Origin of the sequence: Actinoplanes sp. NPDC051494 (assembly GCF_044454705.1) — a bacterium.
Classification (GTDB): Bacteria; Actinomycetota; Actinomycetes; order Mycobacteriales; family Micromonosporaceae; genus Actinoplanes.
The window spans coordinates 211378-325755 of the sequence record NZ_JBITDZ010000011.1; the positions used below are offsets into that span (position 1 = coordinate 211378).

Below are 114378 nucleotides of genomic sequence, written 5' to 3' on the forward strand. Positions count from 1 at the left end.
GGCCCCGGTCGCACCGGCCCCGGTCGCCCGCACCGAGGCCGCGATCCCCGCCACCGCGGCGGAGACCGTAACCACCCCTTCCGTGGGCGCGCCCACGGAACTCCCGGCCGGCGAACCCCTGAAGCTGATCAACACCAGCCCCGAACCCGCGACCCACCCCGGCACCCCGCAGTCCCGGCGTCGCCCGGCCGGCCCTCAGCCGACCGACCTGCCCATCTTCCAGGCCTCAGCCGTAGGAGCCTGGGTAGCCGAGACGACGGCAGCCCGCTCCCGCGAAACCAAGGCCCGAGCCGCAGCCGCGATCGCCGCAGCCCAAAAAGTCGCGAAATCGTCCGCCGACGCCCTCACCAAGCCGCTGGCCGGGGCGGGTGGCAAGCCGACTGCCGCGGCCACCAAGCCGTCGACCGGGGCGCCCACCAAGCCGCAGACCGAGGCCATCACCGCACCGTCCGCCGAGGCTGCCGCCAAGCCCGTGGCCGGGGAGGGTGGCACGCCGACTGTGGCCGTCACCAAGCCGCTGGTCGCGGCGGCGGGGAGCAAGCCTCCTGTCGATGCCGTCGCCAAGCCGGCTGCCGAGGCGGTTGGTAAGGCTGTCATCAAACCGTCCGGGGAGGCCGTGAGCAAGCCGGTCTCTGATACCTCGACCAGGACAACCATCGATGAGAGTACGGCCGGGTCGTCGTCGGCTGGTGGCCCTGCGGCTGCCGTGCCTGCGAAGGCGGCCTTCGGCAAGTCATCGGACGGCCGCGACGTGGTGGGAGCTGCGGTCCCGAAGCCCGTCGCGCCGCGTGGTGAGGTGACATTCGCGGCGACCGGTCCGGACATGAGCGCGCGACGGCCCGTGTCGGTGCCGGCCTCGACGGTCGCTTCCGGGCCGGCGAAGGTCGGTCTTTCCGGTCCGGTCAAGCCCAGCGCGGCGACCGCGCAGCCCGCGAAGGCAGCGGATGCTCCGGCGAAGGACGAGGTGCTTGCGGCAAGCAAGCCCGAGGCTCCGTCAGCGAACAAGATCGAGTCCGGTGCGCCGGTCAATTCCCAGGCTGCTCCGGCGGTCAAGGCCGAGTCCGCGGTGCCGGTCCGGTCGCAGGCTGTGCCGCCGGTCAAGATCGGAAGCTCTGCGCTGGACAAGGTCGAGGGCGGCGGGAGTTCGCCGTTGTCCGCGAGGCCTGGCGTCCGGACCGGTTCGGGTGAGCCGAAACCCAACGCTGACCTGGCCGGGCACCGGGCCGCCGTCGATGGGCCCGGGTCCCAGGCTGGTGCGGCCGCGGTCACCCAGCCGGTCGCTGTTACGCAGCCGGTCGCGGTCACGCAGCCGGGAGTTGGGGTGCGGCCCACGGCTGAGCCAGGGCCGGACGCCGGCCCGGACTCGGTGGCCGGCGCGCCTCGGCCTACCCGTCCGGGGCGGAACGCGCTGTTCGGTGGGCCGCCGTCGAATGCGTGGGCGGCTACCGGGCTGACGCGTGCGGATTCGTCGCGGGTGGGGCTCTCCGGTGGCGCCAAGCCTCAGGCCGAGACCAGGCCGGCGGCGGCTCCTTCGCAGCCTGCCGCAGCGGCGCAGGCCAAGACCGGCGAGAACCGTGATGCCAAGCCTGCCACGCCTGCGGCCTGGCCGAGAACGACGGCTGGATCGGTTGTCCGGCCCGCGGGTGAGCGGGACCCCGGGACGGACGGTGACGAGCGGGGTACGGCCTCCCCGGCCCCGGCCCCGGTCGCGCCTTCCCGGCTGTCGGTGCCCGCTCCGGCTGGTCCGGCACCCACGCCTGCCCGGCCTGCTGTGCCCGGCCCGGCCCGGCCCGCTGAGCCGCAACGGGAACCGGTTCCGGCGGGTCAGACGTCGCCGAGCCGGCCGGGTGGTTCGGCGCGTTCCGACAGCTCCGGCCGTACCGAAGCGGCTGCGCGACCGGATGTCTCAGCTCGCGCCGACGCCGCGGGACGGGGGAACGTGCTGGACCGGCCCGCTGAGCCGGACCAGACAGAGACCAGGATCGCCGGTCAGCGGACCCAGCCGAGTTCGGCGGACGCGGCCAACGTCGCGGACCCGGAGGCGACTACGACCGTAATGTCCGGTTCGAGCGCCCCGGCAGTGCCGATCTCCTCGCCAGGCACGGCTCCCGCCGCCGGGAGCGATGCCGCCGGCAGCAATGTCGCCGGGAGCGGTGCAGTCAAGGGCGACACCGCTGGGAGCGTTGCCGCCGCTGGTAGCGCGGCCTCTGGTAGTGCGGTCGGGAGTAACGCGGCCGGGAGCGACGCGGCCGGGAGTGACGCGGTCAAGGGTGGCTCCGCTGGGGGCGACGCGGCCGGGAGCGGTGCGGCTGGGGGCGACGCGGTCGGGAGTGGTGCGGCCGGGAGTGGTGCGGCCGGGAGTGACGCGGTCAAGGGTGGCTCCGCTGCGGGCGACGTGGCCGGGAGTGGTTTGGTCAAGGGTGGTGCCGCTGCGGGCGACGTGGCCGGGAGTGGTGTGGTCAAGGGTGGTGCCGCTGCGGGCGACGTGGCCGGGAGTGGTGTGGTCAAGGGTGGTGCCGCTGGGACCGACGCGGCCGGGAACGGCTCGGTCAGGGATGACGCTGCTGTTTCCGGGAGCGACGCCGCTGGTGAGGGTGCGAAGCGGGCGGCCAAGGGGGGATCGCTGCTGGGCAACTACAAGGCCGAGGTGGCCGAGTTGCTCGGCGGGGGTGCCGCCCGGCGGCGGCGGAAGGGTATGACCGCGGCGGGGCTTCCTGCTCCCGATCCCTCGGAGATGGAGCCGCCGATCAGGATGACCCGGCCTCCTCGGCGGGGCCGGGGGCCGGACAAGGATTGATCCGACGGTGCAGGCCGCGGTCCGGGAACGTCCGGGCCGCGGCTCGCGCGGCGTCGGGGAGAAGTTTGCTACCGAAGGGCCCTCCGCGCTGCCGGCGCGGAGGGCCCTTTTACCGGGGGAACGGAGTTACCGAAGGGGGCTTCGTCCGTTAAGCACAGTTTAGGCCCTCAACGGCGAACCGGGTAGTCTTAGTCCTAATCCGGACAATGCTGGGTGGTTAGGGTGCGGTGGGTGGGTCGCTCCCGATCAGGTGGGTACGCGTGGACGGCGCGGCGTCCGGTTCGGGCAGCGCGTAGTCTGAACGGGTGGCTGATCTTCTGGTATGGATCGACTGTGAGATGACCGGTCTCGATCTTGGCAAGGACGCGCTGATCGAGGTTGCCGCTCTTGTCACCGATCCCGATCTCAACGTTCTCGGCGAGGGTGTCGACCTCGTCATCCATGCCGACGACGCCGCGCTGGACGCGATGCCCGACGTGGTGCGCGACATGCACGCCAAGTCCGGCCTGACCGAGGAGGTCCGCCGCTCCACGGTCACGATGGCCGAAGCGGAAGAGGCCGTCCTGGCGTACGTGAAGCAGTATGTTCCCAACCCCCGCACCGCGCCCCTCTGCGGCAACAGCATCGCCACCGACCGGGGTTTCCTCGCCCGGGACATGCCGACGCTGGACAACTTCCTGCACTATCGCATGATCGACGTCTCGTCGATCAAGGAGCTGTCCCGCCGGTGGTACCCCCGGGTGTATTTCGGTCAGCCCAAGAAGGGCCTGGCTCACCGGGCACTCGCCGACATCCGCGAGAGCATCCGTGAGCTGGAGTATTACCGTCGCACCGTGTTCGTGCCGCTGCCCGGCCCGGACGTGGAGCAGGCCCGGGCGATCGCCGCCGAGCTGTAAGAGGCGCAATCGGTAACCCGCTGGACGGGGCGGCCGGGGGTCCGGCTATGCTTGTCCGGCACCTGCTGCGGAGGATCGTTTCCGCGGTGGATACATGGTGGTCGTAGCTCAGCTGGTAGAGCACCGGGTTGTGGTCCCGGGGGCCGCGGGTTCAAGTCCCGTCGATCACCCCAAACGTTTGTCAGGTCAGAGGGTCTCTCCGCGAAAGCGGGGAGGCCCTCTTTCCGTATGCCCGGGCATACGGTGGGACATAAAAGACGCCGTTGCGAATTCCACGGGGGAAGAACTCGCAACGGCGTCAGGGATGACAATAATCCATCCACTGTCAATCGTCCATATCGGCCTCGAGACTTGTCCCGCCGGTTACCGGGGTCCCCACCGAAGCGGCAGGTGAGACCCGGAACACGGGCCAGCCGCGAATTCGCCGATCGGCAGGGAACGTGACACCGCCCCCGTCTGGAGTTTCACCCGGGGCGAGGACCCATGAGCGATCAGATCCCACCCGTCATCTACGCCCACCTCGCCGCGGGCGACACCGAGGCCGCCGTGCGCACTTTCACCCCGACGCGACCGTTTTCGACGAGGGCCGCACGCATCGGGGTCCGGAGGAGATCCGGGCGTGCGGGCCAGCGCCTCGACCGAGTGCCGGCATCCGCCCCGGCGCGGGCGCGGGGCAGTGGGTGGTGACGATCCGCCTGGAAGGTGATTTTCCCGGCGGTGTCGCCGACCTGACCATCAGGTGATCAAGCGGTCGGCCGATCAGGTGTCCTGTGACGAGAAAATCCGCGGTGGTGGTCCTGGCGCTGCTGGGCGGGTTGATCGTCTCGGCGGCCCGGTTGGTGACGCAACCGCGGGGCTGGGAGGCGAACGCGGATTTCTACCGTGCGTTCGCGGTGACCTCGCTGATCGTCACGGTGCTGACGTGGGTGGCCGCGTTCCGGGGGTCGGCCTCCGCGCGGCGGCCGTGGCGGTGGATCGCGGTGGCGTTCACGGTGTTGCTGCTGCCTCAGCCGCTGCCGGTGATCGGCGCCGCGCTGGACGGTGCCGCGCCGCTGTGGACGATCATGACGGTGCTGATGAGCCGGTTGGTGTGGGCTCCGCTGATGCTGGCGGGGATCCTGATGTTCCCGATGCGCCGGCTGTCCGGTCAGCAGCGCGTGCGGTTCGGCGCGGACATCGCCACGGTCGTCGGCGGTGGCTTCGTCATCTCGTGGTATTTCCAGCTCGGCCCGGCAGTGACCTCGCTGCACGCCGGTCCGGACGCGCTGGTCGTCATCGGGTTCCCGATCACCGATCTGGTGCTCATCTTCGGGCTCTGTGCGCTGCTGATGCGCAACGGGGTGGCCTCGTGGCGGGGCCCGCTGCCGATCTTCCTCGCCGGTCTCACCGTGTACCTCGCCGGTGACGTGATCTATGCCCACGACATCCTGCAGGGCCCGATCACGTGGTCCACCCCGCTGTCGCTGTGTCTCAACGGGGCCAACCTGATCATGGCGGCCGCGGCGGCCGTACAGGCGGGGAAGCCGGTGGCCGGCGCGGCCGGCACCGAGGAACGGCCCGGCTCCGCGGTGGCCTATCTGCCCTATGCGGCGCTGCTGGCCGGTTACACGATGCTGCTGGTCGCGGCCGTCCGGGAGGGTGAGATCGACCCGTGGGGCGGCCTGACCGCCGGGGTGATCGTCATGACCGGAGCGGTGGTGCTGCGGCAGTTCGTCGCGCTGCGGGAGAACCACCGGCTGGTGGTGCACGATCACCTGACCGGGCTGGCGAACCGGATCTCCGCGGACGCCGCGCTGACGGCCGCGTTGCGCCGGCACACCGACGACGGGGTGGCCTCCGCGATCCTGCTGATCGACCTGGACGGCTTCAAGAAGGTCAACGACACCCGCGGGCACGAGGCCGGCGATCTGCTGCTCACGGCGTTCGGCGAGATCCTCAAACGGACGGTACGCGGTTCCGACGTCGCCGCCCGGGTCGGCGGCGACGAGTTCATGGTGGTGCTCGACCGGCCGGGCGGCCCGGAGCAGGCCCTCGCCGTGGCCCGGCGGATCCTCGACGCGACCGCCGAACCGGTCCGGGCCGCGGGGGGCGATCTCATGATCCGGGCGAGCGTCGGGGTGGCGATGACCGACCCCGGGGCGGGGGCGGCCACCATCCGGCACCGCTCCGACATGGCGATGTACGTGGCGAAGCGGGGCGGCCGGCAGGGCGTGCAGCTGTGGCATGCCGGGCTGGAGGACGCCGCGACCGCGGACGAGACGTTCGAGACGGATCTCGCCGCCGCGGTGGAGCTCGGTCAGCTGCGGGTGCTGTACCAGCCGCTGGTCCGGCTGAGCGACGACGGGATCGTGGGGGTCGAGGCCCTGGTCCGCTGGGAACACCCGACCCTGGGCACGATCGGCCCCGCCCGGTTCATCCCGGTGGCCGAGCGCACCGGGGTCATCGAGCAAATCGGCCTCTGGGTGCTGGAACAGGCGACCACCCAGGTCCGGCGGTGGCAGCTCGACCTGAACCAGCCCCGTCTGTACGTCAGCGTCAACCTGTCGCCCCGGCAGCTGCGCCAGGGCGGCCTGGTCGACCGGATCCGGGACCGGCTCACCGGCTCCGGGCTGGCGGCGCGTGACCTGGTGCTGGAGCTGACCGAGAGCGCGCTGGTCAACGGCCCCGAGTCGGTGGCGGTGCTGGAGGAGATCCGGGACCTGGGCGTCGCCATCGCGGTCGACGACTTCGGCACCGGGTATTCCTCGCTGCGGTACCTGACCCGGCTGCCGGTCGACATCCTCAAGCTCGACCGGTGCTTCGTCGCCGAGCTCAACGGTGAACCCGAGGGGTCGGCGGTCGCGGAGGCTGTGCTGCGGCTCGCCAAGGCGTTGCACATGGCCGCGGTCGCGGAGGGCATCGAGACCGCCGCGCAGGCCACCGAACTCACGCTCCTGGGGTACGACAGCGGCCAGGGCTACCACTACGCCCGCCCGCAGACCGCCGCGGCGATGGCGGTGCTGCTCGCCCGGCAGACCACCGGGGTGGACGCCGGGATCGGATGAGGCCGGGATCCTCAGCGGTCCCAGCCGTCGCAGTGGTCCTCCGGCTCCTCGGCCGCCCGGTCGCGGAGCACGTCGAGCAGGTCGGGTCCCTGGTGGCCGGTGTCGATCGAGCCGCCGGTCAGCCCGAGCTGCATGGCGCAGTCGCGGCCGTACCCCTTGATCATCCGGTCGGCCCGGGTGGGGTGACCGCACCGCGGGCACCGCTTCATCGTCGCCGCCATCGCCCCATCGTAGGGACGACCCGGCCGGGTCAGGTGGATGTCAGGGCGATGATCCGGTCGAGGAGCCGGCGGCGCAGTTCCGGGTCGAGCGGGGCGCCGCCCATCGAGTCGTTCTGCCACATGCCGTCGGCGGCGAACCGGGCCACGAGGTGGTCCAGCGCGGCGTCGTCCGGCTCGGCCGGGGTGGGGGACCAGCGGTCGACCACGTCCGCCCAGGGCGCGTTGCGCTCGCTGCGCCCGGCCGCGTCGATCATCAGGGCGAGCTCGGCGCGGGTCGATGCCTGGGCGGCCACCCGGATGTACGCGGCCCGGCGCTCGGCGTCGCTCGCGTCGGCGGCCGGCTTACCCAGGTCGTCGAGCATGGCCCGCTCCCATCGGGTGACCAGGTCCTCGTGCAGGGCGTCGAGCAGCGCCTCTTTCGACGGGAAGTGGTAGAGCAGGCCGCCCTTGGTCAGCTCCGCCTCGGCGGCGACGGCCTCGAACGTGACCGCGGTGACACCGTCGCGTTCGATGACCCGCATCGCGGCCTCGAGGATCCGGCTCCGTTTGCTCTGGCGCATCAGTGCCCGCCCTCCGCGGTCAGGGCCGGGGTCCGCCGCCGGGCCTGCGGACCATGATGACGCAGCAGCCGGCCGGTCACCGCGGCGCCACCCGCGAGGACCGCCGCCACGACGAGCAGCACCGCGACGTACCCGCTGTCGAACGCCGCCGCCGTTGTCCGGTCCGCGCCGGCGGACCGGACCAGGTCGAGCAGGCTGCCGAGCAGCGCGACCGCGACGAGGCTGCCGAACTCGTAGGACACCTCCTCGACCGAGGACGCCATGCCCGCCCGGCGCGCCGGGACGTTGCCCAGGATCGCGCTGGACGCCACCGCCATCACCGCGCCGAGGCCCATCCCGGTCAGGACCAGGCCGGGGATCAGCACGCCGAGCCCGGCCGCGGGCCCGAGGGCGGCCAGCAGCACTCCGGGTACGGCGAGCGCGAGCCCACCCGCGATCAGCGGCCGCAATCCGGTGCGGTGCAGGACCGCGCCCCCGAGCAGGGCGGTGGGCAGGCAGCCGAGGGCGAGTGCGGCGACCAGCAGCCCGGACTGCAACGGGGTGAACCCGGCGATGGCCTGGTACCGCTGGGTGGCGACCAGTTGGATGCCGGCCAGCGCGAACATGGCGAACGCGGCGGCCAGCACCCCGGAGGTGAACGCCGGGTTCCGGAAGATGGCCAGGTCGAGCAGCGGGTCGGCGAGGCGGCGCTGACGCCGCACGAACAGGGTGCCGCCGAGGACCGCGGCGGCCGTCCCGGCGAGCACGACCGGCCAGGACGGCGGCACGTGCGCGAGTTCCTTGATCGCGAAGACGGCACCGGTCAGGCCGAGCATCGCCTGCCCCGACGAGATCACGTCCCACCGTGCGCCGGCGTCCGGGACGTCGCGCGGGGCGACCAGCGGCACCGCGATCAGCGCGGCCACCGCGACCGGCACGTTGATGAGGAACGCGGCGCCCCACCAGAAGAACTCCAGCACCACGCCGCCGACGATCGGCCCGAGCGCGGCGCCCACCACGGCCAGCGAGCCCCACACGGCGATCGCGAGGTTGCGCTCCCGCTCGTCGGTGAACGTGACCCGGATCAGCGCGAGCGTCGCCGGCATCATCGCGGCGGCGCCGGCCGCGAGCAGTGCCCGCGCCGCGATCAGGGCGCCGGCACCGGGTGCGAACGCGGCCAGCAGCGAGGCCACGCCGAACACGACCAGGCCGGCGGTGAACATCCGCCGATGACCGATCCGGTCACCCAGCGTGCCGCTGCCGAGCAGCAGACCGGCCATCACCAGCGGGTACGCGTTGATGATCCACAACGCCTGCCCCGGGGTCGCGCCGAGGTCCGCGGTGAGGGTGGGCAGTGCGGTGTACAGGATCGAGTTGTCCAGCGTGATCAGCAGCAACCCGGCGCTGACCGTCACCAGCAACGTCCAGCGACGCCGTGAAGTCTCCATGTTCAAACTGTACCGTACGGTCGGTATAGTTTGCCGGGCTACTTTTCTGAGAGATTTCTGTGTGATATGCGCCACTCTTAGGTTTACTCTTAGGAGTCTAAATCGGACCCTGCGTAAGTAGCTTGTGGATGAAGGTCCGTTTGATCCCCCGCCAGTGCATCGACGATCTCCTTGATTTGTGATGGTCGATGCTTCTACGTTCAGCGGCATTCATGGTTCTGGACGACGGGGGACATGCCATGCCGCACGAGCGTGCGCGCTTTTTCAGTGAATGGGCCGCGGGCCGGCGCCTGCGATGGGTACGCCGGCTCGGCCTTCTGCTCATAACCGTGCTGGTCACGTCGTTGCTCGGCGTGCCCGCACCGGACCCCGCCGCGGCGGCACCGGTGGCCGAGGCGCCCGCGCAGCCCGCCTGCCCGGCCACCAGGCCGGACCTGGCCTCCGCCGCGGTGGCGGCCAAACTCTGCGGCGCCCGGGTGGAGGCGCTGAACGCGCGGACCGAGACGACCCAGGTGTTCGGCGAACCCGGCGGGGCGATCACCGAGGACCGCGCGCTCGCCCCGGTCCGGGTGCGGACCGGCACCACGTGGCAGGACGTCGACCTGACGCTGATCCGCGACGCCGACGGCTCCGTCGTTCCCCGGGTGCACGCCCGTGGCCTGCGCCTGAGCGGTGCGGCCGCCGGTGCGGGGGAGCACGTGGTCGCCGCGCTCGGCGCGGGCGCCCAGCGCACCAGCGTTTCCTGGAAAGGCCCGCTCCCCAGGCCGGTGCTCGACGGGCCGACCGCGACCTACCCCGAGGTGCTGCCCGGCGTGGACCTGGTGGTCAAGGCGCAGATGACCGGGTACGAACAGTTCTTCGTCGCCAAGGACCGGGCCGCGCTGGACCGGGTCACGAAACTGACCCTGCCGATCAGCACCGGAAAGCTCACCGCCACGGACGACGGTGCGGGCGGGTTGACGTTCAAGGACGCCAAGGGCACGGTCGCCGGCCGGTCGCAGGCTCCGGAGATGTGGGACGCGACGATCGCGCCGCTGTCGCAGGAGCATGTCAACCGGGCACCCGTACGGATGCGTGCGGTCAGGAAGAGCGCGGGCAAGGCCGTGCTGGAGCTGACCGCCGACCCGGAGTTCGTCGACCGGTCCGATCTTGTCTTTCCGGTGACGATCGATCCGCCGGCGTCGTTGCCGGTGGCGTTCGACGCGTTCGTGCAGAACAGCTACACCAGCGACCAGTCCGGCGCCGACGAGTTGAAGCTCGGTCACATCGAGGACGGCGGCTCCTACACCGCCCGGTCGTACCTGCGCTTCAACACCTCCGGTCTCGCCGGCACGCGGATCGTCTCGGCCCGGCTGCGTTTGTGGGAGACGCATTCCTACTCGTGCACGGCGACGTCGTGGGAGGCATGGCGCACCGACACCGCCAACACGGCGACCCGGTGGACGAACCAGCCGACCGCGCGGGAGAAGGTCGGCACGTCGACCGAGACCAAGGGTTACAGCTCGTCCTGTGGGGACGGTTACGTCTACATCGAGATCGGCAAGGCGCTGCAGACCTCGGCCGACAACAGCTGGACCGAGGGCAACGTGATGCTCCGCGGCACCAGTGAGACGTCGTCGACCAGCTGGAAGAAGTTCGACTCCTCCGAGGCCGCGCACCCGCCGCTGGTCTCCCTCACCTACAACGCCGCACCGGGCACCCCGTCCGCGCTCGCCACCGCACCCTGCTACTCGTCGTGCGGCGCGGGCGCACGGACCTCCGCGGTCCGTCCCACCCTGTCGGCGAAGCTGGCCGACAGCAACGCCGGACAGGCGCTGCGGGCCGAGTTCGAGGTACGCAACAAGGCCACCGCGGCGGTCGTGGCGACCTCCGGGACCCTGACCGGCAGCCCCGGCTGGACCAACGGGTCGACGGCGAGCTGGCAGACCGGGGTGAACCTGGTCAACGCCACCACCTACCAGTGGCGGGTCCGGGCGAAGGACCCGTACGACGACGGCGCGTGGACCGGCTGGACGGACCTGACCGTCGACACGGACAAGCCCCTGGTGCCGTTCGTCTCCGCGGGGATCTACCTGAACGACGGGCAGCCGCACGGCGGTGCCGGCCAGTCCGACACGTTCACGCTCACCCCGGCCTCCGGCAGCACCGACCTGGCCGCGTTCGTCTACCGGCTCGACACCGACGCCTCGGCCACGACACTGGCCGCGACCGGGGTCAAGACGGTGACGCTGAGCCCCCGGGACGGCCAGCGCACGCTGACCGTGCAGGCGAAGGACAGTGCCGGCAACCTCTCGGCCGCGAACACGTACACGTTCTCGGCCGGCAGCGCCGCGCTGGCCCAGCCCTTGCCGGGCGCGACCGTCGTCAAGCGCACCAGGCTGCAGATCTTCACCCCGGTCAGCGGCTACACCCGGGCGTTCTACGAGTACCGGCGCGGCCCGGGCGGCGCGACCCTGCCGATCCCGTCCACCAACCTCACCTCCGCGACCGGGGCGCCGGTCACGGCGACCGCCGCCGCACCGGTGACCCTGAGTGGCCTCGGCGGGTACGCGGTCTGGAACGCCACGGACACGCTCGGCTCGGTCGGTGGCGTGGTCGAGGTCCGGGCCCGCATCTACACGGCCACGTCCACGGCCCCGGTGTACGACACCCCCTGGGTGCGCGTCACCGTCGACGCGAACGGCGACGGCAGCGCGGACGAGGAGATCGGGCCCGGCTCCGCGAACCTGCTCACCGGCGACTACACCATCGAGGCCACCGACACCGACGAGTTCGGTCTGTCGGTCAGCCGCAACACGTCGTCGCGCTCGCCGTCGGACGGCTATGTCGAGATGCCGCAGAAACTGACGGCCAACCAGCAGCAGGTCTCCACCGACCTGACCGGGTTCACCGTGCCCGCCACCAGCACCGCGGTCCGCTCGACGGCCCGTGGGCAGGGTGACGTCACCCCGGTGGACTCGGTCGAGATCACCCCGGCGGCGTCCGGCACCAGCACCGACACCTATGTCGCGCTCGGCGGCGACACCGGTGCGCTGCGCCTCGGCATGCAACCCGGGCGGACGTACCGGGCGACCGGCTGGATCTACGTCCCGGCCGCGACCACCCTGGCCCCCGCGGCGGCGACGACCGGCCTGCGGATCGTGGGCTGGTACAAGAACGGGACGGCCTACACCGCGGTGCCCTCGCCGATGGCCGGCTACGTCGACGGCTGGCAGGAGCTGTCCGTCGACATGACGGTCCCGGCCGGGTCCACGGAGGCACTGTTCCGGCTCTACAACGGCAACGCGGCCGCCAGCGGCAAGAAGGTGTACTGGGACAACGTCTCGGTCACCGAGGTCGTCGCCCCGTTCGGCCCGTCCTGGAACGCCGCCGCGACCGGTGGCCCGTCGGAGTCCGACTTCACGTCACTGGGTTTCCCCTCGTCCTCGGTGGCGCGGGTGAACACCACCGACGGCGGGTGGGTGACGTTCTCCCGCAATGCCGACGGCACCACGTTCACCCCCGAGCCGGGCCGTGAGGACCTCACCCTCACGAAACCGGACGCCGCGAGCTACCGGGTGACCGACGTCGAGGGCACCGTCTCGGAGTTCACCCAGCAGGGTGGCGTCTGGACGATCGGTTCGAGCTGGACCGAGGAGGACGACTCGGCGACCCGGTACGTATACGACACCACCGGCGGCCGGCTGCTGCTCAAGCGGGTGGTCAATCCGGCGGAGCCCGGCGTCGACACCAACGGCTGCACCGGGACCTCCCCGGCGCGGGGGTGCGAGACGCTCGACTACATCTACTCGACGGCCACCACCGCCGGCCTGAGCCAGACCGTCTTCGGCGACGTCACCGACCGGGTCTCCGCGGTGCGGCTCTCGTCGTGGGACCCGGACACCCAGGTCCAGACGTCCGTCGACATGGCCCGCTACACCTACGACAACCTGGGCCGGCTGCGGGAGACCTGGGATCCCCGGATCAGCCCGGTGCTCAAGACACAGTACGAGTACGACGCGGCCGGCCGGGTCACGAGGACGACCAGCCCCGGCGATCTGCCCTGGTCGGTGGACTACGCCAACCCCGACGTCGGCTCGGCGGCCCTGAACTGGAGCCTCGACGGCAGCGCCGCCGATTCCTCCGGCGCGGGGCGCACCGGCACCGCGACCGGGGTGACGTGGGGCGAGGCCAACGACCCGGCGAACCCCGGTGACCGGGCCGCGATCTTCACCGGCGCCACCACCGCGCAGATCGTGGCGTCCGGGACACCGTTGTCGAACACCGCTTCGTACACGGTCTCGGCCTGGGCCCGGATCACCGACACCTCGGCCAACCGGACGATCGTGTCCAAGGACGGCAGCAGCACCAGCGGCTTCTTCCTCAACTATGTGGCCGCCGACAACAAGTGGGCGTTCTCCCGGACCACCGCCGACAACGAGAGTTCGAGCGCGGTCCGGGCCACCTCCGACATCGCCCCGGTGCTCGGGAAGTGGACCCACCTCACCGGCGTCTACGACACCGCTACCGCCAAGATGAAGCTGTACGTCAACGGTGTCCCGCAGACGACCACCGCGGCCACCGGCGGCTGGAACGCCACCGGCAACTACGTCGTCGGCCGGGCCAAGTGGGCCGGTGCCAACGCCAATCCGTGGGCCGGCAGCATCGACGACGTCCGGGTCTACGGCGCCGCACTGACCGACGCGCAGGTCGCGGACCTGGCCGGCGACGAGAGCACCGGACGGGCGGTCCGGATCCGTCAGCCGGCGCTCAAGCAGGGCAGCCGGACCGAGACCGACGGCGAGGTCGTCACCAACCTCGTCTACAACGTCCCGCTGACCCGGGCCACCGGCGGGCCCTACGACCTGGCCGCCGCCGCGGCCACCACCTGGGGCCAGGGCGATCTGCCCACCGACGCGTCGGCGGTGTTCCCGCCGGAGCAGGCACCCGCCCGCAACAGTGCGACCGTGGCGGCGCCGGGTGCGGACGGCTACCGGCTCGCGACCGTGCACTATCTCAGCGCGGCCGGCAAGGAAGTGAACACCGCGACGCCCGGTGGCGAGATCGACACCATGGAGTACGACCGGTTCGGCAACGTCGCCCGGACCCTCGAGGCCTCCGAGCGGGCTCTCGCGCTGGGCACCCTGCCCGGTGCCGCCGCCGCGCTCTCCGGTCTCGGCCTGCTGGACTCGGACACCGCCGCCCGGGCGCTGGCACTGTCCACCGTGAACCGTTACTCCACCGACGGCCTGGACCTGCTGGAGACGGTCGGGCCGACCCGCTCGATCGTGCTGGAACGGCCGCTCGCCGACCCGGACGGCAGCGGCCCGCTGACCGCCTACGTGGCGGGGGACACCGCCATCGCCCGGACCCGCTCGACGAAGGTCTACGACCAGGGCAAACCGGACGGGGCGACGTACCACCTGCTCACCACGCAGACGGACGGGGCGCTGATCGATGGCTACCCGCTCGCCGACGCCCGGGCGACGATCAACGGATACGGCGCGGAGAAGGGCGGGGTGTCCGGCTGGGAGCTCAGACGGCCCACCACCGTGGCCGTCGAGGCCGAGCCGGGCGGGGCCCGTCAGGTCACCTACTCGGTGTTCAACAAAGCGGGTCAGGTCACCGCCTCCTGGGGCATCGGCGCCACCGGCACCGACGCCCGCACCCTCGAGACGATCTACTACACCGCCGGTGCCAACGGCGACGACACCGCCTGCGGCAACCGTCCCGAGTGGGCCGGTCAGCAGTGTGTGAGCCGGCCGGCCGGTGCGGTGACGGGTCACGACCCGGGCCGGATGCCGTCCGCCCTGCCGGTGCGCAGGGTCACCGGATACGGCCACTGGGGCGACGAGACCGAGGTGACCGAGACCGCGAACGGCAGCACCCGGACCACCACCTCCGGGTACGACGGCGCGGGCCGGCTGATCCGGACCGCGGTCACCGGCGGCGCGGGTGAACCCGTCCCGCCCGTGACGACGACCTACGACAGTGCGAACGGCGAACCGGTGACGACCGCCATGGGGACGGCCACCATCGTCCGGGAGTACGACGCCCTCGGCCGCGTGTCCGGCTACACGGACGCCGACGGGGCACGGACCGTCAAGGAGTTCGACCGATACGGCAACGAGGTGCGCTCGAGCGACCCGACCGGATCGGTGACCTCCACCTACGACCGGGCGGTCGACCCCCGTGGCCTGCTCACCGGCGTCACCGACAGCACGGCCGGGACGTTCCAGGCCCGCTACTCGCCGGACGGGCAGCTCACGGAGATGAAGTACCCGGGTGGGATCACCCGCACGGACCGCCTCGACGCCAACCGGCAGCCGGTCGAACGGGTCTACACCCGGGACGCGGACGGCCTCACGATCTGGGCCGAGTCGGTGGTCGAGAACTCGTCGGGGCAGCAGGTGGGCCACGAGTACACCGGCGGCCGGGCGACGTTCTCGTACGACGGTTTCGGCCGGCTGACCACCGCCCGGCAGGACAGCGCCCAGACCGACGGATGTGTGACGCGGGCCTACGCGTACGACGCCCGTACCAACCGGACCGGCAAGGCGACCTACCTGCCCGGGGCCGACGGGATCTGTGCCACCGGGACGGTTGCCGAGCAGGCCGGTCACACGTACGACACCGCCGACCGGGTCACCGACGCCGGGTACACCTACGACGCGTTCGGCCGGACGACCGCGCTGCCGAGCGGACTGGAGATCGGTTACCACGTCAACGACATGGTCCGCAGCCAGGAGCGGGACGACTCGCGGCAGACCTGGACGCTCGACCCGGCCCTGCGGTTGCGCGAGTCGCTGACCGACACCGCCACCGGCGGCACCTGGGCCCGCACCTCGGCGACGGTGAACCACTACGGCGACGGTTCCGACGAGCCGCGGTGGATCACCGAGGACCCCGCGACCGGCGCGTACACCCGGTACGTGTCCGGCCCGGACGGCGACCTGGCCGCCTCGGTCACCTCGCAGGGGGTGGTCCGCGTCCAGCTGGGCAGTCTGCACGGCGACGTGGTGGCGACGATCGACCTCGCCGACGGCTCTCCGGAGCTGTTCGACTACGACGAGTTCGGTACCCCGGCGGAGGGCCAGTCGGACCAGCGGTACGGGTGGCTGGGTGCCAAGCAACGGTCCGGCGACGCCATGGAGGACCTCGTCCTCATGGGCGTGCGGCTCTACTCGCCGAGCCTGGGGCGTTTCCTGTCGGTCGACCCGGTGCTCGGCGGGAGCTGCAACTCGTACGACTACTCCTGCGCGGACCCGGTCAACCGCAGCGACCTCGACGGCCGCAAATGGTGCTGGAAGTACTGCAAGTGGGGGCGGAACCCGTACTGGCGGATGGCGTGGCACGGCGCGCACCTGGGCGGAACCGTGCTCGGGTTCTTCTACGGTGCGAGTGAGGTCCGATCGGGCTACCGCGGGGTGCGTCTCGGGTGGCGGGCCTACCGGCACGCGCGCAAGAACGGCTGGCGGGCGACGATGCGCCTGACCAGGAAGAAGCGGAACTGGGCGGCCGCGGTCGGCATGATCTCGGGCTACAGCGACTTCAGGAACCGTTGGAGGGGCTTCCGGCAGGCGGCCGGGGACGCCGCGCGGCCCTGGGCGGCACGGTACTGCCGTGGTGTGCGCGGCCTCAAGCGCCGAATCTTCGGCCGGTACGCGGGCAGCAGTTGTCGATAGTGGACGGCTTCACCTGATAGAACCGGGTCCGGCGACGCCCACGCGGGCGTCGCCGGACCCGGCCCGCATCGATCGAGGACTCTGATGATCATCGACCTGACCAACGCGCACTGGATCTTCACGCCGGACCCGGACCGGGACGTGCTGATGGTCGCCGTCGAGACCGCCGACCAGCGGTTCGCGGCGGAGTTCGGCAAGGCGGAGATCCCGGCCTTCGAGCGACTCGTGGACGAGCTGCCCAGCACGGGCGCGGTCAACGTGGGGCAGGAGTGCGTCCGGGTGCTGGGCCGTGACCCGTTCGTCGAGCAGGAGCTGGACCGCCGGCCGTGGTACCGGCGACTTCTCCGCCCGCTGCGCCGTTGACCGGACCTCGTACGGTCGACTCCGGCCAGTGTGTGATGTATCACACCACGACCTGTGCCTGGGTGGTCCGTAATAGCGCGGAGAACGGTCGGCCTTTGGTGATCACCGGGGGATCGCCGAACTGTCCGCAATAGACAAAGAAAAGGCCCTGGCTTGGTGGGTTACACCAGGCCAGGGCCTTTACCAAAAGTGCGCCGCGTAGGACTTGAACCTACAACCCGCGGATTAAGAGTCCGCTGCTCTGCCAGTTGAGCTAGCGGCGCTCGTTGGCAACGGAGAAACATTAACACGGTCTCCGGCGTACCTGAAATCGGCCCTCCCCCAAGATCCACTGATGCAACCGTCCGCTCGGTGGGCCCCGTCTCTTGCCCCGGTAGGGCAGGATGTCCGCGCAGAACATGAGAACGGGGCAGAAGATGGTCAGCATGCGGCGCTCGCTCCTCGCAGTCGTGGCTTTGGTAGTGGTTGCACCCCTTTCGCTCACCGCGTGCGGGGACGGCGCCAAGGAACCCGACGCTGCGGCCTGGGTGGGCACTTCGTCCGCTCCTGCCCCGGAATCGTCGGCATCAGAAGGAACGACCGGAACATCCGAATCCGGGGCGGTGGACGGCGGCCAGTCCAGCGCCGTTTCACTGAGTGTGACTCCGGCCACCGGCAAGAAGAGCGTGCCGGTCAGTGCCGAGATCGGCTTCAAGGTCAGCGGCGGCAAGGTGACGACCGTCGCCCTCAAGGACGAGAAGGGCAAGGCCGTCGCGGGCGGGCTGCGTGACGACGGTTCGGCCTGGGTGCCGGCCAAGCCCTTGAAGAACAGCAAGGTGTACGAGGCGAGCGTCACCGCCGTGGACGACGCGGGCGCCTCGAAGACCGAGACCACGAAGTTCACCACCATGGCCAAGCCGGCCAAGAAGACCGGCACCGGCCTCTACCTCTTCGACGATCACACGTACGGCGTCGCCATGCCGATCGTCGTCGAGTTCAACCCGGGCATCAAGAAGAACGACCGGGCGGCCGTACAGAAGCGCTTGTTCGTCAAGAGTGAGCCGTCGCAGCCCGGCACCTGGTCCTGGACCTCGACCGGCACCCAGGTCTACTACCGCCCGCCCAAGTTCTGGCAGAGCGGCACGACGATCACCGTCCGCGCCGCCGTGGGCGGCCTGCCGACCGGCTCCGGTCGCTACGGCGACCAGGACCGTGGCGCGACCGCCAAGATCGGCCGTAGCCTGATCATGAGCGTCGACAACAAGACCAAGCAGATGACGGTCGTCAAGAACGGCAAGAAGGTGCGCACGCTGCCGGTCAGCCTCGGCTCTCCGAAGCACCCGTCGTCGAGTGGCACCATGGTCGTGATGGAGAAGATGGCCGCGACGGTCTTCGACACGATGGACGAGATGCCCGCCGGCGAGGGCTACATCACCGACATCGAGTACGCCCAGCGGCTGACCTGGTCGGGGCAGTACATCCACTCCGCGCCGTGGTCGGTCGGCTCCCAGGGCCGGCGCAATGTGTCGCACGGTTGTGTCAACGTTGCTCCGTCGCAGGCGAAGTGGTTGTTCGACACGACACTCATCGGTGATCCCATCACCATCCGGGGTACCGAGGACAAGCTGGCGGAAGGCAACGGCTGGACGCCATGGGACATGAGCTGGAAAGAGTTCGTGAAGGGCAGTGCCCTCCCGGTGGCGGCCGACCTGGCCGCGCAGGATGGCCAGGCCTGAAGCTTGAAGCGTAAAGTGTCACCCGGGTTCGTCGACGTGGCGACTGGCACGAATCCGGGATTGGGGGGTCTGGCATCCATGACGGATGATGGGCGCCGGACGAAAGTGCGGTGAGAGGGATCATGAGGCTTCGTGGATCGACCGGCCAGGCCGGCAAGCAGCGGTGGCGTGCTGCCGCGGCGGCGATGGTGGCCGCGACAGTTCTGCTCAGTGCCGGCTGCAGCGGCGGCGGCGACGACAGCTCGGCCACGCCACAGTGGCAGGGCGGCTCCCAGGGCAGCGGTGAGCCCGGTGCCGAGTCCCCCTCGCCGCAGCCCACGCTCAGCACGGTCGCGGTGACCGCACCGGCCGCGGACGCGACCGGGGTCAAGGCGATCACCGAGATCAAGTACACCTCCGAGGACCCGTCGAACACCACGGTCGAGGTCAAGGACGCCGACGGCGCCGAGGTCCAGGGCACGCTCGACAAGGACGACAAGGTCTTCAAGCCCGCCAAGGCGCTCGCCTGGGGCAAGACCTACACGGTCACCGTCAACGGCACCCCGTCCGGCGACAAGGGCGGCAGCACCACCAGCACCTTCACCGTCATGAAGAAGCCGTCCCAGCTCGTCCGGGTCTCCAGCTTCCTCGGCGACAGCCAGAAGGTCGGCGTCGGCATGCCGGTCATCATCAAGTTCAGCCGCTCCGTCCCCAAGAGCAACCGCGCCGAGGTCGAGCGCCGCATGGTCGTCACAGCCAAGCCGGCCCAGGAAGGCTCGTGGTACTGGATCAGCGGCACCGAGATGCACTACCGCCCCAAGGTCTTCTGGAAGGCCAACTCCAAGGTCTCCTACAAGATCTCCCTGGGCGGCGTCGAGATGGACAAGGGCTGGTACGGCCGCTCCGACCTGACCGTCGACTTCAACGTCGGCCGCTCGTTCATCATGGTCGCGGACAGCAAGAAGAAGCAGATGACCGTCACCCAGGACGGCGAGGTCATCAAGAAGCTGCCGATCAGCCTCGGCAAGGCCAGCACCCCGTCCTCCAGCGGCACCGCGGTCATCATCGAGAAGAAGGAACACACCGTCTTCGACACGATGGACGAGCTGCCCGAGGGCGAGGGCTACCGCACCAAGATCGACTACGCCCAGCGCTACACCTGGGGCGGCGAGTTCGTCCACGCGGCGTCCTGGTCCGAGGGCGTGCAGGGCAAGCAGAACGTCTCCCACGGCTGCGTCAACGTCTCCGAGGCCATGGGCAAGTGGCTCTTCGACCGCACCCTCATGGGCGACGTGGTCCAGGTCAAAGGCACCGGCCGCCAGCTGCAGTGGCAGAACGGCTGGACCGACTGGAGCATGAGCTGGGACGAGTACAAGAAGGGCAGCGCTCTCTGAGCGTTCCCCCATCAGCATCACCCGGGCCGGTCGATCACTCGACCGGCCCGGTCCGTGTCCCGCCCCGGAAACCGTTTGCGCCGGCGCCCGCCCAGCGACCACGCTGACCAGCGTGCTGATCCGACGAGAAACAGATGCCGACCACCAGGCGGTCTTTGACTTGCACGACGCCGCCTTCGCCCGGCCCGGCGTCTCGATCGCCGTGGAGGCCGAACTCGTCGGCGCGCTGCGAGCGGCCGGCGACATCATCCCCGCCCTGTCGCTGGTGGCCGAGATCGACGGCCGGGTCACCGGTCACGTACTCGGCAGCCGGGCCCGCATCGGCGAGCGCCCCTCCATCGGCATCGGCCCGCTCGGCGTGCTCCCCACCCACCAGCGCCAGGGCGTCGGCAGCGCCCTCATGCACGCCGTCCTGGCGGCGGCCGACGCATTGGACGCGCCCGAGGTGATCCTGCTCGGTGACCACGGTTACTACCGGCGGTTCGGCTTCCGGCTCGCCCGGTCCCTCGGGGTGATTCCCCCGCAGCCCGGCTGGGAGGACCACTTCCAGATCCGCACCCTGTCCGCCTGGACCGGCAAGGAGACAGGGTCGTTCCGCTACGCCCCGGCCTTCGACGCCGTCTGAGTGGGGCCCGCCAGCGGTCCGATCCGGCCCGACCCTTACTCTCAGGCGGTGATCCAATCACTGGGTGTATTGGTCTTGGTGGTGGCGCTCGGCGGATGCTCCGATCAGGCCGAGGAAGCGGAGCCCCGTCAGCCGGCAGCAGCGGTGACGGTGGCCTCCGCGAGTGCCGTGCTTGATGATCCGCCGGGCACACTGGCCTGCGGCAAGGCGGTCGCGGCCGTCCGCGAGGGCACCGTCACCACCCCGGGGGTGGCCGACGCCATCCTGCGAGCCAGCGAGACCGCGGACGCTCCGGTCGCGGACGCCGCCCAGCGACTCGCGCAGGCCTACGCCACCGCGGTCGCGGCAGCAGGTGCCGACGACGAGCCGGACAAGGTCGCCGCGGTGAGCGCCGCCGCCGCCGAGATGGTCAGCGTCTGCCGCGACTCCGGTCTCGAGACCGCCGGCTGACCCGGTGCCGGGGGTGGACGGCTCTGGCTACGGTCGGCACGGTGAACGATCCCCTCGACTCCGGCGTCGTGGACACCTGTGCGGCCTAACTCGCCCTTGCCGACCGCTATGAGCCCGGCCCGGACTCCCGATTCGAACGCAACCTGGTGACCTGGCACGTGCTGGCCCAGGGTGGGCTGGTCGTCCGGGGCCCGAACATCGCCGAGCTGGGTGTTCGCACCGACTGGCCGGCGCTGGCGCGGCGGACCCGGGAGAATCTCGCGCTCGGCACGTACGGCGACCGCTGGCACCGGATCATCCGGGAGGCGCTGCGGATCCGGCTCGGTGGGCCCGGGCCGCTTTACCGCAACCCGCTGCGGCGCCATGCGGACGTGGTGGCCGTTATGACGCACGTCCTGAGATGAGCCAGTTCCAGGCGCGGCGCAGGCCGTCGGTGGGGGTGTCGGTGTCGGCCGGCTCGGGGAGCTGGCCCGCGGACTGGGTGATGATCACGCCGCGTTCGAAGATGCCGTCGATGACGGTGGCCTCGGCATAGCGGTGGCCCTCGGGGGTTTTCACGATCAGGCCGTGGAAGATGTCGTCGCGGTCGTCGGCGAGAACGTGTTCGACCTTGCCCACCTCGGCACCCGCCCGGTCGTAGACCGGGGTGCCGTCGCTGAGCACGAGATATGACTGCGGCGCGCCGAGGTCCTCAGGCGCGGTTTCGGTGTCGGCCATGACCGGGGCATTACCCCCGGGGGCGTCCGGAAAACTACTCGCCGGGCGGGAGGATCGCGACCTCGCGGTAGAAGCGGTCGATCGTCCGGACCGTCGACTCGAACTCGTCGAGGCCGAACGGCTTCGTCACGTAGGCGTTGGCCCGGTGCTGGTAGCTGGACTCGATGTCGGGGGCCGCGCCGGAGGTGGTCAGTATGACGACGGGGATGGTCTTGAACTGGTCGTCGGTCTTGATCGCGGCGAGCGTCTCGCGGCCGTCCATGCGGGGCATGTTGAGATCGAGCAGGATGAGGTCGGGCCGCTGGGCCTGCTCGAACGGGGTGTGGCGGCGCAGGTAGTCGAGGGCCTCGCGGCCGTCGGCGACCCGGTTGACCGTGGTCAGCCGCTCGGTGTTCTCGAGGGCCTCCGAGATCATGAAGGCATCAGCGTCGTCATCGTCGACGACGAGGATCTCGAGACTTCGCACGGTGCCCCCTTGTTTGCAGTGGCGCAAGCATAGGTGCGGTGGCTGCGGACCACCAATCTCGGGCGGTATGAATTCGGACAAGGCGAGATGTGTCTCATATCCCGATCATGCAACCTACGCGAAACAGCTGGTCACGGCGCGTAGATGAAAGGTGAGTGAGTCTTCACTCAAAGTAGTCAAGCATAGAGTGCCACGGATTTCCCGGCATCTCCGTCTTTGGTGAGTGAAGTGGAAAAGAGTCCTTGTCCGGCTCCTGGTGGTCGTGGTGTTCTATGCGCTCACCGGGGCGGCCGCAGCCGAGGCGTACGTCGAGTCCGTGCCGCTTCCGGACGTACCGGTGCAGCCGCAGGCGTCGACTCTGTACTTCCGGGACGGCACCACGATCCTGGCCCGGGTGGGCACCGTCGACCACAGTGACGTGCCGCTGGACGCGGTGCCCGAGGCGGTCCGGTCGGCGGTCCTGGCCGCCGAGGACCGCGACTTCTACGAGCATGGCGGCTTCTCGATGCGCGGGGTGGTGCGCGCGGTCGTCGCCGATGTGAGCGGGAGCAGCCGGCAGGGCGCCTCGACCATCACCCAGCAGTACGCCCGCAACGCCTTCCTCACCCAGGACGTGTCGGTCGAGCGCAAAGCCAAGGAACTGGCGCTGTCGGTGCAGCTCGAGCGGACGTACACGAAGGACCAGATCCTCGAGCGCTACCTGAACACGATCTATTACGGACGTGGGGCGCAGGGCATCGCGGCGGCGGCGAACGCGTACTTCGGCATCACGCCGGACCGGCTGACCGCGGCCCAGGGTGCGGTGCTCGCCTCGGTTATCAAGGATCCGTGGGGGTTCGACCCGGCCAACAACGCCAAGGCCGCCCGGCAGCGGTGGAACTGGGTGGTCAAGGCGCAGCGGGACCTCGGCTGGCTCGAGGGTGACCTCGAATATCCGCCGGTGTCGGCGAAGTGGGCGAAGGATCCCGGCGCCGACGGCCTGATCATCGACCGGGTGGAGCGTGAACTGGCCGCCCACGGGGTGACCGCGCAGACGCTGCACACCGGTGGGCTGTCGGTGACCACGACCCTGGACGCGACCGCGCAGCGGGCCGCCGTCGACCAGGTCGAGCGGAAGATCGAGCAGGCGACCGGCAAACCGGTGGGACAGAAGGACGGGTTGCGGGCCGCGCTGGTCGCGCTCGATCCCGCGACCGGCGGGGTACGCGCCTACTACGGCGGCAAGGGCAGCGGCTATTTCGACGACTCCTCGGCATCGCACCCGGCCGCTTCCACGTTCAAGCCGGTCGTGCTCGCGGCGGCGCTGCGGCAGGGGATCGGCCTGCTCTCGCGCTGGGACGGCAGTTCACCGCGGATCTTCCCGGGCCGCCTCGGGGTGCCGCTCAAGAACCACCTCGACCTGCAGTGTCCCAGCTGCACGCTGCAGGAGGCGATGGTCGACTCGCTCAACACGCCGTTCTACGCGGTCACCGAGGAGATCGGCGCTGACCGGGTCCGGGACATGGCGTGGGCGCTCGGCATCCCGCGCACATACGGCACCGCGCCCACGCTGGTCGACGTCAAGGGCGACCCCAAGCCCGGCAGGACCAGGGCGGACATCGCGATCGGACGGTACGCCGTGACGCCGGCCGATCTTGCCACCGTCTATGCCACGTTCGCCTCGGGTGGCGTACGCCATGATCGGTTCTTTGTGCAGAAGGCGGACGACGCCGCCGGCAAGCGGGTCTACACGGCGGTGCCGAAGTCGGCGCCGGTGCTCGACGAGGCGGCGGCGGCCGACATCTCGACCGCGCTCGCCGCGGTCGTGCGCAACGACAAGGTGGTGCCCGGGCGCCCGGCCGCGGGCAAGACCGGGACCCAGCAGTGGGCGAACACGAAAGACAACCAGGACGCGTGGATGGCCGGGTACACGCCCGATCTCGCGACGGTGGTGTGGCTCGGCAAGGCGAAGCCGGGCCCGATCCGGGACAGGAACGGTAAGGCGATCGACGGGGACACCGTGCCGGCCCGGCTGTGGCGCGACTTCACCCGCGACGCGCTGGCCGGATCGCCGGTCGTCGCGCTGCCAGAAGCCGCGCACGTGGGCCGGACCGACGTCGGCGACGCCGGCCGCTCGCACAAGACATCCCCCGAGAGCGGCGAGAGCAGCAAGAAGAACAGCAAGAAGAGCGACGGCAGACCCGGATTCGGTACGCCGGTGGTGCGCACCCAGGGCACCGGCAAGCGCCTGGCCCTGACGTTCGACGACGGGCCTTCCGGGTACACGCCGGAGGTGCTCGACATCCTCGCGGCGAACGGGGTGAAGGCCACGTTCTGCATGGTCGGCGAGGAGGTGGAACGCTATCCGGAGCTGGTCCGGCGGGTCATCGCCGAGGGGCACGTGCTGTGCAACCACTCCTGGAAGCACGACGACCTGGGCACGATGACCGCGGCGCGGGCCCGGGCGGACATCGAGCGCACCGACGCGGCGATCGCGGTGGCGGCTCCCGGCGCGACCGTGCCGTTCTTCCGTGCCCCGTACGGCTCGTGGGGCGCCTCGGCCAAGGAAGGCGCGGAGCTCGGCCACACCCCGCTGGGCTGGGTGGTCGACCCGGACGACTGGCTGCTGCCCGGCGCGGACGTCATCGCCGACCGGATCGAGAAGAACCTCACGCCCCGCGCGGTGGTGCTGGTGCACGACGGCGGCGGCGAGCGGGAGCAGACCATCGCGGCCCTGACGAAGCTGATCCCGAGGCTGAAGGCGGACGGCTGGACGTTCGACCTGCCGGAGCGGACGGTCGCCTCGAAACCCCTGCCGAGCCTGGCACCGACGCCGAGCACGCCGCCACCATCGGAGACGCCGCCGTCCCAAGAGCCGGAGCCGGAGCCGGAACCCAGCGCGGAGCCGTCGGTCAGCGTCCCAGCGTATCCAGGAGGCGAAGGATCCCCGGACCCAGAATCACCACAAAAATCACCGGGAACAGGCAGAACAGCACCGGGAACAGGAGCTTGACCGGCACCTTCTGGGCCTGCTCCTCGGCCCGCTGACGGCGCTTGGTGCGCTGGTCGCGGGCGTGCTCCCGCAGCACGCCGGCGATCGGCACACCGAGCTCGCCGGCCTGGATCACCGCGGTCACGAACGCCCGCAGTTCGCGCACGGTGGTGCGGGCCGCCAGCGACCGCAGCGCCTCGGTCCGCGACACGCCGATCTTCATCTCCTGCAGCACCCGGTGCACCTCGGCCGGCATCGGGCCGTCGAGGTTCGCCGCGACCTGGGCCATCGCGGCGTCCAGCCCGAGCCCCGCCTCGACGCCGATGACCAGCGCGTCCAGCACGTCCGGCAACGACTTCGCGAGTTCGCGCTGCCGCTTGGTGCCCAGGTCGTACGCGATGAGGTCCGGGGTGAACAGCCCGAGCACCGCCGCGGCGGGACCGGCCAGCAGGGCTCCCCGCGCCCCGGCGAGGGTGGCGCCGCCGAGCGCCCCGGCCAGGCCCATGCCGACGAGGAGCTGGGCGCGGCGGCGGACCACCGTGGCGATGAGCCGGTCCTCCGGGTTCCCGGCGTAGTCGAGGAGCCGCTCGAGGCGTACCCGTGCCCCGGCCGGGGTGACCACCCGGCCGAGCAGGTCGAAGGCCTCGACCGTCGCCGTGCGCAACCGCCGGTCCAGGGTCGGCCCGCGCTCGTCGAGCAGCTTGCCGCGGTCGTGGCTGAACATGCCGAGCGTGCGCATCATGCGTTCGCCGCGGGTCGGCGGCAGCGCCACGGCCAGCAGGAACAGGCCGGCGGCCGCGCTCCCGGCCAGGATCGCGACGATCTCGACCAGCAACAGTCCCATCAGACCTCCACCCGGACCACGCGGCGCAGCCAGAGGCCACCGGTGATGAGCAGGCCGACCGCGACCGCGATCATGACCAGCCCGCGCGGGTCGGTGTAGAGCGGCCGGATGTAGTCCCGGCGGAACAGGACCATCCACGCGCCCATGATCAGCGGCATGGCCAGCAGGATCCCCGCGGACAGCCGGCCCTCGGCGGACAGCGCCTGCACGCTGCGTTTGAGTTGCTGGCGCTCGCGCATGGTGTCCGCGGTGGTCTGCAGCACCTCGGACAGCGAGCCGCCCACCTCCCGCTGCAGCCGGATCGCCATGACCAGCCACGTCATGTCGTGGTTGCCGGTGCGCAGCCCGACGCCCTCCAGCGCGTCCTCGAGTTCGGCGCCGAGCCGGGTCTCCGACAGTGCCCGGCGCAGCTCGGCCGAGACCGGGCCGTCGTCGTCGCGGACCGCGTTCTCGATGCCGTGCTGCAGGGTGAAACCGGAGCGCAGCGAGCTGACGACCATCTGCAGGGTCTCCGGCAGCTCCTCGGCGAAGCGTTGTTTGCGGCGTTCGACGCGGCCCTGCAGCAGCGCGTTCGGCAGCAGGAACCCGGCGATCAGGCCGGCCGGCACCCCGATGAACCAGGGCAGGACCAGGCCCAGCACGAGGGCCGTCACGAGCGCCACGGCGGACCGGATCACCAGCCACTCGCCCGGGCGCACCGGCAGCGCGGCCGCGTCCAGCAGCGTGTGGTTGTCGAGCCTGCCGATCCGGGCGAGCTGCTCGCCGGCCCGGGTGGCCCGATGCCGCACCGCGGCCAGCAACCGCCCCTTGGTGACCGGTGCCTGCACCGCGAAGCGCCGCAGGTCGGCCAGGCGCCGCTGGAAGAACGTGCGGCCGAGGAAGACCTCCAGGACGAGGTACGCGATCAGTCCCACCGCCCCGGCCGACGCCACGATCGCGAGCACGAGCCACTTCATCGGCGTCCCTTGGTGAACAGCGCCGGGGCCATGGTGACGCCGTACACGGCCAGTTCGTCGGCGAACCGGGGACGCAGCCCGGTCGGTTCCAGCCGGTTCGTCTTGTAGTCGAACAGGAAGAGGTCCTGCAGGCTGACGACATCCGACTCCATCCCGACCACCTCGGAGATGTGGGTGATCCGGCGGCTGCCGTCCTTGAGCCGGCTGACCTGCAGGATGACGTCGACCGCGGCGGCGATCTGGTCCCGGATGGCGCGCAGCGGCAGGTCCAGGCCGCCCATCAGCACCATCGTCTCCATCCGGGCGATCGCGTCGCGCGGGGTGTTCGCGTGCAGCGTGGTCAGCGAGCCGTCGTGGCCGGTGTTCATCGCCTGCAGCATGTCGAGCGCGGCGGCGTCGCGGACCTCGCCGACGACGATCCGGTCGGGCCGCATCCGCAGCGCGTTGCGCACCAGGTCGCGGGTGCTGATCGCGCCCCGGCCCTCGGAGTTCCTGGGCCGTGACTCCATCCGCACCACGTGGTCCTGGCGCAGCTGCAGCTCGGCGGCGTCCTCGATGGTCACGATCCGCTCGTCGTACGGCACGTACGCGGACAGCACGTTGAGCATCGTGGTCTTGCCCGAGCCGGTGCCGCCGCTGACCACGATGTTGCGCCGGCCCCGGACCGCGTTCTCCAGGAACTCGGCGGTCTTCGCGGTCAGCGTGCCGAACCGGATGAGGTCGTCCACGGTCAGCGGCGACATCGAGAACTTGCGGATGGTCAGCGACGAGCCGTCCAGTGCCACCGGTGCCACCACCGCGTTGACCCGGGAGCCGTCCGGCAGCCGGGCGTCGACCATCGGGCTGGCCTCGTCGACCCGGCGCCCGACCCGCGAGCAGATCCGGTCGATGATGCGCCGCAGGTGCGCCTCGTCGTCGAACTCCACGTCGGCGCGTTCGAGCCGGCCGTAGCGCTCGACGTAGATCAGGTCGGGGCCGTTCACCATGACCTCGCTGACCGACGCGTCGCGCAGCAGCGACTCGATCGGCCCGTGCCCGAGCACGTCGTCGGTGACGTCCCGGATGATCCGGGCCTTGTCGGCGCCGGCCAGCGGGGTCTGTTCGCGCGCGATCAGCTCGGTCAGGGTCTGCCGGACCCGCTCGTCGAGGTCGTCACCCTGCGCCCCGGTCGCGTACAGGGTGGGCCCGAGTTCGTCGGCGAGCTGGCGCTGGATCCGCAGGCGCACCTCGGTGACCGCGTCACCGGCCTGCATGCCGGCCGCGCGGTACCGCTGTTCGGTGGCGGAGGCCGGGCCCTCCTCCGGCGCCGGCGGGGCGACCGGGGCCTGGGTGCGCGCGGCGATCCGCGCGGACAGGCTCACCGGCGCCGCCCGAAGGCGAACAGCTTGCGGCGGGTCTCCTGCGAGCTCATCACGCCCGAGCAACGGTCGGCAAGCCGGCGCATGGCGAGGCTGACCGGGTGTGTCGGGTCCTGCAGCACGATGGGTACACCGCGGTTCACCGACACCGGCACGTCCCGCGACGACGGCACGTGCACCGACAGGTGGGCGCCGACCGCCTCCTCGACGTCCTCGGTGGTCAGCCCGACCTCGGTGTTGGCCCGGTTGAACACCACGAGCCGCCGGTCGCGCGGGTATTCCAGCAGGTCGAACATCTCGATGGTGAGCCGCACGCTCTTGAGCGTGGGCAGGTCGGGCGTGACGATCGGCACAAACCAGTCGGAGAGGTCCAGCGCGGACAGCACCTGGTCGGTGACCGCGGGCGGGGTGTCCAGGATGATGTAGTCGTACATGCCGCGGGCCACCTCGAGGACCTCGGTGACCAGCTCCCGGCTGACGTGCTCGCCCTCGGCCGGGCTGCTCGGGGCCAGCAGCGCGTCCATGCCGGGGCGGTACGGCGTGATCACCGAGCGCAGCCCGGCCTCGTCCACCTTGCCGCCCATCGAGATCGCGTCGGAGAAGCTCCGGTTCGGTGGCAGCTGCAGCATGATCGCCACGTCGCCGAACTGCAGCGCCAGGTCGACCAGCAGCACCCGCCGGTTGCCGTCGCCGGACAGCGCCGCCGCCAGGTTGGTCGCCACGACGCTCTTGCCGCACCCGCCCTTGCCCGCGAACACCGTGATGATCTTGGCGGCCTGGGCCTGGTCACCGGCGCTGCGCATGGAGGTGCTCAGCGCCTTCGACAGGTCGATCGAGCGGGCCGCCGCGACCCGGATCCCCTCGGCGTCCAGCTCCTCGAGGACCTCCCGGATCCCGGCGCGCATCGCCCGCGCCAGCACGTCCGGTTCCAGCGTCCGGCGCAGGAGCAGCACACCGATCAAAGGCCGCTGCACCCGCTGGTACGACGTGAAGGTCAGCGCCGCCTCGAGATCCACCGTGGCGCCGATCATCACCAGCAGCGTCTCCGGGTTGCGCGGCAGATGCGCGTCGAGGTCGTCGAGGTCGCTGACGACGTCGAAACCGTAGTCGGCGTACAACGATCCGACCGTGCTGCGCCGCTCGGCGTCCGGCTCCACATAGACGTAGAAGGTCACGGCTTCCCCTTCGGCCAGAGGGAGTCCAGGTCCACCGCCGCGGACGGGGTGACCTCGGCCCCGGCCCCGAGCAGCCCGAGATACAGCTCCGCGGTCTGCGCGGCGTGCACGAGCCGGGTCGCGTCCTGCTGGTCCACCGCGAGCGTCACCGGGTACGTCCGGCCGGCCGCGGAACTCTTGGTGGTGGACGTCGTGGGCCGCACGTCGCTGGGCTGCCCGCTGGTGATGCTGATGACCGTCACCGCGGTCAGCAGCACCCGGGTCTTCTGCGCGCCGGGCGGCTGCCCCTTCGGGTACGTCACGAACACGGTGACCCGGTCCCCGGACGCGACCTTCGCGGCGACCCCGGGGGCCATGCCGACCTCGACGCTGACGCCGAGCTGCCCGTCCGGCACCCCCACGGTCGACGCCGACCCCGGGTCGGCGCTGCTGAACAGCCCCCGCATCAGCAGCTGCTGCGGTGCGAGGTCGGCGGTCAACCGCAACCGGTCCAGATCGGCGCCCAGCACGTCGAGCGTGCCCTCGGGCACCGTCTCGGCCGGCATGACCACCGTCCGGGCCAGCTTCAGCCGTTTGATCTCGGCCCCGGTCGTGCCGGCCGCGATCCGCTTGTCGGCCAGCAGCACCGAGACCGCCCGCCGCCCGTCCACCGCCCGCTGATCGACGCCGCGCGCGTACAGCAGCATGGAGACCCCGCTGAGCCCGGCGAGGACCAGCGCGGCCAGCGCGATGAGAATCCGGCGTCGCATCATTTCTCCGTCATCCGGTACGCCCGATCACCGTCACGCCGTAGTCCCCGGGTACATCATCGATGAACCGGGGCTGCGACCGAGGCGCGAGCACGCGAGTGAAATAGCCGGTCAGGCAGGTGTACGGGCTGCAGTCCCCGATGCCGCCGGTGGGCTGGAACGCCGCGAACCCGACGACGGTGACCTGCCCGGGCCCGGCGTGGACCGTGCCGTCGTCGGCGGGCGGTGCGCTGCCGTAGATCGCGACCAGCAACGGGGCCCGGTTCCGGGCGTCCGACACGGCCTGGCCGCAGGCCGACATCCAGGCCGTACCGTCGGGAGTCTGGCTCTGGGCGAGGGTGAGGACCGTGACCTGTTCCGGCGGTGCCGGGGTGACGCGGCAGTCCCGGGCCGGCAGGTCGCCGTCCAGCCAGGCGTAACCGCAGCTGTCGTCGCTGCCGTCGACCTGCCGGATCGCGATGTCGTCGGCGGCCGTGGCCGGCGGCAGCGAGCGCATCGGCACGACGGCGGATTCCCCGGCCTGCGCGGGTGCCCGGCGGTAACCGTCGTCCGGCACGCAGGACGCGGCGATGCCGAGCGCGGTGACCTCGAGGTTGTCCGCCGGGCCCCAGGAGACCCGGGAGCAGGCGCCCACCGTCGTGCCCCGGCCGGACAGCGGCGCGGGCATGGTCAGGTTCCCGGCGTCCTGGTAATAGGCGCGGACCTCGACGTAGTCACCGAACGTCAGCCGCAGCGACGGGCACTCGACGTCGGTGTTCCACACCGCGCAGTCGATGCCGTCGACGCAGACCTGCCCCGCGAGCGCCGCGCTGGTGTCGTTGTTCGGGCGCGGGCCGTAGAGCTGCGCGGCCACCAGCTCGTCGACGGTGGGTTGCTGGGCTGCGTTCGTACACGTGTCAGGGTTCTCGACGCAGGCCTCGGCCACCGCCCAGGCCGCCGCGTCCGCGCCGGACTGGAGCTGCTCGCGCTTGGCGTAGAGCCCGCCCACGTCGACGACCAGACCGGTGAGGCCGATCAGGACCCCACCGGCGAGCAGCACGGCGACGAGGACGGCGACCGCTCCCTCGTCGTCGGCGCGCGTCAGCCGACGCATGGCATCACACCGGTGGCGTGCAGCGTGAAGTTCGTGACGTCACGGCGGCCGAACGTCGCCATCAGGCTGCCCAGGCCGGTCGGTGAGTCCCAGGTGAGGGTGAGGTCGACGGTGGCGTAGTCGCCGTCGTCGCACGAGGTGGTGATCCGCCGGTCCAGCTGCGTGCTGGTGTCCGGGCCGAGGATCCGCGCGATCGTGCGGTCGACCTCGTCCGGGTCGCCGCTGAGCGCGGCCACCCGGGCGCCCTGGTGGGCGGCCTCGGTGAGGTTCAGCTGGCGGTTCCAGCCCAGCCCGAACTCGATGATGCCGAAGACGATCAGCAGCAGCAGGGGCAGCACGATCGCCATCTCGACGGCGGCCGCACCATGGTCGGCACGGTGCGACCGCGGTCGCGCGATCAGCTGCCGGAGTCGTCCGTCCCGCCGCCGAGCTGGTTGGCCACATCGTCGAACATGGCGTCGATGTTGCCGCCCAGCAGCGTCACGCTGGAGATGATGATGACGGCGATGAGGCCGACCAGCAGCGCGTACTCCACCGCGGTGGCGCCGTCGTCGTCGAGCGCCAGGTCGCGGGAGGGAAAGCGACGCGCCATCTCGCGCAGCAGGGTGATGAGCATCGTGGTTCTCCTTCTCGGGTGCCGCGACCGATTGCGCCGGCATGGTCAGCCTGTCGCAATGTGTATCGGTCCCCGGGGGAATCACTGAAGCTTTTGGCGTGGTCACGGCAGCTCTTCGAACCAGGCTGCTACCTGAGCGGGCATCAGGTCGTAGCCGGTCGCCCGGGTGCCGGCCCAGTTGACGCCGACCAGCACGTCGTCCCGGCGCAGGCCGGGCAGCCAGCTGTCCAGCCAGTCCGACACGGGGATCTCGACCACGTCGAAGCCCTGGAACGCGCCGACGGTGGAGACGACCCGCTTGGCGCGCGACTGCTTGGACCAGAACGGCATGGCCCGCGTCCCGTCCGCACCCTGGGGGGCGGGGTACCCGCGGGAGTCCCGGATCGACCAGACCCGGCCCTCGAGGGGTACCTCACGGCGGAACGCCGCGGTATGTGCAGCACTGAGCGACATTGCCGTCCCCCTCCTGACCCGACGCTGCCCCTATCGTCGCTTGTCAGAGGGTTGAAGGTGATTTGAACCAATAAATCAGGCCAGCAGACCCAGCCCCCGCACCAGCTTGTCGACCCGGTTCCGGGGCCCCACCAGGGAAATCGCGTGGTATTCGAGCTGCTCGGCGGTGCTGTCGGCGACCTGGCGCAGGTATTCGTCGTACACCCGGGTGCTCTGCCCGTTCGACGGCATGTCCGCGACGAAGACACCGAGCGACTCCACCGCCCGGGCCCTGATCTCGCTCAGCCGCGCGGCGGGCGCGCCGAGCACGGTGCACCCGGCCCACGGCAGCCCCGGATGCACGGAACCGCCGGCGTCCTTCGCCTCCGGCCCGATCAGGCCGGGCACCGCGGTCGCGGTCGTGGCGGCCACGCAGATCGCGGCGTTGGCGGCGCGCCCGGACGGCATCGCCTCGTCGACCACCACCACCCACTTGAGCCGGGCGGAGCGGGTCGACTCGTCGGTACGAATTTCGGCAGGTTCGAATCCGACCGTATTTGCAGCACTCATAGTTGGAAATGCTAAGCATCCACACGAAATGGGAGCAAGGAATCCGTACTTAATTCGGCTAGGGTGGTCCGGTGGCCGACCTGGACGAACTTGATACGGCGATCCTGCGCGAACTGCAGGTGGACGCACGGCGCACCAACCGCGACATCGCGGCCGCGGTGGGGGTCTCCCCGACGACCGCGCTGGACCGGACCCGGGCGCTGCGTGACCGCGGCGTCATCCGCGGCGCCAGCCTGACCGTCGACCTCGCGGCGATCGGCCGCCCGGTCCAGGCGCTGATCGCGGTCCGTATCCGGCCACCGTCGCGCCGCAACATCGAGGCGTTCCGCAACTGGGCGGCGGCCCTGCCCGACACGCTCGGCGTCTTCGTCACGTCGGGCACCGAGGACTTCCTCATCCATGTCGCGGTCCCCGACAACGACAGCCTGTACGCGTTCGTCATCGACCGGCTCACCGAGCACGCGCACGTGGCCGACGTCCGCACGTCCGTGGTCTACGAGCACCTCCGCAACGACCGCATCGGCCCGGCGTCGTAAGGTCGCGACATGGAGATCAGGAACGCGACCCCGCAGGATTGGCCGGCCATCTACCCGTTCTGGTCGGGCATCGTCGAGGCGGGGGAGACGTACGTCTATCCCCGGAACGCGAGCAGCGCCGATGCCCAGGCGCTCTGGATGGAGCCCGCGCCGAGCCATGTCGTGGTGGCGGTCGACGGGGAGCAGATCCTCGGCACGGCCAAGATGGGCCCCAACCGGCCGGGGCGGGGGTCGCACGTCGGCACCGCCAGTTTCATGGTCGACCCGCAGGCGCGGGGCCGCGGCGTGGGCCGGGCGCTCGGCGAGTACGCCCTGAACTGGCTGCGGGAGGCCGGCTACCACGGTGTCCAGTTCAACGCGGTGGTGGAGACGAACACGGCGGCCGTACAGCTGTGGAAGTCCCTGGGTTTCGATGTGGTCGGCACCGTCCCGGAAGCGTTCGACTCGGCATCGCAGGGCCTCGTAGGACTGCATGTCATGTACCAGAAACTGTAATTCTGCCCCCGGAGTTCGATTTGCCGCCTAGCGTGGGGTAAATCGGACTTCCAGGAGGTATTCGGCATGAGTAAGACTCGGCGGATCGCGGCGATGACGATGGCGGCGACGGCGGCCGCCGGACTGGCGGCGGTGACCACCGGAGCTCCCGCCGCGGCGGCGGCCCGGGGGCCGCACCTGATCACGGAATGGACCCGGCCGGTCGCGCCGGGGACGGCCACCTGGGTCGATCTGTACTGGAAGACCGGCAAGCCGGTGTGCGACGCCGAGGTCCGGCTCAGCGGCAAGGACGTCGAGGTCACCTACCCGGCCAACACCGACACCTACTCGTCGTTCTCGAAGAGCGCGGATCTCAAGGCGGGTAAGACCGACCGCACCGCGTTCCGGGTGACGGCCGCGTACGACAAGTCGGTGGTCGTGCCGCTGGAGGCGAAGCTGACCTACCACACCTGCGGCAAGGACGCGGTCGAGAAGGTCAAGAAGTTCCCGGTGAAGCTGACCGTCGTGGCCGGCGTCGAGTTCTGAGACCGGTCGAGTTCTGAGACCGGGATACGCGCGGCCGGCGGGGGGCTGCCGGCCGCGCGTAGGTTCCCCGGGGGTGCCTCAGCGGGCCGCCATGATCACGGTCGCCGGGCAGGTGCAGACCATCTCCAGCGCCCGGGCCAGGACCGCCGGGTCGTACGTCGAGGCGTGGAACGTGGCCTCGAGGTGCAGCACCCCGTTCATCTCGGACGTGGTCAGCGTGATGCCGTCCGGGCCGCTCGCGGTCGGGACGCTCTGGTTGACCCGGCCCTCCGGACCGACCGCCCAGGGCAGGTCGCCGAGCATGTCGTGCCGGCCCTGATTGCTGAACGTCAGCGCCGGGTGCGGCGCGACCGGTGCCACGGCCGGGTACGGGTCGGGCAGGCCCTGAATGCCGCTGAGCAGCATCTTGCCCTCACGCAGCACCATCATCGTGAGGATCCGGCCGGTCGCCAGCTCCGCCTTCAGCGTCGAGTGGATCGAGCGCGGGTCGGTCAGGCTCTCCGCCGACAGGTACGGCCCCATCACGAAGTTGCTGTCGATGCCGATGCCCTTGCCGAGATAGCGCCGGGCGTCGGCGAGGAAGACTCCACCGCGCAGGTCGGGCTGCAATCCGAGCTCCTGCAGCGCCCCGGCGAACGCCGCGAACGTGATCGCCGACGTGGTCACCCCGGGCGCGTGCTGGTCCCGCCAGGTGCGCATGTCGCCGAGCACGGTCGCCGACCGGGCCGTCACCACGGTGAGATCGGCGGCCCACGGGCGTACCGGGCCCTCCTCGTGCACCGGCGGGCGGGCGAAACTCAGGCCCTGCTTCCAGCGGCCCGGCTTGGTGCCGAACTGCTTCCACCACGCCACCGGCAGCGCCCAGCGGTGCCGCACCGAGGGGCCGATCACCGCGGGACGCTCCTCGGCGGCCGCCCGGACCACCTCGCGCAGCAGCACGTTGACCGGGCCCGCGTCACCATAGGCATGCGACACCTTCATCGCCACATAACCACCGCCGACCAGGAAACGTACGGGATGGTGGCCCCGTTCCTCGGCCTGCAGCCGCCGGCTCATCGCGTCGAAGTCGACCGGCCCGGCACCGAGGTCGGTGACCGCCTCCCGCACGTATGCGGCGAAGCCCGTCGCGTCCATGTGCAGCCAGCGGGCGCCCTTGCGGTCGAGCCGGGACACCGCCCGGTGGGTGGGATCGGCGGCGTGCAGCCCGATCAGCGCCGCCCGCAGCCGCTCGGCGGTGACGCCGGTGAGCGGGCCGACGGTACGGATGTACTCGAGCGGCAGCCACGCGCGTTCACGCAGCGTCAGGCTCGTGGTGGACACGATGTTGTCTCCTTCGGGGGCATCCTTGGCGAACACGACACGCAGCACGGTGGGGGCGACCAGCACCATCTCGACCGCCATCACCACGGCTACCCAGGTGACCAGGTCGGTCAGGGTGCCGTGGGTGCCGCCCCACCAGGCCGCGACCAGTTCCGCGGCCCCGGCGAGAACCGAGAAGTAGCCGGCGCCGCGAACCGTGCCCTGCACGCGCGAGATCGCCAGGAAGAAGTGGTGGAACACGAACGGCAGGTAGGTCAGCGCCAGGATCATCAGCGCCGTCCCGGCGGCCTCGGCGTAGCTCGCGCCGAAGACCGACATGATCGGGCCGGAGAGCAGCGCCACGAACAGCGACGCCGGCAGGCCGACGGCCAGGCAGATCGCCAGGCCGACCCGGACCTTGGAGCGCAGCGCGGCCTTGTCGCCGCTCGCCACGGCGAACAGCGTCAGCGCCACGTTGCCGGGCACCATGGCGAGGAACGAGGTCACCATGAACGCGGTGTAGAAAGCGGCGTTGGCCTCGGCCGAGAGCGTCGCGATGACGACCAGCGGCAGGGCGGCCCGCGGCAGGTACGTCGCCAGGTTCAGCAGGTTGTGGTCGAACGTCGACCGGCCCCGGCCGCGCAGCAGGTGCACCCGGGGGCGCACCGAGTCGATCATTCGGCGTTTGCGCAGCGTCCGGCTCAGCACCGCGACCGACAGCACCATCCCGGCCACCCAGGTGAGCAGCAGTTGACCACCGGTGAGCGTGATCGGCAGCAGGGCCAGCACGCCGAGCAGCACGAGCTTGATGACCGAGAACCAGGCGTTGCGCATCAGCTGCAACGGGCCCTGCAACAGGCCGACCAGCGCCTCGTCCAGCACCAGCGTCATCGCGTTGAGCGCGATGCCGAACACCAGCAGCACGGTGGCGGGGGTGCCGCCGAGCGCGCTGCCCAGCCCGGGCAGCGCCCAGTGCGCGAGGCCGACGTAGATCAGGCCACCCACGGTGGCGGCGGACCCGGCGATGAGCAGGCAGGTGGAGATCAGTTCCCACTTGCGCCCGCGCAGCGACGACAGGTCCGAGATCAGCATGGTGCCCATGCCGAACATCCCGATCGTGCCGATCAGGGTCATCGCCGACACCGCGGCGGACGCCTGGCCCACGGCCGCCTCCGGGGCGGTCCGGGCGGCGAGCCACCAGTAGGCGAAGCCGAACAGCGAGGTGATCGCCGTGGTCGCCATCAGCGAGCCGGCGTTCAGGACCAGGTCCAGATGCCCGCGCAGGACGGCGATGAGGCCGGTACGTCTCTCCACGTTCCCCCCGTTGAGTGATCACCTCAACGGTAGTTACGGGGAGTAGCGATCTGCCACGGCGAAGAGGGGCAGTCCCGATCTTCTGTCCGGTCTGGACCGGCGATCCGAACGGTCACCTGTCCTTGCGCGCGGCCTCGGTCATCTCCAGCACCAGGCCGGACTTGCCGGCCGTGTACTCCTCGGTCGGCCCGAAACGGTCCATGAGCTCCCTTTTGCGTGCCACGTACCGTTCGTGCAGCTCCGGGTGGGTCCGCAGATAGTCGCGCAGCAGTCGCTCGCCGGCGTCCGCCCAGGTGCCGGCCGGCACCACGTGCAGCTGGTACCGCAGGCTGTCGTAGTCCTCGCGCCAGTAGAACAGCCGGTCCGGGAGGTCGGTGTTCTCGCTGCGGTAACCGAGAGTGAGCAGCGCGTCGTCGTTCACCTCGTCGAGGTCGACGGCGGCGGCGATCAGGTCGATCACCGGCTGGGCGGCCAGCCCGGGCACGGCGGTGCTGCCGATGTGCTCGACCGCGACGAACAACGGTGCGAGCACGACGACGGCGAGCCGCCCGGCTTCGGCCCAGCGCGGATCCGGCTCCGCGATCGTCACAACCAGCCCACTTTCTTCAGCCTGCGGTGCAGCGCCACGGCGGCGACGGCCATCACGAGGAGCACGGTGGGGTAGCCGTACTTCCAGTCGAGCCCGGGGAGGTTCGTGAAGTTCATCCCGTAGAGCCCGGCGACAGCGGTCTGCACGGCCGCGATGGCCGCCCACGAAGCGATCTTGCGCATGTCGTTGTTCTGATCCACCGAGACCTGGGCGAGCCGGGCCTGCAGGATGGAGTTGACCAGGTCGTCGAAGCCGGACACCCGGTCCACCGCCCGGGACAGCCGACTCCGTACGTCCACAAGGTACGGATACAACGCCGCCGGCACCACCCCGCCGTCGACAACCTTGTGCAACGGTTCCTGCAACGGCAGGACCGCCCGCTTGAACTCCACCATTTCCCGCTTCAACTGGTAGATGTGGGCGATGCCGGGCGCGTTCACCCGCTGCGCGAACGCGCTCTCCTCGACCCGTTCCAGGTCCCGTTCGACCTGGCCGGCGACCTCGAGATAGAGCTCCACCATCCGGTCGCACACCGCATAGGCGACGGCCCACGGACCCGCGGCCAGGAGTTCCGGTCGCGCTTCGAGCTCCTCGCGTACGGGCTTGAGCGCCCCCGCCGCACCGTGCCGCACGGTGATCACGAAATTCCGCCCGACCAGCACGGTCACGTCCCCGGTGTCGACGACCTCGGAGGTGGCCGTCAGCTCCTCGTGCTCGACGTACCGCGCGGTCCGCAGCACGAGCCGGGTGACCTCGCCGATCGTCTCGGCGGCCGGCCGGTGCCCACCGGCCGTGGCCTGTTCGGTGGTGAGTTCGTGCAGCCCGAAGACCGCGCCGACCGCGGCCATCGTCGCCTCGTCGGGTTCGTGCAGGCCCAGCCACACGAACGCGTCCCGTTGCCGTCCGGCGACCCGGGCCGCGTCCGTGTAGTGCTCGTGCCCGGGGCGCCGCGCACCGCCGTGGTACACCGCGCAGTCGACGACCGCACCGGGGTTGGGCCGCCGCTGCCGGGGCACCTCGGGGCGCGGCCGGCTCCACCCCTCGATGAACCGCCCCAGCGCCCTGGGGATCGCATAGGGCTCCCGCCGCCGCCACCCGACCATCGTTCGCGCCCCCCACGTCGATCACTCACTTCCGGTTCGACGTTATCGGCCCCGCGCTCTCCGCGTGCCTACCCGGCTCCCGCGCGCCGGAGTGGTCGCCCTCAATCCGAGCGCTTCATGGCTCGGGTGCCGACGGCGAGGCCCACCGCGGCGACCAGGACGGCCGCGACCGCTCCCCACGCGGTTTCCGAGCTCGCGATCGAGCCGCTGAACAGGGCTCGTTCGGCGTCCACCACGTACGTCAGCGGGTTGGCCCTCGACAGGCCCTGCAACCAGCCCGGCCCGTTGTCGATCGGCAGCAGCATCCCGGCCAGCAGCAGCAGCGGGAAGAGCAGCGTCTGCTGCACGGTCCAGAACAACCACTCCTGGTTCTTCGCGGCCAGCGCCAGCGTGTACGACAGCGCGCCCAGCCCCAGGCAGAACGTCGACAGGATGACGAGCCCGATCAGCGCCCCGGCCAGGTGCAGCTCGAACCCGAACGGCAGGCAGAGCGCCACGATCAGCGCGGCCTGGCCGAGCACCGGCACGATCTCCTTGAGCGCCCGGCCGATCAGCAGCGCCGGCCGTCGCAACGGGGTGACCAGCATCCGCTCGTGCGACCCGGTCTGGATCTCGTACAGCAGGTTCGAACCGGTCATCGACGTGCCGAACAGGCACGACATCACCACGATGCCGGGCACGAACCACTGCAGCGACAGGTCGGCGGGCAGCAGCGGTGCGAACAGGCCCAGGAAGACCAGCGGCTGGACCATCGAGAAGACGGCGGTGAACGGGTTGCGCAGCATCGGCCGCAGCTCGCGGCTGAACACCACGCCGGTGTCGGTGATCAGGTTGCTCATCGTCCGGCCCCCACGAGTTCCGCCTCGGCCCGGCGGGCGTCGCCCTCACGCAGGCTGCGACCGGTCAGCTTGAGGAACACGTCGTCCAGCGTCGGCCGGACGACCTCGACCTCGCTCACGTCCAGCCCCGCGGCGCCGAGGTCGGCGAGGATCCCGGGCACCCGCCGGGGTGCGCCGTCCATCGAGATCCGCAGCTTGCCGCCCTCGCGTTCGATGCCCGGGTACGACAGCCGGGCGGCGGCCGCGGCGGCGTCGCTCTCGTGGTCGAAGCCCAGCACGATCCGGTCGCCGACGTGCTCGGCCTTCAGTGCGGCCGGGCTGTCGTCGGCGATGATCCGGCCGTGGTCGATCACCACCACCCGCTCGGCCATCGAGTCGGCCTCGTCCAGGTAGTGCGTGGTCAGCACGACCGTGGTGCCGTGCGCCGCCCGCAGCCCGCGGATGTGCTCCTGCAGATTGGCCCGGTTCTGCGGGTCGAGCCCGGTCGACGGCTCGTCGAGGAACAGCAGCTCCGGCGAGTGGATCAGGCCCATGGCGATGTCCAGCCGCCGCCGCTGCCCGCCGGAGAGCGTCGACACCGTGCGGTCGGCGACCTCCCCGAGACCCAGCGACTCGATCAGCTCGGTGGCCCGCAGCCGGGCCGCACCGACCTTCATGCCGTACGCGCGGCCCTGGCTGATCAGCTCGTCGCGGCCCCGCTGGCTGTGGCCGGCCCCGTTGCCCTGCCCGATGTACCCGATCCGCTGCCGCACCTCCCGCTGTTGCCGGACGACGTCGAATCCGGCCACCCGTGCGGTGCCGGAGGTCGGCGGGATGAGCGTGGTGAGCATCCGCAGCGTCGTCGACTTCCCGGCCCCGTTCGGCCCGAGCAGCGCGACCAGTTCACCGTCGCCGACGGTCAGATCGATGCCCTGCACCGCCCGTACGTCCTTGAAATGCTTGCTGAGCTCATGTGTCTCCAACATGGCGCCGACGTTAGGCTCGATAGCGGCCACTTCCTGACCGCAATCGGAGCGAGGGTGGGTGCATGGCCAACACGAGCGCACGGATGCTCCGCCTCCTCTCCCTCCTGCAGACCCACCGGTACTGGCCCGGCACGGAGCTGGCGGACCGCCTGGAGGTCAGCCCCCGGACCCTGCGCCGCGACGTCGACCGGCTCCGCGAGCTCGGTTACCCGGTGGACGCGGCCCGTGGTGTGGCCGGCGGCTACCAGCTGCAGGCCGGCGCCGCGGTGCCGCCGCTGCTGCTGGACGACGACGAGGCGGTGGCCATCGCGCTCGGCCTGCGCACGATGGCCGCCGGCGCGGTGGCCGGCTTCGAGGAGAACTCGGTCCGGGCGCTGGCCAAGGTCATCCAGCTGCTCCCGCCCCGCCTGCGCAAACGCATCGACGCGCTGCGGGCGGTGAGCACCCCCGGGGCGTTCGGGTCCGGTCCCGCGCTCGACGCGACCACGCTGACCACGATCGCCCTGGCCTGCCGGGCCGAGGAGCGCCTGCGCTTCAGCTACACCGCACCCACCCACGGCACCGCGCCGCTCACCGAGCGGTTCGTGGAGCCGCACCGGCTCGTCTCACTGGGGCTGCGGTGGTATCTGGTGGCCTGGGACCTCGACCGCGGGGACTGGCGCAGCTTCCGGGTCGACCGGCTCAGCGGTGCCGAGCTGACCGGGGTCCGGTTCCGGCCGCGCGAGATCCCCGGTGGCGACCCGGTCGCCTGGATGAAGGCCCGCCGGTCCGAGGTGCGCAACCGCTATGACGTGTCGGTCGTCGTGCACACCGACCGGGAGCGGGTCCGGCAGTTCATCGGGCAGTGGGGAAAGACCGAGCAGCTCGACGCCGTTCCCGGCGCCCCGGTGCGGTGCCGGGTGCGGATGAGCGTGGACGACCTCGGCTGGCCCGCCATGGTCATCGGCATGCTGGGCGCCGATTTTGTCATCGAGAACCCGGCCGAGCTGCACGACCGGGTCCGGCTGATGGGGGAGACCCTGCGCCGCAACACAGAGCCTCCCGAACCGATCTGAGCAGGGCGGATCGGCGCCCCCGTGGCGTCGATCCGCATGCTGGAACCTATCGGCCCCCTGTGACATTTTTCGGCGGCGTTGATCCACTGTGGCCCTAGGCTGCGGTGATGACTGTTCTTCATCTGCGGGGGCCGGCCCTGCCCGGCGGCGAGGTGCTCGACCTCTGGACCGACGGGGACCGCTGGACCACCGATCCGGTCGCGGGGGCCGAACTGATCGAGGGCTGGCTGCTGCCCGGTCTGGTCGACGCGCACACCCATCCCGGGGCCGAGCAGCCCGGTGATCCGCTCGACGAGAACGTCCTGCGCGGTGACCTCGAGGCGCACGTCGACAATGGAGTGACGCTGATCCGGTCGCCGGGTCTCGCCGCGGAGCCGCCGGAATGGTTCGGGCAGGACCCCGCACTGCCCCGGGCCGTGCACGCCGGGCCGTGGATCGCGCAGCTCGGCCAGTTCTTCGACGGGTGGGGCCGCCGGGCCGACCACGACGAGCTGCCCGGGATCGCCGCCGCGCAGGCCGCCCGCACCGGCTGGGCCAAGATCATCGCCGACTGGCAGTACGGCGACCCGCACGTGCCTGAGGACGTGCTGCGCCAGATCGTCGAGCGGGTCCATGCCGTCGGCGGCCGGGTGGCCGTGCATTCCCAGCGACCCGGCGGGGGTACGGCCGCCGTGCACGCCGGCGTCGACTCCGTGGAGCACGGCATGGGGCTGGATCCGGGGTTGCTGCCCGAGATGGCCGCCCGGGGCATCGCGTTCACGCCGACGCTGTCCGTGCTGCAGGACACCATGCCGAGGGCGCTGGCCCAGCCGGACTCCCCGTCGCGCCGGGAGCGGATCCGGTCCGTGGGCGCCCACCCCGCTCTCGTCGCGGCTGCCGTCGAGGCCGGCGTGACGGTGCTCGCGGGCACCGACACCCGTCCCATGGGCGGCATCGCGGTCGAGATCCGGGCCCTGCTCGCCGCCGGTGTCCCGGCCCATGATGCGCTGGCCGCCGGCTCGTGGTCGGCCCGTGCCTACCTGGGTCTGGCCGGGCTGGAGCCGGGGGCCCCCGCCGACGCGGTCGTCTACGCCTCGGATCCGCGTACCGACATGGCGATGCTGGACCACCCGCGGGCCGTCATCCTGCGCGGGGTCAGGGTGCGATAAAGCGCGGGAACTTGTCAGTGGGTCGCGGCATACTTCCGAACGTGAACGAGACGCCTGCTTCCCTGGCCGACCTGATCGCGCTGACGGCCACCGGCCGGAGCGTGAAATACCTGTTCTTCTGGGGGCATCGGCCGCAACGCGACGGCAGCGTCGGTGCGGGCTGCCTGAGCCAGTGGTGGCCGGCGGCGTTCACGGTCGACGGTGTCCGCTTCGCGACGGCCGAGCACTTCATGATGTGGCGCAAGGCCCGGTTGTTCGGCGACGAGGAGTCGGCCCGCAAGATCGTCACCGCCGGTCACCCTCGGCAGGCCAAGATGCTGGGCCGCCGGGTCAGTGGCTTCGACGACCAGGCCTGGGAGCGGGAGCGGTTCGGCATCGTGGTGGACGCCTGTGTGGCCAAATTCGGTCAGCACCAGGATCTGCGCGACTTCCTGACCGGTTCCGGCAAACGGGTGCTGGTGGAGGCCAGCCCGACCGACCGGATCTGGGGCATCGGCCTGGCCGCCACCGATGACCGGGCCGGGGACCCGGCCCGGTGGCGTGGTCTCAACCTGCTCGGCTTCGCCCTGATGCGGGCCCGCGACCAGCTCGGCTGACGCACTACCAGCCGCGGGGGCGCCCGGCCCGGTCCCTGATGGTCGCCCAGACGAGCTTGCCGCCGGACGTCGGCATCGCGCCCCAGGCCAGCGTGTCGGCGTGCACCACCCGCAGGCCGCGGCCACGTTCGTCGAGCGGGCCGCCGTCGACGATCGGGGCCATCTTCAGCATGCGGGGCAGCGTCGGGTTGCGGTCGCGGACGGCCAGGTGCAGCCCGGAACCGCGCCGCGAGACGGTGATGTCCATCTCGGTGCGGGCGTGCTCGACCGCGTTCGCGACGAGTTCGGAGACGACGGCCCGCCCGGGGTGCAGCAGGTTCGGCATCCCCCACTCCTGGCAGGCGCCACCGATGAGATTTCTGGCCACGCTCAGTGATGTCGGTGACGGGGGCAGGCGGAGCCGGATCACGTCGAGCAGCGGTCGTTTGCCGGACAGGGCCGCCCGCGCGCCGGCCGGTGTCTCGCAGACGACGATGAACCGCGCGTTACCCACCCGGGCCAGCCGCCGGCGCAGCGGGACGTGCGTCGGCAGGCAGAGCGCGACGTGGGTGGGCGGCTCGGTGGCGGCGGCGATCCGGGCGATGGTCACCCATGTCGCGACGCTCTCCGCGCTCGGATCGTCCACCGCGGTCAGGTCCACGATGATCCCGGTGGGACATTCGGCCAGGCATTTCTGGAAGGTCCGGTGGAGCGTCCCGGCGAGGTGGCGGCGCCACGGCCCCCGCGCCGCGATGTCGATGAAGGTGCCGTCGATGTCGGTGCTCACGGCGATCTCGGAACCCAAGGGGTCGAACAGGAACGGAGGTTCGTCCTCCATGGCGGGCCTCCGGCGATGGGATACCCGGAGTCTCGGGGGCTGATCGGAACTAGTCAACCGTACGGTCACCTCAGTGGGGTAGGCCGTTCAGCGCGGCTTGACATGCAGCCTTTAAGCTGCATTACTTTGCGTATGGACGAGGTTTTCCGTGCGCTCGCCGATCCGACCCGCCGGCACCTGCTCGATCTGTTGCGGGAGCACAACGGGAGCAGCCTCGGCGAGTTGTGCGAGCCCCTCGCCATGACCCGGCAGTCGGTGACCCGGCATCTCGAGCTGCTGGAGGCCGCCAACCTGGTCACCGTGGTGCGGCGGGGCCGGGAAAAACTGCACTACCTCAATCCCGTGCCGCTGCACGAGCTGCAGGAGCGCTGGATCGACACGTTCGAGCGCCCGCGGCTGCGGGTGCTCGGCGCCGTGAAACGCCGAGCGGAGGACGCCATGGACGACCGGCCCGACTACGTCTACGTCACCTACATCGAGAGCACCCCGGAGAAGGTCTGGCACGCGCTCACCGACGCGGACGTCACCGCCGCGTTCTGGGGACACGCCAACGTCTCCGACTGGCAGCCCGGCTCCCGCTGGGAGCACCGCCGCACCGACGGCTCCGGCATCGCCGACGTGGCCGGCGAGGTCGTCGAGGCCATCCCGCCCCGGCGGTTGGTTACCACCTGGGACACCTCCCGCGTCACGTTCCAGATCGATCCGTACCACGAGATCGTCCGGGTGACCGTCACCCACGAGAACCTGGTCACCGATGAGGACCGCGCGGCCGTCGCACTCGGCTGGCCGGCCGTGCTGGCCAATCTCAAGACCCTGCTGGAGACCGGCCGGCTGTTGTCGCGGGAACCATGGACGATGGAACCGTGACGAATCTAGGCGCCATCTTCCTTCCCCAGAACCCACCCGAGCGGCTGCCCGCCGTCGCCCGCGCCGCCGAGGAGGCCGGCCTCGAACAGCTCTGGCTGTGGGAGGACTGCTTCCTCAACAGCGGCATCGCGGCGGCCGCGGCGGCACTGGCCGGCACCGAACGCCTCAAGGTCGGTATCGGCCTCATGCCGGTCCCGTTCCGCAACGTCGCCCTGGCCGCGATGGAGATCGCCACCCTGCACCGGCTCTTCGGCGACCGGGCGATCGCCGGCATCGGCCACGGCGTGCAGGACTGGATGGGCCAGGTCGGCGCCCGCGCGGCGTCCCCGCTGACCCTGCTGCGCGAGTACACCGTCGCGCTCAAGTCCCTGTTGCGCGGCGACGAGGTCACCACCGACGGCCGCTACGTCCACCTCGACGCGGTCAAACTCGACTGGCCGCCGGCCCCGCCGGCCCGGGTGCTGATCGGCGCGACCGGCCCCAAGTCGCTGCGGCTCGCCGGCGAGCTCGCCGACGGCACCATCCTCACGTCGGCGACGTCCCCGGCGGGCGTCACCGAGGCGCTCGCCCACATCCAGCCGGGGGAGGACCACGAGGTGGTGGTCTTCATGGCCGCCACGACCGGCCCCGGAGCCGCCGAGGCCCTCGAGCGCGGCAAGTTCGCCGGCGACTGGGGCGTGGCCGGCGACGCGGCGACGATCGCCGCCGGGGTGGAGGAACTGGCCCGGGCCGGTGCGACCACGGTGGTCCTGCAGCCGGTGCCGGGCAACGACATCACCCCGGAGGATTTTGTACGCTTCGTCGCGCGCGAGGTCCGTCCCCTGGTCAACTGAGAACGCGGCCGCGGACCGGGTCGTCGAACCACGTGTCGCCGACCTGGAACCGCTTGACGCCGATGACCTCGAAGCCATGCTTGGCGTAGAAGCGCGCGGCCCGGGCGTTCTGCTCGTTGACACCCAGCCAGCAGAACGCCGCGCCCGCCCGCACGGCGGCTTCCAGGGTCGCGGTCATCAGCGCGGCCGCGGCACCGGAGCCGTGGGTGTCCTGGGTCAGGTAGAACTTGGAAAGCTCGATGCTGGGCCCGGCGTGCACCGCTGACACCAGCGCCGCCACGTGCGGGTCGGCGACGGGGCCGCCGGCCAGCATCGCGTACCCGATGGGCTTGTCGTCCCGGTCCGCGATCAGCAGCACCCGCGACGGGTCCGCCAGATATCGTTCGAAGCTGGCCACCGAGAGATTCGTGGCGATAAAAGCGTCGATGTCCGGCTGCGGGGTGTCCGCCGGAGCCGCCAGCCCGAACGTCCGGGCCGCGAGATCATGCAGCTCACCGGCGTCGGCCCGGGTCGCCAGGCGGATGGAGATCACCATCCCGCCACCTTATCGCCGCCCGTCCCGCCCAGCCGCACCCTCTCGTCCCGCCCTGCCCGCTCCGCGGAACTGGAAAGAGGGTTTAGAGTTTCGGGCGGGCCGATTCCGGCCCCTACGATGAAGGGCGTAGCGGTGACCAGAGAATTGGGCGATGTCATACCCGCCCCGGGTGAGGTGCGGCCGGATCCGGCCGCGGGTTTCACGATCGAGACCGGCGTGACCATCTCCGCCGCACCGGGCACGGAGGCGGTCGCTGAGCACCTCGCCGCGGCCCTGCGCCCGGCGACCGGCTTCGACCTGCCGATCGGCCCCGGCCCGGACGCGGGCGCCGGCGCGGTGCCCGCTCGCACCCCGGGTGGGATCCACCTGGAGCTCGACGAGACGCTGGGCGACGAGGCGTACCGGATGGTGGTCGATCCGGGCGGGATCGTGCTCACCGGGGGTGACCCGGCCGGGTTGTTCTATGCGGTGCAGACGCTGCGCCAGGTGCTGCCCGCCGAGATCCACGCCGACGGGCCGCGGGAAACGGTCTGGACCGTGCCGGGCGGGCTGATCGCCGACCGGCCGCGGTTCGGGTACCGCGGGGCGATGCTCGACGTCGCCCGGCACTTCTTCAGTGTCGCCGAGGTGGAGTCCTATCTCGACGCTCTCGTGCAGTTCAAGATCAATCACCTGCATCTGCACCTCACCGACGACCAGGGCTGGCGTCTCGAGATCGAGAGCCGTCCCGAGCTCACCGTCGTCAGCGGCGGCGCGGGCACCGGCGTCGACGGGGCCGGGCCCGGCTTCTACACCCAGGATGAGTACGCCGGGCTGGTCGCCTATGCAGCTGCCCGCTTCGTGACGATCGTCCCGGAATTCGACATGCCGGGACACGTCAACGCCGCCCAGGTGGCCTACCCGGAGCTCACCGCCGACGGCGTCGCCCCCGGACCGCGCACGGATCTCGAGGTCGGCTACAGCTCGTTGGTGGCCGGCAAGGAGGAGACGTACGCGTTCGTGGAGGACGTGCTGCGCGAGGTCGCGGCGCTGACCCCGGGGCCGTACCTGCACATCGGTGGCGACGAGGCGCAGGCCACCACCCCCGAGGACTACCGCGCGTTCATCGGCCGGGTGCTGCCATTGGTCGCGAAGTACGGCAAACGACCGGTCGGCTGGCACGAGCTGGCCGGCGCCGACCTGCCCGGCGACGCGATCCTGCAGTACTGGGGGATCGACGCGGCCGACGACACCACCGCCGGTGCGGCCGCCCGCGGGCATCAGGTGATCATGTCGCCGGCCGACCGCAGCTACCTCGACATGCGGTACGCGGCGGATACCCGGCCCGGCCTGGACTGGGCGGGCGTGACCGACGTCGAGAAGGCGTACGGCTGGGACCCGGCCGGCCGGCTGCCCGGGGTGGGCGAGGACAACCTGCTCGGGGTCGAGGCCCCGCTCTGGTCGGAGACCCTGCGCAGCCTCGCCGACGCCCAGACGATGACGTTCCCCCGGCTCCCGGCGATCGCCGAGATCGGCTGGTCACCGCGGGTCACCCACGACTGGGAGTCGTTCCGGCGCCGGCTGGCGGCGTTCGGGCCACGCTGGCGGGAACAGGGCATCGCCTACCACCCCGCCCCCGAGATCCCCTGGCAGTAACGCCCGCGCGGTACCCGCCCGTCCCGCGGGCGGGTAACCCGCTGTCCCGAAATCTTCCTTAAATCTGTATCCGGACGCGCTCCGGCATCCGGGCAGCTCACGGGCTCTTCGAGGGGGGAGCGACCCGGACCGCGCCCGCCGGTCACCCGGGGACCACCCCTACTCTTGCCGAGTGCAGAAGTACGTGTGGACTTCGGCCGCCGCCCTGGCCGGCTTCCTGGCGGTCGCTGCCCTGCAGCTGGCGCTGGTCGTCGTGCCGGTGTTGCTGGTGCTCTCGACGTTGCCCGGTGCGGCCGCCGTGCGGATCGGCGCGCCCGTGTGCGTGGCCACCGTCGGTGTCATGGCGTACGCCACCTGGCGCGCCCTGCACACCCGCCGCCCCGAACCGGTCGGCATCCCGGTCACCCGCCAGGACGCGCCCGAACTCTGGGCCCTGCTCGACGGCGCGGCGGCGGCGGCGGGCACCCGTGCCCCCGACCGCCTCACCATCGTGGCGGAAGCGGTCGCCAAACTGATCGAACGCACCCGCTTCCTCGGTTTCGGTGGCGGCCGGCGCGACTTCTACCTCGGCCTCCCGTTGCTGCAGGCCTGGGACACCGAGCACCTGCGCGCCGTCGCGGCCCACGAGATCGGCCACTTCTCACCCCGCCTCGGCCGCCTCGCCCCGCTCGCCTACCGCGGCCGGACCACGGTCGCCCGGGTGGTGCCCCGCATCCCGCGACGCAACCCGGCGGGGCCGATGCTGCGGGCGTACGCGAAGCTCTACCGCCGGGCCGACGCCCCGTTCAGCCGCGCCCAGGAACTGCTCGCCGACCGCATCGCCGCCGAGTACTCGACCCCGGCGGCGGCCGCGGCGGTCCTGCGCGACCTCCCCGCCCTCGACGCCGTGCACCGCGTCTTCCACGCTGAGTATCTCGGCCCGGGCTGGCAGGCGGGCCACGTCCCGGACGACATCTTCGGCGGCTTCCTGCGCGTCCTCGCGGCCCGCGCGGAAGAGGTAGCCGTCCTCCGGGCCCGTGAACCAGCCGCACCCTCCACCTGGGACACCCACCCACCCCGCCAGGAACGCCTCGCCGCCCTGGCCGCCCTCACCCAGCCGACCCAGGCCGCGCCTTCCCAGCCTGCGCCTTCCCAGCCCGCGTCGGTCCAGCCCGCGTCGGTCCAGCCCGCGTCGGTCCAGCCCGCGTCGGTCCAGGCTGCGTCGGTCCAGGCCGCGTCGGTCCAGGCTGCGTCGGTCCAGGCCGCGTCGGCCGCGCCTGGGCTGGCGTTCTCGGCCACGTCCGGGTTGGCCTCCTCGTCCGCAGCGACCCCGGCCGCGTCCAACGTGGACCCTTTGGCTACGGTTTCGCCCGGCTTGTCCGATCCGGCCTCGGCCGAGCCCACCCAGACGCCGGCTTCGGTCCCGCCTACCCCGACGTCGTCGACCCTGGCCGGGGCCACCCAGACGCCGGCTTCGGTCGCGCCCAACCCGACTTCGCCGACCCGGGCCGAGCCGGGCCAGGCCTCGGACACTCCCGCCGTGCCCACTCCGGCATCCCCGGCCGGCGCTCCCATCCCTGCCGGTCCGTCACCGACCGGTCTGTCATCCACCGCTCTGTCATCCACCGCCTTGTCATCCACCCCTCTGTCATCCGCTGCCCCGATGGTCGCCCCCGACGCGGAGCTAGCCGCGGGCGCCGTCGCCGACCCGGAACCGGAACCGCCGGGTGCCGGCTCCGCGTCGGGTGCCGGCTCCGTGCCGGGCGGTGGCTCCGCGTCGGGTGCCGGCTCCGCGGGCTCCGCGCCGGGTGCTGATGGGCTCGCTGAGCCGGATCCTGAGCCCGCGTTGCGGCTGGTCCCGGACCTGCCGGGGCTCGGGCGGGCGTTGCAGCAGGTCGCCTACCCGCCGCAGGGGCGCACCCGGGTCGGCTGGGACGAGTTCTTCGGGGCCGCGCGGACCGTCGAGATGCAGCGGGAGGCCGACGCCGCGCTGACAGCCCTCGGCCGGGTCGCCGACCGGCCCGTCGCCACCGCCGCCGACGTGCTCACGCTGGCGGCGGACGGCGAGCTGCGCAAGGTCGCGGCGGCGGTGTTCCCCGATCTCGCGCCGGACGAGACCATGTTCCGGGTCGGTGAGCTGGTCACGCTGCTCCTCGCCCTGGCCGCTCTGCACAGCGGCGCCGCGCGGTGGCGGCACAGCTGGACCGGCACCGCCGAGCTGGTCGCGGCCGACGGCTCGCACCTGGATCTCGGGGCGCTGGCCACACTCATCGTCGACCCGGCGACCGTGGGGACGGCCCGGGAGCGGCTCGCCGAGCTCGGCATCGACGTCGCGGCCCAGCCGTCGGCCGATGTCCCGCCGGCCCGGCCCGAGGTCGTCGGCGGGGTCGTCAACCTGGTGATCGACGGATCGCGCACCGATGTGCTGATCGTCGACACCGGACTCGTGCTGGTGCCGGGGCTGCCCCGGTCGCAGAACGGGTCGGCGCGGCGGCGGCTCGCCCGGATCGCCGCCGAGGATCCCACCCGGCGGGTGATCGAGACCCGGTTCGTGGCGTACGCCGATGTGGTGAATGCCACTCAGTTGAAACGGCGTAGCTGGGCCCTGGATCTGCGTGACGGCGGCACGGTGAGTGTCCGCACTGCCCTGGATTCTGATGAGTTGCCAGGTGGCTGGGCGGCGCTGGACAACGCGGTGGAATTTCTCGCGCGTACGCGGTAGCACCAGCGCTGAACTGTTGCGCTCCCTCTTCCGTGTGGCTGGGTAGGTGCGTCGCATCGCCGACTATTGGCGTAGTCAGTGCGTCACATCAGGTCACACTGGGTTTCAGTCGACGTTTGCTTTCACGTTCGCGAAATTGGGTAGAACACACCCACGCGTTCGGGCGAGGATCGTCTCGACACGGGGAGGGGGCGTCGATGGAACGGGGACCTTTGGCGCTTTTCGGAGCGCTCATCGCGGTCGGTCTCGGACCGGCGATGTGGCTGGGCGCTCAGTTCGGTGAGTCCACCTACACACGACAGCGTCCGCCCGCGGTGACAACCGTGCAGCAGAACGAGATCATCGGGCCGGAGGGTGGCACCGGCGCGGGCGACACCCCGTCCGACCCGGTCGAGGTCATCCACTCCGACCCGCGGACCGTCGCGCCGCCGGCGTCCCGGCCGAAGGCTGCTCCGGCGAAGTCGCGCACCAGCCCGCCACCGTCCACTCCGGACGAGGAGCCGGTGTCGTCCGAGCCGTCGCCTTCGCCCAGTTCAGCCGCCCCCAGTTCACCGGCGCCCAGTTCTTCTTCGCCCAGCTCCGCGCCGCCTTCCGACGATCCGGAGCCCAGCGGCGAGCCGGAGGATTCGAGCACCCCGCCGTCGAGCGAGTCCGGCCCGGATCCGAGCGACGACGACCGCGACGACCACGACGGCTGGGACGGGTCGACCGGTCCGGACTCACCGTCGGCCGGCACGGACCATCGGTACGGGGACTATCCGGGCGGCAGGTAGGTCCCGGCCAGGCGGCGGGCGGTGTCGACGAACATCGCCCGCAGCTCCGCCGGCCCCAGCACCTCCGCCTCGGCGCCGAGTTTCAGCAGCTCCGTGTGCCCGTGCTTGGCGGATTCGATCGGCACCTCGGTGGTCAGCCACCCGTCGGGGCCGGGCTCGGCGGCCGACTCGCGCGCCCTCCGCGCCATCTCCGGTGCGAACACGAACGGCATGCGGTCCAAGGCCTGCGACGTCATCCGTACGGTCGCTGAGGCCCGGTAGACGCTCCGTTCGTACCCATCGGTCGATTCTTTCCAGAAACCGGCGAGATCGAAGCCCGCGGGACGGTCCGCCGGGTCGTCGCGGACCTGCGCCTCGAGGACGTTGACGACCCGGTAGGAGGTCACCCGGTCCCCGGACGACGCGACGAGATACCAGCGGCCGGCTTTCAACACCACACCCAGCGGCGACACGGTACGGGTGACCTCGCGCGGTTCCTTCCACCGGCGGTAGCGGATCTCGAGCTGCTGTCCGCGCCACACCGCGTCCGCGACCGTGGCCAGGTGCGGGGTGTCCTCACCGGTCCGGAACCAGCCCGCCACGTCCAGGTGGAACCGGTCGCGTACCCGGTCGGCCCGGTCGGCGAGCTCGCCCGGCAGGGCCGCACGCAGCTTGAGTTCCGCGGCGGCCAGCAGTGCGCCGAGACCCAGTTCGGCGGCGGGTCCCGGCATCCCGGTCAGGAACAGCGTGCCTGCCTCGTCGGAGGTCATCCCGGTGAGCCGGGTGCGGTATCCGTCGACGAGCTGGTAGCCGCCGGCCGGCCCGCGGTCGGCGTAGACCGGCACCCCGGACGCGCTCAGCGACTCGACGTCGCGATAGACCGTGCGGACCGAGACCTCGAGCTCCGCGGCCAGCTCGCCGGCCGTCATCCGGCCGCGGGCCTGCAGCAGAAGCAGCAGGGAGACCAGGCGGGATGCGCGCATCCGCCCAGTCTCCCAGGGTGGTACCGGCTCCCAGGGTGGTGTGGGCTCAGAGGCCGGTGATCCGGTTGAGGATGTCGCGGTAACCGCGCAGCTGGACGCGCAGCGCCTCGGTGTCCTCGCTGTCGCCGGTGAGACCGTCCTTGCGTGACTTCAGGCTGGCGGTGAGCTTGTCGACGGCTTCCTCGACCAGCTTCGCGGCCTCGTCGGTGGCCTCCTTCGGGCTGTCGACGAAGCGCAGCTGCACGTCCCGCCAGCGCTCCTTGAGCCCGGCGGCGTCGTCGGCGCTGAAGAACGTGTCGCTGTCCGGGCCGGCGGGCTCGGCGGCGTGCTTGGCGTTGCCGACCGGCACCGGGACGACCGGTTCCGCTGCGACCGGCTCTGCTACGACCGGCTCTGCGTCGACCGGCTCGTCGTCCTTGGCCGGTACTTCGTCGACGGGCTCGTCGGTCTTGTCGGCGTCCAGCGGCTTTTCCGTCACCGGGTCGACGGCCTTCGGGTCCTCGAAGTCGCCCTCGTCCTTCAGCGCGGGTTCGTTCTTGTCCAGCTTCGCGGTGTCCACCGGCTCGTCCTTCGTCTCGTCGTCCTCGGGGCGGAGATCAGTGTCCGTCTCGTCGTGGCCGGTCCTCGCGTCGTCGTCCAGCGGCACGTCCACCACGTCGTCGGTGTCGACCTCGTCGCGGGTCCGCTCCGGCGCCTGCGTGTCCGGCGCCTGCGTGACGCTGCTGCCCCCGTACGTCGTGGTGTTCTTCTCCGAGGGGGACTCGACGACGCCGGCCGGGGTGCCGGTGTCCCGCTGCGGCGGGGTCCACGGGTCGGTGACCGGCTCGGTGGGCGTGCCGTACGCCGTGACCTGCTGGGTGCGGTCGGGGTCGTCGGTCTCGGCCTCGCTCACCGCACCGCCCTCGGCGGGGGTGGCCCACGGCGACGGTGGCCGCTGGCCCGGGACCGCGACCGGGTCGGACTGGATCCGCTCGGTACGGTCGTCGTTGTTGTCGTCCGTGGCCTCACGGGCGTCGTTGGAGAAGAAGCGCATCGCCGGACTCCTCAGCGGCTCGTGGCGTCGGGACGGGAGCCCGCGACGTCGGGGTCGTGGTCATTGATCTTCTGGGACGGGACCTTGGGCTCGCTGTCGGGGGCGACAGCTCCCTCGGAACGCACCGGGTTCTCGCCGAGCAGGTCGGCGAAGAGGGCGCGGTAATGCACGAGGGCCTGGCGGAGGTCCTCGGTCTCGGCGTCACCGTTCTTGCTGCGCTCGCTGATCGCGTGCGCGTCACGGTAGTGCTCGAGTGTGGTCGCGTGCTGCACCGACAGGTTGGCGAGCTGGTCGTCGTAGCCGCCGGTGGGGTAACCGCGCTCCTCGATCAGCCGGGTGACGAGTTCGTCGGCGGTCGAGACGGCTTCCGCGGGGGCGTCCACGAACTGGATCTGGACCTCCTCCCAGGCGACCGAGTAGCGGGCCTTGGCCTCGGCGGGCAGCGCCCGGAGCTCGAACTGGGCCACGCGCTTCTGGCGTTCCTGCAGCTCACGCTCGCCGGCCGCGCGGCTGTCCGCGTCCCCGACCACCCGGTCGTATTCGGGTCCGAACTTGGTCTGCAACTGCTTGCGGCGGCTGGCGCGTACGGCGTACACGACGCCCGCGATCACGAGCAGCACCACGACGATGAGAACGATCACGAGTGTGGGGGACATCGGGCCTCCTCCTTCTTCACCCGTTGGTATGCCCACCCAACCAGGGTCATCAATCCGATTCGAGCCAGTGACGTGAAATCCCTCCGGCCGGGCTTTGATCGACTGACCGTGAGCGTGACATCACTGCAGGCCGCGGGCCTTGGTCATCGGGGGCCGTTTGTCGCGCCCTTGTCCACAGGGGTGGTGGCTGCGCGGGCTTCGATTACGTATCCTCGCGAAGGCGTGCGCCGCTCATAGACGAAGATTGACGCTCGCGTTGTCCTGCACCCCCTCGGGCGGAGTCTGATGAGAACCCGCAGTTGGTCGATCCGTTCGAAGATCATCGCGCTGGCCGCGGTGCCGCTGACCGCGCTCATGGCGCTGTGGGCCTTCGCCACGGCTATCACCGCCGGCCCGGCGCTCAACCTGCTGACCACGCAGGCGCTGTCCGACAACGTCGGTGACCCGGGCCAGGTCCTCGTGAGCGAGCTTCAGCGCGAGCGCCGGCTGTCCGTTGTGTTCCTGTCCGACACCAAGGCCGCCACCAGTGAGGTGAATTCTCAGCGGGTGGCCACCGACCGGGCCGCGGCGAACTTCCGCAACACCGCGATCGCCGCGGTCAACGACCAGGCCGAGCGGTCCTCGAGCGGCACGCTCTCGGCGCGCATCAAGCAGATGATCAATCAGCTCGAGAGCCTGCCGGCGGCCCGGGGCTACATCGACGCCCGCGACGTCGACGTGGTCGGCGCACAGAACCTCTACAACAACATCATCGACACCAGCTTCCAGATGTTCACCGCCACCGCCACGTTCGGCGACGAGCGGGTCGACCGGGAGATCCGTGGTCTGACCTCGGTCGGCCGGGGCCAGGAATACCTCAGCCGGGTCGACTCGCTGCTCGCGGGCGCGCACGCGGCCGGCAAACTCAGCGCGGGCAGCCGCGGCGAGATCGTGCAGTCGATCGGCACCGCCCGCTTCCTGCTCGGCCAGGGCGTCAGCGACCTGCCCGTACAGGACCGCACCGCCTACCAGACGCTCAGCGCCGGCACCGCTTTCAACCGGCTCGGCGAGCTGCAGAACGAACTTCTCACCAAGAGCCGGCCCGGGTACGCCGCACCGGTCACGCACGGCGCCTGGCAACCGGCCTACGACGCGACGGTCGTGCAGCTGAGTACGTTCGAGGACAACGCCACCGACTCGCTCGCCGAGGACGCGAAGCCGGTCGCGGTCGACGTCCTGGTCCGCCTCGGCCTGGCCGGCCTGCTCGGCCTGGCCGCCCTGGTCCTGTCCGTCCTGGTCTCGATCCGGGTCGGCCGCTCCATCGTCGGCCGGTTGATCCACCTCCGCGGCGAGGCCCTGGAGATGGCCGGCGAGCGACTGCCGACGGTCGTCCGGCGCCTGCAGCGCGGCGAGCACGTCGACGTCGACGTGGAGACCCCGCCCCTGGAGTACGGCCGCGACGAGATCGGCCAGCTCGGTCACGCCTTCAACGAGGTGCAGCGCACGGCGTTGCACTCGGCGGTCGAGGAGGCGAACGTCCGCCGGGGCATCAACGAGGTCTTCCTCAACATCGCCCGGCGCAGCCAGACCCTGCTGCACCGCCAGCTCGCCCTGCTGGACAAGATGGAGCGCCGCGAGACCGAGCCGAACGAGCTCGAGGACCTCTACCGCGTCGACCACCTGGCCACCCGGATGCGCCGCCACGCCGAGGACCTGGTCATCCTCGCCGGAGCGGCGCCCGGCCGGGGCTGGCGCAAGCCGGTCCCGCTGATCGACGTCATCCGCGGCGCGATCAGCGAGGTCGAGGACTACAAGCGCGTCGACATCGTCGCCGTCCAGCCGTCCGCGGTCCTGGGCCGAGCCGTCGGCGACGTCATCCACCTGCTGGCGGAACTCCTGGAGAACGCGGCGAGCTTCTCCCCGCCGACCACCCGGGTCCAGGTCGCGGGCCAGATCCTGCCCAACGGCTACGCGGTCGAGATCGAGGACCGCGGCCTCGGCATGTCCCCGGAAGCGCTCACCGAGGCCAACCAGAAGCTCATCGAGCCCCCGGACTTCGACCCCTCCGACAGCGCCCGCCTCGGCCTGTTCGTGGTCGCCCAGCTGGCCGCCCGCCAGGGACTGCGAGTCTCGCTGCGCCCCAGCGCCTACGGCGGCGTCAAAGCCATCGTCCTCATCCCCGGCGACCTCATCACCACGGCCCCACCCGGCCCCGGAGCCCTCCCGGTCGGCCCCGGCCCGGCCGCCGCACCCCCCTCCCGGGCCGCCGCGCCCCCCTCCCCGGTCCCCGTGCCCCCGGTCCCCGGTGACCTGCGCTCCCTCGCCTCGCCGGGTCGCCCCGCAGCCCCCAACAACGGCACCACGATCGACGGTCAGCTCACCACCCGCACCCGAAGCACCCCCACCGGCCGCGGCAGCGTGTCGACCACCCGCACCCCTTCCACCGGCACCCCCTCCAGCGGCCTCGCCCCCGGTCAGACCCCGCTCGACCCCGGTACGCCTGACCCCGGTGCACTTGAGCCCGGTGCACTCGACCCCGCCGCGTCCGACCCTGGCCCCGACAGCCTGACCGGACCCACCCCTTCCGCGGTGGTCGACGGCCTGACCGCCGACGGCCTGGTCCAACGCCGCCGCACCGCCCCCCGCCGCCGCTCGAGCCGCACCGACCCACCGGCCCACCTCCCCCCGAACCTGACCTCCCCCCAGGCCCTGACCTCCCCCGAGGGCCAGCCCACCCGCCCCGGCCGCCCGACCCAGCCCACCGACCCGTCCCGCCCCAGCGGTCCGGCGCGGGATGGCGACCTGTCCCGTCCCAGCGGCCCGGTGGGGGATGGCGACCTGTCCCGTCCCAGCGGCCCGGTGGGGGATGGCGACCTGTCCCGTCCCAGCGGCCCGGTGGGGGATGGCGACCCGTCCCGTCCCAGCGGCCCGGTGGGGGATGGCGACCCGTCCCGCCCCGGCGGCCCGGTGGGGGATGGCGACCTGTCCCGTCCCAGCGGTCCGGCGCGGGATGGCGACCCGTCCCGCCTCGGCGACCCTGCCCAGAGCGGCGGACCGTCCAGCTCGAGCGGCCCGGCGCGGGACGATGACCCGTCCCGCTCCGGCTCCGGTGGCCAGGCCCCGGACGGTGACCCGATCTCCCTGGCCGGCCGCGGATCCCCGGACCCGGCCTTCCCAGCCGGCGACGGCCTCGACGTCGACTGGCCCTCCGGCAGCGACCAGGCCGCGGGCATCAGCCCCGCCGCGGGCATCAGCCCCGCCACGGCCTTCCGCCCCACCGGCGGCAGCCAGTCGCGCATCCCGGCCCAGCGCACGTCACCAGAAGCCCTCTCACCGGAGCCCACGTCGCTGGAGCCCACGTCAGTGAAGTCCACGTCGCTGGAGTCCACCGAGGTCCTCCCGGCGGCCGGCCGGAACCCGGTGATCGACACGGAGGACATCGAGGCCACCACCCCGATTCCCCGGCTCGGCGCCGACGGCCGGCCGGTCATCCCGTCCGCCCCTCAGCCGGATCTCCGGCCCGATGCGGCCGGTGCGCTGCGGGGTTCTCCGGTCGGAACCGGTCTCGATGCCGGTCTCGAGGCCGGGTTCGAACCCGAGTTCGAACCCGAGTTCGGCGCCGACGCGGATCAGCGGCCCCTGTCGGTCGACGCGCGGGCGGCGGCCGTCGCGGCGGCGCTCTCCGAGACCGATCCGGCCGACGAGCGGCTGCTGCCCCGCCGGGTGCGGCAGGCGAGCCTGGTGCCGCAGCTGCGCGGTCCGGTCGTCGAGCGGGCGGAGTCGACCACGGTCCGGTCGCCGGAGAAGGTCCGTAGCCTCATGAGCGCCCTCCAGCAGGGCACCACCCGGGGCCGCCGGGACGCCGCCGCTCTGGCCGGCTCGCCGGCGCCCGGGGCGTCACCGTCCACGCCGGCCACACCGGACGTACCGGCACCCTCGCAGCCTGCGAGTGACCGCCTAGATGCAGGTAGTGAGCGAATTGCCGGAGAGGGTGACACGCAACCCCGAGTTACTGACAAAGAGCAGACGACAGGGCAGCCGACGTGGTCGGAGGCAGCTACCGTCACCTTCCCGGCTGTGCGGAGCACCACGGCCGGGACCGACGGCGGCGCGGATGGCTCGCCTGACATGACGGACCAGAATTCTCGGCCGGAGAAGGACGCATAAGTGGCACAGACGACCAACCAGAGCGCCAACCTCACCTGGCTCCTCGACGATCTCGTCGAGCGGGTGCCGTCCGCACGGCAGGCGGTGGTTCTCTCGGCCGACGGGCTCCTGATGGGAGCGTCGGTCGGCATGGGCCGTGAGGACGCCGAGCATCTGTCGGCCATGGCCGCCGGGTTCCAGAGCCTCGCCAAGGGGGCCAGCCGGCATTTCCAGGCCGGGCCCGTACGCCAGACCGTGGTGGAGATGGAGGACGCGTTCCTCTTCGTCACCGCGGCCGGCCTGGGTGCCTGTCTCGCGGTCGTGGCGGAGAGCGACGCCGACCTCGGACTGATCGCGTACGAGATGGCGATGCTCGTGACCCGCGTGGGACAGAAGATGGACGCACCCGAGCGCCTCCCCGGGTCCGATGCCAGCTGATCCGAGACGGGCGCCGCACGACTGGCTGGACCACGACGCGGGTCCGGTGGTCCGGCCGTACGCGATGACGCAGGGCCGGGTGGCGCCCTCCGGCGGCGAGTTCGACCTGCTCGCGTTCGTGGTGGCGACCATGCCCGACGCGCCGTTGCCACCTTCGCTGTTGCCGGAGCATGACGCGATCGTCGGCGCGGCGTGGGAGCCTACGTCGGTTGTCGAACTAGCCTCCAAACTGGACCTCTCGATCGGGGTCGTCCGGGTTTTCCTGGGTGATCTACGCTCGGCGGGCCTCATTTCACTGTATGAGCCTCCCGCGGCATCCCAGCCGCATGACGTCGACGTACTCAAGGCGGTTGTCAATGGCCTCCGTGCGCTCTGATCGTGAAGGCGCCCGATCGCGCATCCCGGTTGCGCTCAAGATCCTCATCGCCGGTGGTTTCGGCGCGGGCAAGACCACCATGGTCGGCTCGGTCAGTGAGATCAAACCGCTGCAGACCGAGGAGGTGTTGACCGGCGTCGACGGCGCCGACGACACCTCCGGGGTCGAGGGGAAGCACACCACGACGGTGACGATGGACTTCGGTCGCATCACCATCACCGACGATCTTCAGCTGTACCTGTTCGGCACGCCGGGCCAGGACCGCTTCTGGTTCCTGTGGGACGAGTTGTCCCAGGGCGCGCTGGGCGCGGTGGTGCTGGCGGACACCCGCCGGCTGGCCGACTGCTTCCCGTCGATCGACTACTTCGAGCAGCGCGGCACCCCGTTCGTGGTGGCGGTGAACTGCTTCGACGACAAGCGGTTCGGTTCCGACGCGATCGCCCGCGCCCTCGACCTGGACCCGGACGTCCCGGTGGTGGAGTTCGACGCGCGTGAGCCGACCGCGGCCCGCAACGTGCTCATCGAGCTGGTGGAATACGTCGCCCGACGCCAGCTGGCGGCGGCCGGATCCCGCTGACACCGGCCGGCCCGGCCGCGGATCCCCGCACCGGGCCGGTCGTCACGAGCACGGCCGAGCGGTCGTCGCCGTGATGTGATGGGATCGGCACATGGCTTCGAACGGTGACATCGTCTTCCTGGGCTGCTACACCGCCGAGAGCGGAGGCGAGGGCGACGGGATCGCCCTGTTCCGGCGCGATCCGGCGACCGGCGGGCTGACCCGGGTGGGGCTCGCCGCCCGTACCCCCTCTCCTTCTTTCCTGGCCCAACACCCCACCCTGCCCGTCCTGTACGCGGTGAACGAGCTCGACGCCGGCACGGTCAGCGCCTTCGCGGTGGCGCCGGACGCGACGTTGTCCCCGCTGGCGGTCCGGGAGACCGGTGGTTCGGCGCCCTGCCACCTGGCCGTGTCGTCGGACGGTGGGCATCTGCTGGTCGCCAACTACACGAGTGGCAACGTGGCGGTCTTCCCACTGGGCGCGGACGGCGTACCGGGGGAGCGGTGTGATCTGCTGGGTCTGGAGGGTTCGGGTCCGGTCGCCGACCGGCAGGAGGGCCCGCACGCGCACATGGTCAAGCCCGCCCCGAACGGCCCGGACGTGCTGGTCTGCGACCTGGGCTCGGACCGGGTGTGGCACACCCGGCTGGACCCGGTGTCCGGGCGGCTCACGCTGGTCGGCCCGGCGGTGACCGCCGAGCCGGGCACCGGTCCGCGGCACATGCTGCGGACGAGTGACGGTTCCGTCCTGCTGGTGGGGGAGCTGTCCGGCGAGCTGAGCTGGTTCCGGCCGGACGCGCGTGGGGTGCTCGTCAAGGCGGGTGGGGAGTTCACCACCGCGACCAAGCCCAATCAGCCGTCCGAGCTGACCACCGGGCGCGACGAGCGTTTCGTGTACGTGGCCAACCGCGGCCCGGACACCGTCTCGGTCTTCGACTGGGCGGCCGGCGACGGCGCTCTCATCGCGGAAGTGACGACCGAGGGTGAGTGGCCCCGGCATATCGCCCTTTTCTCGGATCACCTTTACGTAGCCAATGAGAGATCACACAACGTCACTATCTTCCGGATCGACCCGGATTCGGGCATCCCGGTGCTGCAGGGTGAGCCGGTGGGGCAGGGCAGTCCGACCTGCATCTTGCGATATCAGGCACCGTTCGGAATGGAACAACTACGGTGAGTAAATTAAGTATGCGTAATTTCCAATCCGAGTAAGTTTCGTCCGAACGTATATGGCATTCAGCTCTGGGGATGCGCACTATAGATCGCGTGTCAGGCCGCCATCGCAGAAACTTCAGTCTCAAGACAGCGAGTGCCGTCGCATCAGCGATGGCGATCGTTGTTGTTATCGCGGGCTCCTGGTTCGGTTACCAACAGTTGGCAGACAAGGGCTGTTCAGGGCAGGTTCTGCTCAATGTCGCCACATCCACGGACATCGCACCCGCCGTCGCCGCCGCCGCCAAGCGGTGGAGCGACGGCGGTGCGGAAGTCAACGGGACGTGCGTCAGCGTCAATGTGAGTGGCGTCAATCCGGGCTCGGTGGCGTCCACTGTCGCGCTCAAACACCGCGTTTCGCTGACCGGTCTGGGCGCTTCCAGCCAGTCCGGCACCCTGCCGGACGTCTGGGTCCCCGACTCGACCACCTGGCTGCTGCGCCTGCGCTCGGAGGCCTCCGGTTTCCAGCCCACCGACGGCACCTCGATCGCGAAGAGCCCGGTCGTCGTGGCGATGCCGAAGCCGGTCGCCGAGACCATCGGCTGGCCGGACCGCAAGATCGGGTGGAACGACCTGGTCGCCCGGATGACGACCGGCAACTCGCTGCGGACCGGCATCGTCGACCCCACCCGGGACGCCTCCGGGCTGGCCGGCCTGCTCGCCCTGGGCAGCGCGGCCGGTGGCACCCCCGCCGCCCAGCGCGCCCAGGTCGGTGCGCTGCGGGCGCTCGCCTCGGGTAGCTCCTCGCTGCGGGACGACCTGCTGGAGAAGTTCCCCCGCTCGACCGACGTGGCGGAACTCACCAGTGCCATCAGCGCCGCGCCGCTCTCCGAGGAAGACGTGATCGGGTACAACGCGGAGAGCCCCGTCGTGCCGCTGGTCGCGCTGTATCTCGAGCCCAAGCCGCCGGCGCTCGACTACCCGTACGCGGTCCTGCCCGAGGCCGACCTGACCAAGCAGGCCGCGGCGACGGGCCTGCGCAAGGCGCTGCAGCAGCCCGAGTTCAAGAACGATCTGGCCCGGGTCGGGCTCCGCGGCGCCGACGGCACCACGGGCACCGGCTTCTCGGCCCCGACCGGCGCACCGGACACCGCGTCGGCGTCACCGGCGGCGTCCACCGGCACCGAGGGCACCGCCGCGGCGGGCCTCGACGCCAGCGCGATCAACCGCGCGCTGGGCAGCTGGGCGGCGATCACCCTGCCGGGCCGGGTGCTCGCGGTCTTCGACGTGTCGGGCTCGATGAGCACCGCGGTCCCGACCGCGAACAACCGCAGTCGCGCGGCGGTCACCCGCGCCGCGGCGGAACAGGGCCTGGACCTCTTCGACGACAAGTGGGCGGTCGGCACGTGGATCTTCTCCACCGAGCTCGACGGCAAGCTGCCCTACAAGGAGATCGTGCCGATCAGCCCGCTGACCTCGGCCCGCTCCGAGCTGAAGGCCTCCATCGCGCAGATCAAGCCGAAGGAGGGCGGCGCCACCGGTCTGTACAACACGGCGCTGGCCGCCTACAAGAAGGTGCAGGAGGACTGGCAGGCCGGCCGGATCAACTCGGTCATCCTGTTCACCGACGGCAAGGACGAGAACAAGGACGGCATCAGCCGTGAGACGCTGATCGCCGAGCTGAAGAAGGCCCAGGACCCGAAACGCCCGGTCCGCATGGTGATCATCGGCATCGGCAACGAGGTGGACGCCAACGAGCTCGACGCGATCGCGGGCGCCACCAGCTCGGGCGGCGTCTTCATCGCCCAGGACCCGGCCAAGATCTCCGACATCTTCCGCGAGGCCATCGCGTCCCGCTCCGGCGTCGCCCGCTAACCGGCGGCGGTCCAGTCCAGGCAGACGGCGACCGCGTCGTCCTCCAGGTCGGAGCTGACAAAAGCCCGAAGATCACCCAACAGGGAACGTACGGCCTGGAGCGGCGCAAGGGGCCCGGTCCGCCGTACGAAACGGTGCAGTGCCGCCTCTCCGTATTTTCCCGCCCGGCCCGGCGCCGCGAACACGCCGTCGCTGACGATGAAGAGCCGGTCGCCCGGGTGCAGGCGGAAGGCCTGGGTGGTGTACTCGCTGGTCTCGAACATACCGAGCGGGAACTGCGCCTCGAGTTCCTGATCGAGGACCTCGCCGTCGCGCAGCACCAGCAGCCGGGGCGACCCGGCGTCGACCGCCAGCACCTCGCCGGTCACCAGGTCGAGCTCCAGCATCAGCGCCGCCACATGCGAGCCACCCCGGTGCTGGGCGAAGATCGCCTGGTCGGCGAGCCCGGCCTGGTCGGCCAGCGACAGACCGGCCCGGCGGGCGTTACGCAGCGCCTGCGTCGCCAGCGAGGTCAGCAGCGAGGCCGTCATGCCGTCACCCATGCCGTTGAGCACGGTCACGAACAACCGGTCGTCCTGCTGCGCCCAGTCGAAACTGTCGCCCATGACCGCGTACGCGGGTTCGAGCTGACCGGCCAGACTGAAAGCGGGCCCGACCCGGCAGCGGCCGGGCAGCAGCTCCCACTGCAGCTCGGCGGCCAGCGTGAGACGCCGCGTCCGGCTGGCGATCGCATAGCGGTCGGTCCCCGCGTTGGCCGCCTGCAGCTCATGGGCGAGCAGGGTCGCGATCTCCGCGAGCTCGTCACGCAGCTCCGGCCCCGGCAGCGGGGTGACCCGCAGCACGCCCAGGCGTTCCCCGCGAGCGGTCACCGGCAGATACCCGGCCTGGCCGGCCGCCACCTCGTTCTGGTGGTCGAAGGCCCGCCACGCCGGGTCACCGGGACGGGTGACCGGCGACCCGCCGTGCAGCGGCATCAGGGCGGACAGCCGGTAGTCGACCAGCAGCAGTTCCACGCCGGCGATGGCGTAATCCTTGGCCAGCGAGTCGGCGAGACACTCCACCACCTGCTCGGCCGGGGCACCGGCCAGGGCTCGCCGGGCAGCGGCAACTCGTTCGGACAACCTTTCCGCCCCCTCGACAGTGTCGGCTCTGCGGGTACTCTCTGCTGCACCATGGCCGAATACCATGGGCCGGACGGGCCACCACAGCACGCCGCCGCGGTCGACGACGCCGCAGCGTCGTTGCTGGCCGTCTGGGACGCGGCCCGTGAGCAGGCTACGCCCCGCCTGTCCGGCCCCCAGCTCAACGCCCTCCTCGTGGTCGAACGTGCGGAGGGCATCAACCTGCGTGGCCTGGCCGGGCAACTCCGCATGATCCTCTCCTCGGCGAGCAGACTGTGCGACAGACTTGTCGCATCCGGCCTGGTGGAGCGAGTCCCCGGCCGAGCCGACCGCCGCGAGATCGCCCTGTTCCTGACACCGTCGTCCCGGGCACTGCTCACCAACCTCCGCACCACCCGCCGCGAGATCCTGAGCGACGTCCTGGCCCGCATGAGCCCCGCCGGCCGAGCCGGCCTGGTCCGAGGCCTGGCCGAATTCAGCCACGCAGCCGCCGAAGCCGGCGAATCAGACGCCCAGACAGCCTGACGCAACGGCCCTCACCCGGGCCGGCAGCACTCGGAGCGTGGCAGCGTGGGCAACCAGCGGTCACCGCGTGGCGAAGCGGCCGAGCCACCCCGCCGGGTCGTTCAGGATGCCGCGCAGGACCGCCCCGGCCGCTCCCCGGACCGCGGCGTCCGGGCCCAGGGTCGCCGCCCGTAGCCGGATCGGGGACCAGCCCGCCGTGAGCACCCGGCGGCCGATCTCGGCGCTGATCGCGGGGCGGAGGGCGGGCAGCAGGGGGGCGTAGATGCCGCCCAGCACGATGGTGTCCACGTCGAGCAGGTTGATCACCGTGGCCAGGACGGTGCCCAGGGCGGTGCCGGCCGCGCTCAGGTCGGCGCCGGGCAGGTCCGCGACGGTGGGGACGCCGGCCGCCCGGAGGATCGCTTCCTGGCCGGCGTACTGCTCGAGGCATCCTCGGGCTCCGCAGCGGCACAGCGGCCCGGCCGGGTCGACCGGGATGTGGCCGATCTCGCCGCTCCAGCCTCGCACCCCGCGGTACAGGGCGCCGTCGAGGATGATGCCGGCGCCGATGCCGATCTCGCCGGAGACGTAGACGAAGCTGGGTGGGAGTTCGCCGGTGTCCTGTTCGCTGAGCGCGGCCAGGTTGGCCTCGTTGTCGACGATCAGCGGCAGCCCGTCGAAGTGGGTGCCGAGGGTGACGTCCTGCCAGCCCAGGTTGGGTGCGACCCGGACGATGCCGCCGGCCGTCACCAGGCCGGGCACGGCGAGGGCGACGCCCGCGGTGATCAGTCCATCGGCCTCGGCGAGGTGCCGGGCCCGGTGGGCGAGCTCGAACAGGCCTTCGCGTCCGTCGCGCTGGTCGCCGGTTTCGACGAGGTGGTGGCGCACGGTGCCGGTGAGGTCGACGACGCAGGCCGCCCGGTAGTCGACGTTGATCTCGAGGCCGAGTCCGGCGGGTCCGTTCGCGGCGGGGCGCAGGCCGGCGGCGGGGCGTCCGGCGCCGCTGCGGGGGGCCGGGTCGACCTCGGTGAGCAGGGTGCCGGCGATGAGGTCGTCGACGAGGGCGGAGACGGTGGCGCGGGTGAGCCCGGTCGCCCCGGCCACCGCTGCCCGGGAGATCGGATCTGCGCTGTTCGCCACGGTTTGCAGCACGAGCGCGAGATTATGGGCCCGCACGCTGCTCTGCCGGACGGGTGTCGTGGAAGCGGTCATCATCCGGCCCGGCACCCCTTGACAATGCCACACGCCACCAAAATAATTCAACCACTAAACAAATCAGCTCTGTTACGTGGAGGTATCCGTGTCGGTCCAGCCGAGCAAGGCAGACAAGTTCAGCTTCGGTCTCTGGACCGTCGGCTGGACGGCCCGCGACCCGTTCGGCGAGGCCACCCGCGCCCCGCTCGACCCGATCGAAGCGGTGCACAAGCTCAACGAGTTCGGCGCGTACGGCATCACCTTCCACGACGACGACCTGGTGCCGTTCGGCTCCGACGCCGCTACCCGGGACGGCATCATCGCCGGCTTCAAGAAGGCGCTCGACGAGACCGGCATGGTCGTGCCGATGGTGACGACCAACCTGTTCACCCACCCGGTGTTCAAGGACGGCGGGTTCACCAGCAACGACCGCGGCGTACGCCGGTACGCGCTGCGCAAGGTCCTGCGCAACATGGACCTCGCCGCCGAGCTGGGTGCGCAGACCCTGGTGCTCTGGGGCGGCCGGGAGGGATCGGAGTACGACGAGGCCAAGGACGTCCAGGCCGCGCTCGACCGCTACGCCGAGGGCCTCAACCTGCTCGCGCAGTACTCCGAGGACAAGGGGTACGGCCTGCGGTTCGCGATCGAGCCCAAGCCCAACGAGCCGCGCGGCGACATCCTGCTGCCGACCGCCGGGCACGCCATCGCGTTCGTGCAGGAGCTGGAGCGCTCCGAGCTGTTCGGCATCAACCCCGAGGTCGGCCACGAGCAGATGTCCAACCTCAACTTCACCCAGGGCATCGCCCAGGCGCTGTGGCACAAGAAGCTGTTCCACATCGACCTCAACGGCCAGCACGGCCCGAAGTTCGACCAGGACCTGGTGTTCGGCCACGCCGACCTGCTCAACGCGTTCTCGCTGGTCGACCTGCTCGAGCACGGCGCGCCCGGCGGCGGCCCCGGCTACGACGGCCCCCGGCACTTCGACTACAAGCCGTCGCGCACCGAGGACTACGACGGTGTCTGGGAGTCCGCCAAGGCCAACATGCGGATGTATCTGCTGCTCAAGGAGCGGGCCGAGGCGTTCCGCGCGGACCCCGAGGTGCAGGCGGCACTGGAGGCCTCGAAGGTGTTCGAGCTGGCGAAGCCGACGCTCAACGAGGGCGAGACGTACCAGGACCTGATCGACGACAAGAGCGCGTTCGAGAACTTCGACGTCGACGCGGCCGGCGAGCAGGGCTACCACTTCGTCAAGCTGCACCAGCTCGCCATCGACCACGTGCTGAAAGCCCGCTGATGGTGCTTGTCGCCGGGATCGACAGCTCCACGCAGTCGTGCAAGGTGGTCATCCGTGATGCCGAGACCGGGAAACTGGTCCGGCAGGGGCGGGCGAGCCACCCGGAGGGGACCGAGGTCCACCCCGACGCCTGGTGGGCCGCGCTGCGGCAGGCCATCGACGAGGCCGGCGGGCTCGACGACGTCGCCGCGGCGTCGGTGGCCGGGCAGCAGCACGGCATGGTCGTGCTGGACGAGGACGGCGAGGTGATCCGGCCGGCGCTGCTGTGGAACGACACCCGCAGCGCCGGCGCGGCCGCCGACCTCATCGAGGAGCTCGGCGGCGGTGACCGGGGGCGCCGGGCCTGGGCCGACGCGGTCGGCATCGTGCCGGTGGCCAGCTTCACGCTGACGAAACTGCGCTGGCTGGCTCGGCACGAACCGGAGCACGCGGCCCGGGTCGCGGCGGTGTGCCTGCCGCACGACTGGCTGACCTGGAAGCTGTCCGGAGCCAAGAGCCTGGACACGTTGCGGACCGACCGCAGCGACGCCAGCGGCACGCTGTACTGGTCGGCGAAGACGAACGAGTACCGGCCCGACCTGCTGGAGCTGGGCTTCGGCCGGCGGATCGCGACACCCCTGGTGCTCGGCCCGACCGGGGTCGCCGGTCACCTGCCCAACGGTGCCCCGCTGGGCCCGGGCGCCGGCGACAACGCGGCCGCGGGTCTCGGCGCGGGTGCGCGGCCGGGCGACGTGGTCATCTCCATCGGCACCTCCGGCACCGTCTTCGTGTCGTCCGACGTCGCGCCGGACGACCCGACCGGCGCGGTCTCCGGGTTCGCCGACACCACCGGGCGCTTCCTGCCCATCGTGGTGACGCTCAACGCGGCCCGGGTCCTCGACGCGGCCGGCAAGCTGATCGGTGCCGACCACGAGAAGCTGTCCGAGCTGGCGCTGTCGGCGCCGGCCGGGGCGGACGGCCTGGTGCTCGTGCCCTACCTCGAGGGGGAGCGCACGCCGAACCGGCCGGACGCCACGGGAGCCATCCACGGTCTGACGCTGAAGACCTCCGACCCGGCGCATCTGGCCCGTGCCGCCGTCGAGGGCATGCTCTGCGCCCTCGCCGACGGGCTGGACGCGCTGGTCACGGCCGGTGCCGAGGCCAACCGGATCGTGCTGGTCGGAGGCGGTGCGCGCAGTCTGGCCGTACGCAAGATCGCTCCGGCTCTGTTCGGTCTTCCGGTCCTGGTCCCGCCGCCCGGCGAGTATGTCGCGGACGGCGCCGCCCGGCAGGCCGCCTGGGTCACCGCCGGCGGCGATCTCCCGCCCGAGTGGTCCGCCGAGACCCCCGAGGTGTACGAGGACCGCGGCGTCCCCCTGATCCGTGAGCAGTACGCGGCAGCCCGGGACAAGGTCGTCGACAGGACCACCGCCCGCTAAGGTTCTGCCCGTGACCATGGGCGGACCGGCGCATCGCGCGTACAGCGTGGTGGTGTTCGTCGTTCTCGCCTCGCTCGACAATGTGGCCATCGGCCTCGTCCCACCCCTGTACGGCAGCATCGGCGACGATCTGGGGGTGGGCGAGGGCCACATCGCGCTCGCCACCACCGTGATGTTCCTGATCAGTGCCGTGGCGGCGATCGGCTGGGCGTACGCGGGGGATCGCACCGACCGCAAACCGGTCCTCATCGCCGGCACCGTGATCTGGGTGGCCGGCACCGCCTGGTCCGGTCTGGCCGGCGGCTATCCGTCGTTCCTGGCCGCGCAGGTGCTGGCCGCGATCGGGCTCGGCGCCGTGGCCAGTGTCAGCTTCTCCGTGGTCAGCGACCTGATCTCACCGAAGCGCCGCGGTCTGGTGATGAGCTTCTGGGGGCTGTCGCAGGGCATCGGCACGCTCGCCGGCACCCTGGTCGGCGGTCTGCTCGGCTCGACCGACTGGCGCCGCCCGTTCCTCGTCGTCGCGGTGGCCGGGCTGATCGCGACCGTCACCTACCTCTTCACGTACGACGTCCCGCGCGGCGACAGCCAGCCGGAGCTGCGCGGTGTCGAGTACGACGAGCGCATCCGCCGTGACGACCTGCCCAGGATCGTGGCCCGGCGTACCAACGTGTGGCTGATCCTGCAGGGCCTGTCCGCGCAGGTGGCGTTCGGGTCGATGGTCTGGCTGCCGGTGCTGTTCAGCTCACGCGCGGAGGACCAGGGCTACTCCGCCGCCACGGCGATCGTGGTGGGCAGTGTGTTCGCGACGCTCTTCCAGCTCGGCGGCGCCCTGTCGATCATCGGCGGGCTGATCGGCGACCGGCTGCAGCGGCGTACCCCGCGGGGCCGGGCCCTGGTCGCCGCCGTCGGGATCCTCGCCGCGGTGCCGTTCTACGTGGTGCTGTATTTCGTGCCGTTCCGCATCGACGTGCCGGACGGGGGCGGCAGCGGCGCGATCATCTCGGCGGTGCTGCGCAACGTGGTGACCGAGCCGACCGTCGGGTTCAGCCTGGCCGTGGCCATCTTCGCGCTGGCCCTGACGTCGGCGAACTCGCCCAACTGGTTCGCGATGATCGCCGACGTCAACCCGCCCGAGCACCGCGGCACGGTGTACAGCCTGGGCAACCTGGTCAACGGCGTGGGCCGGGCCGGGGGCAACGCGCTGGTCGGGGTCGCGTTCCGGGGCCTGGCCGGGGCGTTCCCGCCGCCGCTGAACTACGCCGTCGGGCTGGCCGTGTTCCAGGTCTTCTTCATCCCGACCGGGGTCATGTACTGGCTGGCCAGCCGGACGGTGGCCAGGGACATGGCGGAAACCCATGCGGCCCTGGCCACCTACGCCGTCACGCCGCCCACACCGTCACATCTCGGGGAACCCGGCCGTCCTCGGTGAGCGGCTCGCTGCTCAGCAGCACCCGCACACCCAGCGGCAGTTCCGCCGGAGCGTCCCCGAAGTTGGTCAGCACCAGCAGGTCGCCGTTGCGGAACGCCAGCACCTCGGCCGGGGTGTCGAGCCAGCTCAGCGTGCCGTGGCCGAGCGAGCGTTCGCGGCGCAGCCGCAGCGCCGAGCGGTACAGCTCGTAGGTCGAGCCGGGGATGCCCCGCTGCCGGTCGAGGGCGTACTCGGCCCAGGCGGCCGGCTGCGGCAGCCAGCTCGCGTCGGCGGGGCCGAAGCCGAACGAGGGGGAGTCGGCCTCCCACGGGATCGGCACCCGGCAACCGTCCCGGCCGACCTCGGTGTGCCCGGAGCGTTCGAACGTCGGGTCCTCACGGAAGTCGTCGGGCATCGTGGTGTGCTCGGGCAGGCCGAGCTCCTCGCCCTGGTACAGATACGCCGAGCCGGGCAGGCCGAGCATCTGCAGCGACGCGGCCCGGGCCCGGCGCAGCCCCAGCGGGGCGTCCGGTTGCGGGTCGTCGACGCCGATGCCGTTGCGGTGGTCCTTGCCGTCGGAGAAACCGAGCCGGGAGGCGTGCCGCATGACGTCGTGGTTGGAGAGCACCCACGTGGTCGGTGCGCCGACGGTGGCGTTGGCGCCGCTGGTGCGGTCGATGACCTGGCGCAGCGGGTCCGCGCCCCACGGCGTGACCAGGTATTCGAAGTTGAACGCCTGGTGCATCTCGTCGGGGCGGACGTAACGGGCGAGCCGCTCGGCGGGCTGCACCCAGGCCTCGGCGACGAGGATCCGGTCCCCCTCGTACGCGTTCAGCACCTCGCGCCACTGCTGGTAGATCTCGTGCACGCCCTCCTGGTCCCACATCGGGGGCGGCGGGGCGCCCTCGGGGGTGAGCCCGCCGAGGATGACGTCGCCGCCCCATTCCCAGTCGGCCAGCTCGGCGTCCTTGATCAGGCCGTGCGCGACGTCCACCCGGAAACCGTCGACGCCGCGGTCGAGCCAGAAGCGCAGGATCGCCACGAACTCGTCGCGGACCTCGGGGTTACCCCAGTTGAGGTCGGGCTGGGACACGTCGAACAGGTGGAGGTACCACTGGCCGTCGGGGAGCCGTTCCCAGGCGGGCCCGCCGAAGACGCTCAGCCACGTGTTGGGCGGCTCGCTGCCGTCCTCGCCCCGCCCGTCGCGGAAGACGTAGCGTTCCCGCTCGGGACTGCCGGGCGCCGCGGCCAGCGCGGCCCGGAACCACTCGTGCTCGTTCGACGTGTGGTTGGGCACCAGGTCGACGATCACCCGCAGGCCGAGCGACCTGGCCTCGGCGATCATCTTGTCGGCGTCGCCGAGGTCGCCGAAGCGCGGGTCCACCGTGCGGTAGTCGGCCACGTCGTACCCGGCGTCGTGCTGGGGCGAGAGGTAGAACGGCGAGAGCCAGACGGCGTCGACACCGAGGTCGCGCAGGTCGCTCAGCCGGGACGTGATGCCCGGCAGGTCGCCCATGCCGTCGCCGTCGCTGTCGGCGAAGGAGCGCGGATAGATCTGGTAGATGACGGCGCTGCGCCACCATTCACTGGGGGATGGCATACCCCCAGGCTAGCCGTCGAGGATGGCCGCGAAGCGCTCCTCGGCGAGGTCCAGTTGATCAAGAATGTGATCTTTGGCGGTGATCGACAACGGGGTGTCCGGGCGCCCGATCAGCTCCCGCAGCTTGGGGACCAGCGGACGGTACTTCGTCGCGGAGCTGTGCGCCTTGTCGTACGTGGTGTGGATGACGCCCACGCCGTTGTCGGTGAAGTCGCTCACCTTGATCACCCGGGCCCACGGGTCGCGTTCGAGGCTCGCGGCGACGTGGGTGCGGTACTGCTCGTGCTTGTCGCGCGCCGGGTCGTACTCCGGGTTGGTGACCGAGCGGACCAGTTCGGCCACCCGGGGCCCGAACCGCCGGGCGAGTTCCGCGACCGCCGCCTCGGTCAGCACGGCGTAACCGAGGTCCGCGGGGAGCCCGGCCAGTTCGGCCGGGTGGTCCTCCACCGCGTCGTGCAGCAGTGCCGCGGTCAGCACGTCCACGTCCTGGATCCCGTAATAGCGCTGGATCCGGATCGCGACCCGCAGCAGATGGTTCATGTACGGCTCCCGGACCCGGCGGTCGTCGGCGTGCAGCGCCGACGCGAGCGCCAGGGCTTCCTCGAGTTGTTCCCGGTCCGCGTCGGGCAACGCCTCGAGTTCGAGGGCGAACCGGTCCCGCGGGCCCGCCTCCCCGTAGACCTCGGTGATCGCGTGCAGCGGCATCGACAGCAACATCCTTGGCGCCATGCCGAGAAGGTATACCGGACCCGGTGCCCCGTGGGTGCCTGATCAGGGCTGCGCGTCGACGGGTTCTTTGACGACCGGCACCGGGCGCAGCGGCACCGGTCGCGGGGAGGGACGGTTTCCCGGCGTACGCCGGACCGCGGTGAGCGAGGCCTGCTTGAGCGACCAGGGGTGGTTGTCGGCGTGCACACCGCGCCGGGGGATGCCGGCCCCGTCGGTGAATTCCTCCTCGGTCATCGCCTGCAGCGCGCTGAGCGCCACCCCGAGGATCGTCGCGGCACTGACCAGCGTGATCGGCACGATCATCAGCAGCGGCCGGATCCCGTCCACGTGGGTGGTGACGTCGTGGTTGAGCTCGACGCTCATCGCGGCCATGCCGGTGTAGTGCATCCCGCAGAGCGCGAGCCCCATGACCGCGGCGGCGCCGAACATCGGCAGCATCCGGCCGGACAGCGAGAACGCGAACCAGAGGGAGCCGGTCGAGGCGACGACCGCGATGACGGCGGAGGCGACGACCAGCGTCGGCCGGTAGTGGATCGTGCCCGAGACGTAGAGCCCGGTCATGCCGGTGTAGTGCATGCCGAGCACGCCGGCGCCGGTGAGCAGGCCGGCCAGCAGGGTCCGGGGCACGCTGCGCCGCCGGTGCCCGACGACCATCAGTCCGATGCCGACGGCCAGCACGGCCAGGCCGAGACTGACCATGGTCAGCACCGGGCTGTAGCGCACCGGGCTCTCCGGGACGTCGAAGCCGAGCATCGCGGTGAAATGCATGAGCCAGACGGCCGCGCCGCCGATGGCGAACGCCGCGATGATCAGCCAGCGGTTGCGGCGGCCCCGGGTCCGGGCGCCGCGGGCACGTCCGACGCACAGCAGGCCGAGGAAGGACCCGAGCACGGCCAGCAGGTACGCGCCGATCGGGTTGAAAGCTCCGTAGGTGAAGTGATGGACCTCGGCCACAGCCGGTACCTCGCGAACGTCGGGGGGATCGTCTCGCTGAGGATTACGACATGAGTCCGATTGAGGACATCGCACCAAGTGTGCGTGTCACTACATAGTGGTGTTTCCCCGAAAAAGAAACCGGGGCCACCGTGTAGCTACCTGCGAGAGATAGCCACACGGCAGCCCCGGTTGGGGTACTGCCGGTGGGTTAACTGAAGATGCTGACTCCACCAGGGCCGACGAGCAGGCCGACGATGATGAGGACGGCACCCCAGAGGATCTGGCGGCGGAACAGCGCGAGGATGCCGGCGACGACGAGGATAACGGCGAGGATCCAAAGCAGAAGTGTCATGACCAGCAGATACCCGACCGGCAGAAATCGAAAACCTGTAATGCACGCCACACCACCGAGAAATTCCACAAACGACGGAAGCCCTGTCCCGTACGGGGGACAGGGCTTCCGTGCGAAGCGGATCAAACGGACACTAGCCCGGCATCCACGTCTTCCGAGAGCAGCTGGTAGACGTTGTACGCCTGCTTGATCACGGGGTGGGCGACGTTGCGCACCGGCACCCCGCCCGGGGTGCGCCCACGTTCGCTGCCGTGGTGCGCGTGCCCGTGCAGGGCCAGCGCGGTCGGCGCCGAGTCGATGGCCTGACCGAGCAGGTACGACCCCAGGAACGGGTAGATCTCCAGCGGCTCACCGGTCAGCGTCTCGGGCACCGGCGCGTAGTGCGTCAGTGCCACCAGCGCGTCGCATCCCTCGAGCCCGCGCAGGGCCGCGCCGAGCTTCTCCGCCGCGGCCTCACTGGTGCCGACGAAGTTCTTCATCTCGCGCTCGCCGAACGAACTGGCGCAGGCCCCGGCGAACCCGCCGCCGAAGCCCTTGGCACCGGCGATGCCGAGCCGGTGCCCGTTGATCGTCAGGACGGTGCCCTCACCCTCCAGCACGGTCAGGCCGGCATCCCGGAGCACGTCGGTGACCTGCGACTGCTGGTCGCTCTGATGATCGTGGTTGCCGAGCACCACCACGACCGGCACCGCCAGCCCACCGAATTCCTCGGCCATGCACTTCGCCTCGTCGACGGTGCCGTGCCGGGTCAGGTCACCGGCGATCAGCAGCGCGTCGGCGACGCCCGGCAACTGGTCGAGGGCGGGCCGGTAGCGGCCCAGGACGTCCTTGTCGACGTGGACGTCGCCCACGGCGGCGATCCGGATCATGAGATCTCCTCCACCTCGCTGGGGGCCGTGGCGCGCACGATGCCGATGTCGCACACGATCTCCACGTCCGGGAAGTTCGCCGTGATCTGCCGGCAGATCTCGTCGCGGCGCTCGGTGCTCTCCACCTCGCCGCCTAGCACCAGCAGATGCTCGCGGCGCTGCACGGTGATGCCCTGCTCGGACACCGATCCGTTCTCGGTCAGCAGCCGCTGGATCGCGGCCTGGTCGTACTCGTCGAGCTGTGCTGCCATCTCATCCCCCCACGGTCATACGGACGCTCTCGACCTGCGGGACCACGTCGAGGCGGTCCAGCAGCATCAGGAACGCTTCCGCGTACGGTGACTTGGCGGTCTCCTCGCGCACCCGGACCCAGTCGATCTGCTCGCGCAGCGAGCGGGCGACCGGCAGCCCGGTGGCGAAGTCGCAGTAATGCTGGCTGTAACTGAGCAGCTTGTGGATCATCAGCTGGGTCGCCGACAGCACCGGCATCTTGATCGCCTCGACCGACAGCATCGAGGTGTCCCGCAGCGTGGCATCGGTGACCGGCGACTCCACCGGGCGGTAGATCAGGTCCACCATCCGGCCCTCGTCGAACACCTTGACCAGCCAGTCCTCCGGCGGCTGCTCCACCTCGAAGCCCACCGCGGCGAGTTCTTCCAGCGCGCGTTCCTTGTCCTGCTCGCGGATCACGAAGTCGACATCGTGATCGCTGGAGTGCCCGCCGTGCGCGTAGACCGCGAAGCTGCCGCCGAGCGCGAACGGGATCTCCGACTGTTTCAGCGCGGCGGCGACCCTCTTGAGCGTGATGACCAGGCCCTCGTCCGCCCGATGCGGCATGGCGATCTCCCTGTGTGACAGTCGGTGTCCGGTTACAGACTTGAACGTCTACCCCGTGAGGCCACTGCTTAGACCTATTTTGTACGGCCTGAGCGCGGCCCACACGAGAACGCTTAGTGACAACCCGCGCTACTGTCGGTGGGTATGGTCCCCGGTCCGGTTCGCCACCGCCCCAGCTCCACCCCGTTGCGCGTGCCTCGCACCGTCGCACTCGTCGGCATCGACGGCTCCGGCAAGACGACGCAGGCCCACCTGCTCGCGGACGCTCTCGCCGACCGTGGACTCCCGGCCGTCTACCGCCGCAACGCCGGCGGCCGCCGCTGGTTCGGCCGGCTCGCGACCGCCCTGGGCCGCGCCGACGGTGACGCCCTGCTCGGCCGCCGCCCGATGCTCTTCGTCGAGGCGGTGCTGCGCTGGCTCGCGATCCTGCGCACCCTCGTGCGCCGCTGGTTCACCGGCGAGACGGCCGTCATGGACCGTTACGCGGTGTGTCAGTTCGCCAGCATCCGGGCCCGTTCCTCCCGTTCGGAGTTCTGGGCGCGGCTGGCCTACGGGCTGTTCCCGGAGCCGGACGTGACGTTCCTGCTGGCGGTCGACCCGGCGATCGCCTACGACCGGATCGAACGCCGTGGCTACGACCACGAGGAGATGGATTACCTCCGGGCCGCCACCGCCGCCTACCGCGCCCTGCCAGAATTCCCCCGCTTCGTGGTGATCGACGCGAACGGCACCCCGGAGCAGGTCCAGGCCGACATGCTCGCCCACCTGCCGGCCGTGGCCCGGTCGGCGGATCTGCTGACCCGGGCGCGCCCCCTGCTGGTGGCCACCGCGACGGTGGTCGCGGCGGCCACGGCCCTCACCTACCAGCTCGCCGAGGGTTTCTAGGCCCGTCCGTACACCGGGATCCGGGCGCCGCTGGTGGGGGCGGAGGCGTCACTCACCAGGAAGCCGATCACCGTCGCGATCTCGTCCGGGGTGACCCAGTGCGAGGTGTCGGCGCCGGGCTGCCCGGCCCGGTTGACCGAGGTGTCGATGACGCTGGGCAGCACGGTGTTCGCCCGTACCCCCTGCTTCTTGTACTCGACCGCGACCGCGTCGGCGAACGCCAGCACGGCGGCCTTGGCGGTGACGTATCCGGCCGCTCCGGGGAACGGGGCGAGTGCCGCCCGCGACGACACGAACACGACCGAGCCGCCGCCGGCCGTGACGAGGTGCGGCAGGGCGGCGGCGGTCATGAGGTACGTGGGACGCAGGTTGAGCCGCAGGATCGCCTCGAAGTCGTCGATCGGGGTCTCGTGCACCTTGCCGCCCATCGCGAACCCGCCGACGAGGTTGACGAGGGCGGTCAGCGGTGCCGAGGGGTCGCTCGCGGCGAACTCCGTGGCCGCGGTCACGTCCGCCGGCACTGTGAGATCCGCCTCTACACCGAGCACGCCCGCAGGGAGCCGGTCGAGGGTTCCGGGGCGCACCGGGGCGACCACGCGCCGGCCGGAATCCCGGAGCAGTCGCACGACGGCCCCACCCAGCCCACCGGTGGCACCCGTCACGAGCACGCTCTGATCTGTCATGGGCCCACGGTAAGGCTGTGTTCTACGTCACCGTGGAGGTGGTCATGGAACGCACCCCGCGGCGGCCGTCACCCATGCGGGGAGTCACCCGTGCGGGTTAGTGAACTGCGGCGCGATGTGCCGCATCGTGGCAGGTGGTCCCGATCCGTACGGCCTCCGCGCGCTTTTACCGCGAGGTTTTGTTTCATGCCCGGCGGCAACCTGTCGATGCAGCACATGAACCCCAGCGGCTACCTGGCCGTACTGGGTGGTGACGAGCGTCGCAAGGTTGGCCGTGATGCCCGTCGCTGTGACGAATGAAGGGCTGATGGTGTCATGTAACAGACCCGGGGTATCCGTTTGTCCGACGCATCCGACCCGGGGTGTGGCTCCGAATGTCTTCCGACCGTGACAGTCGGGGAGAGCCCTCAGAAAAGATGCAACGGGCTCTCAGGTGGCACTCAGACACTCGTGACACTTTCAACTCACCAGACGGAATCAGCGCAGCACATCACTTGTTGTGTAGGTGTCAGCACCGCAATGCACGAACTGCGGACGTTACGGGGAGGGCTGATGGACGCAGGTATTGCCCGTAACAGGGTTAGTGAAGGCAATGAGGGGACCGTGGGCAACGTGGAGAAGAGCACCGTGATGAGGACCGATCAGGTTGCCGAAGAGCGCGACCTCGTCGGAGTCTACCTGCACGAAATCTCCCGGACGCCGCTACTGGACGCTGCCAGGGAGGTCGAGCTCTCCAAGGCAATCGAGGCCGGCCTCTACGCCGAGCACCTGCTCGACACCGGTGAGGTCCGTCGCGGTGTGAGCCGGGAGGAACTGGAGCGGCTGGTCGTCGACGGCAAGAAGTCGAAAGACCTGTTCATCCGGGCCAACCTGCGCCTGGTCGTCTCCATCGCCCGCCGCTACGTCCGGTCCGGCATGCCGATGCTCGACCTCATCCAGGAGGGCAACACCGGCCTGGTCCGCGCCGTCGAGAAGTTCGACTACGAGCGCGGCTACAAGTTCTCGACGTACGCGACGTGGTGGGTCCGCCAGGCGATCAGCCGGGCGATCGCGCAGCAGGAGCGCACCGTGCGCCTGCCCGTGCACCTCGTCGAGGACGTCAACCGGATGCGCAACGTCACCCGCCAGCTCGTCCGTGAGCTCGGCGCCGACCCGGAGCCCGCGCAGGTCGCCGCCGCCCTGGGCGTGACCGTCGAGCGCGTCACCGAGCTCACCCGCTGGGCCCAGGACACCGTTTCCCTGGACACCCCGGTGGGCGACGACGGCGACACGAACCTCGGCGACCTGGTCGCCGACAGCGACGCGCCGTCGCCGGAGGAGATCGTGCTCACCGCGCTGGAGCGTCAGCGCATCGAGGGCCTGCTCAACCACCTCGACGACCGGTCCGCGGGCATCATGCGGGCCCGGTACGGCCTCGAGGACGGTCGCGAGCACTCGCTGACCGAGGTGGCGTCGCGTTTCTCGCTCTCCCGCGAGCGCATCCGCCAGCTCGAGATTCAGGCGCTCGGCCGGCTGCGTGAGCTGGCCCGGGCCGAGGGCCTGCAGGCCGCCTGACCTCTCGACCGACCACAAAGGCCGGTGCCCCGACAGGGGTGCCGGCCTGTTCCGTATCTGACAACGGCCGGCACTCCCTCGCGGGAGGCCGGCCGTTACCCGTTGGTGCGAAGGATCAGCCCACTCGCCCGTACGCGTACGGGGTCATGATGTTGATCGTCCGTTTCTTCACCGGGGCGCCGGCGTGCGACGCGTCGATGATCATGCCGTCACCCACGTAGAGCCCCACGTGCGCGAGACTGCGGTAGAAGACGAGGTCACCCGGCTTCAGCTCGGAACGGGAGACCCGGGAGGTGGCGCTGTACTGAGCCGCCGCGTTGTGCGGCAGCGACTTGCCCGCCGCGGCCCACGCCGCCGAGGTCAGCCCCGAGCAGTCGTAGGTGTTCGGGCCGCCGGAACCGTACTCGTACATGAGCCCGATGGCGCCGTACGCGAACGAGACCGCCGTGCCGGCGGAGCCCGCGATGTTCGGCACCGAGCCGGTGTACTTGGTGGCCTTCTCGGTCTCCCGGCCGTACGCCGCCTTGCGCATGGCGTACAGCTCCTTGAGGTTCCCCTCGATCTTCTTCTTGCGATCGGAGAGTTCCCTGACCTCGGCGGCCTGCTTGTCCTGGGTCGACTTCAACGCGGCCTGACGCTCGCTGTAATCCTGCGTCGTGGCCGTGTAGGTGTCGATGTCGCGCTGCCGGGTCCGGGACATCTGCTCCAGGATCGACATGCGGTCCATCAGGTTCGAGCTGCCTTCGAGGACGACGTTCATCGTGCCGACCTTGCCGGTCTTGTAGGCCGACGACGCGATGAGCTTCATCTGGTCCCCGGCGTCCGCGAGTGCTTCCTTCGCGGGCCCGAGCGACTCGGCGAGTTTCTTCTCCTCGGCCTTCGTCTTGTCCAGGCTGATCTTCATCTTGTTGTACGACTCGACGATGTCCTCGAGCTCGTCCGACGCCTTGGTGATCTTCTTGGTGATGTCACTGGACGAGGGTTCCGCGTGCGCGGCTGCCGGCGCGATGGAACCGGTGATGGCGATCGCTAATGCGGCGACCACCAGGGTGCGTAGCCTCATGCGGGCGTGTCGCAACGGTGCACGGCCTCTCTTCCGCTGAGCCGCCTACCGGGTTAGCTGACGGATTCGGGCGGGAAGAAGGCCCTACCGCTTGCGCGGATTCACCCCGGATGCTGCTCGGTGGGTCCCCGGTTCGCGGCAGGACGGACGCGGACCCCGGGGGACGGGGTGGTCGCGGTGCCCTGTGCGATTCGGCGGCGCTGGCCGGTGCCACCGAGGGCGTGGCTGCGGACCGGACCAACCGCATCAACTTAGCGGCGATCCACATTAAAACAAGAGCCCGAAGAGTGACTTGCGCCAATTATCACTTTTATTCGAATGATCCTGATAACGGAGCGCGTTTCAGCCGTTACTTTTCGCTTATTCTGCCATCGCGGGTTCCGCGTTCAGGGCCTCCGGGATCCATTTACGGGTGACCACCCGCTCCGCCCAGAACGAGAAGAACGGAATCGTGCCGGCCAGCATCACCAGCAGCATCCGCTTCAACGGCCAGCCGGCCCGCCGGCTCAGGTCGAACGCCGCCACCAGATAGACCATATAGAGGAACCCATGGAACGGCCCGATCGTGGCGACCACCGTGTCGTTGTGGCCGATGTACTTCATCGGCATGCCGACGATCACCAGGGCGATGAGGACCACCCCGACGATCCAGGCGATGATCCGGTAACGGGTGAGGGCTCCCTGCACGATCCACGTCCTTAGTTACTGGGTGTTGCCTTCTTGTATCCGGGGTAGTCGCCGGGCCGCGCGCCGGGGTGGGCGTTCAGCCAGGCCAGATAGTCGTTGTACGCGGCCAGCTCGGGGTCTTCCTCGGCCGGCGTCCGCTGGGCGGTGGAGACGCGCACGGGGCGGCGGATCGTCACGCGCTCCGCGTCGGCGGTCTCGATCTCCTCGGCCGGCTCGTCCCCGGCGGCCGGCCGGCCGCTCCGGAGCTCCTGCTGGACCTCGCGGAACCAGATGAATCCGACGAACAGCGCGAAGACCGGCCACTCGAATGTGTAGCCCCAGCTCAGGGCGTTGCCCTCGGTGGCGCGGCTGAATTGCCACCAGCCCAGCCCGAGGAAGCTCACGATCAGCACGACCGCGAACACGTGACGTGCGATCCACGCCGGGGTCCACAGCCCTCTCATGCCGTCGAGCGTACCGGCGTGGGTTTGGCGACCGACCGCACGGGCAACGGTTGCAGCAAGCGGCCCCGGCCGAGAGCAGCCGCGGGCCCTTGGGGAAGGAGAGATCATGCGCGAACCCGACGCCGATGATCTCCTCGGCACCGCGACCGGCATCGATCCGGCCGGCCTCGCCGACGAGGACATCATGCGCGAACTCGGCAGTCTGCACCGCACCCGGCTGGACACCCTGCGCCACGGCCCCGACGCGGCGCTCAGCACGCACCTGCGGCGCACGGCCGAGCTGGAGACGGAGTACCTGGCCCGGCATCCGGGCCGGGAGGTCGACCCCCATCGGCTGACCCAGGCACTGTAAAAACTGAAGGGACCCCCCATGCTTCCCTCGTTGCGCGGCCGGCTCGACCGGCTGCGGCGGCAGTACGCGCCCCACGAACACCGCCCCCTCGACGGATACGTCATGACGATGGGCGCGTTCGGTGCCCTGGCGGCCTCGCTCGCGGCGACCGCGAAGCTCACCGGCCGGCCGGTGCCCGAGCGGCCCGCGGTCGGCGATGTCGTGCTGATCTCCCTGGCGACGCACAAGCTGAGCCGGCTGATCGCCAAGGACTCGATCACCAGCCCGCTGCGCGCGCCGTTCACCCGTTACCGCGAGCCGGGCGGCAGTGGCGAGATCAACGAGGAGGTACGCGACCAGGGCAGCTCGCTGCGCCACTCGCTGGGCGAACTCGTGAGCTGCCCGTTCTGCCTGGCGGTCTGGGTCGCGACCGGGCTGACCGGGGGACTGGTGCTCGCCCCCAAGCTGACCCGCCTGACCGCGACGGTGTTCACGGCCACCGCGGTCTCGGACTTCCTGCAGATGGCCTATTCGGCGGCGAAGGAGGGTGCGGAGGGCGGACCTGCCCCGAAGCCCCGTCAGCCGCTCAACGGCCACGCGCTGAATTCCTAGTTTGTGGTCCAGGTCACAATTGCTACCGGAATGGCGGTGGGGTGCCGACCGTTGATGACAGATGTCGGTGTGACCAGTGTCCCCGGGCCTCACCCTAAGCCTTCGCGGAATACCGTTCGGCTGGAGCCGCGTTGAGCCACTCGCCGCGAGGCGACCTGCACACCGACATCTACGTGACGTCGCCCCCGGGTTCTCCCGGGGGCGACGTTGCGTTTCCCCGGGTTCTGTTATGTCCGGTCATTCTGGGTAATCCATCGGCCATGAGCGATGATCGGATCGAGCACCGCGCCGCCGACCTGCTGCCCGAGGAGCGGACAGCGGGCAGCGCCGACCCCCGGGCCCAGGCCGCGGCCATCCTGGCCGAGTCGGACGAGCGCGAGGACGCCCCCGAGGCCTCCCCGGCGGACCCGCCCCGGGATGGCACCCGATAGAGGACACCACTTTCGTGTTCGCCCCAAGGCATGGCAATATCGGCCAAATGTCTGCCCCGCAACGGAGCTCCGGGCGGCGCCGAACATCGCGTCGCGCATCACCGGCGACCGGCGCCCCACCGTCGGCCTCGATCTCCGTCACGCCGCTGCCGGTCGAGTACGGCGTCACCCGTCCGCACCCGGTCGAGGTGGCGGGGCTGCTGCACGAGCTCACGGCCCGCCTGCTGGCCGCCGATGACGTGCCCGGGGCACTGGAGCGGCTGGCGGTCTTCGGTGCCCACGCGCTTCCTGGCACGCTGCGGTGCTCAGTCGCCCTGATCTCCGAGGGTGGCCCGGCGGCACTCGCCGCCTCGGGTCCGCACGCCCAGCCGCTGGACGACCTCCAGCACGCCACGGGCGACGGCCCCGGCCTCGAAGCGGCCCGCACCCGGGCCGTGGTCACCGCCGACGACCTGACCACCGACCCGCGCTGGCCGGAGCTGAACGACTGCGCCCGCGAGCTCGGGGTGCGCGGCGTGGCGGCCGTCCCGCTCGACATCCAGCGCTCGGCGGTCGGCTCGGTGAGTTTCTTCGTGGCGCACCCCGGCGGCCTCGGCCCCGAGCTGCTGCTGACAGCGATGGCCCTGGTCAACCAGGCCGAGGTGCTCCTCGGCGAGCTCCAGCGCCGCCAGGCCCTGCGTGAGGGCGCGGCGGTCGACCGGGCGGCCGGCGTGATCATCGCCCAGCGGGGCTGCGGCGTGCGGGAGGCGTACGACATCCTCCGGGACACCTCCCAGCGCCTGGGCCTGGCCCGCGAAGAGGTCGCCGAACGCCTCATCGCCGCCGCGGCCCGCAACGCGGAGGCCTGACGCGGATCGGCCCGGACCAGTGCTGGCCCGGGCCGATCTCATCGTGCGGTGTTACTTGGCGACGTGCTGGACGACCTCGAACTCCAGCAGGCTCGCGCCCCCGGCGACGGGCTTGCTGCGCTCGCCGGCGTGGGCGGCCCGTCCGGAACCGGCCGACCACTCCTGGAAGTCCTCTTCCGTCTCCCACTTGGTGTAGACGAAGTAGCGGCTCTCTCCCGACACCGGGCGCAGCAGCTCGAAGCCGAGGAACCCCTTGGCGTTCTCCACCGCGCCCTGCCGGGCGGCGAACCGCTGCTCCAGCTCCGGTCCGGCACCCTCGGGGACGTCAATCGCGTTGATCTTCACTACAGCCATGCGTCCAGGGTACGAGCGCCCGGCCGCCGCTCGTCAATGAGCGGTGCCGCCACCGGCGGTGGACCGGACCGGACCGGCGCCGGCCTCTCCCGGGACCCCGTCGCTGTCGGCCGCGGCCGCCGCGTCGGCCGCCCGCTGCTGCTGGGCGGAACGCTGGGACAGCGGGATCTCGGGCAGGAAGAGCACCACGATCAGGCCGACGACCATGACCGCCAGCGCGAGCAGGAAGACGACCTGGATGCCGTCGGCGAACCCGACCTTGAAGGGATGCGCGACGGCCTCCGGGAGCTTGTTGATGAAGGAGGTGTCGTTGAGGTCGGTGGTGCCGCCCTGGCCGCCCGGGAACGCGATCTTGGCATCCTGGTAGGCGCTGGAGATCTTGCCCGGGAGCACGTTGAACAGCACCGAGAGGAAGATCGCGGTGCCCAGCGTGCCGCCCATGGAGCGGAAGAAGGTCACCGAGCTGGTGGCCACACCGATCTCGCGGGGCGACACCGCGTTCTGCACCGCGGTGATCATCGGCTGCATGTTGCCGCCCAGCCCCAGGCCCATCACGACCATGATCAGCATGACCCGCCAGAGCGGGGTGTCCGCGCCGATCAGGGCGAAGAGGCCGAGCGACACCAGCATCAGGGTGCTGCCGATGATCGGGAAGATCCGGTAACGGCCGGTACGGGCGATGAGCTGGCCCGAGGTGATCGAACCGGCCATGATGCCGAACACGAACGGGATCATCTGCAGGCCGGCGACGGTCGGGGAGCTGCCCTTGACGATCTGCAGGTACAGCGGGACGGTCATCAGGCCGCCGAACATCGCCATGCCGAGGATGGTGCTGGAGGTGGCGCCGACCGCGACCGTGCGGTTGCGGAACAGCCGCAGCGGCAGGAGCGCTTCGTCCTTGTAGGCCCGCTCGGCGAGGACGAACCCGACCAGGCCGAGGACGCCGATCACGTAACAGGCGATCGCGCGGCCCGAGCCCCAGCCCCAGTCACGGCCCTGCTCGGCGACGGTGAGCAGCGGCACCAGGCCGATGACCAGGGTGAGCGCGCCGGGCCAGTCGATCCGGTGGTCGTTGCGGGTGTGCGGGAGGTGCAGCACCCGGGCGACGACGATCATGGCCGCGATGCCGATCGGGATGTTCAGGTAGAAGACCCAGCGCCAGCCGTCGACCCACAGGATGCTGTCGGCACCGGCGAAGAAGCCGCCCAGGATCGGGCCGATGACGCTGGCGGTGCCGAAGACGGCGAGGAAGTAGCCCTGGTACTTCGCGCGCTCGCGGGGCGGCACGATGTCACCGATGATGACGAGCGCCAGCGACATCAGGCCACCGGCGCCGAGGCCCTGGATCGCCCGGAACGCGGCCAGTTCGTACATGTTCTGCGAGAGCCCGCAGAGGAACGAGCCGACGATGAAGATGCCGATCGCGGCGAGGAAGAACGGCCGCCGTCCGTAGATGTCGGAGAGCTTGCCGTACAGCGGCGTGGAGATCGTCGACGTGATGAGGAACGCCGTCGTCGCCCAGGCCTGCAGGTTGAAGCCGTTGAGGTCGTCGGCGATGGTACGGGTCGCCGTCGCCATGATCGTCTGGTCGAGCGCGGCCAGGAACATCCCCATCATCAGGCCCACCAGCACGGTGATGACCTGGCGGTGGGTGAATTCCGCCGAGGGCGGGGACCCTGGGGCGGCTGCCGGACCGCCCCGCCCGGCTGCCGCCGGTGCGGTTTCGGTGGAGTTACTCACGCGTTCTCCCGTGCTGCTGCGGCTGGGTCGTTGCGCAGGAGCGCTTCGACGGAGCTGTTGAATTCGTGGAAGAGGCCGGCGAAGGCGCGGATCCGCTCCTCCGGCCAGTCGTTCATCGCCTGGCTCAGCAGCGCGTGGCGCCCCTCGTGCAGGCGCGCACATGCCGCCAGGCCGGACTCGGTCACGGCCAGCCGGGACGCGCGGCCGTCGGCCGGATCCGCTTCCCGGCGGGCGAGGCCGGCTCTGACCAGCTGAGCCGCCTGCCGGCTGATCGTGGACGGGTCGGCGCCCTTGAGATCGGCCAGGTCGGTGACCCGCAGTGGTCCGTGGTGTCGCAGGGGGAACAGGAGCATCAGCGCGGAGAACTCAGCCCCGAGATCCCCGGTGTTGAGCATGCTCTTGGCGCGGGCGCCCAAGCGGACGAACCGCAGAACTTCGTCCGCGACCTGTCCGATCGCGTCCTCGCTGTCCAGCTTCGTCACCCCGCTCCTCCCTCGATGTGTGCAGCGTACAACTTGTTGTGTGGTGAAAGCATCTCCCACACCCCTGTGACGAGGGTCTCGGTCTCCTCCAGGGCCGCCGGGACCGGCACGGCGAACTCCGCCCTGCGGACGAAGAGCCGCTGCGGGAAAAAGCCCCGGCCCGGGTCGCCGACCAGCACGGCCGCCCCGGGTGCGAGCCGGCGCAGGGCGGCCGTCATCCGGTCGGCGACGCTGCGGGTGTAGAAGACGTCGCCCGCGAGGATGACGTCGAAACCGTCACCCGCCCCGGCGATGTCGGCCGTCCGGGCACGCACGGTGACGCCGTTCGCCTCGGCGTTGCGGACGGTGGCCGCGACCGCGGCGGCGTCGAGATCGATGGCCTCGACCGCGGCCGCTCCGGCCCGGGCGGCCGCGATCGCGGCGACCCCGGAGCCGGTGGCGACATCGAGCACGCGGCGGCCGGCGACGATCTCGGGATGATCCAGCACGTACCGGGCGAGCGCCTGGCCGCCGGCCCAGACGAACGCCCAGAACGGCGGGGCGACGTCGCTGCGGAACTCACCGCCGGACGCGTCGAACAACCCGGTCCGGGAGTCGGCCAGGTGCAGGGAGATCTCAGGGGCGAGGGGTACGGGAAGCAGTGACGTTCGCACCCGCAGATTCTGGGCCACCGGCGGGCGCTCCGCGGGCGAATCCGGCACGCGCTGGGCAACCGAGAACCAATTGCGATGTTTTGTGCCGACCGGCGGCCACTCTCCACCGTGGCCGGTCGCCCGGCAAGCCGCCGTGCTGGTGGACGTCGACCCCGAAAGCGAGGGGGAGGGCCGACCGAAGATACGAGGTGTCCGGACCACTCGGCCTCATCCGGTCAGCAGGTGGTCAACGGGTTCGGCGTGGCTCGCGGGTCCTGTCAGACTGTTGGTACGCCTTGGCTTTGCGCGGAAGACACATAGACTTCCAGCGCTGGCGGATCAGGAGGCGTGAATGGTGAGCGAGGCGATCACGGTGCTCGTGGTGGACGGGCATCAGACGTTCGCCGAGTTGCTCGGTGTGGCGCTGACCGGGCGACCCGAGTTGAGCTACATCGGTCATGCCTGCACGGGTGAGCAGGCCATCCGGATGGTGCAGGAGTTGAGCCCGGACGTCGTACTGCTCGATCCCGACCTCCCGGACGCGGACGGCATCGCGATCGCGGAGCTGTTGCGGCACCGGCAGCCGGACACCCGTTTCGTGATTCTGACCGCGAACAACGAATCCGCCCTGGTCGGACGTGCGACCGCGGCCGGCGCCTCGGGGTTCCTGTCGAAGAACGGCCCCCTGGGTGACGTGATGAACGCGATCCGCACCGCGCACGGCGGCGGCATGACGGTGTCGACCGACATCCTCGCCCGGTTGCTGCGCAGCACCACCCCGGTGGTGGGGCCGCGGGCCGGCGGGCTCACGGCGCGTGAGCACGAGGTGCTCGCGTTGATGGGGTCCGGTCTGGACCCCCGGGCGATCGCGCGGCGGCTCGGCATCAGCGTCCACACCTGCCGTGGCTACGTCAAAGCCGTGCTCGGCAAAATGGGTGCGCACAGTCAGTTGGAGGCGGTCGCGGTGGCCACCAGAAGGGGCCTGCTCCGGCCCAACGGACGTAACACAGAGTAATTCACTTCTTTACTCATCCGCTAAGCCCGTTCATACGTACCTCTCGTCGGAGCGCCCTCGCAGACAGGCGGCGCCGGCGCGAGCTGGAGGACGTCGCGTGGAACGAGTACTTGCAGATTCGTCCGATGTGTCCGTCGCGCTCGCGGACACGGCCTCGGACGATGCAGCGGACCACGAAGATCTCTACCGTCGCCCGGGAACCGGTCCGTTGCCGTTCCGCCGCCCGGCCGCACGTTCGACCCACGACGAGGCGCGCGAGGACATGACCGATACCGGCAGCTGGAACGCGTTCACCCCGCAGCGGGACAACACCGGCGAGACGCCGAGGGTCAGCGCCTGGCTGGACGCCCCCCACCCCGACGCCGCTCAGCCCGGCGCCCCGCGATCCGGAGCCGCCCAGCCCGGCAGCCCCCGCTCCGACGCCCCCCGCTCCGACGCCCCGCGGTCCGGCGCCCCGCAGGTCCGCGGCCAGCAGCCCCGGGCATTGCAGTCCGGCGGCCCGCAGTCCGGCGGCTCGCGGCCGGGTGGGCCGCAGGCTGGTGCCTTGCCGCCCGGTGCGTTGCCGTCCCGGCAGGAGACGCGGGGGGACCGGAGCGACTGGGCCGCGGAGGCCGGCAATTGGGAGGTCGGCAACGGGGAGGCGGGTAACGGGGAGGCGGATAGCTGGGAGGCCGGCGACTGGGAGGACCGGCGCCGGCGTGAGCCGACACCGGAGCCCAAGTACGGCCCGGCCCCTCCGGCGACGAACGGGCGTACCTCGTTCGGCTTCACCGCGGGCCCGATCAGCGGCAACTGGCGCGACGACGCTCCGATCTCACCGGCAATGCCGAGCCGCCGCCAGAAGTCGGCCCCACCCGCCGGCCGCCAGGAGCAGGCAGCGCCCCCCGGCCGCCGGGACCAGGCGCCGCCCATCGGCCGTCAGGAGGTGGGGCCGCCTGCCGGTCGTCAGGAGCTGGCGCTGCCCGCCCGGCGTCAGGAGGCGCCGCTTCCGGCTCGGCGTCAGGACGTCGAGCGGCTTGCGCTGCCTACGCGGCCCTATGGGTCCGACGAGGGTGCCGCTTCCGGCTGGGACGACGCGCCGCCGCCCGCGACCGGGGCCCATTCGGTGCGGCGGCAGACGGGTGCGCACGCGATCGTCTCGCGGGCCGAACCGGAGTGGCGCCGCCCGGAGGACGACCATATCGGGGACCTTGTCGGTGACGCCGCGCACGAGATCCGCCCGCACCGGGCCGTCGCCGGTGCCGGCACCGCGCCCGCCCGGCCCCGGCGCAGCCCCGCTGTCATGGTCGCCGGGCTGGTGCTGACCGCGGCGGTCGCGGTCGGCGGCACGGTCGCGGGCATCACGTACTTCTCCGGCGCCAGTGGTGACCCGACGTCGGTGCTGGGGCTGGACGCGGGCCGGGCCGAGAACCGTACGGCCACCGCCCTGCTCGAGGGTCGTAAGAACGCGGAGTTCGAACTTGTCAGCGCCGTCACGAAGGTGACGGTGCGCAGCGAGGATCTTGGTGACAGCCTGTACCGGATGACCACTGCCGAGGCCTCGGGGCTGTTGCCGAAGCCGGAGCTGACCCAGGACCGGGTCGAGCTGCACCTGGCGCCCGGGGCCGGTGGCGGGGACGTGGCCACCGGCGAGGGCGAGGTTGAGGTGGTGCTCTCGTCCAAGGTGATGTGGACGCTGCGCTTCTCCGGCGCGTCCGAGGAGCAGCAGCTCAACATGCAGGACGGTCAGGTCGGCGGGATCGATTTCTCCGGCGGCTCGAAGCGTACGGCGATCCAGTTGCCGAAGGCGAGCGGCACGGTGCTGCTCACGGTCGCCGGGGCGATGGACGAGCTGGCGATGACCTCACCCACGGGCAACCCGGTGCGGGTCAAGGTGCGCGGTGGCGCCGACACGGTCGCGGCCGGGAAACGTACGCTGCGTGACGTCGCGCCCGGTTCGACGCTGACGCCGAAGGGCTGGGCGACGGAGAACCGCTACGACGTCGACGCCGAGTCCCCGGTGACCCTCCTGTCGGTGGAGACACGCGACTAGGAGGGCCCCGGGGTCACGTCAGGAGAGGACGCGGAGCCGGACCGTCTGGCTCATGCCCTGCAGCTTGTCGAGGACCTCGGAGCTGAAGCTGCCGCCGATGTCCGTGATCAGGTAGCCATACTCACCGCGGGTGCTGAGCAGCTGACCCTCGACGTTCACGTGGTGCTCGGCGAGGATGCTGTTGACCTGGGCGAGCACGCCGGGCATGTTCGTGTGGACGTGCACGATGCGGCTCGTCCCGGACTGGGCCGGCAGGGCGACGCTGGGCAGGTTGACGCTCAGCGTGGTGTTGCCCTCCTGGATGAAGTGCGTGAGCTTGTTGGCGACGAAGTCACCGATGTCCGCCTGCGCCTCCTCGGTCGAACCGCCGATGTGCGGCGTGAGGATCACGTTGGGCAGCCCGCGCAGCTCGGAGACGAACTCGTCGCCGCGGCCCTTCGGCTCGGTCGGGAACACGTCGACGGCGGCACCCGCGAGGTGTCCGCTGGTCAGCGCGTCGCGCAGCGAGCCGTGGTCGACGACGATGCCGCGGGAGAGGTTGAGGAAGATCGCGCCCGGCTTCATCTTGGCGAGCTGCTCGGTGCCGAAGAATCCGGCGTTGCCCGGGCGGCCGTCGACGTGCAGCGTCACCACGTCGGACTGCTCGAGCAGCTCGTCGAGCGAGGCGCAGCGCTGGGCGTTGCCGAGCGCGAGCTTGTCGGCCGTGTCGTAGAAGGACACGTGCATGCCCAGGTTCTCGGCGAGCACGGACAGCTGGGTGCCGATGTTGCCGTACCCGACGATCCCGAGCCGGCGCCCGCGGACCTCGTGGCTGCCGACGGCGGCCTTGTCCCACACACCCTCGTGCATGAGGTTGTTCTTCTCGGTGAGTCGCCGCGTCATCGCGATGATCTCCGCCAGCGCCAGCTCGACCACCGAGCGGGTGTTGGAGAACGGCGCGTTGAAGACCGCGACCCCGGCCCGCGAGGCGGTCCCGAGATCGATCTGGTCGGTGCCGATGCAGAACGCGCCGATGGCGACGAGGCTGTCAGCGGCCTCCAGCGCCTTGGCGGTGACCTGCGTCTTGGACCGGATCCCGAGCAGGTGCACACCCGGGAGCCGCTCGATGAGCTCGGCCTCGTCGAGGGCGTTGCGGAGGGACTCGACCTGGTAACCCTCTGCCTCGAGCCGGGACACCGCGTCGGGGTGGATGCTCTCGAGCAGCAGAACTCGTACCTTGGCTTGGTCGATCATCACTTTCCGTTTCATATGAGGAATTGATCGTCCGGCCAGACTAATGCGCTGGGTTGCCCGGACCCCGGCGGTGTGCCGGAGGTCCCACCTGCCGGTCGGACCGTAACCGCACTGGATCACCATCCTGCTTCACGTGGCCAGCGAAGCAACAGGTCTGTGTCAAGTAGGCCGGTTCGTGGCGTGGGGCGCGGGTGGTCAGCAGGAACGGGATGACCACCGCGACGGTGATCGCGAGGACGAGGCGCAGGTTGCTCCACAGCGGCGGCCCCAACGCGGTCACCGGCAGCAGCATGACCGCGAGCACCAGCACCGGCCAGAGCAGCCGGGCCCGGCCCCGCACCGGCAGGGCCGCGGCGAGGACCAGCCAGAACTGGTGATGGGTCCAGGAGACCGGGGACAGCACGATGCCGGCGGCGCCCGTGATCACCAGGGCGGACACCCAGTCGTCGCGGCGGGCGAGCCGGGCGGCGTGCCAGAGGGCGACCGCCGCGATGGCACCGCCGGCGACCAGGGCGATCATGGACCGGGCGGGCGTCGCGACGTCGAAGCGCATGAGCGCGCCGTTGAGGGACTGGTTGCCGACGCCGGTGATGTATCCGAGCCGGCTCACGTGGGAGACCTCGGAGGTCCAGAACCGCCACGAGTCGCCCGGCAGGACGAGCGCCGCGAAGGCACCGCAGCCCGCGAACGTCGCGGTCGCCACCAGGGCGGCCCGGCGCCGGCCGGCGAACCACAGCATCGGGATGAAGATCAGCGGGGTCAGCTTGATCGCGGCGGCCAGCCCGATCAGGACGCCGTGGGCCCGGTGGTGCCGCAGCAGCAGCACGTCGACCGTGATCATCGCGGCTAGGAACAGGCTGACCTGGCCGTACTTGACGGTCGACGAGACCGGCGCGGAGACCATGAGCACGACCGCCGCGACCGGCGCGAGCACCGTGAAACCGGGGCGGATCCGGCGGGCGAGTAACCCGGCCAGCAGGAACACCGTTGTCAGGGTGGCGATGGTCCACCCGATCCGCAGGGGCAGGGCGGGCGCGCCGGCGAGCGGCAGGAACACCAGCCCGGCGAACGGCGGATAGGTGAACGGTGCGTTTCCGGCGCTGATGAAGTCGTAGAGGCTCGCGCCGTGGCGCAGCCCGTCGACCGCGCCCGCGTAGACGCCGAGGTCGGAGAGCCGGATCGCGGCCGGCCGGCTCAGTGCCGCCCAGGCGGTGAGCAGTGCGGCGACCACGGCCGGCAGCCAGAGAAGACGTCGTCCAGCGATACCCATAGTCGGAACTCTACATAGGGTCTGCCACCTGCCTTTGGGTGGGGGATCGGTTACTCAGCGTCGAAGGGGCGATCGGTAGGCGACGGCGAGGGCGATCACCAGGACGGTGGCCGCGAGGCCGGCCGGATGGGTCAGGAACCCGAAGCCGAAACCCGCGTCGACGGCCCGTGGCGCCCGGCGCAGCGCCTCGCCCACCGCGACACCGGCCAGCGCGGTGGTGACACCGGCGGGGATCCGCCCGATCGGCAGGCGACGTGCCGGCCCGCGGCGCAGCAGCCCGGCCAGCACGGACACCGAGGCGAGGGTCAGCACGCCCGCCATCGCCGCGGCGTTGCTGATGAGCACCGGCGGATCGGTGCCGGGCAGCAGCGCCCGGGGCAACCACAGCGGCGCCTCGACGACATCGGCGCCGAGTGTCGCGGCGGCGTGCAGCGATCCGGCGGCCACGGCGAGGTCGAGCGTGAGCAAGGTGCCGGTCACCGCGACGAGCCGAGAGCGGCTCCGGGCGACGAGGGCGGTCCCCAGCGTCCAGACCGCCAGGGCCGGGCCGATGTCACGCCATCCCATGAACGGCATCACGGCCACCGGATTGCCGGCGAGCAGGAACGCGTAGACGCAGGCACCGATCATGACCACCCCGCCGGGTGTGGTGCGCCGGCCCGGCCGGGCCATGGCCACGACCGCGACGACCAGGGCCGCGGCAGCGGCGACCGGACCGACCTGATGACCGGCCAGCCGTACGCCGTTGAACAGGGCCGCCGCGAGCAGGGTCAGCACCACGGGTGCCGCCGCGGTGCGGGCGCGGTCCGGCCAGGTGGGGCCGTCGACGGTGGGGGAGACCGCGAGGCTGCCCGCGAAGGCCAATTGGCGCAGCGGTCCGCCGCGCAGGGAGTCGAGCTCGGCGAGCCATTCGCGTTCCAGATCCGGCGCGAGATCGGCCGGCCACCGCCGGGCGGCCAGCCGGACGAGGAGCGCTGCCGGGCTCACGTGCTGAAACCGGGGATGCCGGTGGCGCGGGCCATCTGCTGCTGCATCGTGGTGACCTCGCGCCGGGCGTCGGCCACGCCGTCGGCCGTGAGCTGGTAATAGCGTCGGCTGGGCCGTCCCTCGGCCGTGGGGTCGACGTCCTCCCACCGGGACCGGAGCCATCCGGCGCGCTCGAGGCGTACCAGAATGGGGTAAAGGGTGCCGCTCGGCAGGCCCGTGGCCTGCATGAGCTGGAGTCCGTATTGTTCCGCGGCCGGGTCGGCGAGCAGGGCGGCGACCACCTTGAGCACCGACGACGTCATCCGCACAGCCATCTCCGTATCCTACATAGGGTCATCCAATCGGCCGCGGCATTACACTGCATCGATGCCCGCACTGCCCCTCTGGCCGCTGTACCTGATGTTCGGCATGGTGCCGTTCTGGTGGGCGCTGGGCGCTCTGTACCTGCTGTGGCCGATCTTCGCGGTGGTGCTCGGGGTGGTGCTGATCAGCCACGGCCGGGTCCGGATGCCGACCGGCTGGACGCTGTGGCTCATGCTGATCGGCCTGATCGTGGTCAGCGGCACCAGGATGGAAAAGGCGACCGGCTTCGTCATGTACGGGCTACGCCTGGGCTTCGTGATCGCCGCGTTCCTGGTCTACCTGTACGTGTACAACGCCGCCCGAAACGGCACCGCCTGGGCGAAGCTGTTCCAGCCACTGATGGTCTTCTGGCTGTCGATGGTCGCACTGGGCTGGATCGGCGTGTTCGCGCCCCGGTTCGCGATCACCACCCCGGTCGAGATGCTGCTGCCGGGGAGCATCTCCAAGGACCGCATCGTGCAGGCCCTCACCCATTCGCATGCCACGGAGTTCAGTGCGACCAGCCGGAACCCTTACTTCCGGACGGCTGCGCCCTACCCCTACACCAACAACTGGGGTACGGGCTTCGCGATCCTCATCCCGTGCGTGGTCGCGTACCTGAGCTCCGTCCGTGGCGGTGTCCTGCGCACCGTCGTCATCGTCTCGCTGCCGTTCTCGCTGGTCCCGGCGTTCCTGACACTGAACCGCGGGATGTTCGTCGGCCTCGGTGCCGGCCTGCTGTATCTCGGCCTGCGCGCGCTGCTGCGCGGTGACGTGCGGGTCATCGCCTCGATCGCCGGCGTGACCGTGCTGGGCTGGCTGGTCACGCTGGTCATCCCGGTGACCGACCTGATCACCAGCCGGGTGGAGAACACCGACTCGACCCGGGACCGGGCGGATCTGTACTGGCAGACGTTCGAGGCGGTCCTGCACTCGCCGCTGCTCGGGTACGGCGCACCGCGCACAGTGGACACCACGTACGCGGCCGAGCCGCTGGGCACCCAGGGGCAGCTCTGGCTGGTGATGTACAGCCACGGCCTCCCCGCGCTGGTGATCTTCCTGCTGCTGTTCGTGATGATCGCCCGCCGGTTGTCGGTGGCGGTGTCCACGCCGGGCAAGTGGCTCAGCGTGATCCCGGTGATCACCCTGATCATCACGCCGTTCTACGGGTACACGGACATGAACCTGTCGGTGATGTTCTTCGGCATCGCGCTCGCGATGGCAGCGGTGGACGGCCCGGTGAACCGCTCCGGGATCGCGGAACCGGCACCCCGGCCGGCCGCGCCCGCGACAAACTGAGGCCATGACTCTGACCATCCGGGCCGCTCGTCCCGAGGACGTGCCCGCCCTGCTGCCCCTGATGGACGCCGCGATCACCGAGCTCCAGCGCGACTTCCTCGACGACGACCAGATCCGTTCCAGCCGCGCGATCATGGGCCTGGACACCCAGCTCGTCGACGACGGTACGTACTTCGTGGTCGAGTCGGACGGGGCACTGGCGGGTTGCGGCGGCTGGAGCCGGCGCGCGACGCTGTACGGCGGCGACCACTCGGCGGGTCGTGACGCGGCCCTGCTCGACCCGGCGACCGAACCGGCCCGGGTCCGGGCGATGTACACCCATCCGGCCTTCGCCCGCCGCGGCGTCGGTCGTCTGGTCCTGGCCCGCTGCGAGCAGGCGGCGGCCGCGGAGGGCTTCACGGAGCTGGAGCTGATGGGCACCCTGGCCGGTGCCAAGCTCTACGAGGCGGCCGGCTTCGAGCAGGTCGAACAGCTGACGGACGCGGCGGGCGGGGCGGCCGTGCCGCTGGTCCGGATGCGCAAGAAGCTCTGAGGCTCAACGACCTACCACGCCCGGATGCATCGTGGGTTAACGCGAGGTCCATGATCGACGGTTCGCAGAAAGCGACAAATTTCCATCCCCCGATACTGACCGGACGTGTAAGACTCCGCACGTTCGGTGATCACGGGGGAGGCACCACCGATGCGTCATGCTCTTCGGCGGACGGCAGGAATTACCGCTGTCGTTTTCGCTCTGTCCTTGGCTGTGCCCCCCGGGGCCGTACCTGAAACCGGCGATTTCCCGCTGAGCTGGATGTGGTCCTGGGCGGGGACCGAACGGGCCTGGTCGGCGGCGCATTCCATGGTCGGGGCGCCGGTGCAGCGGCACGGCACCGCGGTGCTGGACGCGAAGCCGGTCGGCGCCGCGGCCACCGCCGCGAACGGTGGACGTGGGCGCGCGCCGAAACCGGCACCGGGCACTCTCGACACCTACCGGCCGTATCAGCCGGAGACGAAACCCGCGGTCGCCGGTGGGCCCGACCCCGTGTTCGACGCCCGCACCAGCAAGAAGGTCGCCGGGCGGGCGACCGCGACCAGCGACGAGTACCGCAACGCCGACGGCTCGGTCACCCGGCGGGTGCACAGCGCGGCCACCAACTACCGGGCCGCCGACGGCACGTGGGCGCCGATCGACACCACGCTCGTGCGCCGCTCCGACGGGCGGTGGCAGACCCGGGCCAGCACGGTGCGCACGTCGCTCGCCGCGACCGCCGGATCCGGCAAGGAACTCGCCTCCCTGGACCTGCCCGGCGGGACGTCGGCCGGGTACACGCTGGACGGTGCCGCCCCGGTCGCCGCCGAGGTGAAGGGGCGCGTCGCCACGTACCCGAGCGTGCTTCCCGGTGTTGATCTGACCTTGGAGCCGCTCGACGTGGGCCTCAAGGAGACCCTGGTCCTGAACAAGCCGGGCACCGCGTCGTCCTGGACGTTCCCGCTGGCCCTGGACGGGCTGACACCGAGCGCCGCCGCCACCGGCGAGATCCAGCTGCGCGACAAAGCCGGCAAGGTGGTCGCCTGGATCCCGCGCGGCTACATGGAGGACTCCCGGGTCGACCCCGGGACCGGTCTGCGGACCCGGTCGGACGCGGTCACGTACACGCTGATCGAGGTCCGGGGTGAACCCGCGCTGCGGGTCGACGCGGACCGGGCCTGGCTCGCCGACCCCGCCCGCGTCTACCCGGTCCGGGTCGATCCGACGCTCACCACGGCCGCCAGCGGCGACGTGTTCGTCGACAACGACGCGTCCACCACCAACCAGAACGGTGACTACCTGCCGGTCGGCACGAACAACGGCACGATCAAGGCGCGCTCGTTCATCCACCTGGACGGGCTCACCGGCTCGGCCGCGACGAACAAGCGGGTCACCACCGCGAAGCTGAAGCTGTATCTCAGCTACGCCAAGTGCTTCCAGCCGTTGCCGTTCTCGGTGCACCGGGTCAACGCGTCCTGGACCGTGGCCAATCTGACCAACGGCAGCTATCCCGGACCGGCGATCTCCGACCCGATCGGCACGCTGACCGTCGCGGACGCCACCACCGCGTGCAACAACACGATCAGCGGCAGCCGCTCGATCGGGCAGTGGGTCACGGTGACGCTCGACCCGGCCACGTTCAACGACTGGACCAGCGGCGGAACGAACGACGGCCTGGCCCTGACCGCCGACGAGGCCGACGGCAGCGCGTACAAACTGTTCGACTCCGCGAACTACTCCGGTGGCACCTACGCGCCGCAGCTCGAACTGACGTACACCGACGACATCGCGCCGCAGATCAACGCGCGGTACCCGGGTAACAACGCGGTGGCCCCGACGCTGACGCCCGAGCTCATGGTCCGGGGCTACGACGCGGACTCGTACCCGGGCAAGGGCCTGACCTACACCTACCGGGTCTACGACAGTGCCGGCACGCTGCTGGTCACCTCGCCGTCCACCACCTCGCCGTCGTGGTCCGTCCCGGCCGGGAAGCTCGCCTGGAACGGCACCTACCTGTGGAGCGTCCAGCCCAGTGACGGTGTCGCGTCGGGCCCGGTGACCCCGATGTGGGCGTTGAGCACCGCACCGCCGCAGAACACCATCGGTGGCGGGTTCTCGCAGAACGGCGGCAAGGGCTTCGACCCGAGCATCGGCAACTACACGACGAGCGCCACCGACGCGACCGTCGCCACCGTCGGGCCCTCGGTCGCGATGATCCGCAACTACAACAGCCTGGACACCCGCCGCCAGAACGCGTTCGGCACCGGCTGGTCCAGCGTGCTCGACACCCGGGCCACCCAGCGCGGTGACACCGTCGTGGTGACGTACCCGAACGCCCAGGAGCTGTCGTTCGGCCGCAACAGCAACGGCAGCTTCTCCCCGCAGTCGGGCCGGTTCGCCACGCTGAAGGAGACGAAGAGCGGCAGCACGGTCACCGGGTACACGCTGACCGACAAGGACGCCACGGTGTACGCGTTCAACCGCGACGCCGGCTCCGGGGTGTACCGGCTCACCACGGTCACCGACGCCAACAACCGCACGCTGACCGTGTTGTACGACACCGAGGGCGGGAACCCGTACCGGCTGATCGGTGCGTCCGGCCGTTCGCTGTGGGTGAGCTGGTCCACCCCGGCCGGCTCCACCGCCCCGCACGTGGCCACGGTCTACACCGACCCGGTCACACCCGGGGACTGGAACACGTCGGTGACCTGGCGTTACATGTACGGCGCGGATGACCGGCTGACCACGGTGTGCTCGCCGGTCGACTGGGACAAGTGCTGGCAGTACGAGTACGACACCACCGGCCGGTACGCGGCGGCCGTGCAGAACGCCGGCGCCTCCTCGTACTGGCCGCTCGACGAGACCTCCGGCTCCGTCGCCCGCAGCACGGCACTCGGCGGGACCGGTGTCGACGCCGCCCGCTATTACGGGGTGACGCTCGGACAGCCCGGTGGCCTCGCCGGATCCAGCGCCAAGTCCGCCGGGCTGACCGGCACCAACTCGTACGTCCAGCTGCCCGCCGCCCTGATCGCCGGCAGCCAGTACCAGTCCATCAGCATGTGGTTCCGTACCACGCAGCCCGGTGGGGTCCTGTTCAGTTACAACCAGGAGTCGATGACCCAGGCGACGACGAAGCGCAACTACACCCCCGCGCTCTACATCGGCTCGGACGGCAAGCTGCGCGGCGAGTTCTGGACCGGGCAGGCCAACCCGGTCGTCTCCGACACGGTGGTCACCGACGGGGCCTGGCACCACGCGGTGCTCTCCGGCGCCGGCACGACGCAGACGCTGTACCTCGACGGCACCGCGCGCGGCACCCTCGCCGGGACGATCGCACGGTTCGACGCGAACAGCGCCGACAACGTCGTCGTCGGTGGCGGTTTCATCGGCAACAACTGGCCCGGTCACGAGGATTCCGGCAAGTCGCCGGCCGAGGCGAACTTCTTCACCGGTTCCGTCTCCGACGTCGCGTTCTTCACCCGCACCCTCGACGCCGCGGCCGTCACCGCCCTGCGCGCGGCCGGGGCCGCCGGGAACCCGGTGCTCACCAAGGTGACCCGGCCGACCGGTGGGGTCAGCGCGGTGGTCAGCTACGACAAGACCACCGGCAAGGTCGCGTCCGTCACGGACGAGAACGGCGGCACCTGGACGATGGGTGCGCCGCAGATGGTGGGCAGCGGCGAGGCGTACGCGTCGAACGTGCTCACCGACCAGCCGCAGGATTACTGGCGGCTCGGCGAGACCGGTGTCACCGACGCGATCGACCAGACCGGCGGCTCGGGCGCCCGCTACCACAGCGTGACGCTCGGCGGAGCCGGCCCGTTCGCCGGGGCCGGGTCCGCGTCCTTCAACGGCACGTCCTCGTACCTGGGCCTGCCGCCGGCTGACGCGCCGCACACCGGCCCGGCCACCGTGGAGATGTGGTTCAAGCAGGACGCCGCCAGTCCCGGCGGGGTGCTGTACGCGTACCAGTCCGCGACCATGGAGGACCTGGCGTCCGGCGCGGACTGGACCCCGGCGCTCTATATCGGTACGGACGGCAAGCTGCGCGGCGGCTTCTGGAGCGGCGCGCCCACCAACGTCATCACCACCTCCGGTTCCGTCGCCGACGGCACGTGGCACCACGTCGCACTGAGCGCCACCACGACCGGCCAGTCGCTGTATCTCGACGGCACCCTCGTGGGCACCCGGGCGGGGGCGTTGCAGGACGCCGGCTCGGAGAACGTGCTGATCGGAGCCGGTAAGTGGGCCGGTGGCTTCCCCGGCGCCTCCACCGCCACGGCGGGCTGGTTCAAGGGGTCGATCGCCGAGGTCGCGTACCACCGGAACGCGCTGACCGGCACCCAGATCGCGGCACGCAAGACGGCGTCGGGGCAGACCACCCCGGTCGCGATCACCCTGGTCGACGGCGTGGTGACGCCGGTGCCGCAGGCGGTGTCGCGGGTCGTCGTCACCGGGCCGGGTGGTGAGAAGGTCACCTACAACTACGACGTCGTCAACGGCAACCGCCTGGTCGCGCAGACCGACGGGCGCGGTTACGAGACCAAGTTCGCGTACGACGTCGGCGGCTTCGGCAACGTGACCGTCAACCCGCGGGGCATCTGGACGCAGAACCTGCAGGACGTCCGCGGCAACACCAAGCAGACCATCACCTGCCAGAACCAGTCCACAAAGGTCTGCTCGTCGGTCTACTACACGTATTTCCCCGATGCCACCACGACGGTCCTGACCCCGGACGCCCGTAACGACCTGCTGCTCGACGTGCGGGACGGACGGTCGACGTCGGCGACCGACAACAATTTCCGTACGTCCTACGGCTACGACACCTACGGCAACCGCATCTCGGTCACCGATCCGCTGGGGCACGAGACCCGCACGGACTACTCCGCGGGCACCGAGACCGCGGTGGGCGGGGGCAAGGTGCCGGCCGGCCTGCCCACGAGGATCGTCACCGCGGGTGGTTCGGCGCAGACCGTCGCCTACTACTCGTCCGGTGACATCGCGCAGATCACCGACCCCCTCGGCAAGATCACGAAGTTCGGGTACGACCCGCTCGGCCGCCTGCTGACCGAGACCGAGATCAGTGACACCTATCCGTCCGGGCTGGTCACCACGCACACGTACGACGCGGGCGGCCGGGAGGTCACCGAGACCGAACCCGGCGTCACCAACAAGGTCACCGGCGTCAAGCACACCAGCCGGACCACCACCACGTACGACGTCGACGACAACGTGCTGCAGACCCGCGAGGAGGACCTCACCGGCGGGGACCCGGCCCGGACCGAGAAGCACACCTACAACGGGTACGGGCAGGAGCGCACCGCCACGTCGGAGGGCGGCGGCGTCACCACGTACGACTACGACAAGTACGGGCGCATCGCCACCGAGAGCGGGCCCGGCGGGGACGTGACCCGGTATGCGTACGACGCCGAGGGCAACCTGCTCACCACCACCCTGGTCGGCTGGACCGGCGACCCGAACAACCCGGAAACCGCCCGTGACCTGGTCATCACGGCACGCTCGTACGATCCGGCGGGCCGGCTGGCGAGCGAGACCGACGCCATGGGCTGGACCACGTCCTACCTGTACTTCGACAACGACCTGCCGGCGCGCACCACCCGCTCCGACGGCACGCACGACTTCGTCCTCGAGGCGATCACGTACGACGCGGCCGGCAACGAGCTGAGCACCACCACCGACGACTGGGCCAACCGGGTCGAGGCGAGTTACGACGCCGCCGGGCGGGTCACCAGCACCGACACCGACCCGGCCGGGCTGCACCGCACCACCAGCCTGACCTACGACAACGACGACAACGTGGTCGCCTCGACCTCCCGCGACTCGTGGGGAACGGTTCTCGCCCGCAACGAGACCCTGGTCAACGCCGACGGTGATCCGATCGCGGAGACCGCGTACACCGGCACCGGCCTGACCCCGGTGGACCGCTGGAAGCTCGCCGAGACCACCGGCACCACCGCGGCCGACTCCGCCGGCAACAACCGCGCGACCCTGGGCTCGGGCGTCACCTGGTCGACCGCGAACAACGGCTCGGCCGCGTTCGCCGGCACCGCCGGCATCACCGCCACCGGTCCCGCGGTGGACACCACCCGCAGCTTCTCGGTCACCGCCTGGGCCAAGCTCGACAACACCGGCCGCAACCGCACCGTGGTCGCCCAGGACGGCGAGCGCACCAGCGGCTTCAACCTGCAGTACCACCAGGGTGAGAACCGCTGGACGCTGAACATGCCGTCCGCCGACGCGGACAGCTGGGACGGCCGCAACGTCTTCAGCACCGCGGCGCCGACGCTCGGCGCGTGGACGCACCTGGCCGCCGTCTTCGACGCCGGATCCAAGCAGATGAAGCTGTACGTCAACGGCACGTTGAACAACACCGCCACGCTCAGCGGCGACGTGTGGGCGGCCCGCGGCCCGCTGACCATCGGCACCGCGAAGTGGGCCGGGGCCTCTGCCGACCCGTTCGTCGGCGGCATCTCCGACGTGCAGGCCTACCAGCAGGCGCTGACCGGCACCGAGGTCACCGCGATCAAGGACCGCAACGCACCGGCCGCCGACGCCACCGTGGTCCGCACCCTGACCCGTTACGACCAGGACGGGCAGGTCGTCGCCGAGACCGACCCGAACGGTGACACCACGACGTACGTCAACGACGAGGAGGGCCGCCCGGCCCGGGTCAGCGAACCGGCGGTCAAGGCCGAGACCGCGACCGGCCCGACGTCCACCACCAGCCCGGTCACGCTGACCGGCTGGAACACGTTCGGCGAGCAGACCGACTCCATGGATCCGCTCGGCAACCGCAGCACGACCGCCTACGACCCGGACGGCAACGTCGTCTCGGAACGCCTCCCGCAGTACACCGCCCCGAACTCCACCACGGCGCTGACCCCCGAGGTGGTCAGCGAGTACGACGCCGCCGGCCGGCTCATCGCGGTCCGCGACCCGGTGGGCAACCGGACCCGGTACGCGTACGACCAGCTCGACCGGCTCACGTCGGCCCGCGACGCCGAGGACAACACCACCAGGTACCGCTACGACCTCGCCGGCGACCTGCTGTCGTCCACCGACCCGACCGGCGCCGTCAAGCTGTCCACGTGGGACTACCTCGGCCGCCCGGTCACCACGACCGACGTGGTCCGGCAGACCGGCGAGAACTACACCACCAGCTACGAGTACGGGTACGGCGGCTGGGAGTCCAAGCGCACCTCCCCGTCCGGGGTGGTCACGTCGACGCTCTACAACGCGGCCGGTGAGGTGCGCGCCTTTACCGACGGGGCCGGCAACACCACGACGTACGCATACGACGGCCTCGGCCAGGTCACCGACACGAAGCTGCCGGACAACACGGTGAGCAGCACCTGGTACGACCTCGCTGGCCGTGAGGTGCGGTCCGCGCAGCGCGACGCCAACGGCACCGAGCTACGCAGCACCTCCGCGCGGTACGACAAGAGCGGCAAGCCTGTCGCCACCACAGACGCCCGGGGCACCACGACCCGCTTCACGTACGACGCGACCGGCATGCTGACCGCCGAGTCCCAGCCGATCAGCCCGTCCGACGCGATCGAGACGTCGTTCGGTTACGACCTGGCCGGCAACGCGACCCGGTTCACCGACGGCCGCGGCAACACGTTCTGGACCATGTACAACACGCTCGGCCTGCCCGAGTCGCAGCTCGAACCGTCCACCAGCGCGCACCCCAACTCCGCCGACCGCACCTGGACCACCTCGTACGACGCGGCCGGCCGGGCCATCAACCTGACGCTGCCCGGCGGGGTGTCGGTCAACAACTCCTACACCACGCTCGGCCAGCTCGAACACCAGAGCGGCACCGGAGCGGACGCCCCGACCGCCGACCGGAACTTCGAGTACGACGCGAACGGTCGCATCACCGGCTTCTCCGCCCCGGGCGGCATGAACCGGATCAGCTACGACGACCGCGACCTGCCCACGTCGATCACCGGCCCGTCCGGCGACACCACCTACGGTTACCGCTCCGACGGGGCACTCACCCGCCGGGTGGACGCGGGCGGTACGACCACGTTCGACTACGACGACGCGGGCCGGCTGTCGGCGCTGGTCAACCCCGCGGGGGAGATCAGCCAGCGGTACACGTACAACACGATGTCGCAGGTCTCCAAGATCACCTACGGCTCGACCGGGACGACCCGCACGTTCGGCTACGACAACCTGCATCGCCTGACCGCCGACGAACTGCGCACCCCGGCGTCGGCGTCGGTCGCGAAGATCGGCTACGGCTGGGACGCCAACGACAACCTGACGTCCAAGACCACCACCGGATTCGCCGGCGCGGCCGCCAACACCTACACCTACGACCTCGCCGACCGGCTCACGTCCTGGAACAACGGCACCAACACCACGGTCTACGCGTATGACAAGTCGGGCAACCGGGTCCAAAACGGTGCGCGGACATTCACGTACGACCAGCGCAACCGGCTGCTCACCGCGGCCGGCGTCAACTACGCGTACACCCCGCGGGGAACACTGCGGTCAGCCGGCGCCGACCAGACCACCACCGACGCCTACGGCCAGGTCATCACCCAGCAGGGCACCGGAACGACCCAGACCTACGCGTACGACGCGGTGGGCCGGGCGCTCAAGACCGGCTTCCGCTACTCCGGCCTCGGCAACGACCTGGCCGCCGACGCCACGTCCAACTATGTTCGGGGCCTCGACGGCGAACTGATCGGCGAAGCCTCCGGCACGGTCAACCGCTACGCCTGGACCGACATCCACGACGATGTCGTCGGCCAGTTCCGCTCGGACAGCACCGCCCTGCCCGGCTCGCGCACCTACGATCCACTGGGCAAAGCGGTCGCCGACAACGGCATGCTGGGCTCCCTCGGATACCAGTCGGAATGGACCGAGTCGGCAACCGGTCGCGTCGACATGATGGCCCGCTGGTACAACACCGACACCGGCCAGTTCGACTCCCGCGACACGGTCGCCAACAGCCCTTCCCCGGACTCGGTCAACGCCAACCGCTACCAGTACGGCGACGCCAACCCCCTCACCGTCACCGACCCGACCGGCCACTGGGGCATCCCCAACCCGATCAAGGCGGTCACCAAGGCGGTGACGAGCACCTACCGAGCGACGACATCGGCGGTCTCCAGCACATACAACTACGGCAGCTCCCTGGCGAGCCGGGCGTACAGCTACGGCGGGTCGCTGGTCAGCAGCTCGTACAAGGCGGTCAAGACGGTCGCCAAGAAGACGGTCACGGTCGCCCACAAGGCGGCGTCGAAAGCCAAGGCCGCGGTCAAGACCACAGTGTCCTATGCGGCGAAGGCGACCAAGAAGGTCGTCAAGGTGGCCAAGAAGGTCACCAAGGTCGTGAAGAAAAAGATAAAACAGGGCCGAAAATTCGTCGCCGAGAAGGCCGCCAAGGTGAAAAAGGCGGTCAAGAAGACGGTCGCCAAGGCCAAACAAGCAGGAAAGAAAATCAAGGCGGCGGCGGCCCGTACGGTGAAAAAGGGTGTCCACGCGGTCAAGGACGCGGCATCCAAGACCAAGAAATTCGTGGTCGAGCACAAGGACACCATCCTCGAGGTGGCGGCCATCGGCGGTGCGATCGCGGCCGGCATGGCCTGCACGGCGGCAACCGGCGGAGCCCTGGCCGTAGGCTGCATGGCCGGCGCCGGAGCCCTCATCAACCTGGCCAAGGATTCAGCCCAGGGTGACATCGGCTCCCTCGGCGACGCACTGGGCTCCCTGGGCACCGGAGCGGCCTCCGGCCTCATTGGCGGCGGAAGCTCCCTGATCGCGGGCAAGGCAGCCAGCCTCATCGGCAGCCGGGTAGGAACCGGCATCGCCGGCCGCCTGGCCACCGAAGCGGTCGACAACGGCACCGACGAGGTCCTCAACCAGCTGGCCACGACTCACAAGGTCAACCTGAAGAGCGCCGCAATGGGCACGATCCCGGTGCTCGGCGGGATCAAGGGAGGTGGCGGCAACAAGGCCATCAAGACCGCAGAGGGTGGCGGAACCAGCTGCGTCAGGCCGCACAGCTTCGCCCCCGACACCGCTGTCCTGATGGCAGACGGATCGACGCGCCCCATCGAAGACGTCAACATCGGCGACGAGGTCCAGGCCACCGACCCGGTCACCGGCGACACCACCGCCGAGCCGGTGACCCAGCTGCACCGCAACACCGACCACGATTTCGCCGACGTGATGGTGGAGCAGGCCGACGGAACAACCTCGACCATCCAGGCAACCCAGAACCACCCGTTCTGGGCCGAGAACACCAAGCGCTGGGTCGAGGCCAAGGACCTCAAACGAGGCGACACCCTCCGCACCAAGTCCGGTGGCCTGGCCCGCGTCAAGGCGGTCAAGCTCTCCGTCGGCTCTCGCGAGATGCGCGACCTCACCGTCGACGACATCCACACGTACTACGTATTCGCAAATGACACCGCGGTAATCGTCCACAACAACAACTGCGGTGATGCGCTGAGCGCGTACGCCGACAGCCTTCGACCGCAGGCTGGGCGCAAGTCGGTGCAGTACGCTTCCGAGTACACCAATGCCCAGGGCAAGGTCTACCGATCGCACAACCAGGATCGCGACAAGGCGGACCTTCCGGAAGGGTTTGTGGAAGCGATCGGTGAGCGTAGCCACTACGGTTGCTCCGAAGTTGGTTGTCTCTTGAGCTCGTACGAAGATGCTGTGAAGAGCGGCGCAAGCGTGGCACAGGCGCAGAACGCGGTTCGCGGTGGTTCCATGAGGACAGTGATGGTGTTCAATCAGACGAGCAGTAAGGCAGCGCAGCACGGAACGCCTGCGGCACCTTGTGCCAGTAAATGTAATCCCATGCTGAAGAATCTGGGTATTGATTTTTGACGGAATGGAGTCTGACGGTGGAGCTGCCTGAGGTGGATTGGGCTGCTCTGGCTGATCCCGAATCGGCTAGAGCAATCCCTCTCCAGCTGGATAATCTCCGCCGGGCAGTGGACGGCGAAGCTGCTGCGGAAGCAGCGTACGCTCTACATGAGATGTTGTGTTATTCCGCGGTCGCGGTGGAGGAAGTCACGGTGCCATCGGTCCGGATCCTGTATGCGATGCAGTCCGTCAATGAATTCCAGTGGAAGCCTTATGTTCTTCAGCTTCTCGACACCATCGCCCAGGTGGATGGCGTCATGAACCCGCACAACAATATCGCTGATGAATCTTCACTGAAGGCTCGCGTACGCGAGGAGATCCTCCGTGGAATGCCTCTGGTGGAACTGGCATCACGCAACGAAACAGGAGACACCAAGGCGGCGGCCATTATCCTGCTGGCGGATGCTGCGCCGGATGTGCGAAGGCTGTTCGATCGATTCGAAGCGGACTTTCGTGAGGAGCGCGATCTGATCCTGCAGTCCGACTATGCCTACGCCGCGACGGCGGCTTGTTGCCGCGAACCTGAGTCAGTAGGACCGGATCGATGCGAGACTTGGCTCGATCGGGCCCTGGTCGATCCCAATCCAGCAGTGCGGTACCGCGTCGCACGGTGCCTGGTCGACTACGGGGCCGACCACCGAGGTTCGTCGCCGACCGCCATCATCCGGGGCGCCGAGCCCGAGGTCCTGGCCAGGAAGCTGTTCCGTGCCGAATACATGTAGAGCTGCTTACGGGAGCCGTCCGTCGCCTGTCGCAAAGCGATCGGTGCCACGATGAGGCCGCATTCTGCTGAGATGCGGCCTGACCTGCAAGCGAGGGAGAAGGCGCGCCCGGCAGGATTCGAACCTGCGACCGACGGATTAGAAGTCCGTTGCTCTATCCGCTGAGCTACGAGCGCCTGGCCTGCATATCCTAGAGTTTCGTCGGCTCCATGGCGAGCCGGATGTCAGGCGGTCGTGGTGTCCGCTTTCTCCCCGGTGCCGAGGCCGGCCCTGTCCTCAGGGGCGGGCGGCACCTCGACCTCGGGTGTCCCCACCGGCGGCACGAAAGCGTCGGTCCAGCGGCCGAGCTCCTGGAACACCTCGGTGCGTACCTCCTTGCCCGACAGTGTCAGGTCGTGCATGCCGCCGTCGAAGCGGGCGATCGTCACGCGGCGTCCGAGGCGGGGGGCCCATCTGACGATGTGGTCGACGTCGAGGACCGCGTCGGCGCTGCGTACGTCCTCGGTCCAGGCTTTGCCCCGGAAGGTCTTGGTCGAGCAGGCGACCAGAACGGGTGCGGTGATGGCCAGCCCGGCGCGCAGGCGGGCCTGGCCGCGGCGGATCGCTTCGAGCCATCCCGTACGCACGGGGAAGCCGGTCAGCGGCTTCCAGTTGAGGTCGTAGTTCCATTCTCCGCGGTGTTCGCTGTGCAGGCTCTGTCCGTAAAGGCCCAGGGCGTTCATGGGGAGCACCCGGTACGGGTTTCGCCCGCTCGTGCGCCCGACGACGTTCATCAGGGGCCGGCGCAGCAGCCACGGCACGTTGAAGTCGAAGAACGGGCTGTTGAGGAACAGGCCGTCGACGATGCCTTCATTGCCTCGGGCGTGGGCCCACAGCGACGTGATCAGGCCGCCGGTGGAGTGGCCGGCCACCAGGAGCTGGTCGTGGCCGTCCTGTTCTCGGATGATACGAGCGGATTCGTCCAGTTCCGGGAAATAGTCGGTGAGGCTGCGCGCGAAGTTGGGCGTCTGGTGGGGGAGCAAGCTCCGGCCGTATTTGCGCAGGTCGAGGGCGTAGAAGTCCCAGCCGCGTTCGATGAAGAAGTCGGCGAGATGGGTCTGGAAGAAATAGTCCACGAAGCCGTGTACGTAGAGCACCGCCCGCCGCGACGGCGTGTCACCGCGGCGCCGGATGAGCGTCGCCACGACCTCGCCTTCGTCGTCGCTTCCCAGGTCGATGGTGTGCCGCTCGTACGGCAGGCCCAGTACGTCGGTCTCCACACCGTCAGGCTACCCACGTACGGGCGTCCGCGCGCCATAGCAGATCAAATCGCGGCAGTGGGGTTTTCCCCAATGTCTCCTCGTCCACAGCCCGGAACCGGATTTCCGGTGCTGGTCCGGGGTTCGCGGCACGCTTCACCCCACGAACTTCTACCGATTGAGGGGAAGCGATGTTCGACACCAACATTGTCGTGATCGGCAACGTGCTCACGGCGCCCGAGTGGCGCCGGACGGCCAACTCCAACACGCTCGTCGCGAATTTCCGGGTCGCCTCGAACGCGCGCCGGCTGGATCGGGAGACCGGTCGATGGGTGGACGGCAACCACCTGCGCGTCCGGGTCAGTTGCTGGCGGCGGCTCGCCGAGGGGGTGGCGTCGTCGGTCACGGTCGGCGACCCGGTCGTGGTCTCGGGGCGCCTGTACACGCGGGACTGGACGGATTCGGAGGGCAACCTGCGCACGTCGTACGAGATGGAGGCCGCCGCCGTCGGTCATGACCTGGCCCGGGGACGGGGCAAGTTCTTCCGCGCCAAGACCGCCGGGACGGCCGCGGTCGAGACCCCGGAGGCCCTGGACCGGGTACGCGGTGAGTCCGTGGCCGTGATCTCGGAGGACGAGGCGCCCGCGATCTACGGCGACGGCGTGCCCGAGGCCGACGAGCCCATGTTCGAGGACCCGGCATTCGCACCGCTCGAAGCCGTGCCGGCGTTGCGCGGCGGTGGTTTCGAGCCGTTCGACACCCAGCTGATCCTGTCGTCGGCCCTCCCCGCGGAGGAACCGGCCGAGCAGGATCAACCCGGGCCGGACCAGCCCGAGCTGGACCAGGCTGAGCAGGATCAGGCTGAGCAGGATCAGGCTGAGCAGGACCGGCCTGGGCAGGAGGAGACCGACGGGGAGGACGAGTCGGACGCGGTGGCCGAGCCGTCGGCGGCGCTCGCCGGAACGGCGGAGCCGCTTCCGGCCCCGCGGCGCGCCCGGGGCCGGAACCCGCGCCGTCAGCCGGTCGCGGCCTGACCGTGCGCACCGCCGCCCGGCGCTACCGAGGCTCTCTGTGGCCCGGCTGCCGGACGGCACCACGAACGGCTGTCGGTGCGGGCCCCGTCGAGGGGGCGTGACCCGTCCCGGCGGTGCTGAACCCTGTCCCGGATCCTCCCAGCCGACTCCTGGCCGACCAGGTCGCGGAACCGTCTCTCCACGGTCGAGCGGCCGACCCGGCCGGGTTCCGTCCGGGAGGGCCGGGGCAGGCGGCCGGAGCTCGTGGCCCTCGGGTGCGCGGGTCTCCTGCCCCGCCCGGATGGGTGCCCTGGTGGTTCCGCATCCACCTCGTGGCATCCACCCGGCGATAGCCACTCGCCGCATCGCCCGCACCGGTGCGGGCGAGTGGCAGGTGCCCGGCCGTCGCGTCCCTGCGGCGGCCGGGTCCGCCAACGACTTTCCTCGACCGCCGATGGGCTCGTGAGGGGTGAGCGAACAAGCCCCATCGGCAGGCGGACGGGTGTTCGGTGGTCGGCACCCGTCCGTCACCCTCGCTGTTCCACGCCGCAGTGCTCCCGCACGCGGTGATCCCCTCCCCACGGGTCCGTTCGGCGACGGATACCCGGGAGACGTGCCAGTGCGGCGCCAACCCTGAGCAGCCACTGAGGGGCCACTCGGGAAAGGCCGCCGTACCCGGCCGGATCCCGCGACCCGCCACCCCAGTGGCGACGCGGGACGCACCGGCCCGCCCCGTGCGGCAAACACGAGGCGGGCAAACGCGGGACAGCGAGAACCGGCCGCCGCCGGCCCCCAAACCGGCGGCGGCCGGCCCACCAGGACCAGGTGTCCGTGATGGGCACGACCGCTTCACATCGCGGTGGCGGCGGGAACGCCACCACCGGCCGTGGCCTGTCGGCGTCCCGCACCGGCGTCGGCGGCCCACGGCGGGGCGGGTGGGCGTTCATCGGTGAGCGCCCATCCGCCCGGGACCTCTGCCACACCAGCGGATCGGCCTCCGCTGGTATGGCGGGGTCGGCCCTGTCCGGCGGCAAGCGGCGCGACGCCGTGCCGGGCAGGCAGGAGAACGCCGGCCACCGGCTCCGTGAGCGAGCCGGTGGCCGGCAGGCGAACCTCGGGCGGGCGAGGTGAGAAAGGAGGACGAAGTGAGGCAGCGGCCAGGTCCGCGACGGTGGATCACTAGGGTGGTCGGGATGGGAAGACGTTGGGCATTCGCGGACGCCGCGGGGATGGTCGCCGGGTTTGCCCTGGACGCCGTTCTCGGCGATCCGCGGCGGTTTCACCCCGTGGCGGGCTTCGGGCAGGCCGCCGGAGCTCTCGAAAAGCGGATCTATGCGCCCGATCGGCGTTCCGGCGCCCTGTTCACGACCGTCGCGGTGGGTGCCCCGGTCGTCGCCGGGGTGGTGTTGGCCACTGCCACGAAGCGTCGGCCGGTCGCGCGCGCCGCGCTCGTGGCGGTCACGACGTGGACGGTTCTCGGGGGCCGGACACTGCGGCATGAGGCCCGCGTCATGGCCGGTCACCTGGAGCGGGATGACCTCGCCGCGGCCCGGGGGCGGCTCAACCATCTCTGCGGGCGGGATCCGTCGCGGCTCGACGAGCCGGAACTGGCCCGGGCCGCCGTCGAGTCCGTGGCCGAGAACACCTCGGACGCCGTGGTCGCGCCCCTGTTCTGGGGCGGTGTCGCGGGACTGCCGGGGTTGCTCGGCTACCGCGCGGCGAACACGCTCGATGCCATGGTCGGGCACCGGTCGGCCCGGTATGCGCGCTTCGGGACCGTCTCCGCGCGGCTCGACGACGTGCTCAACATCGTGCCCGCGCGGCTGACGGGGCTGCTCACGATCGTGGCCGCGCCCTTGGTGGGCGGGCGGCTGGGGGAGACCCTGCGGGTGTGGCGGCGTGATCGCAACGATCACCCGAGCCCGAACGCGGGGCAGTGCGAGTCGGCGATGGCCGGCGCGCTCGGTGTGCGGCTCGGGGGACGCAACGTCTACTTCGGTCGTACGGAAACGCGGCCTTTCCTGGGTGACGGGCCCCGGCCGTCCGCCGGTCACCTGCGCCGCGCCGCCCGGATGTCCGGTGCGGTGGGCCTGGCCGCGTTGACGATCGGCGCCGGCCTGGCCGTTGCTCGCGCCAAGGCCATGGGGGTCCGGCGATGAGCGTGGGTGGGGGTCTGCTGGTCGCCGGCACGACGTCCGACGCGGGCAAGAGTGTGCTCACCGCCGGGATCTGTCGTTGGCTACGGCGGCGGGGCGTCAAGGTCGCGCCGTTCAAGGCGCAGAACATGTCCAACAACTCCGTGGTGGTCGTCGGGCCGGACGGGCGGGGCGGCGAGATCGGGCGGGCCCAGGCCATGCAGGCCGCTGCCTGCGGTGTCGCTCCCGACATCCGGTTCAACCCGGTCCTGCTCAAGCCCGGCAGCGACTATTCCAGCCAGGTGGTCCTGCTCGGTGCGGCGATCGACACCGTGACGGCGGGCAACTACCGCTCGCTCCGGCCACGGCTGGCCGAGACCGCGTGGGCGACCCTGGCCGAGCTGCGCTCCGAATACGACGCGGTGATCTGCGAGGGTGCCGGCAGCCCCGCCGAGATCAACCTGCGCGACGGGGACTTCGTCAACATGGGGCTGGCCCGGCAGGCCGGGATCCCGGCGATCGTGGTCGGTGACATCGACCGTGGCGGGGTGTTCGCCGCGTTGTTCGGCACCGTCGCCCTGCTCAGCCCCGAGGATCAGGCGCTGGTCAACGGCTTCGTCATCAACAAGTTCCGCGGAGACCTGGGCCTGCTCCGGCCGGGCCTCGACATGATCACCGCGGCTACCGGGCGTCCGGTGCACGGGGTGCTGCCGTTCAACTCCGACGTCTGGGTGGACGGGGAGGACTCCCTCGCGTACGGGACGATGCTCGGCCGGCCCGGTGCGCCGCGCGGCACGGAGTGGTTGCGGGTCGCGGTGATCCGCTTGCCCCGGATCTCCAACGCCACCGACGCCGAGGCGCTCGCGTCCGAGCCCGGCGTGCAGGTCCGTCTCACCATCGAGCCCGCCGAGGTCGCCGACGCGGACCTGGTGGTCATCCCGGGTTCCAAGGCGACCGTCAGCGATCTGGCGTGGCTGCGGGAGACCGGCCTCGCCGACGCGGTGCACGCGCATGCCGCTTCGGGGAAGCCATTGGTCGGCATCTGCGGTGGGTTCCAGATGCTCGGCGAGACGATCACCGACGAGGTGGAGAGCCGCCGGGGCACCGTCGCCGGCCTGGGCCTGCTGCCGGTCGCGATCACCTTCGGCGAGCGGAAGACCCTCGCCCGGTCGCGGGGCACGGTCTGGGGGGAGGTGCCGGTGAGCGGATACGAGATCCATCATGGGTACGTGTCCAGCGGCGCCCCGGAGCCCCTGCTGCGCTACGCGGACGGCACTCCCGAGGGCGCTGTCCGCGGCGCGGTCTACGGAACGCACTGGCACGGCGCTTTCGAGTCCGACGAGTTCCGGCGGCGGTTCCTGACCGAGGCGGCGCGGCAGGCCGGGCGGGCCGGGTTCGTGGTGGCGCCCGGCACCCGGTTCGCCGAGGTGCGCGAGCGCGCCCTGGACACCCTCGGTGACCTGGTCGAGGAGCACCTCGACACCGACGCGCTGTGGCGGCTCATCGAGTCCGGCCCGGTCACCGGTCTGCCCTTCATCCCGCCCGGGGCGCCCGATGGCCCGGTTCGCTGACCTCGCCGACCGGATCCTGGCCACCGCACCCCGTCTCGGGCCGGTGCGGCTGGTCGCCGTCGACGGCCCCAGCGGCGCGGGCAAGAGCTGGTTCGCGCGGCGGCTCGCCCGGGCCGCGGATGTGCCGGTGGTGCACACCGACGACCTTCTGGACGGCTGGGACGACCAGTTCACGTTCTGGTCCCGGCTCGAGGAACAGGTGCTCGCCCCGCTCCGGCACGGGCGGCGCGCCACCTACCAGCGTTACCTCTGGCATCGCGGGGCGTTCGGGGGCGTTCCGGTCACCGTCGAGCCCGCTGCGGCCGTACTCATCGAAGGGGTGACGTCCGCACGCAGGCTGATCCGGCCGGAACTTTCGTTCTCGATCTTCGTCGATGCTCCCGCGGAGTTACGGTGGCAACGGGTCCTGACCCGCGACGGGGGCCAGGATGACGGCGGCCAGGATGACGGGGGCCAGGATGTTGCCTTCCGGCGGTACCTTGAGCGGTGGCATGCCGCTGAGCAGGAGCATTTCGCCGCGGAGGCGACCGCCGCGCACGTGGATCTGCTGGTCGACGGTGCTGCGGAAGGCGCCGGCGAGGGGTATGAAGTGCGGTAGGCGGTAGGGCCACGATCAGCTGTGTGAGCAGCGGGAACGGGGACGGACGATGACGACCGAAGACGACACCCGGCCGGCGCGGCGACGCGTCACGCTGACCGGCATCAGTTCGCGTGCGTGGGAGCACCCCGCCGACCGTGGGGCGCTGACCGCGTTGCGGGAGCTCCGTGGCTTCGACGACGTGGTGAAGGCCTTCTTCGGCATGTGGAACGAGCGCGGGTTCCGCCTGCAGTTCCTCGCCGGGTCCATCCGGGTCGATCACCGGCAGTATCCGCGCGTCTATCAGCGTTTCACCGAGGCCGCGGCGACGCTGGACGTCGCTGAGCTGCCCGAGCTCTACGTGACCCAGGATCCACTGATCAACGGTCAGGCGATCGGGCTGGACAAGCCGTTCATCGTCATCACCACCGCCGCCGTGGAGAAGCTCGAGGACGACGAGCTCCGGGCGCTGCTCGGGCACGAGATCGGGCACGTGCGCAGCGGGCACGCCGTCTACAAGACGATCATGATGATCCTCACCCGCTGGGCCGCCAACGTGAGCTGGCTCCCGGTCGGGGCCATCGCGCTGCGCGGGATCATCGCCGCGATGATGGAGTGGTGGCGCAAGGCCGAGCTCTCCGCCGACCGCGCCGGCCTGCTGGCCGGGCAGGATCCGGCCGCCTCGACGCGACTGCTCATGAAACTGGCCGGTGGCGGCGACCTCTCGCAGATCGACACCGCCGCGTTCCTGGAGCAGGCCGCCGAGTACGAGAGCGGTGGTGACCTGCGCGACAGCATCCACAAGTTCGGCATGACCGCGTGGAGCAGCCACCCCGTCCCCGTGGCGCGCGCTTCCGAGCTGCGCAAATGGGTCGACTCCGGGGATTACGCCCGGATTCTCGGCGGCGACTACCCGCGCCGTGACTCCGACGGGAACGCCTCGGTCACCGAGGACGTCAAGGCGGCCGCCGACTCCTACCGTCAGACGTTCGCCACCTCGCAGGACCCACTGGTGGGGCTGCTGCGCAAGCTCGGGGACGGCGCCGCCGACCTGGCCGGATCAGCCGCGCGGGGCGCCCGGGACTGGGCTTCCACCTCCGGCCGCCGGCGCGACGAGGACCCGCCGGCCTGAGACGGCGACCCCGATCCGGCCCCTGGCACGGGGCTTAGGATCGGGGTCATGACCCTCTCAGAAGACGAACTGCGCACCGCGATCACGCGGGAAATGCCTGGTGTCCGCGCCGACCTCGAGCGACTCGTCCGCATCCCGGGGATCGCGTTCGACGGCTTCGACCACTCGCACGTCGAGCGGTCCGCGGAGGCCGTGGCCGAGCTGCTGCGCGGCTGCGGCCTCGAGGTGCAGATCGTGCGCGGCACGGGTCAGCCGGCGGTCATCGGCCACAAGCCGGCGCCCGCGGGTGCACCCACCGTCCTGCTGTACGCCCACCATGACGTCCAGCCCGCCGGCGACCCCAGCCTCTGGACCAGCGACCCCTTCGAGCCCGTCGAGCGCGATGGACGCCTCTACGGCCGCGGTGCCGCCGACGACAAAGCCGGTGTCATGGCGCACGTCGCCGCGCTGCGGGCCTACGGCGACGCGCTGCCGGTCGGCGTGGTGGTCTTCGTCGAGGG

General features: G+C 70.8%; 98 protein-coding genes, 3 tRNA genes and 1 riboswitch (1 of these 102 only partly in view). Of the genes, 51 read left to right on the forward strand and 50 right to left on the reverse strand.

Going from position 1 to position 114378, the window contains the following annotated elements; all coding sequences use genetic code 11:
• The first annotated feature begins 82 nt into the window (after positions 1-82).
• From ACIA6A_RS32135 to ACIA6A_RS32150, 4 genes are all read left to right on the forward strand, one after another.
• Positions 83-2797: a hypothetical protein gene (locus tag ACIA6A_RS32135; RefSeq protein ID WP_396101715.1), complete on the forward strand. Its 2715-nt coding sequence runs from the start codon at positions 83-85 to the stop codon at positions 2795-2797.
• A 305-nt stretch (positions 2798-3102) separates the two neighbouring features.
• Complete coding sequence (gene orn / locus ACIA6A_RS32140) at positions 3103-3693, forward strand: oligoribonuclease (protein WP_396101716.1); 591 nt, start codon at positions 3103-3105, stop codon at positions 3691-3693.
• A gap of 97 nt (positions 3694-3790) precedes the next feature.
• Positions 3791-3866, forward strand: a tRNA-His gene (locus tag ACIA6A_RS32145).
• Positions 3867-4463: 597 nt separating this feature from the next.
• A complete protein-coding gene (locus tag ACIA6A_RS32150) occupies positions 4464-6737 on the forward strand; it encodes a putative bifunctional diguanylate cyclase/phosphodiesterase (RefSeq protein WP_396101717.1) in 2274 nt (757 codons plus the stop codon).
• Between the two features lie 11 nt (positions 6738-6748).
• On the opposite strand, the gene ACIA6A_RS32155 is transcribed toward ACIA6A_RS32150, so the two are convergent.
• Genes ACIA6A_RS32155 through ACIA6A_RS32165 form a run of 3 tightly spaced genes read right to left on the reverse strand, consistent with a single transcriptional unit; the run spans position 6749 to position 8945 of the window.
• Positions 6749-6958: a hypothetical protein gene (locus tag ACIA6A_RS32155; RefSeq protein ID WP_396101718.1), complete on the reverse strand. Its 210-nt coding sequence runs from the start codon at positions 6956-6958 to the stop codon at positions 6749-6751.
• A 29-nt stretch (positions 6959-6987) separates the two neighbouring features.
• Positions 6988-7518, reverse strand: a complete 531-nt coding sequence (locus ACIA6A_RS32160; protein ID WP_396101719.1) for a TetR/AcrR family transcriptional regulator — start codon at positions 7516-7518, stop codon at positions 6988-6990.
• Positions 7518-8945, reverse strand: a complete 1428-nt coding sequence (locus tag ACIA6A_RS32165) for an MFS transporter (protein ID WP_396101720.1) — start codon at positions 8943-8945, stop codon at positions 7518-7520. Before ACIA6A_RS32165 ends, ACIA6A_RS32160 begins: the two co-directional genes overlap by 1 nt.
• A 239-nt stretch (positions 8946-9184) precedes the next feature.
• On the opposite strand from ACIA6A_RS32165, the gene ACIA6A_RS32170 reads away from it, so the two are divergent.
• Both ACIA6A_RS32170 and ACIA6A_RS32175 read left to right on the forward strand, forming a co-directional pair.
• Positions 9185-16609 (forward strand): LamG-like jellyroll fold domain-containing protein, encoded by a 7425-nt coding sequence (locus tag ACIA6A_RS32170; protein ID WP_396101721.1) that lies wholly within the window; start codon positions 9185-9187, stop codon positions 16607-16609.
• An 84-nt stretch (positions 16610-16693) separates the two neighbouring features.
• Entirely contained in the window at positions 16694-16972 is a 279-nt protein-coding gene (locus tag ACIA6A_RS32175) for a hypothetical protein (protein ID WP_396101722.1), read from the forward strand.
• A 190-nt stretch (positions 16973-17162) separates the two neighbouring features.
• Here the strand turns inward: ACIA6A_RS32175 and ACIA6A_RS32180 are convergent.
• Positions 17163-17235 (reverse strand) — tRNA-Lys (locus ACIA6A_RS32180).
• Between the two features lie 153 nt (positions 17236-17388).
• Between ACIA6A_RS32180 and ACIA6A_RS32185 the strand changes: the two genes are divergently transcribed.
• The 5 genes from ACIA6A_RS32185 to ACIA6A_RS32205 all read left to right on the forward strand — a co-directional run bounded on the left by ACIA6A_RS32185 (position 17389) and on the right by ACIA6A_RS32205 (position 21539).
• On the forward strand, positions 17389-18687 hold the full coding sequence (locus ACIA6A_RS32185; protein WP_396101858.1) for an Ig-like domain-containing protein: 1299 nt from the start codon (positions 17389-17391) through the stop codon (positions 18685-18687).
• Positions 18688-18809: 122 nt separating this feature from the next.
• Positions 18810-20060 carry an Ig-like domain-containing protein gene (locus tag ACIA6A_RS32190; RefSeq protein WP_396101723.1) on the forward strand — a complete coding sequence of 417 codons (1251 nt, stop codon included), beginning with the start codon at positions 18810-18812 and terminating at the stop codon, positions 20058-20060.
• Between the two features lie 112 nt (positions 20061-20172).
• Positions 20173-20685 carry a GNAT family N-acetyltransferase gene (locus tag ACIA6A_RS32195; RefSeq protein ID WP_396101724.1) on the forward strand — a complete coding sequence of 171 codons (513 nt, stop codon included), beginning with the start codon at positions 20173-20175 and terminating at the stop codon, positions 20683-20685.
• A gap of 48 nt (positions 20686-20733) precedes the next feature.
• Complete coding sequence (locus ACIA6A_RS32200; RefSeq protein WP_396101725.1) at positions 20734-21135, forward strand: hypothetical protein; 402 nt, start codon at positions 20734-20736, stop codon at positions 21133-21135.
• 146 nt (positions 21136-21281) lie between these two features.
• Positions 21282-21539: a hypothetical protein gene (locus ACIA6A_RS32205; RefSeq protein ID WP_396101726.1), complete on the forward strand. Its 258-nt coding sequence runs from the start codon at positions 21282-21284 to the stop codon at positions 21537-21539.
• On the opposite strand, the gene ACIA6A_RS32210 is transcribed toward ACIA6A_RS32205, so the two are convergent.
• Together ACIA6A_RS32210 and ACIA6A_RS32215 are read right to left on the reverse strand one after the other, a co-directional pair.
• Positions 21517-21852 (reverse strand): PRC-barrel domain-containing protein, encoded by a 336-nt coding sequence (locus tag ACIA6A_RS32210; protein ID WP_396101727.1) that lies wholly within the window; start codon positions 21850-21852, stop codon positions 21517-21519. The two genes, ACIA6A_RS32205 and ACIA6A_RS32210, sit on opposite strands and share 23 nt — an antisense overlap.
• Positions 21853-21886: 34 nt before the next feature.
• Positions 21887-22318 carry a response regulator gene (locus tag ACIA6A_RS32215; RefSeq protein ID WP_396101728.1) on the reverse strand — a complete coding sequence of 144 codons (432 nt, stop codon included), beginning with the start codon at positions 22316-22318 and terminating at the stop codon, positions 21887-21889.
• A gap of 223 nt (positions 22319-22541) precedes the next feature.
• On the opposite strand from ACIA6A_RS32215, the gene ACIA6A_RS32220 reads away from it, so the two are divergent.
• The gene (locus ACIA6A_RS32220; RefSeq protein ID WP_396101729.1) at positions 22542-25310 is read left to right on the forward strand and encodes a transglycosylase domain-containing protein; all 2769 of its coding nucleotides are present in this window, start codon (positions 22542-22544) and stop codon (positions 25308-25310) included.
• On the opposite strand, the gene ACIA6A_RS32225 is transcribed toward ACIA6A_RS32220, so the two are convergent.
• The 10 genes from ACIA6A_RS32225 to ACIA6A_RS32270 form a co-directional block, all read right to left on the reverse strand.
• Positions 25210-26133 (reverse strand): type II secretion system F family protein, encoded by a 924-nt coding sequence (locus tag ACIA6A_RS32225; RefSeq protein WP_396101730.1) that lies wholly within the window; start codon positions 26131-26133, stop codon positions 25210-25212. The two genes, ACIA6A_RS32220 and ACIA6A_RS32225, sit on opposite strands and share 101 nt — an antisense overlap.
• Positions 26133-27089: a type II secretion system F family protein gene (locus tag ACIA6A_RS32230; protein WP_396101731.1), complete on the reverse strand. Its 957-nt coding sequence runs from the start codon at positions 27087-27089 to the stop codon at positions 26133-26135. Before ACIA6A_RS32230 ends, ACIA6A_RS32225 begins: the two co-directional genes overlap by 1 nt.
• Positions 27086-28450 carry a CpaF family protein gene (locus ACIA6A_RS32235; protein ID WP_396101732.1) on the reverse strand — a complete coding sequence of 455 codons (1365 nt, stop codon included), beginning with the start codon at positions 28448-28450 and terminating at the stop codon, positions 27086-27088. The genes ACIA6A_RS32230 and ACIA6A_RS32235 overlap by 4 nt, the downstream gene beginning before the upstream one ends.
• The gene (locus ACIA6A_RS32240; RefSeq protein WP_396101733.1) at positions 28447-29622 is read right to left on the reverse strand and encodes a CpaE family protein; all 1176 of its coding nucleotides are present in this window, start codon (positions 29620-29622) and stop codon (positions 28447-28449) included. The genes ACIA6A_RS32235 and ACIA6A_RS32240 overlap by 4 nt, the downstream gene beginning before the upstream one ends.
• Positions 29619-30371, reverse strand: coding sequence for a Flp pilus assembly protein CpaB (locus tag ACIA6A_RS32245; protein ID WP_396101734.1), 753 nt, complete (start codon positions 30369-30371; stop codon positions 29619-29621). The genes ACIA6A_RS32240 and ACIA6A_RS32245 overlap by 4 nt, the downstream gene beginning before the upstream one ends.
• Before the next feature lie 10 nt (positions 30372-30381).
• Positions 30382-31464 (reverse strand): pilus assembly protein TadG-related protein, encoded by a 1083-nt coding sequence (locus ACIA6A_RS32250; protein ID WP_396101735.1) that lies wholly within the window; start codon positions 31462-31464, stop codon positions 30382-30384.
• Entirely contained in the window at positions 31452-31865 is a 414-nt protein-coding gene (locus ACIA6A_RS32255) for a TadE/TadG family type IV pilus assembly protein (RefSeq protein WP_396101859.1), read from the reverse strand. The genes ACIA6A_RS32250 and ACIA6A_RS32255 overlap by 13 nt, the downstream gene beginning before the upstream one ends.
• Complete coding sequence (locus ACIA6A_RS32260; protein WP_396101736.1) at positions 31862-32080, reverse strand: Flp family type IVb pilin; 219 nt, start codon at positions 32078-32080, stop codon at positions 31862-31864. The genes ACIA6A_RS32255 and ACIA6A_RS32260 overlap by 4 nt, the downstream gene beginning before the upstream one ends.
• A gap of 102 nt (positions 32081-32182) precedes the next feature.
• Positions 32183-32533 (reverse strand): DUF2750 domain-containing protein, encoded by a 351-nt coding sequence (locus tag ACIA6A_RS32265; RefSeq protein ID WP_396101737.1) that lies wholly within the window; start codon positions 32531-32533, stop codon positions 32183-32185.
• A gap of 75 nt (positions 32534-32608) precedes the next feature.
• Positions 32609-33082, reverse strand: a complete 474-nt coding sequence (locus tag ACIA6A_RS32270; protein WP_396101738.1) for a DUF2000 domain-containing protein — start codon at positions 33080-33082, stop codon at positions 32609-32611.
• Between the two features lie 71 nt (positions 33083-33153).
• Between ACIA6A_RS32270 and ACIA6A_RS32275 the strand changes: the two genes are divergently transcribed.
• From ACIA6A_RS32275 to ACIA6A_RS32285, 3 genes are all read left to right on the forward strand, one after another.
• Positions 33154-33618: an Lrp/AsnC family transcriptional regulator gene (locus tag ACIA6A_RS32275; RefSeq protein WP_396101739.1), complete on the forward strand. Its 465-nt coding sequence runs from the start codon at positions 33154-33156 to the stop codon at positions 33616-33618.
• A 9-nt stretch (positions 33619-33627) separates the two neighbouring features.
• The gene (locus tag ACIA6A_RS32280) at positions 33628-34113 is read left to right on the forward strand and encodes a GNAT family N-acetyltransferase (protein ID WP_396101740.1); all 486 of its coding nucleotides are present in this window, start codon (positions 33628-33630) and stop codon (positions 34111-34113) included.
• 66 nt (positions 34114-34179) lie between these two features.
• On the forward strand, positions 34180-34638 hold the full coding sequence (locus ACIA6A_RS32285) for a hypothetical protein (RefSeq protein ID WP_396101741.1): 459 nt from the start codon (positions 34180-34182) through the stop codon (positions 34636-34638).
• A gap of 78 nt (positions 34639-34716) precedes the next feature.
• Here ACIA6A_RS32285 and ACIA6A_RS32290 read toward each other — a convergent pair whose 3' ends face one another.
• The 5 genes from ACIA6A_RS32290 to ACIA6A_RS32310 form a co-directional block, all read right to left on the reverse strand.
• A complete protein-coding gene (locus ACIA6A_RS32290; protein WP_396101742.1) occupies positions 34717-37251 on the reverse strand; it encodes a lipopolysaccharide biosynthesis protein in 2535 nt (844 codons plus the stop codon).
• A 112-nt stretch (positions 37252-37363) separates the two neighbouring features.
• On the reverse strand, positions 37364-37840 hold the full coding sequence (locus ACIA6A_RS32295) for a GrpB family protein (RefSeq protein WP_396101743.1): 477 nt from the start codon (positions 37838-37840) through the stop codon (positions 37364-37366).
• Positions 37837-38943, reverse strand: a complete 1107-nt coding sequence (locus tag ACIA6A_RS32300; RefSeq protein WP_396101744.1) for a magnesium and cobalt transport protein CorA — start codon at positions 38941-38943, stop codon at positions 37837-37839. The genes ACIA6A_RS32295 and ACIA6A_RS32300 overlap by 4 nt, the downstream gene beginning before the upstream one ends.
• 101 nt (positions 38944-39044) lie before the next feature.
• Entirely contained in the window at positions 39045-39782 is a 738-nt protein-coding gene (locus ACIA6A_RS32305; RefSeq protein ID WP_396101745.1) for an ABC transporter permease, read from the reverse strand.
• A complete protein-coding gene (locus ACIA6A_RS32310; protein WP_396101746.1) occupies positions 39779-40747 on the reverse strand; it encodes an ATP-binding cassette domain-containing protein in 969 nt (322 codons plus the stop codon). The genes ACIA6A_RS32305 and ACIA6A_RS32310 overlap by 4 nt, the downstream gene beginning before the upstream one ends.
• Positions 40748-40809: 62 nt before the next feature.
• Here ACIA6A_RS32310 and ACIA6A_RS32315 point away from each other — a divergent pair, with 62 nt between their 5' ends.
• The 3 genes from ACIA6A_RS32315 (at position 40810) to ACIA6A_RS32325 (ending at position 43546) form a co-directional block, all read left to right on the forward strand.
• Positions 40810-41802, forward strand: a complete 993-nt coding sequence (locus ACIA6A_RS32315) for a helix-turn-helix transcriptional regulator (RefSeq protein WP_396101747.1) — start codon at positions 40810-40812, stop codon at positions 41800-41802.
• Positions 41803-41909: 107 nt separating this feature from the next.
• Positions 41910-42950, forward strand: a complete 1041-nt coding sequence (locus ACIA6A_RS32320; protein WP_396101748.1) for an amidohydrolase family protein — start codon at positions 41910-41912, stop codon at positions 42948-42950.
• Between the two features lie 41 nt (positions 42951-42991).
• Entirely contained in the window at positions 42992-43546 is a 555-nt protein-coding gene (locus ACIA6A_RS32325) for an NADAR family protein (protein WP_396101749.1), read from the forward strand.
• Between the two features lie 4 nt (positions 43547-43550).
• Here the strand turns inward: ACIA6A_RS32325 and ACIA6A_RS32330 are convergent, their stop codons facing one another.
• Positions 43551-44363: an ATP-binding protein gene (locus ACIA6A_RS32330; RefSeq protein WP_396101750.1), complete on the reverse strand. Its 813-nt coding sequence runs from the start codon at positions 44361-44363 to the stop codon at positions 43551-43553.
• 132 nt (positions 44364-44495) lie between these two features.
• On the opposite strand from ACIA6A_RS32330, the gene ACIA6A_RS32335 reads away from it, so the two are divergent.
• Together ACIA6A_RS32335 and ACIA6A_RS32340 are read left to right on the forward strand one after the other, a co-directional pair.
• Entirely contained in the window at positions 44496-45230 is a 735-nt protein-coding gene (locus ACIA6A_RS32335) for an ArsR/SmtB family transcription factor (RefSeq protein ID WP_396101751.1), read from the forward strand.
• The gene (locus ACIA6A_RS32340) at positions 45227-46063 is read left to right on the forward strand and encodes an LLM class flavin-dependent oxidoreductase (RefSeq protein WP_396101752.1); all 837 of its coding nucleotides are present in this window, start codon (positions 45227-45229) and stop codon (positions 46061-46063) included. The genes ACIA6A_RS32335 and ACIA6A_RS32340 overlap by 4 nt, the downstream gene beginning before the upstream one ends.
• Here the strand turns inward: ACIA6A_RS32340 and ACIA6A_RS32345 are convergent.
• Entirely contained in the window at positions 46056-46598 is a 543-nt protein-coding gene (locus ACIA6A_RS32345; protein ID WP_396101753.1) for a GNAT family N-acetyltransferase, read from the reverse strand. The genes ACIA6A_RS32340 and ACIA6A_RS32345 overlap by 8 nt on opposite strands.
• Before the next feature lie 132 nt (positions 46599-46730).
• On the opposite strand from ACIA6A_RS32345, the gene ACIA6A_RS32350 reads away from it, so the two are divergent.
• Complete coding sequence (locus ACIA6A_RS32350; protein ID WP_396101754.1) at positions 46731-48233, forward strand: beta-N-acetylhexosaminidase; 1503 nt, start codon at positions 46731-46733, stop codon at positions 48231-48233.
• Positions 48234-48405: 172 nt separating this feature from the next.
• Complete coding sequence (locus ACIA6A_RS32355; RefSeq protein ID WP_396101755.1) at positions 48406-50934, forward strand: M48 family metalloprotease; 2529 nt, start codon at positions 48406-48408, stop codon at positions 50932-50934.
• Positions 50935-51223: 289 nt separating this feature from the next.
• Here the strand turns inward: ACIA6A_RS32355 and ACIA6A_RS32360 are convergent, their stop codons facing one another.
• From ACIA6A_RS32360 to ACIA6A_RS32375, 4 genes are read right to left on the reverse strand one after another with little or no spacing between them, the layout of a single operon-like run.
• Positions 51224-51670 carry a hypothetical protein gene (locus ACIA6A_RS32360; protein WP_396101756.1) on the reverse strand — a complete coding sequence of 149 codons (447 nt, stop codon included), beginning with the start codon at positions 51668-51670 and terminating at the stop codon, positions 51224-51226.
• A gap of 18 nt (positions 51671-51688) precedes the next feature.
• Positions 51689-52669, reverse strand: a complete 981-nt coding sequence (locus ACIA6A_RS32365; protein ID WP_396101757.1) for a helix-turn-helix transcriptional regulator — start codon at positions 52667-52669, stop codon at positions 51689-51691.
• A 46-nt stretch (positions 52670-52715) separates the two neighbouring features.
• The gene (locus ACIA6A_RS32370; RefSeq protein WP_396101758.1) at positions 52716-53702 is read right to left on the reverse strand and encodes a hypothetical protein; all 987 of its coding nucleotides are present in this window, start codon (positions 53700-53702) and stop codon (positions 52716-52718) included.
• Between the two features lie 11 nt (positions 53703-53713).
• Positions 53714-54358 (reverse strand): hypothetical protein, encoded by a 645-nt coding sequence (locus ACIA6A_RS32375; RefSeq protein WP_396101759.1) that lies wholly within the window; start codon positions 54356-54358, stop codon positions 53714-53716.
• Between the two features lie 285 nt (positions 54359-54643).
• Between ACIA6A_RS32375 and ACIA6A_RS32380 the strand changes: the two genes are divergently transcribed.
• The 6 genes from ACIA6A_RS32380 to ACIA6A_RS32405 all read left to right on the forward strand — a co-directional run bounded on the left by ACIA6A_RS32380 (position 54644) and on the right by ACIA6A_RS32405 (position 62880).
• Complete coding sequence (locus tag ACIA6A_RS32380; protein ID WP_396101760.1) at positions 54644-58504, forward strand: nitrate- and nitrite sensing domain-containing protein; 3861 nt, start codon at positions 54644-54646, stop codon at positions 58502-58504.
• On the forward strand, positions 58505-58921 hold the full coding sequence (locus tag ACIA6A_RS32385; RefSeq protein ID WP_396101761.1) for a roadblock/LC7 domain-containing protein: 417 nt from the start codon (positions 58505-58507) through the stop codon (positions 58919-58921).
• Positions 58911-59297, forward strand: a complete 387-nt coding sequence (locus ACIA6A_RS32390) for a DUF742 domain-containing protein (RefSeq protein WP_396101762.1) — start codon at positions 58911-58913, stop codon at positions 59295-59297. Before ACIA6A_RS32385 ends, ACIA6A_RS32390 begins: the two co-directional genes overlap by 11 nt.
• Positions 59278-59874: a GTP-binding protein gene (locus ACIA6A_RS32395; RefSeq protein ID WP_396101763.1), complete on the forward strand. Its 597-nt coding sequence runs from the start codon at positions 59278-59280 to the stop codon at positions 59872-59874. The genes ACIA6A_RS32390 and ACIA6A_RS32395 overlap by 20 nt, the downstream gene beginning before the upstream one ends.
• Before the next feature lie 91 nt (positions 59875-59965).
• A complete protein-coding gene (locus ACIA6A_RS32400; RefSeq protein ID WP_396101764.1) occupies positions 59966-61030 on the forward strand; it encodes a lactonase family protein in 1065 nt (354 codons plus the stop codon).
• Positions 61031-61179: 149 nt separating this feature from the next.
• Positions 61180-62880: a substrate-binding domain-containing protein gene (locus ACIA6A_RS32405; protein ID WP_396101765.1), complete on the forward strand. Its 1701-nt coding sequence runs from the start codon at positions 61180-61182 to the stop codon at positions 62878-62880.
• Here the strand turns inward: ACIA6A_RS32405 and ACIA6A_RS32410 are convergent.
• Positions 62877-64001, reverse strand: a complete 1125-nt coding sequence (locus tag ACIA6A_RS32410; protein WP_396101766.1) for a PP2C family protein-serine/threonine phosphatase — start codon at positions 63999-64001, stop codon at positions 62877-62879. The two genes, ACIA6A_RS32405 and ACIA6A_RS32410, sit on opposite strands and share 4 nt — an antisense overlap.
• A 51-nt stretch (positions 64002-64052) precedes the next feature.
• On the opposite strand from ACIA6A_RS32410, the gene ACIA6A_RS32415 reads away from it, so the two are divergent.
• Positions 64053-64526, forward strand: coding sequence for a MarR family winged helix-turn-helix transcriptional regulator (locus tag ACIA6A_RS32415; RefSeq protein ID WP_396101767.1), 474 nt, complete (start codon positions 64053-64055; stop codon positions 64524-64526).
• 60 nt (positions 64527-64586) lie between these two features.
• On the opposite strand, the gene ACIA6A_RS32420 is transcribed toward ACIA6A_RS32415, so the two are convergent.
• Complete coding sequence (locus tag ACIA6A_RS32420) at positions 64587-65717, reverse strand: ROK family protein (protein WP_396101860.1); 1131 nt, start codon at positions 65715-65717, stop codon at positions 64587-64589.
• 88 nt (positions 65718-65805) lie between these two features.
• On the opposite strand from ACIA6A_RS32420, the gene xylA reads away from it, so the two are divergent.
• From xylA to ACIA6A_RS32435, 3 genes are read left to right on the forward strand one after another with little or no spacing between them, the layout of a single operon-like run.
• Positions 65806-66993 (forward strand): xylose isomerase, encoded by a 1188-nt coding sequence (gene xylA, locus ACIA6A_RS32425; protein ID WP_396101768.1) that lies wholly within the window; start codon positions 65806-65808, stop codon positions 66991-66993.
• On the forward strand, positions 66993-68411 hold the full coding sequence (gene xylB, locus ACIA6A_RS32430) for a xylulokinase (protein WP_396101769.1): 1419 nt from the start codon (positions 66993-66995) through the stop codon (positions 68409-68411). The genes xylA and xylB overlap by 1 nt, the downstream gene beginning before the upstream one ends.
• Positions 68412-68427: 16 nt before the next feature.
• Positions 68428-69840, forward strand: a complete 1413-nt coding sequence (locus tag ACIA6A_RS32435; protein ID WP_396101861.1) for an MFS transporter — start codon at positions 68428-68430, stop codon at positions 69838-69840.
• Here the strand turns inward: ACIA6A_RS32435 and ACIA6A_RS32440 are convergent.
• The 7 genes from ACIA6A_RS32440 to ACIA6A_RS32470 form a co-directional block, all read right to left on the reverse strand.
• Complete coding sequence (locus ACIA6A_RS32440) at positions 69791-71419, reverse strand: glycoside hydrolase family 13 protein (protein ID WP_396101770.1); 1629 nt, start codon at positions 71417-71419, stop codon at positions 69791-69793. The two genes, ACIA6A_RS32435 and ACIA6A_RS32440, sit on opposite strands and share 50 nt — an antisense overlap.
• A gap of 9 nt (positions 71420-71428) precedes the next feature.
• The gene (locus ACIA6A_RS32445; protein WP_396101771.1) at positions 71429-72148 is read right to left on the reverse strand and encodes an HD domain-containing protein; all 720 of its coding nucleotides are present in this window, start codon (positions 72146-72148) and stop codon (positions 71429-71431) included.
• Positions 72149-72190: 42 nt separating this feature from the next.
• Positions 72191-73102: an MHYT domain-containing protein gene (locus tag ACIA6A_RS32450; RefSeq protein ID WP_396101772.1), complete on the reverse strand. Its 912-nt coding sequence runs from the start codon at positions 73100-73102 to the stop codon at positions 72191-72193.
• Between the two features lie 190 nt (positions 73103-73292).
• Positions 73293-73436: a GPGG-motif small membrane protein gene (locus ACIA6A_RS32455; RefSeq protein WP_396101773.1), complete on the reverse strand. Its 144-nt coding sequence runs from the start codon at positions 73434-73436 to the stop codon at positions 73293-73295.
• Positions 73437-73558: 122 nt separating this feature from the next.
• Positions 73559-74305 carry a metallophosphoesterase gene (locus tag ACIA6A_RS32460; protein WP_396101774.1) on the reverse strand — a complete coding sequence of 249 codons (747 nt, stop codon included), beginning with the start codon at positions 74303-74305 and terminating at the stop codon, positions 73559-73561.
• Positions 74302-74556 (reverse strand): hypothetical protein, encoded by a 255-nt coding sequence (locus ACIA6A_RS32465; RefSeq protein WP_396101775.1) that lies wholly within the window; start codon positions 74554-74556, stop codon positions 74302-74304. Before ACIA6A_RS32465 ends, ACIA6A_RS32460 begins: the two co-directional genes overlap by 4 nt.
• 1 nt (position 74557) lies before the next feature.
• Positions 74558-75142, reverse strand: coding sequence for a nucleotidyltransferase family protein (locus ACIA6A_RS32470; protein WP_396101776.1), 585 nt, complete (start codon positions 75140-75142; stop codon positions 74558-74560).
• Between the two features lie 144 nt (positions 75143-75286).
• Between ACIA6A_RS32470 and ACIA6A_RS32475 the strand changes: the two genes are divergently transcribed.
• Complete coding sequence (locus ACIA6A_RS32475) at positions 75287-76027, forward strand: dTMP kinase (RefSeq protein WP_396101777.1); 741 nt, start codon at positions 75287-75289, stop codon at positions 76025-76027.
• On the opposite strand, the gene ACIA6A_RS32480 is transcribed toward ACIA6A_RS32475, so the two are convergent.
• On the reverse strand, positions 76024-76710 hold the full coding sequence (locus tag ACIA6A_RS32480) for an SDR family NAD(P)-dependent oxidoreductase (RefSeq protein WP_396101778.1): 687 nt from the start codon (positions 76708-76710) through the stop codon (positions 76024-76026). The genes ACIA6A_RS32475 and ACIA6A_RS32480 overlap by 4 nt on opposite strands.
• A gap of 552 nt (positions 76711-77262) precedes the next feature.
• Here ACIA6A_RS32480 and ACIA6A_RS32485 point away from each other — a divergent pair.
• Positions 77263-78264 (forward strand): RNA polymerase sigma factor RpoD/SigA, encoded by a 1002-nt coding sequence (locus tag ACIA6A_RS32485; RefSeq protein ID WP_396101779.1) that lies wholly within the window; start codon positions 77263-77265, stop codon positions 78262-78264.
• Between the two features lie 115 nt (positions 78265-78379).
• Here ACIA6A_RS32485 and ACIA6A_RS32490 read toward each other — a convergent pair whose 3' ends face one another.
• The 3 genes from ACIA6A_RS32490 to ACIA6A_RS32500 form a co-directional block, all read right to left on the reverse strand.
• The gene (locus tag ACIA6A_RS32490) at positions 78380-79327 is read right to left on the reverse strand and encodes a C40 family peptidase (RefSeq protein WP_396101780.1); all 948 of its coding nucleotides are present in this window, start codon (positions 79325-79327) and stop codon (positions 78380-78382) included.
• Between the two features lie 27 nt (positions 79328-79354).
• Positions 79355-79483: riboswitch (cyclic di-AMP (ydaO/yuaA leader) on the reverse strand.
• A 204-nt stretch (positions 79484-79687) separates the two neighbouring features.
• Positions 79688-80014 (reverse strand): DUF3817 domain-containing protein, encoded by a 327-nt coding sequence (locus ACIA6A_RS32495; RefSeq protein WP_396101781.1) that lies wholly within the window; start codon positions 80012-80014, stop codon positions 79688-79690.
• A gap of 11 nt (positions 80015-80025) precedes the next feature.
• Positions 80026-80457: a hypothetical protein gene (locus ACIA6A_RS32500; RefSeq protein ID WP_396101782.1), complete on the reverse strand. Its 432-nt coding sequence runs from the start codon at positions 80455-80457 to the stop codon at positions 80026-80028.
• 106 nt (positions 80458-80563) lie between these two features.
• On the opposite strand from ACIA6A_RS32500, the gene ACIA6A_RS32505 reads away from it, so the two are divergent.
• The 4 genes from ACIA6A_RS32505 (at position 80564) to ACIA6A_RS32520 (ending at position 82679) form a co-directional block, all read left to right on the forward strand.
• Positions 80564-80809 (forward strand): DUF6158 family protein, encoded by a 246-nt coding sequence (locus tag ACIA6A_RS32505; RefSeq protein WP_396101783.1) that lies wholly within the window; start codon positions 80564-80566, stop codon positions 80807-80809.
• An 18-nt stretch (positions 80810-80827) separates the two neighbouring features.
• Positions 80828-81400: a DUF1360 domain-containing protein gene (locus ACIA6A_RS32510; RefSeq protein WP_396101784.1), complete on the forward strand. Its 573-nt coding sequence runs from the start codon at positions 80828-80830 to the stop codon at positions 81398-81400.
• Positions 81401-81660: 260 nt separating this feature from the next.
• A complete protein-coding gene (locus ACIA6A_RS32515) occupies positions 81661-81831 on the forward strand; it encodes a hypothetical protein (protein ID WP_396101785.1) in 171 nt (56 codons plus the stop codon).
• A gap of 47 nt (positions 81832-81878) precedes the next feature.
• A complete protein-coding gene (locus ACIA6A_RS32520) occupies positions 81879-82679 on the forward strand; it encodes an ANTAR domain-containing protein (RefSeq protein WP_396101786.1) in 801 nt (266 codons plus the stop codon).
• A gap of 51 nt (positions 82680-82730) precedes the next feature.
• Here ACIA6A_RS32520 and ACIA6A_RS32525 read toward each other — a convergent pair whose 3' ends face one another.
• The 4 genes from ACIA6A_RS32525 to ACIA6A_RS32540 are packed head-to-tail and all read right to left on the reverse strand — an operon-like array spanning position 82731 to position 85914.
• Positions 82731-83033 (reverse strand): antibiotic biosynthesis monooxygenase family protein, encoded by a 303-nt coding sequence (locus ACIA6A_RS32525; RefSeq protein ID WP_396101787.1) that lies wholly within the window; start codon positions 83031-83033, stop codon positions 82731-82733.
• Between the two features lie 33 nt (positions 83034-83066).
• Entirely contained in the window at positions 83067-84773 is a 1707-nt protein-coding gene (locus ACIA6A_RS32530; protein ID WP_396101788.1) for an MDR family MFS transporter, read from the reverse strand.
• The gene (locus tag ACIA6A_RS32535; protein ID WP_396101789.1) at positions 84770-85255 is read right to left on the reverse strand and encodes a MarR family winged helix-turn-helix transcriptional regulator; all 486 of its coding nucleotides are present in this window, start codon (positions 85253-85255) and stop codon (positions 84770-84772) included. The genes ACIA6A_RS32530 and ACIA6A_RS32535 overlap by 4 nt, the downstream gene beginning before the upstream one ends.
• On the reverse strand, positions 85252-85914 hold the full coding sequence (locus tag ACIA6A_RS32540; protein ID WP_396101862.1) for a class I SAM-dependent methyltransferase: 663 nt from the start codon (positions 85912-85914) through the stop codon (positions 85252-85254). The genes ACIA6A_RS32535 and ACIA6A_RS32540 overlap by 4 nt, the downstream gene beginning before the upstream one ends.
• A 325-nt stretch (positions 85915-86239) precedes the next feature.
• Here ACIA6A_RS32540 and ACIA6A_RS32545 point away from each other — a divergent pair, with 325 nt between their 5' ends.
• Complete coding sequence (locus tag ACIA6A_RS32545; protein WP_396101790.1) at positions 86240-86902, forward strand: response regulator; 663 nt, start codon at positions 86240-86242, stop codon at positions 86900-86902.
• A gap of 262 nt (positions 86903-87164) precedes the next feature.
• Positions 87165-88934, forward strand: a complete 1770-nt coding sequence (locus ACIA6A_RS32550) for a hypothetical protein (RefSeq protein WP_396101791.1) — start codon at positions 87165-87167, stop codon at positions 88932-88934.
• 18 nt (positions 88935-88952) lie between these two features.
• Here ACIA6A_RS32550 and serA read toward each other — a convergent pair whose 3' ends face one another.
• From serA to ACIA6A_RS32570, 4 genes are read right to left on the reverse strand one after another with little or no spacing between them, the layout of a single operon-like run.
• Positions 88953-90182, reverse strand: coding sequence for a phosphoglycerate dehydrogenase (gene serA / locus ACIA6A_RS32555; RefSeq protein WP_396101792.1), 1230 nt, complete (start codon positions 90180-90182; stop codon positions 88953-88955).
• Between the two features lie 25 nt (positions 90183-90207).
• Positions 90208-91437, reverse strand: coding sequence for a glycosyltransferase 87 family protein (locus tag ACIA6A_RS32560; protein WP_396101793.1), 1230 nt, complete (start codon positions 91435-91437; stop codon positions 90208-90210).
• 54 nt (positions 91438-91491) lie between these two features.
• Positions 91492-92424, reverse strand: coding sequence for a hypothetical protein (locus ACIA6A_RS32565; RefSeq protein WP_396101794.1), 933 nt, complete (start codon positions 92422-92424; stop codon positions 91492-91494).
• Positions 92421-92738, reverse strand: coding sequence for a PadR family transcriptional regulator (locus ACIA6A_RS32570; RefSeq protein ID WP_396101795.1), 318 nt, complete (start codon positions 92736-92738; stop codon positions 92421-92423). The genes ACIA6A_RS32565 and ACIA6A_RS32570 overlap by 4 nt, the downstream gene beginning before the upstream one ends.
• A 52-nt stretch (positions 92739-92790) precedes the next feature.
• Between ACIA6A_RS32570 and ACIA6A_RS32575 the strand changes: the two genes are divergently transcribed.
• The 4 genes from ACIA6A_RS32575 to ACIA6A_RS32590 all read left to right on the forward strand — a co-directional run bounded on the left by ACIA6A_RS32575 (position 92791) and on the right by ACIA6A_RS32590 (position 106212).
• On the forward strand, positions 92791-94065 hold the full coding sequence (locus tag ACIA6A_RS32575; protein WP_396101796.1) for an O-antigen ligase family protein: 1275 nt from the start codon (positions 92791-92793) through the stop codon (positions 94063-94065).
• 4 nt (positions 94066-94069) lie between these two features.
• Positions 94070-94597 carry a GNAT family N-acetyltransferase gene (locus tag ACIA6A_RS32580; RefSeq protein ID WP_396101797.1) on the forward strand — a complete coding sequence of 176 codons (528 nt, stop codon included), beginning with the start codon at positions 94070-94072 and terminating at the stop codon, positions 94595-94597.
• Between the two features lie 213 nt (positions 94598-94810).
• Entirely contained in the window at positions 94811-105451 is a 10641-nt protein-coding gene (locus tag ACIA6A_RS32585; RefSeq protein ID WP_396101863.1) for a LamG-like jellyroll fold domain-containing protein, read from the forward strand.
• Between the two features lie 17 nt (positions 105452-105468).
• The gene (locus tag ACIA6A_RS32590; protein ID WP_396101798.1) at positions 105469-106212 is read left to right on the forward strand and encodes a hypothetical protein; all 744 of its coding nucleotides are present in this window, start codon (positions 105469-105471) and stop codon (positions 106210-106212) included.
• A gap of 103 nt (positions 106213-106315) precedes the next feature.
• Here the strand turns inward: ACIA6A_RS32590 and ACIA6A_RS32595 are convergent.
• Positions 106316-106388, reverse strand: a tRNA-Arg gene (locus tag ACIA6A_RS32595).
• 48 nt (positions 106389-106436) lie between these two features.
• Entirely contained in the window at positions 106437-107471 is a 1035-nt protein-coding gene (locus ACIA6A_RS32600; protein WP_396101799.1) for an alpha/beta hydrolase, read from the reverse strand.
• 170 nt (positions 107472-107641) lie between these two features.
• On the opposite strand from ACIA6A_RS32600, the gene ssb reads away from it, so the two are divergent.
• The 7 genes from ssb to ACIA6A_RS32635 form a co-directional block, all read left to right on the forward strand.
• Positions 107642-108484: a single-stranded DNA-binding protein gene (gene ssb / locus ACIA6A_RS32605; RefSeq protein WP_396101800.1), complete on the forward strand. Its 843-nt coding sequence runs from the start codon at positions 107642-107644 to the stop codon at positions 108482-108484.
• A gap of 813 nt (positions 108485-109297) precedes the next feature.
• Positions 109298-109594, forward strand: coding sequence for a hypothetical protein (locus tag ACIA6A_RS32610; protein ID WP_396101801.1), 297 nt, complete (start codon positions 109298-109300; stop codon positions 109592-109594).
• Between the two features lie 62 nt (positions 109595-109656).
• Complete coding sequence (locus ACIA6A_RS32615) at positions 109657-110622, forward strand: cobalamin biosynthesis protein (RefSeq protein WP_396101802.1); 966 nt, start codon at positions 109657-109659, stop codon at positions 110620-110622.
• Between the two features lie 2 nt (positions 110623-110624).
• The gene (locus ACIA6A_RS32620; protein ID WP_396101864.1) at positions 110625-112169 is read left to right on the forward strand and encodes a cobyric acid synthase; all 1545 of its coding nucleotides are present in this window, start codon (positions 110625-110627) and stop codon (positions 112167-112169) included.
• Entirely contained in the window at positions 112153-112767 is a 615-nt protein-coding gene (locus ACIA6A_RS32625) for a uridine kinase (RefSeq protein ID WP_396101803.1), read from the forward strand. The genes ACIA6A_RS32620 and ACIA6A_RS32625 overlap by 17 nt, the downstream gene beginning before the upstream one ends.
• Positions 112768-112816: 49 nt before the next feature.
• Positions 112817-113878, forward strand: coding sequence for a M48 family metallopeptidase (locus ACIA6A_RS32630; protein ID WP_396101804.1), 1062 nt, complete (start codon positions 112817-112819; stop codon positions 113876-113878).
• 48 nt (positions 113879-113926) lie between these two features.
• A protein-coding gene (locus ACIA6A_RS32635; protein ID WP_396101805.1) for a dipeptidase crosses the window boundary here: on the forward strand, positions 113927-114378 show its beginning. It continues 898 nt past the right edge of the window; 452 of the gene's 1350 nt are visible here — the first part of the coding sequence; the start codon lies at positions 113927-113929; the stop codon falls past the right edge of the window.

Bases quoted from the DNA above. Each gene is read 5' to 3' on its own strand.
- ACIA6A_RS32155 (WP_396101718.1), bottom strand. From the start codon at position 6,958: ATGGCGGCGACGATGAAGCGGTGCCCGCGGTGCGGTCACCCCACCCGG.
- ACIA6A_RS32160 (WP_396101719.1), bottom strand. From the start codon at position 7,518: ATGCGCCAGAGCAAACGGAGCCGGATCCTCGAGGCCGCGATGCGGGTC.
- ACIA6A_RS32165 (WP_396101720.1), bottom strand. From the start codon at position 8,945: ATGGAGACTTCACGGCGTCGCTGGACGTTGCTGGTGACGGTCAGCGCC.
- ACIA6A_RS32170 (WP_396101721.1), top strand. From the start codon at position 9,185: ATGCCGCACGAGCGTGCGCGCTTTTTCAGTGAATGGGCCGCGGGCCGG.
- ACIA6A_RS32175 (WP_396101722.1), top strand. From the start codon at position 16,694: ATGATCATCGACCTGACCAACGCGCACTGGATCTTCACGCCGGACCCG.
- ACIA6A_RS32185 (WP_396101858.1), top strand. From the start codon at position 17,389: ATGGTCAGCATGCGGCGCTCGCTCCTCGCAGTCGTGGCTTTGGTAGTG.
- ACIA6A_RS32190 (WP_396101723.1), top strand. From the start codon at position 18,810: ATGAGGCTTCGTGGATCGACCGGCCAGGCCGGCAAGCAGCGGTGGCGT.
- ACIA6A_RS32210 (WP_396101727.1), bottom strand. From the start codon at position 21,852: ATGGCCGACACCGAAACCGCGCCTGAGGACCTCGGCGCGCCGCAGTCA.
- ACIA6A_RS32225 (WP_396101730.1), bottom strand. From the start codon at position 26,133: ATGGGACTGTTGCTGGTCGAGATCGTCGCGATCCTGGCCGGGAGCGCG.
- ACIA6A_RS32230 (WP_396101731.1), bottom strand. From the start codon at position 27,089: ATGAAGTGGCTCGTGCTCGCGATCGTGGCGTCGGCCGGGGCGGTGGGA.
- ACIA6A_RS32245 (WP_396101734.1), bottom strand. From the start codon at position 30,371: ATGCGACGCCGGATTCTCATCGCGCTGGCCGCGCTGGTCCTCGCCGGG.
- ACIA6A_RS32250 (WP_396101735.1), bottom strand. From the start codon at position 31,464: ATGCGTCGGCTGACGCGCGCCGACGACGAGGGAGCGGTCGCCGTCCTC.
- ACIA6A_RS32260 (WP_396101736.1), bottom strand. From the start codon at position 32,080: ATGCTCATCACCCTGCTGCGCGAGATGGCGCGTCGCTTTCCCTCCCGC.
- ACIA6A_RS32265 (WP_396101737.1), bottom strand. From the start codon at position 32,533: ATGTCGCTCAGTGCTGCACATACCGCGGCGTTCCGCCGTGAGGTACCC.
- ACIA6A_RS32270 (WP_396101738.1), bottom strand. From the start codon at position 33,082: ATGAGTGCTGCAAATACGGTCGGATTCGAACCTGCCGAAATTCGTACC.
- ACIA6A_RS32280 (WP_396101740.1), top strand. From the start codon at position 33,628: ATGGAGATCAGGAACGCGACCCCGCAGGATTGGCCGGCCATCTACCCG.
- ACIA6A_RS32285 (WP_396101741.1), top strand. From the start codon at position 34,180: ATGAGTAAGACTCGGCGGATCGCGGCGATGACGATGGCGGCGACGGCG.
- ACIA6A_RS32300 (WP_396101744.1), bottom strand. From the start codon at position 38,943: ATGGTCGGGTGGCGGCGGCGGGAGCCCTATGCGATCCCCAGGGCGCTG.
- ACIA6A_RS32305 (WP_396101745.1), bottom strand. From the start codon at position 39,782: ATGAGCAACCTGATCACCGACACCGGCGTGGTGTTCAGCCGCGAGCTG.
- ACIA6A_RS32310 (WP_396101746.1), bottom strand. From the start codon at position 40,747: ATGTTGGAGACACATGAGCTCAGCAAGCATTTCAAGGACGTACGGGCG.
- ACIA6A_RS32315 (WP_396101747.1), top strand. From the start codon at position 40,810: ATGGCCAACACGAGCGCACGGATGCTCCGCCTCCTCTCCCTCCTGCAG.
- ACIA6A_RS32320 (WP_396101748.1), top strand. From the start codon at position 41,910: ATGACTGTTCTTCATCTGCGGGGGCCGGCCCTGCCCGGCGGCGAGGTG.
- ACIA6A_RS32330 (WP_396101750.1), bottom strand. From the start codon at position 44,363: ATGGAGGACGAACCTCCGTTCCTGTTCGACCCCTTGGGTTCCGAGATC.
- ACIA6A_RS32335 (WP_396101751.1), top strand. From the start codon at position 44,496: ATGGACGAGGTTTTCCGTGCGCTCGCCGATCCGACCCGCCGGCACCTG.
- ACIA6A_RS32345 (WP_396101753.1), bottom strand. From the start codon at position 46,598: ATGGTGATCTCCATCCGCCTGGCGACCCGGGCCGACGCCGGTGAGCTG.
- ACIA6A_RS32365 (WP_396101757.1), bottom strand. From the start codon at position 52,669: ATGCGCGCATCCCGCCTGGTCTCCCTGCTGCTTCTGCTGCAGGCCCGC.
- ACIA6A_RS32370 (WP_396101758.1), bottom strand. From the start codon at position 53,702: ATGCGCTTCTTCTCCAACGACGCCCGTGAGGCCACGGACGACAACAAC.
- ACIA6A_RS32375 (WP_396101759.1), bottom strand. From the start codon at position 54,358: ATGTCCCCCACACTCGTGATCGTTCTCATCGTCGTGGTGCTGCTCGTG.
- ACIA6A_RS32380 (WP_396101760.1), top strand. From the start codon at position 54,644: ATGAGAACCCGCAGTTGGTCGATCCGTTCGAAGATCATCGCGCTGGCC.
- ACIA6A_RS32390 (WP_396101762.1), top strand. From the start codon at position 58,911: ATGCCAGCTGATCCGAGACGGGCGCCGCACGACTGGCTGGACCACGAC.
- ACIA6A_RS32395 (WP_396101763.1), top strand. From the start codon at position 59,278: ATGGCCTCCGTGCGCTCTGATCGTGAAGGCGCCCGATCGCGCATCCCG.
- ACIA6A_RS32400 (WP_396101764.1), top strand. From the start codon at position 59,966: ATGGCTTCGAACGGTGACATCGTCTTCCTGGGCTGCTACACCGCCGAG.
- ACIA6A_RS32405 (WP_396101765.1), top strand. From the start codon at position 61,180: ATGGCGATCGTTGTTGTTATCGCGGGCTCCTGGTTCGGTTACCAACAG.
- ACIA6A_RS32415 (WP_396101767.1), top strand. From the start codon at position 64,053: ATGGCCGAATACCATGGGCCGGACGGGCCACCACAGCACGCCGCCGCG.
- ACIA6A_RS32420 (WP_396101860.1), bottom strand. From the start codon at position 65,717: ATGACCGCTTCCACGACACCCGTCCGGCAGAGCAGCGTGCGGGCCCAT.
- xylB (WP_396101769.1), top strand. From the start codon at position 66,993: ATGGTGCTTGTCGCCGGGATCGACAGCTCCACGCAGTCGTGCAAGGTG.
- ACIA6A_RS32435 (WP_396101861.1), top strand. From the start codon at position 68,428: ATGGGCGGACCGGCGCATCGCGCGTACAGCGTGGTGGTGTTCGTCGTT.
- ACIA6A_RS32440 (WP_396101770.1), bottom strand. From the start codon at position 71,419: ATGCCATCCCCCAGTGAATGGTGGCGCAGCGCCGTCATCTACCAGATC.
- ACIA6A_RS32445 (WP_396101771.1), bottom strand. From the start codon at position 72,148: ATGGCGCCAAGGATGTTGCTGTCGATGCCGCTGCACGCGATCACCGAG.
- ACIA6A_RS32455 (WP_396101773.1), bottom strand. From the start codon at position 73,436: ATGACACTTCTGCTTTGGATCCTCGCCGTTATCCTCGTCGTCGCCGGC.
- ACIA6A_RS32460 (WP_396101774.1), bottom strand. From the start codon at position 74,305: ATGATCCGGATCGCCGCCGTGGGCGACGTCCACGTCGACAAGGACGTC.
- ACIA6A_RS32465 (WP_396101775.1), bottom strand. From the start codon at position 74,556: ATGGCAGCACAGCTCGACGAGTACGACCAGGCCGCGATCCAGCGGCTG.
- ACIA6A_RS32470 (WP_396101776.1), bottom strand. From the start codon at position 75,142: ATGCCGCATCGGGCGGACGAGGGCCTGGTCATCACGCTCAAGAGGGTC.
- ACIA6A_RS32475 (WP_396101777.1), top strand. From the start codon at position 75,287: ATGGTCCCCGGTCCGGTTCGCCACCGCCCCAGCTCCACCCCGTTGCGC.
- ACIA6A_RS32480 (WP_396101778.1), bottom strand. From the start codon at position 76,710: ATGACAGATCAGAGCGTGCTCGTGACGGGTGCCACCGGTGGGCTGGGT.
- ACIA6A_RS32485 (WP_396101779.1), top strand. From the start codon at position 77,263: ATGGACGCAGGTATTGCCCGTAACAGGGTTAGTGAAGGCAATGAGGGG.
- ACIA6A_RS32490 (WP_396101780.1), bottom strand. From the start codon at position 79,327: ATGAGGCTACGCACCCTGGTGGTCGCCGCATTAGCGATCGCCATCACC.
- ACIA6A_RS32500 (WP_396101782.1), bottom strand. From the start codon at position 80,457: ATGAGAGGGCTGTGGACCCCGGCGTGGATCGCACGTCACGTGTTCGCG.
- ACIA6A_RS32505 (WP_396101783.1), top strand. From the start codon at position 80,564: ATGCGCGAACCCGACGCCGATGATCTCCTCGGCACCGCGACCGGCATC.
- ACIA6A_RS32510 (WP_396101784.1), top strand. From the start codon at position 80,828: ATGCTTCCCTCGTTGCGCGGCCGGCTCGACCGGCTGCGGCGGCAGTAC.
- ACIA6A_RS32515 (WP_396101785.1), top strand. From the start codon at position 81,661: ATGAGCGATGATCGGATCGAGCACCGCGCCGCCGACCTGCTGCCCGAG.
- ACIA6A_RS32520 (WP_396101786.1), top strand. From the start codon at position 81,879: ATGTCTGCCCCGCAACGGAGCTCCGGGCGGCGCCGAACATCGCGTCGC.
- ACIA6A_RS32525 (WP_396101787.1), bottom strand. From the start codon at position 83,033: ATGGCTGTAGTGAAGATCAACGCGATTGACGTCCCCGAGGGTGCCGGA.
- ACIA6A_RS32545 (WP_396101790.1), top strand. From the start codon at position 86,240: ATGGTGAGCGAGGCGATCACGGTGCTCGTGGTGGACGGGCATCAGACG.
- ACIA6A_RS32550 (WP_396101791.1), top strand. From the start codon at position 87,165: ATGACCGATACCGGCAGCTGGAACGCGTTCACCCCGCAGCGGGACAAC.
- serA (WP_396101792.1), bottom strand. From the start codon at position 90,182: ATGAAACGGAAAGTGATGATCGACCAAGCCAAGGTACGAGTTCTGCTG.
- ACIA6A_RS32560 (WP_396101793.1), bottom strand. From the start codon at position 91,437: ATGGGTATCGCTGGACGACGTCTTCTCTGGCTGCCGGCCGTGGTCGCC.
- ACIA6A_RS32570 (WP_396101795.1), bottom strand. From the start codon at position 92,738: ATGGCTGTGCGGATGACGTCGTCGGTGCTCAAGGTGGTCGCCGCCCTG.
- ACIA6A_RS32575 (WP_396101796.1), top strand. From the start codon at position 92,791: ATGCCCGCACTGCCCCTCTGGCCGCTGTACCTGATGTTCGGCATGGTG.
- ACIA6A_RS32580 (WP_396101797.1), top strand. From the start codon at position 94,070: ATGACTCTGACCATCCGGGCCGCTCGTCCCGAGGACGTGCCCGCCCTG.
- ssb (WP_396101800.1), top strand. From the start codon at position 107,642: ATGTTCGACACCAACATTGTCGTGATCGGCAACGTGCTCACGGCGCCC.
- ACIA6A_RS32610 (WP_396101801.1), top strand. From the start codon at position 109,298: ATGGGCACGACCGCTTCACATCGCGGTGGCGGCGGGAACGCCACCACC.
- ACIA6A_RS32615 (WP_396101802.1), top strand. From the start codon at position 109,657: ATGGGAAGACGTTGGGCATTCGCGGACGCCGCGGGGATGGTCGCCGGG.
- ACIA6A_RS32625 (WP_396101803.1), top strand. From the start codon at position 112,153: ATGGCCCGGTTCGCTGACCTCGCCGACCGGATCCTGGCCACCGCACCC.
- ACIA6A_RS32630 (WP_396101804.1), top strand. From the start codon at position 112,817: ATGACGACCGAAGACGACACCCGGCCGGCGCGGCGACGCGTCACGCTG.